Source organism: Candidatus Phycosocius spiralis (assembly GCF_030158815.1).
In the GTDB taxonomy this organism is placed as follows: Bacteria; Pseudomonadota; Alphaproteobacteria; order Caulobacterales; family Aquidulcibacteraceae; genus Aquidulcibacter; species Aquidulcibacter spiralis.
Map to the genome: position 1 here is coordinate 56,327 of NZ_BPFZ01000005.1, position 115,343 is coordinate 171,669.

At 51.4% G+C, this 115,343-nt stretch carries 96 protein-coding genes, 3 tRNA genes, 1 other RNA gene and 2 pseudogenes (2 of these 102 running past the window's edge); 55 read left to right on the forward strand and 47 right to left on the reverse strand.

Annotated elements, in window-relative coordinates:
• A protein-coding gene (locus PsB1_RS05255) for a peptide ABC transporter substrate-binding protein (RefSeq protein WP_284359554.1) crosses the window boundary here: on the forward strand, positions 1–1,637 show its 3' portion. The gene continues 10 nt to the left of window position 1, outside the view; only the last 1,637 of its 1,647 coding nucleotides appear in the window; its start codon lies beyond the left edge, outside the window; its stop codon occupies positions 1,635–1,637.
• Positions 1,638–1,723: 86 nt separating this feature from the next.
• On the opposite strand, the gene PsB1_RS05260 is transcribed toward PsB1_RS05255, so the two are convergent.
• Positions 1,724–3,781 (reverse strand): alpha/beta hydrolase family protein, encoded by a 2,058-nt coding sequence (locus tag PsB1_RS05260; protein ID WP_284359555.1) that lies wholly within the window; start codon positions 3,779–3,781, stop codon positions 1,724–1,726.
• Between the two features lie 376 nt (positions 3,782–4,157).
• On the opposite strand from PsB1_RS05260, the gene PsB1_RS05265 reads away from it, so the two are divergent.
• The 3 genes from PsB1_RS05265 to PsB1_RS05275 all read left to right on the forward strand — a co-directional run bounded on the left by PsB1_RS05265 (position 4,158) and on the right by PsB1_RS05275 (position 11,135).
• A complete protein-coding gene (locus PsB1_RS05265) occupies positions 4,158–7,229 on the forward strand; it encodes a TonB-dependent receptor domain-containing protein (RefSeq protein ID WP_284359556.1) in 3,072 nt (1,023 codons plus the stop codon).
• A gap of 318 nt (positions 7,230–7,547) precedes the next feature.
• Positions 7,548–10,592 carry a TonB-dependent receptor domain-containing protein gene (locus PsB1_RS05270; RefSeq protein ID WP_284359557.1) on the forward strand — a complete coding sequence of 1,015 codons (3,045 nt, stop codon included), beginning with the start codon at positions 7,548–7,550 and terminating at the stop codon, positions 10,590–10,592.
• Between the two features lie 189 nt (positions 10,593–10,781).
• Positions 10,782–11,135, forward strand: a complete 354-nt coding sequence (locus PsB1_RS05275) for a hypothetical protein (protein WP_284359559.1) — start codon at positions 10,782–10,784, stop codon at positions 11,133–11,135.
• A 23-nt stretch (positions 11,136–11,158) separates the two neighbouring features.
• Here the strand turns inward: PsB1_RS05275 and PsB1_RS05280 are convergent, their stop codons facing one another.
• Together PsB1_RS05280 and sppA are read right to left on the reverse strand one after the other, a co-directional pair.
• Complete coding sequence (locus PsB1_RS05280) at positions 11,159–12,424, reverse strand: aspartyl/asparaginyl beta-hydroxylase domain-containing protein (RefSeq protein WP_284359561.1); 1,266 nt, start codon at positions 12,422–12,424, stop codon at positions 11,159–11,161.
• A 9-nt stretch (positions 12,425–12,433) separates the two neighbouring features.
• Positions 12,434–14,194 (reverse strand): signal peptide peptidase SppA, encoded by a 1,761-nt coding sequence (sppA, locus tag PsB1_RS05285; protein ID WP_284359564.1) that lies wholly within the window; start codon positions 14,192–14,194, stop codon positions 12,434–12,436.
• A gap of 213 nt (positions 14,195–14,407) precedes the next feature.
• Between sppA and PsB1_RS05290 the strand changes: the two genes are divergently transcribed.
• Positions 14,408–14,482: transfer RNA gene (locus PsB1_RS05290), tRNA-Gln, on the forward strand.
• A gap of 53 nt (positions 14,483–14,535) precedes the next feature.
• On the opposite strand, the gene PsB1_RS05295 is transcribed toward PsB1_RS05290, so the two are convergent.
• The 5 genes from PsB1_RS05295 to PsB1_RS05315 all read right to left on the reverse strand — a co-directional run bounded on the left by PsB1_RS05295 (position 14,536) and on the right by PsB1_RS05315 (position 22,501).
• On the reverse strand, positions 14,536–15,186 hold the full coding sequence (locus tag PsB1_RS05295; RefSeq protein WP_284359565.1) for an SOUL family heme-binding protein: 651 nt from the start codon (positions 15,184–15,186) through the stop codon (positions 14,536–14,538).
• A 459-nt stretch (positions 15,187–15,645) separates the two neighbouring features.
• Positions 15,646–17,769, reverse strand: coding sequence for a hypothetical protein (locus PsB1_RS05300; protein WP_284359566.1), 2,124 nt, complete (start codon positions 17,767–17,769; stop codon positions 15,646–15,648).
• Positions 17,766–20,573, reverse strand: a complete 2,808-nt coding sequence (locus PsB1_RS05305; protein ID WP_284359568.1) for a DUF4159 domain-containing protein — start codon at positions 20,571–20,573, stop codon at positions 17,766–17,768. The genes PsB1_RS05300 and PsB1_RS05305 overlap by 4 nt, the downstream gene beginning before the upstream one ends.
• Positions 20,574–21,503 (reverse strand): DUF58 domain-containing protein, encoded by a 930-nt coding sequence (locus PsB1_RS05310; RefSeq protein WP_284359569.1) that lies wholly within the window; start codon positions 21,501–21,503, stop codon positions 20,574–20,576.
• Positions 21,500–22,501, reverse strand: coding sequence for an AAA family ATPase (locus PsB1_RS05315; RefSeq protein ID WP_284359571.1), 1,002 nt, complete (start codon positions 22,499–22,501; stop codon positions 21,500–21,502). The genes PsB1_RS05310 and PsB1_RS05315 overlap by 4 nt, the downstream gene beginning before the upstream one ends.
• 114 nt (positions 22,502–22,615) lie before the next feature.
• Between PsB1_RS05315 and PsB1_RS05320 the strand changes: the two genes are divergently transcribed.
• The 5 genes from PsB1_RS05320 to ftsA all read left to right on the forward strand — a co-directional run bounded on the left by PsB1_RS05320 (position 22,616) and on the right by ftsA (position 27,208).
• Positions 22,616–23,200 carry a DUF1285 domain-containing protein gene (locus tag PsB1_RS05320; RefSeq protein WP_284359572.1) on the forward strand — a complete coding sequence of 195 codons (585 nt, stop codon included), beginning with the start codon at positions 22,616–22,618 and terminating at the stop codon, positions 23,198–23,200.
• A complete protein-coding gene (locus PsB1_RS05325; protein ID WP_284359574.1) occupies positions 23,197–23,808 on the forward strand; it encodes a CoA pyrophosphatase in 612 nt (203 codons plus the stop codon). The genes PsB1_RS05320 and PsB1_RS05325 overlap by 4 nt, the downstream gene beginning before the upstream one ends.
• Positions 23,809–24,014: 206 nt before the next feature.
• On the forward strand, positions 24,015–24,932 hold the full coding sequence (locus PsB1_RS05330) for a D-alanine--D-alanine ligase (RefSeq protein ID WP_284359575.1): 918 nt from the start codon (positions 24,015–24,017) through the stop codon (positions 24,930–24,932).
• Positions 24,920–25,885 (forward strand): cell division protein FtsQ/DivIB, encoded by a 966-nt coding sequence (locus PsB1_RS05335; RefSeq protein WP_284359576.1) that lies wholly within the window; start codon positions 24,920–24,922, stop codon positions 25,883–25,885. The genes PsB1_RS05330 and PsB1_RS05335 overlap by 13 nt, the downstream gene beginning before the upstream one ends.
• 36 nt (positions 25,886–25,921) lie before the next feature.
• The gene (gene ftsA / locus PsB1_RS05340; protein ID WP_284359577.1) at positions 25,922–27,208 is read left to right on the forward strand and encodes a cell division protein FtsA; all 1,287 of its coding nucleotides are present in this window, start codon (positions 25,922–25,924) and stop codon (positions 27,206–27,208) included.
• On the opposite strand, the gene murB is transcribed toward ftsA, so the two are convergent.
• Together murB and murI are read right to left on the reverse strand one after the other, a co-directional pair.
• Entirely contained in the window at positions 27,205–28,134 is a 930-nt protein-coding gene (gene murB / locus PsB1_RS05345; RefSeq protein ID WP_284359578.1) for a UDP-N-acetylmuramate dehydrogenase, read from the reverse strand. The genes ftsA and murB overlap by 4 nt on opposite strands.
• A 39-nt stretch (positions 28,135–28,173) precedes the next feature.
• Entirely contained in the window at positions 28,174–28,992 is an 819-nt protein-coding gene (gene murI, locus PsB1_RS05350) for a glutamate racemase (protein ID WP_284359579.1), read from the reverse strand.
• Positions 28,993–29,151: 159 nt separating this feature from the next.
• Between murI and ftsZ the strand changes: the two genes are divergently transcribed.
• The 3 genes from ftsZ (at position 29,152) to glmM (ending at position 33,261) form a co-directional block, all read left to right on the forward strand.
• Positions 29,152–30,756: a cell division protein FtsZ gene (ftsZ, locus tag PsB1_RS05355; protein ID WP_284359580.1), complete on the forward strand. Its 1,605-nt coding sequence runs from the start codon at positions 29,152–29,154 to the stop codon at positions 30,754–30,756.
• A gap of 195 nt (positions 30,757–30,951) precedes the next feature.
• Positions 30,952–31,854 (forward strand): UDP-3-O-acyl-N-acetylglucosamine deacetylase, encoded by a 903-nt coding sequence (gene lpxC, locus PsB1_RS05360; protein ID WP_284359581.1) that lies wholly within the window; start codon positions 30,952–30,954, stop codon positions 31,852–31,854.
• A gap of 48 nt (positions 31,855–31,902) precedes the next feature.
• A complete protein-coding gene (gene glmM, locus PsB1_RS05365) occupies positions 31,903–33,261 on the forward strand; it encodes a phosphoglucosamine mutase (protein ID WP_284359698.1) in 1,359 nt (452 codons plus the stop codon).
• A gap of 6 nt (positions 33,262–33,267) precedes the next feature.
• On the opposite strand, the gene tyrS is transcribed toward glmM, so the two are convergent.
• Positions 33,268–34,521 carry a tyrosine--tRNA ligase gene (tyrS, locus tag PsB1_RS05370; protein ID WP_284359582.1) on the reverse strand — a complete coding sequence of 418 codons (1,254 nt, stop codon included), beginning with the start codon at positions 34,519–34,521 and terminating at the stop codon, positions 33,268–33,270.
• 92 nt (positions 34,522–34,613) lie between these two features.
• Between tyrS and PsB1_RS05375 the strand changes: the two genes are divergently transcribed.
• The 12 genes from PsB1_RS05375 to PsB1_RS05425 all read left to right on the forward strand — a co-directional run bounded on the left by PsB1_RS05375 (position 34,614) and on the right by PsB1_RS05425 (position 41,965).
• On the forward strand, positions 34,614–35,759 hold the full coding sequence (locus PsB1_RS05375; RefSeq protein WP_284359583.1) for an anhydro-N-acetylmuramic acid kinase: 1,146 nt from the start codon (positions 34,614–34,616) through the stop codon (positions 35,757–35,759).
• A 184-nt stretch (positions 35,760–35,943) separates the two neighbouring features.
• Positions 35,944–36,150 carry a hypothetical protein gene (locus PsB1_RS05380; protein ID WP_284359584.1) on the forward strand — a complete coding sequence of 69 codons (207 nt, stop codon included), beginning with the start codon at positions 35,944–35,946 and terminating at the stop codon, positions 36,148–36,150.
• Complete coding sequence (locus PsB1_RS05385) at positions 36,137–36,379, forward strand: hypothetical protein (protein WP_284359585.1); 243 nt, start codon at positions 36,137–36,139, stop codon at positions 36,377–36,379. Before PsB1_RS05380 ends, PsB1_RS05385 begins: the two co-directional genes overlap by 14 nt.
• Before the next feature lie 158 nt (positions 36,380–36,537).
• Entirely contained in the window at positions 36,538–37,338 is an 801-nt protein-coding gene (locus tag PsB1_RS05390) for an inositol monophosphatase family protein (protein ID WP_284359587.1), read from the forward strand.
• A gap of 95 nt (positions 37,339–37,433) precedes the next feature.
• Positions 37,434–37,594: non-coding RNA, 6S RNA (ssrS, locus tag PsB1_RS11995), on the forward strand.
• A 72-nt stretch (positions 37,595–37,666) separates the two neighbouring features.
• A complete protein-coding gene (locus tag PsB1_RS05395) occupies positions 37,667–38,248 on the forward strand; it encodes a 5-formyltetrahydrofolate cyclo-ligase (protein WP_284359588.1) in 582 nt (193 codons plus the stop codon).
• Positions 38,239–39,063 carry a TIGR00282 family metallophosphoesterase gene (locus PsB1_RS05400; RefSeq protein WP_284359590.1) on the forward strand — a complete coding sequence of 275 codons (825 nt, stop codon included), beginning with the start codon at positions 38,239–38,241 and terminating at the stop codon, positions 39,061–39,063. Before PsB1_RS05395 ends, PsB1_RS05400 begins: the two co-directional genes overlap by 10 nt.
• Before the next feature lie 93 nt (positions 39,064–39,156).
• On the forward strand, positions 39,157–39,888 hold the full coding sequence (locus PsB1_RS05405; RefSeq protein ID WP_284359591.1) for a YebC/PmpR family DNA-binding transcriptional regulator: 732 nt from the start codon (positions 39,157–39,159) through the stop codon (positions 39,886–39,888).
• 39 nt (positions 39,889–39,927) lie between these two features.
• Positions 39,928–41,073 carry an acyl-CoA dehydrogenase family protein gene (locus PsB1_RS05410; protein ID WP_284359592.1) on the forward strand — a complete coding sequence of 382 codons (1,146 nt, stop codon included), beginning with the start codon at positions 39,928–39,930 and terminating at the stop codon, positions 41,071–41,073.
• A gap of 109 nt (positions 41,074–41,182) precedes the next feature.
• Entirely contained in the window at positions 41,183–41,410 is a 228-nt protein-coding gene (locus tag PsB1_RS05415; RefSeq protein WP_284359593.1) for an AbrB/MazE/SpoVT family DNA-binding domain-containing protein, read from the forward strand.
• A 2-nt stretch (positions 41,411–41,412) separates the two neighbouring features.
• Positions 41,413–41,796 carry a type II toxin-antitoxin system death-on-curing family toxin gene (locus PsB1_RS05420; RefSeq protein WP_284359594.1) on the forward strand — a complete coding sequence of 128 codons (384 nt, stop codon included), beginning with the start codon at positions 41,413–41,415 and terminating at the stop codon, positions 41,794–41,796.
• An 84-nt stretch (positions 41,797–41,880) separates the two neighbouring features.
• Positions 41,881–41,965 (forward strand) — tRNA-Leu (locus tag PsB1_RS05425).
• 98 nt (positions 41,966–42,063) lie between these two features.
• Here PsB1_RS05425 and PsB1_RS05430 read toward each other — a convergent pair.
• Together PsB1_RS05430 and PsB1_RS05435 are read right to left on the reverse strand one after the other, a co-directional pair.
• The gene (locus PsB1_RS05430) at positions 42,064–42,708 is read right to left on the reverse strand and encodes a hypothetical protein (protein ID WP_284359595.1); all 645 of its coding nucleotides are present in this window, start codon (positions 42,706–42,708) and stop codon (positions 42,064–42,066) included.
• Between the two features lie 555 nt (positions 42,709–43,263).
• Positions 43,264–43,338 (reverse strand) — tRNA-Val (locus tag PsB1_RS05435).
• Positions 43,339–43,505: 167 nt separating this feature from the next.
• Between PsB1_RS05435 and PsB1_RS05440 the strand changes: the two genes are divergently transcribed.
• Both PsB1_RS05440 and PsB1_RS05445 read left to right on the forward strand, forming a co-directional pair.
• Entirely contained in the window at positions 43,506–44,882 is a 1,377-nt protein-coding gene (locus tag PsB1_RS05440; RefSeq protein ID WP_284359596.1) for an L-serine ammonia-lyase, read from the forward strand.
• Positions 44,883–44,898: 16 nt separating this feature from the next.
• Positions 44,899–46,092 (forward strand): serine hydrolase domain-containing protein, encoded by a 1,194-nt coding sequence (locus PsB1_RS05445; RefSeq protein WP_284359598.1) that lies wholly within the window; start codon positions 44,899–44,901, stop codon positions 46,090–46,092.
• A gap of 59 nt (positions 46,093–46,151) precedes the next feature.
• Here the strand turns inward: PsB1_RS05445 and PsB1_RS05450 are convergent, their stop codons facing one another.
• The 9 genes and pseudogenes from PsB1_RS05450 to PsB1_RS05490 all read right to left on the reverse strand — a co-directional run bounded on the left by PsB1_RS05450 (position 46,152) and on the right by PsB1_RS05490 (position 55,040).
• On the reverse strand, positions 46,152–48,353 hold the full coding sequence (locus PsB1_RS05450; RefSeq protein WP_284359599.1) for a 3-hydroxyacyl-CoA dehydrogenase NAD-binding domain-containing protein: 2,202 nt from the start codon (positions 48,351–48,353) through the stop codon (positions 46,152–46,154).
• A gap of 61 nt (positions 48,354–48,414) precedes the next feature.
• On the reverse strand, positions 48,415–49,626 hold the full coding sequence (locus PsB1_RS05455) for an acetyl-CoA C-acetyltransferase (RefSeq protein ID WP_284359600.1): 1,212 nt from the start codon (positions 49,624–49,626) through the stop codon (positions 48,415–48,417).
• 15 nt (positions 49,627–49,641) lie between these two features.
• Positions 49,642–50,079: a PaaI family thioesterase gene (locus PsB1_RS05460; protein WP_284359601.1), complete on the reverse strand. Its 438-nt coding sequence runs from the start codon at positions 50,077–50,079 to the stop codon at positions 49,642–49,644.
• The gene (locus PsB1_RS05465) at positions 50,076–50,525 is read right to left on the reverse strand and encodes an OsmC family protein (RefSeq protein WP_284359602.1); all 450 of its coding nucleotides are present in this window, start codon (positions 50,523–50,525) and stop codon (positions 50,076–50,078) included. Before PsB1_RS05465 ends, PsB1_RS05460 begins: the two co-directional genes overlap by 4 nt.
• Positions 50,522–50,803: a hypothetical protein gene (locus PsB1_RS05470; RefSeq protein ID WP_284359604.1), complete on the reverse strand. Its 282-nt coding sequence runs from the start codon at positions 50,801–50,803 to the stop codon at positions 50,522–50,524. The genes PsB1_RS05465 and PsB1_RS05470 overlap by 4 nt, the downstream gene beginning before the upstream one ends.
• A gap of 148 nt (positions 50,804–50,951) precedes the next feature.
• Positions 50,952–52,115 (reverse strand): acyl-CoA dehydrogenase family protein, encoded by a 1,164-nt coding sequence (locus PsB1_RS05475; protein ID WP_284359606.1) that lies wholly within the window; start codon positions 52,113–52,115, stop codon positions 50,952–50,954.
• A pseudogene (locus tag PsB1_RS05480) lies at positions 52,112–52,561 on the reverse strand (endonuclease domain-containing protein); the annotation flags it as partial. The gene PsB1_RS05475 and the pseudogene PsB1_RS05480, both read right to left, overlap by 4 nt.
• A gap of 94 nt (positions 52,562–52,655) precedes the next feature.
• The gene (locus PsB1_RS05485) at positions 52,656–54,434 is read right to left on the reverse strand and encodes an acyl-CoA dehydrogenase C-terminal domain-containing protein (protein WP_284359608.1); all 1,779 of its coding nucleotides are present in this window, start codon (positions 54,432–54,434) and stop codon (positions 52,656–52,658) included.
• Positions 54,435–54,518: 84 nt separating this feature from the next.
• Positions 54,519–55,040, reverse strand: coding sequence for a MerR family transcriptional regulator (locus PsB1_RS05490; protein WP_284359609.1), 522 nt, complete (start codon positions 55,038–55,040; stop codon positions 54,519–54,521).
• 166 nt (positions 55,041–55,206) lie between these two features.
• Here PsB1_RS05490 and tadA point away from each other — a divergent pair, with 166 nt between their 5' ends.
• From tadA to PsB1_RS05505, 3 genes are all read left to right on the forward strand, one after another.
• On the forward strand, positions 55,207–55,683 hold the full coding sequence (gene tadA / locus PsB1_RS05495) for a tRNA adenosine(34) deaminase TadA (RefSeq protein WP_284359611.1): 477 nt from the start codon (positions 55,207–55,209) through the stop codon (positions 55,681–55,683).
• A gap of 60 nt (positions 55,684–55,743) precedes the next feature.
• Positions 55,744–56,691, forward strand: coding sequence for a thioredoxin-disulfide reductase (gene trxB, locus PsB1_RS05500; RefSeq protein ID WP_284359612.1), 948 nt, complete (start codon positions 55,744–55,746; stop codon positions 56,689–56,691).
• Positions 56,692–56,909: 218 nt separating this feature from the next.
• Positions 56,910–57,959, forward strand: a complete 1,050-nt coding sequence (locus tag PsB1_RS05505) for a TerC family protein (protein WP_284359613.1) — start codon at positions 56,910–56,912, stop codon at positions 57,957–57,959.
• Positions 57,960–58,005: 46 nt separating this feature from the next.
• Here the strand turns inward: PsB1_RS05505 and PsB1_RS05510 are convergent, their stop codons facing one another.
• Positions 58,006–59,073: a polyprenyl synthetase family protein gene (locus PsB1_RS05510; protein ID WP_284359614.1), complete on the reverse strand. Its 1,068-nt coding sequence runs from the start codon at positions 59,071–59,073 to the stop codon at positions 58,006–58,008.
• Between the two features lie 100 nt (positions 59,074–59,173).
• Here PsB1_RS05510 and PsB1_RS05515 point away from each other — a divergent pair, with 100 nt between their 5' ends.
• Positions 59,174–59,914, forward strand: coding sequence for a tRNA1(Val) (adenine(37)-N6)-methyltransferase (locus PsB1_RS05515; RefSeq protein ID WP_284359616.1), 741 nt, complete (start codon positions 59,174–59,176; stop codon positions 59,912–59,914).
• An 84-nt stretch (positions 59,915–59,998) separates the two neighbouring features.
• The gene (locus PsB1_RS05520; protein WP_284359618.1) at positions 59,999–61,111 is read left to right on the forward strand and encodes an NADH:flavin oxidoreductase; all 1,113 of its coding nucleotides are present in this window, start codon (positions 59,999–60,001) and stop codon (positions 61,109–61,111) included.
• Positions 61,112–61,122: 11 nt separating this feature from the next.
• Here PsB1_RS05520 and ispG read toward each other — a convergent pair whose 3' ends face one another.
• The 4 genes from ispG to PsB1_RS05540 form a co-directional block, all read right to left on the reverse strand.
• On the reverse strand, positions 61,123–62,265 hold the full coding sequence (gene ispG, locus PsB1_RS05525; protein WP_284359620.1) for a flavodoxin-dependent (E)-4-hydroxy-3-methylbut-2-enyl-diphosphate synthase: 1,143 nt from the start codon (positions 62,263–62,265) through the stop codon (positions 61,123–61,125).
• Positions 62,266–62,421: 156 nt separating this feature from the next.
• The gene (locus PsB1_RS05530; RefSeq protein ID WP_284359622.1) at positions 62,422–63,513 is read right to left on the reverse strand and encodes a helix-turn-helix domain-containing protein; all 1,092 of its coding nucleotides are present in this window, start codon (positions 63,511–63,513) and stop codon (positions 62,422–62,424) included.
• 114 nt (positions 63,514–63,627) lie between these two features.
• Positions 63,628–65,889 carry a phosphoenolpyruvate--protein phosphotransferase gene (gene ptsP, locus PsB1_RS05535; protein WP_284359623.1) on the reverse strand — a complete coding sequence of 754 codons (2,262 nt, stop codon included), beginning with the start codon at positions 65,887–65,889 and terminating at the stop codon, positions 63,628–63,630.
• A 270-nt stretch (positions 65,890–66,159) separates the two neighbouring features.
• Positions 66,160–67,404 carry an aspartate kinase gene (locus PsB1_RS05540; protein WP_284359624.1) on the reverse strand — a complete coding sequence of 415 codons (1,245 nt, stop codon included), beginning with the start codon at positions 67,402–67,404 and terminating at the stop codon, positions 66,160–66,162.
• Positions 67,405–67,565: 161 nt separating this feature from the next.
• On the opposite strand from PsB1_RS05540, the gene ubiG reads away from it, so the two are divergent.
• Positions 67,566–68,345, forward strand: a complete 780-nt coding sequence (gene ubiG, locus PsB1_RS05545) for a bifunctional 2-polyprenyl-6-hydroxyphenol methylase/3-demethylubiquinol 3-O-methyltransferase UbiG (RefSeq protein WP_284359625.1) — start codon at positions 67,566–67,568, stop codon at positions 68,343–68,345.
• Positions 68,346–68,380: 35 nt separating this feature from the next.
• Here the strand turns inward: ubiG and recA are convergent, their stop codons facing one another.
• The 6 genes from recA to queF form a co-directional block, all read right to left on the reverse strand.
• Positions 68,381–69,472 carry a recombinase RecA gene (gene recA, locus PsB1_RS05550; RefSeq protein ID WP_284359626.1) on the reverse strand — a complete coding sequence of 364 codons (1,092 nt, stop codon included), beginning with the start codon at positions 69,470–69,472 and terminating at the stop codon, positions 68,381–68,383.
• 176 nt (positions 69,473–69,648) lie between these two features.
• The gene (locus PsB1_RS05555) at positions 69,649–71,541 is read right to left on the reverse strand and encodes an ATP-binding protein (protein WP_284359628.1); all 1,893 of its coding nucleotides are present in this window, start codon (positions 71,539–71,541) and stop codon (positions 69,649–69,651) included.
• Positions 71,542–71,587: 46 nt separating this feature from the next.
• Positions 71,588–72,691 (reverse strand): flagellar biosynthesis protein FlhB, encoded by a 1,104-nt coding sequence (gene flhB, locus PsB1_RS05560; protein WP_284359629.1) that lies wholly within the window; start codon positions 72,689–72,691, stop codon positions 71,588–71,590.
• A gap of 10 nt (positions 72,692–72,701) precedes the next feature.
• Positions 72,702–73,451, reverse strand: a complete 750-nt coding sequence (fliR, locus tag PsB1_RS05565; RefSeq protein ID WP_284359630.1) for a flagellar biosynthetic protein FliR — start codon at positions 73,449–73,451, stop codon at positions 72,702–72,704.
• A 15-nt stretch (positions 73,452–73,466) separates the two neighbouring features.
• Positions 73,467–73,739 (reverse strand): flagellar biosynthesis protein FliQ, encoded by a 273-nt coding sequence (gene fliQ / locus PsB1_RS05570; RefSeq protein ID WP_284359631.1) that lies wholly within the window; start codon positions 73,737–73,739, stop codon positions 73,467–73,469.
• Between the two features lie 411 nt (positions 73,740–74,150).
• Positions 74,151–74,618 carry a preQ(1) synthase gene (gene queF / locus PsB1_RS05575; RefSeq protein ID WP_284359632.1) on the reverse strand — a complete coding sequence of 156 codons (468 nt, stop codon included), beginning with the start codon at positions 74,616–74,618 and terminating at the stop codon, positions 74,151–74,153.
• 225 nt (positions 74,619–74,843) lie between these two features.
• On the opposite strand from queF, the gene PsB1_RS05580 reads away from it, so the two are divergent.
• Complete coding sequence (locus tag PsB1_RS05580) at positions 74,844–76,382, forward strand: amino acid permease (protein WP_284359633.1); 1,539 nt, start codon at positions 74,844–74,846, stop codon at positions 76,380–76,382.
• Between the two features lie 121 nt (positions 76,383–76,503).
• Entirely contained in the window at positions 76,504–77,271 is a 768-nt protein-coding gene (locus tag PsB1_RS05585; protein ID WP_284359635.1) for a TlyA family RNA methyltransferase, read from the forward strand.
• A gap of 6 nt (positions 77,272–77,277) precedes the next feature.
• Here PsB1_RS05585 and PsB1_RS05590 read toward each other — a convergent pair whose 3' ends face one another.
• A complete protein-coding gene (locus PsB1_RS05590) occupies positions 77,278–77,799 on the reverse strand; it encodes a YMGG-like glycine zipper-containing protein (protein ID WP_284359637.1) in 522 nt (173 codons plus the stop codon).
• Between the two features lie 104 nt (positions 77,800–77,903).
• Between PsB1_RS05590 and PsB1_RS05595 the strand changes: the two genes are divergently transcribed.
• From PsB1_RS05595 to PsB1_RS05610, 4 genes are read left to right on the forward strand one after another with little or no spacing between them, the layout of a single operon-like run.
• Positions 77,904–79,157: a class I SAM-dependent RNA methyltransferase gene (locus tag PsB1_RS05595; RefSeq protein WP_284359639.1), complete on the forward strand. Its 1,254-nt coding sequence runs from the start codon at positions 77,904–77,906 to the stop codon at positions 79,155–79,157.
• 18 nt (positions 79,158–79,175) lie between these two features.
• Positions 79,176–79,622, forward strand: coding sequence for a YcgN family cysteine cluster protein (locus PsB1_RS05600; RefSeq protein WP_284359640.1), 447 nt, complete (start codon positions 79,176–79,178; stop codon positions 79,620–79,622).
• A complete protein-coding gene (locus PsB1_RS05605) occupies positions 79,622–80,317 on the forward strand; it encodes a TIGR04283 family arsenosugar biosynthesis glycosyltransferase (protein ID WP_284359641.1) in 696 nt (231 codons plus the stop codon). The genes PsB1_RS05600 and PsB1_RS05605 overlap by 1 nt, the downstream gene beginning before the upstream one ends.
• Positions 80,314–80,907 carry a TIGR04282 family arsenosugar biosynthesis glycosyltransferase gene (locus PsB1_RS05610; RefSeq protein WP_284359642.1) on the forward strand — a complete coding sequence of 198 codons (594 nt, stop codon included), beginning with the start codon at positions 80,314–80,316 and terminating at the stop codon, positions 80,905–80,907. The genes PsB1_RS05605 and PsB1_RS05610 overlap by 4 nt, the downstream gene beginning before the upstream one ends.
• On the opposite strand, the gene PsB1_RS05615 is transcribed toward PsB1_RS05610, so the two are convergent.
• On the reverse strand, positions 80,893–82,638 hold the full coding sequence (locus tag PsB1_RS05615; protein ID WP_284359643.1) for a lytic transglycosylase domain-containing protein: 1,746 nt from the start codon (positions 82,636–82,638) through the stop codon (positions 80,893–80,895). The genes PsB1_RS05610 and PsB1_RS05615 overlap by 15 nt on opposite strands.
• 271 nt (positions 82,639–82,909) lie before the next feature.
• Positions 82,910–83,746 (reverse strand): uracil-DNA glycosylase, encoded by an 837-nt coding sequence (locus PsB1_RS05620; protein ID WP_284359647.1) that lies wholly within the window; start codon positions 83,744–83,746, stop codon positions 82,910–82,912.
• A gap of 158 nt (positions 83,747–83,904) precedes the next feature.
• Here PsB1_RS05620 and PsB1_RS05625 point away from each other — a divergent pair, with 158 nt between their 5' ends.
• From PsB1_RS05625 to PsB1_RS05645, 5 genes are all read left to right on the forward strand, one after another.
• Positions 83,905–85,566: an electron transfer flavoprotein-ubiquinone oxidoreductase gene (locus PsB1_RS05625; protein WP_284359648.1), complete on the forward strand. Its 1,662-nt coding sequence runs from the start codon at positions 83,905–83,907 to the stop codon at positions 85,564–85,566.
• Between the two features lie 145 nt (positions 85,567–85,711).
• Complete coding sequence (locus tag PsB1_RS05630) at positions 85,712–87,676, forward strand: tetratricopeptide repeat protein (protein WP_284359649.1); 1,965 nt, start codon at positions 85,712–85,714, stop codon at positions 87,674–87,676.
• Positions 87,669–89,468, forward strand: a complete 1,800-nt coding sequence (locus tag PsB1_RS05635) for a tetratricopeptide repeat protein (RefSeq protein ID WP_284359650.1) — start codon at positions 87,669–87,671, stop codon at positions 89,466–89,468. The genes PsB1_RS05630 and PsB1_RS05635 overlap by 8 nt, the downstream gene beginning before the upstream one ends.
• Positions 89,465–90,340 (forward strand): 4-(cytidine 5'-diphospho)-2-C-methyl-D-erythritol kinase, encoded by an 876-nt coding sequence (locus PsB1_RS05640; RefSeq protein ID WP_284359651.1) that lies wholly within the window; start codon positions 89,465–89,467, stop codon positions 90,338–90,340. The genes PsB1_RS05635 and PsB1_RS05640 overlap by 4 nt, the downstream gene beginning before the upstream one ends.
• A gap of 30 nt (positions 90,341–90,370) precedes the next feature.
• Entirely contained in the window at positions 90,371–90,991 is a 621-nt protein-coding gene (locus tag PsB1_RS05645; RefSeq protein ID WP_284359652.1) for a glutathione S-transferase family protein, read from the forward strand.
• Positions 90,992–91,056: 65 nt separating this feature from the next.
• Here the strand turns inward: PsB1_RS05645 and PsB1_RS05650 are convergent, their stop codons facing one another.
• From PsB1_RS05650 to PsB1_RS05660, 3 genes are all read right to left on the reverse strand, one after another.
• Positions 91,057–93,381 carry a S9 family peptidase gene (locus tag PsB1_RS05650; RefSeq protein ID WP_284359653.1) on the reverse strand — a complete coding sequence of 775 codons (2,325 nt, stop codon included), beginning with the start codon at positions 93,379–93,381 and terminating at the stop codon, positions 91,057–91,059.
• 19 nt (positions 93,382–93,400) lie between these two features.
• Positions 93,401–93,616 (reverse strand): ribbon-helix-helix domain-containing protein, encoded by a 216-nt coding sequence (locus PsB1_RS05655; RefSeq protein WP_284359654.1) that lies wholly within the window; start codon positions 93,614–93,616, stop codon positions 93,401–93,403.
• 294 nt (positions 93,617–93,910) lie between these two features.
• Positions 93,911–96,604, reverse strand: a complete 2,694-nt coding sequence (locus PsB1_RS05660; protein WP_284359656.1) for a hypothetical protein — start codon at positions 96,602–96,604, stop codon at positions 93,911–93,913.
• A gap of 199 nt (positions 96,605–96,803) precedes the next feature.
• Between PsB1_RS05660 and PsB1_RS05665 the strand changes: the two genes are divergently transcribed.
• Positions 96,804–97,250 carry a hypothetical protein gene (locus PsB1_RS05665; RefSeq protein ID WP_284359657.1) on the forward strand — a complete coding sequence of 149 codons (447 nt, stop codon included), beginning with the start codon at positions 96,804–96,806 and terminating at the stop codon, positions 97,248–97,250.
• Between the two features lie 324 nt (positions 97,251–97,574).
• Here PsB1_RS05665 and clpB read toward each other — a convergent pair whose 3' ends face one another.
• A complete protein-coding gene (clpB, locus tag PsB1_RS05670; protein WP_284359658.1) occupies positions 97,575–100,193 on the reverse strand; it encodes an ATP-dependent chaperone ClpB in 2,619 nt (872 codons plus the stop codon).
• A gap of 868 nt (positions 100,194–101,061) precedes the next feature.
• Between clpB and PsB1_RS11930 the strand changes: the two are divergent.
• The 7 genes and pseudogenes from PsB1_RS11930 to phoB form a co-directional block, all read left to right on the forward strand.
• A pseudogene (locus tag PsB1_RS11930) lies at positions 101,062–101,317 on the forward strand (histidine kinase dimerization/phospho-acceptor domain-containing protein); the annotation flags it as partial.
• Entirely contained in the window at positions 101,296–101,913 is a 618-nt protein-coding gene (locus PsB1_RS11935; RefSeq protein WP_420887883.1) for a sensor histidine kinase, read from the forward strand. The pseudogene PsB1_RS11930 and the gene PsB1_RS11935, both read left to right, overlap by 22 nt.
• A 171-nt stretch (positions 101,914–102,084) precedes the next feature.
• Positions 102,085–103,497, forward strand: coding sequence for a phosphate ABC transporter permease subunit PstC (gene pstC, locus PsB1_RS05680; RefSeq protein ID WP_284359660.1), 1,413 nt, complete (start codon positions 102,085–102,087; stop codon positions 103,495–103,497).
• Positions 103,490–105,319, forward strand: a complete 1,830-nt coding sequence (gene pstA / locus PsB1_RS11840; protein ID WP_320412719.1) for a phosphate ABC transporter permease PstA — start codon at positions 103,490–103,492, stop codon at positions 105,317–105,319. Before pstC ends, pstA begins: the two co-directional genes overlap by 8 nt.
• A gap of 5 nt (positions 105,320–105,324) precedes the next feature.
• Positions 105,325–106,170, forward strand: a complete 846-nt coding sequence (pstB, locus tag PsB1_RS05695; protein ID WP_420887882.1) for a phosphate ABC transporter ATP-binding protein PstB — start codon at positions 105,325–105,327, stop codon at positions 106,168–106,170.
• A 19-nt stretch (positions 106,171–106,189) separates the two neighbouring features.
• The gene (gene phoU, locus PsB1_RS05700; protein WP_284359661.1) at positions 106,190–106,912 is read left to right on the forward strand and encodes a phosphate signaling complex protein PhoU; all 723 of its coding nucleotides are present in this window, start codon (positions 106,190–106,192) and stop codon (positions 106,910–106,912) included.
• Positions 106,913–106,925: 13 nt separating this feature from the next.
• Entirely contained in the window at positions 106,926–107,615 is a 690-nt protein-coding gene (gene phoB, locus PsB1_RS05705) for a phosphate regulon transcriptional regulator PhoB (protein WP_284359663.1), read from the forward strand.
• Here the strand turns inward: phoB and PsB1_RS05710 are convergent.
• Positions 107,612–108,073: a cupin domain-containing protein gene (locus PsB1_RS05710; RefSeq protein ID WP_284359665.1), complete on the reverse strand. Its 462-nt coding sequence runs from the start codon at positions 108,071–108,073 to the stop codon at positions 107,612–107,614. The two genes, phoB and PsB1_RS05710, sit on opposite strands and share 4 nt — an antisense overlap.
• Positions 108,073–108,840: a hydroxyacylglutathione hydrolase gene (gloB, locus tag PsB1_RS05715; RefSeq protein ID WP_284359666.1), complete on the reverse strand. Its 768-nt coding sequence runs from the start codon at positions 108,838–108,840 to the stop codon at positions 108,073–108,075. The genes PsB1_RS05710 and gloB overlap by 1 nt, the downstream gene beginning before the upstream one ends.
• A 41-nt stretch (positions 108,841–108,881) precedes the next feature.
• Between gloB and PsB1_RS05720 the strand changes: the two genes are divergently transcribed.
• Complete coding sequence (locus tag PsB1_RS05720) at positions 108,882–109,601, forward strand: class I SAM-dependent methyltransferase (RefSeq protein WP_284359667.1); 720 nt, start codon at positions 108,882–108,884, stop codon at positions 109,599–109,601.
• Positions 109,602–109,763: 162 nt separating this feature from the next.
• The gene (locus PsB1_RS05725; protein WP_284359668.1) at positions 109,764–110,108 is read left to right on the forward strand and encodes a P-II family nitrogen regulator; all 345 of its coding nucleotides are present in this window, start codon (positions 109,764–109,766) and stop codon (positions 110,106–110,108) included.
• Positions 110,109–110,250: 142 nt separating this feature from the next.
• On the opposite strand, the gene fabB is transcribed toward PsB1_RS05725, so the two are convergent.
• The 3 genes from fabB to PsB1_RS05740 form a co-directional block, all read right to left on the reverse strand.
• Complete coding sequence (fabB, locus tag PsB1_RS05730) at positions 110,251–111,465, reverse strand: beta-ketoacyl-ACP synthase I (protein ID WP_284359669.1); 1,215 nt, start codon at positions 111,463–111,465, stop codon at positions 110,251–110,253.
• An 11-nt stretch (positions 111,466–111,476) separates the two neighbouring features.
• The gene (gene fabA, locus PsB1_RS05735) at positions 111,477–111,992 is read right to left on the reverse strand and encodes a bifunctional 3-hydroxydecanoyl-ACP dehydratase/trans-2-decenoyl-ACP isomerase (protein WP_284359699.1); all 516 of its coding nucleotides are present in this window, start codon (positions 111,990–111,992) and stop codon (positions 111,477–111,479) included.
• A 101-nt stretch (positions 111,993–112,093) separates the two neighbouring features.
• Positions 112,094–112,630, reverse strand: coding sequence for an SH3 domain-containing protein (locus PsB1_RS05740; RefSeq protein WP_284359670.1), 537 nt, complete (start codon positions 112,628–112,630; stop codon positions 112,094–112,096).
• A gap of 202 nt (positions 112,631–112,832) precedes the next feature.
• On the opposite strand from PsB1_RS05740, the gene PsB1_RS05745 reads away from it, so the two are divergent.
• Positions 112,833–113,834 carry a 2-hydroxyacid dehydrogenase gene (locus PsB1_RS05745; RefSeq protein ID WP_284359700.1) on the forward strand — a complete coding sequence of 334 codons (1,002 nt, stop codon included), beginning with the start codon at positions 112,833–112,835 and terminating at the stop codon, positions 113,832–113,834.
• 486 nt (positions 113,835–114,320) lie between these two features.
• Here PsB1_RS05745 and PsB1_RS05750 read toward each other — a convergent pair whose 3' ends face one another.
• Positions 114,321–115,067 (reverse strand): gamma-glutamyl-gamma-aminobutyrate hydrolase family protein, encoded by a 747-nt coding sequence (locus tag PsB1_RS05750; RefSeq protein ID WP_284359671.1) that lies wholly within the window; start codon positions 115,065–115,067, stop codon positions 114,321–114,323.
• Between the two features lie 9 nt (positions 115,068–115,076).
• Positions 115,077–115,343, reverse strand: partial view of an ABC transporter ATP-binding protein gene (locus tag PsB1_RS05755; protein WP_284359672.1) — the end only. It continues 861 nt past the right edge of the window; the window shows 267 of its 1,128 coding nt (coding positions 862–1,128); its start codon lies off the right edge, out of view; it ends in the stop codon at positions 115,077–115,079.

Sequence of the window (115,343 nt, forward strand, 5' to 3'; positions counted from 1 at the left end):
CACATCGTTCGATTGCTCATGCGACCACAGCCTTAATGTTGAGTTTAGCGCTTGTATCGTGCGGTGGTGGTAATGAAGCGGATAAAGCCCGCACCTTGCACTTTGGCAATAGTGCTGAGCCTTTGTCCCTTGACCCGCATCAAGCGTCTGGGGTTTGGGAGAACCGCATCATTGGCGATTTGTTGATCGGTCTGGTAACCGATGACCCTAAAGGTCGCCCGATCCCCGGTATGGCAACTGGTTGGACTACAAGCTCGGATGGTTTGGTTTGGACGTTTAAGCTGCGTGATGCGCTTTGGTCGGACGGGGTTCCGGTTACTGCGGACGATTTTGTTTACGCATGGCGTAGGATTATGACTACCAAACCCCCAGCCAAATATGCCTCCATCCTTTATGTCATCAAGAATGCCGAGCAGATCTATGACGGCCGCATCAAGGATGTGACCCAATTGGGTGTTCGGGCAATTGACGCGAAAACCCTTGAGGTTACGTTAGATCACCCAGCACCCTATCTTCCCGGACTTTTGACCCATTACACGTCATTTCCCATTCCAAAGCATGTTGTCGAAAAAGTGGGCTCGGCGTGGATCAAGGCAGAGAATTTTGTTGGAAACGGCCCGTTTAAACTCAAACAATGGAAACCGAACGATTTCGTCCATGTTGTACGCAACACCAATTATTACGAGAATGCCAAGGTTTGCCTTGACCAGATTTTTTATTACCCAACCACTGATGACAATGCTGCAGAGCGAAGGGTTCGCACTGGTGAACTTGATATCAACGCCAATTTCTCCGGGTCACGCCTCGAGGAAATCAATAAAAACCTGCCAGGCTATGCCCGCATCCACAGCTATACCGGCTTGACCTATTATCTTTTCAATATGCGTAAACCCCCTTTCAATGATGAAAGAGTGCGCGCTGCTATCTCCATGACGGCCGATCGTGAGTTTGTGACCTCACAAATTCTGAAAGCTAAGCAAGAGCCTGCATATAGTCTCGTACCCCCTGGCGTTGCTCATTATACATCAGGGGCAGTTACCACCGATTTTAAAGGCCAATCATTGCAGACTCGTCTCGTGAGGGCTCGCAAATTGCTGGAAGAAGCCGGATATGGCCCATCAAAACCGCTCAAATTCACCTTTAGTTTCCGCAATACCAACGATAATCCACGTGTAGCCCCGGTTGTTCAACAAAATTGGGCAAAGATTGCCCCTTGGGTTCAGGTGGACATCCTCGGTGCTGAGACCCAAATCAATTATGAGAAGCTACGCAATGGCGATTTCCAATTGGGGGATGCTGGCTGGATATCCGATTTCAATGACGCCAAGAACTTTGTGTATCTGTTCCAAACTAGCACCGATCAACTTAACTACGGCAAATATAGTAACCCTGAATTTGATCGCTTGATGGATGCCGCCGACCTCGAAAAAGATACCAAAAAGCGTGCAGCTTTAATGCAAGAGGCCGAAGCGCTGGTGCTAAAGGAAAATGGCTTGATGCCAATGTGGTTTCTAACCAACCGCAATCTGGTCAGCCCGCGGATAACTGGGTGGGAAGACAATGCAGTGGACATTCACCGCGCCCGCTATTTGTGCACCACCGACGCCTTGAAATCTGCGACGCTACCAAAATCTTGATGTAAGCGCACAAAAAAACGCGGTTTGAACATAAAAGCCCGGCAGGTGATCCTGCCGGGCTCTTCATTTCATGTCTTATGGGTAGCCTATTTGGCAGCCTTCTTGCCGCCCGATAGCTTCAATCCAGGCTCTTTAAACTGAGCAGAGATGTTCCCGCAATTATTGCTCATCCAGTCGAGAATGAGGGTCAAGAATTGCTCTTTATGCTCAGGATACATTTGTCTCAACTGGTGCGACATACGTGGGATTTCCACATATTTAAATGTCGCACCCGGATTTACCTGACGCATCCGTGCCGCCGCCGTCCTTGAGTGAATGGTATCGGCTTGACGATCATAGTCGCCATGGAAAATCAACCAAGGGATGATGACGTCTTCAAGGTGTTTCATGGGATCATAGCCAGCAACGGTGACGCCTTGAATGATGCGTTGCAGGCGATCTTCACCCCAATCGGTTGAGATACGTTCCAAATCGATGGCAGGAGCGCCTGAAATCGCGCATTGCCATAGGCCGGCTGAGCGACCGCCGGATCGGACAGCTGCTGCTGCGGCGGCAAAGCCACCGTAGGAATAGCCATACATCATCATACGATTAGGGTCGGCTATGCCTTGTTCGACCAACCATTTAGCGCCATCATCCTTATCATCTTGCATGATAGCGCCCCATTGCTTATCGCCACCCTTCCATAGGGCTTTGCCAAGACCTGTTGAGCCGCGATAATTGGGCATGAGGACCGCAAACCCACGCGTAGCGAACATTTGTGGCCAAAAGCTTGCATCAAAATCCATGTCATCGCGTGCCCAAGGTCCGCCATGGGGCATCACAACAAGGGGAAGCCTGCCGTCACGGTCCTTGTCATAGCCCGGTGGCAAATAAAGGGGAGACGGAATTTTAAAGCCATCGCGGGTCGGATAGACGACCCATTCTGCAGGGCCTAGTTTATCGCGATCCCAACCCTCTAACAAGGAGCCAATGCGAATAAGCTTGCGTTTATCCTTTAACAAAAAGTACGTAGTTGGTACATTTGGTGCCGTAGCCGACACCAAGATATTTGCGCCGTCGCTGCGTACTGTAAAGTTGATATTGGTACCTGGAAGTGCTTTTTCCAGTAAGTCGTATATGTGCTGATCATCTGGATCATAAAATTGGCATTCCTCAGATGGGCCGCTCCAACATATTACACGCAAGGGATCATTTTTTATCGCTTCGAAATCACTCGGCGTGCCAAAACCCGCATCTGAAATGTCAAACTCGGTATTTGCCGCAATGGGCGGGCCCACTGTGTCGGTCGCAACGTCGTATTTTGCTAACACGGCATAATTGGTAGTGCGGTCTGTCAGGATATAAATTGACTTATTATCATTTGTAACACGTATGGGAGTGAAATTTGCACGATCATTGAGTGGGTTACGTAACGCAGGCAACTCTTTCCATTCTGCTTTGTTGTTTTCGCGGAAATAACGGTAAGTTGTGTAAATCCCGTTGGAAGCGCGCGTTTGTGATTTGAGCTTTATATTGCCAAGACCATCGCTCCAAAGGAAACTCTCATTATCACCAGTTCGGGCATACCTATCTTTCCGCCCGGTTTTGACATTAACCTTTACAATTTCGGTTCCCGAAAACCTACTAATCATCATCAGGACAGAGTCTTCTTCATTGGGCAAACGGTGAAACAAATCGTAGCCGATAATGCGATCCTCATCACGCGTGTTCATCGCTTCTTCGTTTGAGATATCAATAAACGATGACCCATCAATTGACGCAATCGCCGCCCGATTTTGCCAATTCGAATCCGCCCCTGCACTGACTGGCTGATTGGCAGTCACCAACAACTTAGCATTCTTCACGAATGAGAAACCAGTAAAGCGCATGGTTTTCGAGCCGAACTGCGTTGGCGGCTTTGACATGTCATCGGTTGACCAGACGCGCACAACAGGGTTCTGACCGGGTAGGCCGGCCAATGCCGCAATATGCTTGCCATCTGGACTTATCCGCGCATTCCATACACCCCAGTCGCGGGCCATCGCTTCAATGGGGAGTGCTGGGCCTTTGGGCTTCCATCCCTGAGTCTGCGCCTGAGCGGGACTTATAAATCCGATAGCACTTATGGTGGTGGCAAAAAATGTTGTTATTCGCTTGATCATAATTCTAGCTACCTCTCTAAGCAAGGATTGCGTGTTAAATTAAATCTGGTTGACGTCAAGTTGACGTCAACCAGATCGATTTTTGTAAAAATCAAAGTAACCCTTCTTTTCCCCGAGGCAAGATTGCTTTCTGTGCTGCATGGATCTGCTTCGCACTGTGGCAAACATGTTACAAATAAGAATTAACTGAAGTTGGATCGGGGTTTGGGCAGGCAAACTCCTTGCATGTTTAGCGACTTCGCGTTCTATCTATTTCAAATTGTTCAGAGAGATCTAGTGCAAATTGTTCAGAGAGAGATGTTAAAATTAGGCTTTCTGCACTATCTCTGCACCATCTTTCAATTCTCTGCACCATCTTTCAATTTGGGGGAAGACCTTGAAAAAATCTATACGTGGTTCTTTAATCGGCGCTACTGCTTTGACTGCAATGGCATTCATTCCTGGTTTGGTGAGCGCTCAAACTCCAGCAGCTCAGACTACACCATCCACAAGCACATCCAAAGCACCACCAAAAACGGCGGAGACTGTCATTGTGACTGGGTCCCGCATACGCCGCGATACTTTCACCACCGCCTCGCCTTTAACAGTCATCACGAACGAAAATGCGGTTCTTGCAGGGAGTATAGATGCCACTGAAATTCTTCAAGGATCAACCGCCGCTGCCGGCTCGGGTCAGATCAACAACTTTTTTACGGGATTCCTTGTTGATGGGGGGCCGGGTATTCAAACAGTGGGTCTCAACAGCTTAGGAGCTCAACGAACCCTCGTTCTATTGAACGGTCGGCGTATGCCACCTTCTGGTGTTGGTGGTAGTGTTGGTCCAGTAGATCTAAACATCATCCCAAATTTGGCAATTTCCCGCTATGAAATCGTGAATGAAGGTGCTTCCCCTATTTATGGGTCTGATGCAGTTGGCGGTGTCGTTAATGGTATAATTCGCAAAAACGTTAATGGATTTGAAGCAAGGGGCGCTACTTCAGCATCATTTGATGGCGGGGGTAATGATTATACACTCGGGGCTTTATGGGGCAAAACCGAGGACCGCTGGAATGTAATGGTTAGTGGTGAATATTTTAAACAAGATGCGTTCAAATATGGCGATCGCGATTTTTGTAGTGCTAACTATGTTTTTGATGCGGATACTGGCAAACGCGCAGACTTCATCGACCCTAAAACCGGCAAGCCACGTTGTTTTGGCTTTGGTGGTTCCGTCAATCGAATTATTCCACAAGGCAATGCTGCTACAGGAACTGGAAGCTGGGTTGCTGATGCTTCCCAAACAGCGCGTCGCGTTGGCCGAAATCCTTCCACAGGTGCTCCAGATACATTGCTTGCCGTGCCAGGCTGGCGGCGTGTCTTTAGCCCTCCACCCGGGCAATTAGGTGAGCCAGTTGCCAATCAACTCGATTATGGGTTAGATAAAATTACTGATACGGATATTATCTCACCATCCGATCGTGCAGTGGTGTACGCGACTGTTTCTCGTGATTTAGATCTATTAGGTGGCGTAGAAGTCTATGGTGAGTTCTTGGGGGCTAATCGTAAATCAACCCAAACACGATACGCCCAATTATTCTTCTTTGGAAACGTTCCTGGTGGACTGACGGCGTTCAACATCTTTAATCCATTCAGCACACCTACGACACCTGTTGCGGCGCAGCCGGTTATTCTTCGGCCATTTACTTTCAAACAAAATGTCGGCACTTATCAAGCCTTGGGTGGTTTACGAGGAAAGACAGATAAAGGGATCTTTGGCGGCTTCAAAAATGGGGACTGGGATGTCTATGTTCAATCTAGCCTTGGAGAAGGCAAATACACAGGATCTGTTGTTTACCAAGATCGCCTTGAAGCATCACTCCAAGCAACCCGTGATCCTCTAACTGGTGCACTTACATGCCCGTCGCCCATACTTACAGGAGGCAATTGCGTGCCGATCAACTTCTTTGACCCACGCGTAGTTGCAGGTAATCTTACCCCTGTTGAGGAAGAGTATCTTTTTGCTGATCCAAGGTCGAACAAAGGTAAAACCACCTATAAGCAGACCGTTGTAGAAGCAAACATGACTGGGGATTTTTTCAGGTTTCCATCCGCCTCAGACGATGTAAAAATCAATCTTGGCATGCATTATCGTAAAATGAGTTTGAATGATGTACCAGGTGTCATAACGCTCCAACAAATCCGCCCTGGCGTATCTAATTCATCGCTCGTGTCGACCGCCGGTATAACAAAAGGCAAAGACTCGGTTTGGGAAGCCTATACCGAAATATCTGCCCCATTAATGGCAAAAAAACCAATGGTTGAAAGCCTCAATGTGCTGTTGGCCTATCGCTACACAGACTATGATTCATATGATTCCAATTCGACCTGGAAAGCCACGATCGACTGGCGGATAGTTCCAGAAATATCACTCATTGGGATTACTGGAACTTCTTATCGCGCTCCGGGCCTATATGAATTGTTCCTAGGTGATCAAACAGGCTTCCTGGGGCAGTCCTCTGTTGACCCATGTATTCAATGGGGCCAGTCCACAAATCAAACACTGGCTGATAGATGCAAGAGAGATGGTGTACCCCCAGACTATACAGGAAGTGGGTCGAGTGCACAGATCACCAGACGTGGCGGAAAAGGTGTGTTAAAGGAAGAAACCTCCAAATCGAATATCATCAGCTTGGTGTACCGTCCATCTAAGATAGATTTGAACTTAAGGCTTGATTTTTGGCAGATTAGCGTATCTGATCAAATTGGCCAATTTGGTGCAGCCAATATAGTTAATACCTGCTATACAGATACTTCTGGTCGCGCTGATACTTTCTGCAAACTATTCACCCGAGACACCAATAAAGATTCTCCTCGGTTTAACAATATCCTTAACATCTTTGACTCATTTGTGAATATTAATGAGACTAATGTTGAAGGCATCGACTTGAAATTTGTTTATCGCAAGAGTTTTGCAATCGGTGATTTAACGGTTGATTCTCAGCACCGCTGGACAACAAAAAACGCAACCGGAATATTTACAGACGATGAATTGGAAGAGTCTCAGGGTACAATAGGTGACCCAATCTATAATTCGATCACTCAATTCAGGTTTAAGCGCCAAGACTGGACCTATGCTTGGACGGTTACTGCAATTGGACCTTCAAATCAAATCAGATTTTTCAACGACGGTAATAATATCGTTAAGCAGCGCCCTGGAGACTATTATTCCTATAACGGACTGACATCTGTTTTTTATAAGACAAAAACAGAAACGACCATTACCCACGCGATTGCAGTTCAGTATAAATCAGATAACTGGACTATTGTTGGGGGTATCAGTAATATTTTCAACGATCTTGCCCCAGCCATTTCAACGGGTGTAGTATCCAGACTTGGTGTAAACCCTTTGACTAGTCAATATGATATCGTCGGTCGATCCCTAACGCTAGATCTTGTCCGCCGCTTCTAGGCACCACCACGGATGAAGCAAAAGACGGCCTTTCGGGGCCGTCTTTTTTTTGTATGTAGATCGATGATACTTCACCTATGCGCGCTGCACATTCAGCCGTTAGTCTTGGTGTCTTTAGGTTGGCCTTCGTCCCATAGTTAATGCGCTCATGGCGATTACGCCAAAATGTGAGACACTTTAGCAACAATGTGCACCACTCGTTTCATTTATGTGACATTAGAACGTTGACGAGTTGTAATGAGATGTTTAGCTCGTAAAGTATTATCTGACTATTCGCGCCCAAGCGTGAACAGGTAGGGGACAATTGGAGGTTCCAACATGAAAATTTCTTTGACCCGTGAGCTGTTGCTCGCGAGTACTATTGTTGCAGGATTAGGTTTCACTGCACCAGCTTTTGCTCAAAGTGCAGGATCCACCCCTAATAATTCTGCCAATGAAAAAGCGGCTGAAGTGGTTGTTGTTACGGGTACCCGTATTCAAACACCGGGGACCACATCGTCTAGTCCAATCACGAGTGTAGGTGCAGCTGAACTTGAATTTCAACAATCTTCCGAAATCGAAAAAGTTCTTCGTAACCTGCCACTCGCGGTTCCAGGTGACGGCGGCAACACGAACAACGGGACAGCTGGTGTTACCACAATCAATTTGCGTGATCTGGGCCCACAACGCAACCTAGTAATGGTTGATGGCAAGCGCGTTACACCTTACAATATTAACGGTATTGTTGACATCTCCATTATCCCTGCCGCGATGCTTGATAGAGTCGATATCGTCACTGGCGGTGCTTCTGCTGTTTACGGTTCGGATGCGATCTCGGGTGCTGTAAACTTTGTGCTTAAGCGCAATTTTGAAGGTGTGGAAGTCAATTATGAGCATACCCGTGCTGGTAAAGATGATGGTCGCATCTCGAATGGTTCAATTGCACTTGGGGTGAATACCCCTGACCAAAAAGGCAATATCGCCATCGCGATGAACTTCACCAAGCGTGATGGGGTTCAATTTGGTGATAGGCCATTTGGGACCTTGGGCATCAATTCGGAAAGTGGTGATGGCCTCTCTTCAATCGGCGTAAAAGTTACCCCGCCAACCAATTGCACCGGGGATAACACTGTGCCACCCTCTTTTGGTGGTTCAGGCACAACCGTTCCTGCACGGATCAATGCCTTGCCAACCTCTAGTAAATTTAAAACAGGCAATTTGCAATTCCGCGATGACGGCACTTTAGGTGCGAACTGCAATACGTTCAACTTTAACCCCTATAACTACTACCAAACCCCTCAAGAGCGATATTCGGGCGTTGCTTATGGGCATTATGGCATTAGCGAAAACCTAGAAGCCTATGGCCGTTTAATGTTTGGTGCTGTTAATGTGCGCCAGCAAATCGCGCCATCGGGCGTATTTAACAGTCCATTCTTAGTTCCGCTCAACAACCCATTCTTAAGCAAAGCAGCGCGAGATAATTTGATAGAGCGTTATCAGGCTGGTTTAACCCCTGTGGCACCAACCGCAGACATCCCAGAACCTGAACCACAAACCGTTTTGGGCAAAAATTGGCTCGATAACAATAACAATGGTATTGTTGACGCTGCTGATACCGTCCGTTTTGGTATTGCACGGCGTACAACTGAATTGGGCGTGCGATCAACTACCTTCGATAACAATATGTTCCAGCTCATGTTCGGTTTGCGTGGCACATTTGCTGAATCATGGGACTGGGACGTTTCACTATTGCATGGCGAGTCCGATCGTACAAACCTTTCAAGCGGATTTACCAATATTGCAAAGCTTGCAGCTTCTTTGAACACCGTTAGTGCAACCAAATGTACCACACCTGCTGGCGTTACTACTGCCGGCTGCGTGCCTATTAACTTGTTCGGCAAGCAAGGTACCATAACCAAGGAAATGGCGGATTATCTGCGGGTGGATGCGCTTGAAAAGCAAAACTATAAGCAAACGGTAGCCAACGCTTCAATCTCTGGTCCATTTACTGCGGCTCAAAGCCCATGGGCAGATACGCCTTTGCAGGTCGCATTGGGTACTGAATATCGTGAAGAATTCGGTAGTGTTTCCCCTGATGACTGCTTGAAAGGTTCCAATGGCGTAAGCTGCTTGGGGGGTGGCGGTGGCAACACCTTACCTGTTTCAGGTGCGTTCTCGGTTCAAGAATTCTTTGGTGAAGCCATTATGCCATTGGCTTCCGGCAAGCCGATATTTGAGAGCTTAGAGCTGGAGCTTGGCGTTCGTTACTCAGACTTTAACCTGACCGGGGCGAACACAACTTGGAAAGCCGGCTTTAACTGGGGTATCTTCGATTCCGTTCGTGCGCGCGTGATGCGTCAACGCGCTGTTCGTGCGCCTTCGATCAATGAGTTGTTTGCTCCATTAACCTCCAGCTTAGACAATGCTGCAGGTGATCCTTGTTCGGTTGGCGCTAAAAGCATTTCTGATTCTGTGCGCGCGTTGTGTATCGCAACCGGTATGACGTCCAGTCAAGTTGGAACTGTTCCAGATATCGTTGCAGGTCAAATCAACACCTTCTCAGGCACGCTTCCTACGGCATTGCCTGATCCAGAAGTTGCGAACACTTGGACCGCTGGCCTCGTATTCACACCCCAAGTCAGTGGCTTGAAGAATATGATCGTCTCACTTGACTATTACAAGATTGATATCGATGGCTACATCAACACTTTGGGCCCGCAAGAAGTGTTGGACTTATGCTACAAACAGGGTAACAAAGCCTATTGTAATCAGATCAAGCGCGTTGATGGCAATTTGATCTTCCCAGGTTCGGGCATTCAATTGTACAATCAGAACTTGGATTATTATGCCTCTGAAGGCTACGACTTAGGTGCTTCGTTTGCATTTGATCTTGAAACACTCGGTCTAGACTCAAAGTGGGGCACAGTTTCATTGTCCTACAATGCAACCTTCACCATTAGGAACGCTTCTTTGAGCTCTTCAGCATCAAGCGAAATCGATTGCCTTGGTAAGTATGGCAATCAGTGCGGTAATCCGAGCCCTAAATATAAGCATGTTGCTCGTACCACATGGAAAGTTGGCGATGCACGTGTTTCCTCTCTGTGGCGACGCGTTGGTGAGACGACTGTAGAAGAGGTTCAAAAGGCAGATACATTTGACGACTTTGAGAAAATCAAAGCCTATGACTATATCGATTTGTTCGTCTCTTATGACTTGACATCCGCTCTAAACATTAGCTTGTCAGTCAACAATGCCCTAAACAAGAACCCACCTTTGGTTGGTGGCGATATTGGTACTACCTCTTCAAATGGTGGTAACACGTTCCCACAAACCTATGACACACTTGGTCGTGTTTACACGGTTGGCTTCAATCTGAAGTTCTAACCCTCAAGGATTGGAAAGTAAGAATGGGCAGCGGCTTCGTCGCTGCCCATTTTTTATGCGCAGAGTTTTGCCGCGCACCTGTTTTACAACGCTTGGGTTTCCATCCGCTCAAAGTTGCCCAAGTATAGTGACAGGCGTAAGATTGTTTTATATGCTTAGACGATCGCAGACGGAACAGGAAATATATTCATGAGCTACCGCACTATCTTTGGGATACTGGTCTTTGCCCTGGTCAGCCCGGCTATCGTAAGCGCGCAAGTAACCCCCGTTTCGCCCGAAAAACCCGTTGCTACGCCTCAATCTCCCGCTAAAGCGATTGAGCTAGCCTCCCCCACAGCTCCGTCCACCACAGAAAGTCCCGCTGAGAAGTCAAACGATAAGGTCTGTCGCACAGTCGAAACGCTTGGTTCACGTCTTAAGAAGCGGAAGATTTGTCGAACGCCGGAACAATGGCGCCTTGTTGAACTTAATAGCAGACGCGAAGTCGAAGCGGTTCAGAATCGTGGTGGCAATGGTAAAAGCTCAAAAATGGGTGGCAGCTAATCTATCCTCTTTTAATTGTCACTTCAGTCAAAGTTGAACGAACGGGCCGCCTTGGCTAGACCTCGAACCAAGTCGCGTTCGTGGGGTGACAAAAGTGGGTTCCAAATGTCGAAAATGAGCACGACGCGTAACTGATCACTGTCGTTTCGGGCAGTGTGTTCTAGGGTGTCATCAAATATAAGCGTTTTTCCGACTTCCCACTGGCGTGTCTCGAAGCCCACGCGATAGATGCAGTTTTCCGGCACAATTAGAGGCAAATGGACAATAAGCCGCGCATTTGTTTCGCCATGATGGGGAGGAATTTCGGTATGCGGCGCAAGGCAAGAAAACATCGCATTAGGACACAGCCCATCAATGTCTGCCAACTCGACAGCTTCAAGTGCAGCTTGTGTATTCGGACATTGATCCAAGTTTTCGTGCACCGGTGTGCCTGAGCTCCAAAGTTTAAATGTGCTCCAGTTTCGCGAATGGTTGAGATTTGCCCATTGGTTAACCGGTGCACCCGGGGCATACTCAATATAAGGAGTGAACTTCCCAGCACTGTTATTTAGGGCCGTCTGTAGCTCGTCTCTAATGGCTGCTGTTTGGGCCTCAAGGTCGCTAACCCATGAAAACGCGCTGCGATCATAAAATGGGATCGCAGGCATCCGTGGAATATAGAGCTGGTTGCAATCGGCTAGATAGGGCTTGGATCGTCCCGCCATAATGCTGGAGGCCTCAGTCCATCGACCACTGTCATGCCCGCCGAGCGCTTGAATTTCTGTGCCGAGTTCACAGATAAGATGCTCATAAAAAGCCGCTGAATAGGCGCGCTCCATCTGGCGGGCATGAAGGAGTTGAGGTCGCAAACTCTGTGGCCAATGGGCTTCTGGTGGGGCAACCTTTAGGGCATTGCGATACAAGATTGCAGCCGTGGTTTTCTGGCCCTGCCCCTCAAAGAAGACGGCCTTCGCGATCAGGGCTGGGAGATAATATGCGTCGATTTTTAGGGTGTCATCAATGGCGGCAAGTTCACCGCTTGAGTCTCCGCTATCTCTGAGGAATATAGCCCTACTCAAACTAATCATGGGATCATTCGGTGCTGCAACATTGGCCAATGCACTTAGTTCCAACGCTTCTGTAAGTTCCCCTCTTTGCCATGCATGCATTGCTAAGCTGTAAAGTGCTTGTGGATGATTAGGGTCTAATGCGCGCACAGTTCTCCACAGACGCTCCGCGTCGGCCCAGCGATTTTGCCGCGCTGCCAAACCAGCTTCAGCTGCATATGTCTCTATATCCGCTTCTACCAAAATAAAGCCCTACCGCACACGAACCGGTTCATTCATTACCGGGCCCTTCGATTGGTGTGATTGGCTGATCAGTTGGGAAAGGCGCTCATCCCCGGCTAAGGCCCCAAGAACTGTTGCAGCACGGGCCAGTGTTTTGGCGCTGTGGGCGCTGGCGCCAAATGCTTTGCTAAGCGCGGTAATAGGGTCTTCTACGGCCGGATACGTCCGCAGGGAAATAGAGTCTTTGGCGTCAATCTTGGCTAAGGCTTTTGCTTTCAAGATTGCCGCACGGATACCGCCTATTTGATCAACCAGCCCCAATTCCTTGGCGCTTTCTCCGCTCCAAACCCGCCCTTTTGCCATTTCCAATACACGTGCGATGGGTAATCTACGCCCCGCGGCAACTTTACTGGTAAAGTCTTCATAGATACGGGTAACCGCACCATTCATCGCCAGCTTCTGGCTATTGGTATAAGGCGTTGCGGCCGAATAGGCATTGGCGAAAGGACCGCCAACTTCAATCGCCGCGATATTGGCTCCCGTATAGCGGTTTAGGGCGTCATTGATCACGAACTTACCATTAAACACACCAATTGAGCCGGTGATGGTGGAAGGCATGGCGAGGATGGCATCCGCACCTGTGGAGACATAATAGCCCCCCGATGCAGCATAGGCACCCATGGATACGACAACAGGCTTCCCAGCCTTCTTGGCCCGCTCCACAGCCGCCCAGATTTGATCAGATGCACTGGCAGACCCACCAGGGGAAGAAACGCGCAAGATGATGGCTTTAACGTCATCATCATCGGTCGCATCGCGTATCGCCCCTGCAAAGTCATCGCTGGCGATCGAGGTCTCTTGGCTAAATGGATCCGTATTGCCTTCGCCGGTTACAATCGCGCCTTCCCCACCAATCAACGCGATCACAGGCCCAGTGCCAGCCGAAGCTGCGTAATCGGCAAGTTCAACGACACTGGCCTTATCGGCCCCGCCTGCACGCGTGAGGGCGGCATCTAAGGCTTCTTCAGGTTGGCCGATCTTATCGATCAGTTTGGCTTTAAGGGCGGCTTCGGCTGATAAGGGGGCTTGGTCCAGCGCCGCTTTTATTGCTTCGACGGGCATTTTTCTGTCAAAGGCGGTGGAGGCTAAGAAGGCCGAATAAATGCTATCTAAAAGGGATGTCGTTGCTTCGCGGTGTGGGGCGTTATAAGTTTTTTCGGTGTAAATATTAACCGCGTTCTTGTATTCTTTGAATTGCTCAAACTGAGGAATGATACCAAATTTTTCCATCAAACCACCCAAAAATATGGTCTCGGCGACAAGGCCGGTTGCGGCAAAATCGGTGGAACCTTGCATCCAAAGTTCTGAACCACCTGATATAGCAACATAATTGGAAAGGGTTGGGTATTCAAAACCCTGCGCATGAACAATCACAAACTTTCCTGTTGATTTAAAATCAACCAAGGCTTGGCGGATTTCCTCGGCATGGGCAGGGGCCAAGCCGCCTTCACTAGCGCGAATGAAAAGCCCTTTTACACTTTTGTCGGTCTCTGCGGCTTGTAATTTGCGTACAATGTCCACCACAGAAATGGATTTGTTGAATCCAGAAAAGGGTGAGGTGGATGGCACATCCGCGATCGTGTTACGCAAATCAAGGCTAAGCACGGTATGGGTTGGTGTGGTGGGTGTATTTGTGGCCGTCACAGAAGCAATCAATATAATCGGTATCAAGACGAAGAAAAGCACAAGGCCCATAAAGACGCCGGCGATTGTGATTAAAAACTGCTTCACTTAACCCTCCCTGATTTTTGCTCATACCATTGGCATCAAAGTGCATAGGAAATCTTTTTAGCTATTAGCTTATAAAGCTGGTGCCGCCTAGCTACGATGCCAACTCGCTATGGCACGGACTATGTGGATTGGCGAGGGCAATCATCTTAACAGACAGCATATGATCAAAAGCCTTGCACCAGAGGAAAAGCGCGTCTATCTGACCGCCTCTCTTGGGGTGTCGCCAAGCGGTAAGGCATCGGTTTTTGGTACCGACATTCCTAGGTTCGATCCCTAGCACCCCAGCCACTTTTGTTATTGAAAGCAAACTCTAACCGCACCCATTCGCCGGGCAGCGCGATCTACGACCCACCGGGCTTTGCCAGCGTCAGCCAGACTTCGTGACGGCGTAAAAAGGGTGGGGTCCAGGGCGGGTCATAAGAGGCAAAGATCGCGGCGCCAACAGGCTTAAGATCACGCCGCGTGAGCCAAGCGTGCAATTCAGCGCTTTTTTTCTCCATGGTCTCCATCGTACCAAAGCCAGAAAACTTAATAACGGCATAGCGTTTGGCGGGTTCTTCTAACAGCTTAACGTTGGGATCAAGGGGTGCAGGCATGCTGGCCAAGCTTGAGCCTTCCGGCATGATGAAGCGAACTTTCCAGTCCCCGCCACCGTCTTGGCGTGTCATGGGGGCAGTCATCGCGATGGATTGGCCTGTTTTTTGGCGCGTTACTGGGGCGGTCATGGCGATGGTGGTCTTGGGCTGATTGCCTCCGAAAATATAACGCGCTAGGGGGCGAAAGCCTGCGCTGGCTGGGTCTGAGCGTCCTGCAGGAACCCGCACTTCAGCGATTATTTGGGGATTGTAGTCGCGTATTTCAAACGCGCCGTCACTGATAACGCGGGCAAAGCTTGGTTCAGGGGTCACGGCTTTACTGGGTCCAAAAAAGCCAATCACGCTAGCTAAAGGCACAAGAAAGGCAAGGGCGGGGGGGATGCGATTTTTCTTCATCTTAAATCTACGCACATAGCGGCGATTGGATCAAGCCAATACTTAAATCGTGCAAACATGTAGGAAGCCTTGACTGATGAGTATGTATGCCGATTAATACTTGATGCAAGCTTGTCTTAAAGACGTACGTCATTGTGGGGCGCAATCCCTTCATAACTGATTAGGCCAACCGACGACATAGGCTTTTGGATAAGGGCCGATACGCTGAAATAACTCTATGATAGGGAGCAGCGCATTTGACGACCTCATTTTGGATCGGGCATCAAGCCAGAGTGGCTGCATGCATGCGCGAAGGGCAAAAAGATGGCGGGTTGGTTGGTGCATAACCCTGGAAAAGGGCATGCTCATCGGGGCTTAGAAACAAAGGTCCGCTCACACCGATTAGAGGGATAAAGTCTTTATTCTGTGGCTGACTGGGGTAGGCCTGACAGCTATCTTAGTTGGCACCTTTAGCTATGGCTATGATGGTCGATTAAACGTTTTGCTTCGTTTGGTTTGAGGCTTGTCCTGGCTGGCGCTGGGTTCTGCTTGCACAGCCACCACTCGGCGTATCCTTGGGCGTCCTTCCCGCCACCATCCAAACAATGCCAGTGGCATCAACATAAAGGCATAAACCCAAGCCGGCACTAGTGGCTCACTTTTTGTGAAAAGGGTGGTGGTTACGCGTCCTTCGCGCAGCGCCAAGCTTTGGCCACGTGCTTTTTGATCCTTTGCGATACGGCTAATCGGGGGCAGGGATCCTGTCCCGTCTCGGCCAACATAAGCGACTGTGCCACCGCCTGTTTTGGCTTGAAAACGGCTTAAGGCGCTTGGGTCCGCGCTTAAGTCATGGGCTTCATTGGGATTGCCAATACCTGCAACACTATAACCGCTCCTCTGCCCGGATTGGACATAAAAAAGCCCTGGGCTGTCGATCTTGACCGCGCCACGCCATAGGTCAGTGTCAACCGCCGCTAAGGCCACGCTTTCTTCCTGACCGCGCCTTGAAACAATGGCGGCACCAGGGTCGGTTGGTGACTGGCGTTCAATGATCAATTGGCCAGGCAAGCTCGATAGACGCAAGCTGTCGGCTTCTAGATCGGGATCCTTCATCAGCCAATGGGCGGTTTTGCGAAATAGTTCGTCAAAGGGTCCACCACCATCATAGCCACGCCGCCACAACCATGCTTGATCGCTCATTACAGCAGCAACGCGGCCTTGCCCAGCTTGGCCCAAAACCAATAAAGGCTGACCCGCCCCTACCAACAAGACGTCGCCAGTTGCTTTGGAGGGTTGAACCCGTAGCCAATGGCCCCATTTTTGGGCGGACTCCACCAAGCCGGAACTGACGGGATGCTGGCGACCACGGGGCGTCACGATTGGCCGAAATGAGGCTTCTATCGGCTTACCAGATGCGATGATGGGCAAGATACGGCGTAGTGGTGTGGTTTGTACCCCTTCATTTTGCCCTTCCGATGGGCCCGCCAGCATTAAGAAAGCCCCACCACCTTCAACCCAATTGGTCACAGAATTGATATAGGCATCGGGTAAGACCGAAAGGCGTTTAAAGCGGTCAAAAACCACAAGATCAAAGTTATCAATCTTGTCTAAGAATAATTCGCGCGTGGGAAATGGGATGAGCGATAAGTCCTGTGTTGGCGTAAAATCTTGTTCTTCTGGGGAACGCAATATCGTAAATTGAATCAGATCGACACTGGGGTCAGACTTTAATAGGTTGCGCCAAGCCCGTGAGCCTGCATAAGGTTCTCCTGTCACCAACAGCACACGCAATCGATCGCGCACCCCGGTAAGTGTGAGGGCCGCACCATTATTAGCGGTGGAGATTTCGCCCGGGGCTGTGGCGGCTTCAATCCCAATGGGGATGGATCCAGGCTGCATCACCGGGATTTCGACAGTGATGTCTTCCCCGGTCGGCACGTTTAGGGTACGCGGTGCATCATCCCCAACCCGGACAGTCAGTGCTGCTGTTTTGGTTTGATCATCCACACGCACAATCACCCGTGCCACTTCACCAATGGGTGTTTGTTTTGGTGCGCCCCGCACGGTTAGAACGCGGTCATGCTCTTTAGCTGCACCAATCAGGATTTGATGAATGGGATAGGGACGCGCGGCATCGCTGCCATCACTCAATCGTCCATCACTTATCAGGATCGCCCCAGCGATCCGCTCATTTGGCACATCGGCAAAGACTTGGTCCAAACTTGCGGCTAGAGCCGTACCCCTGGCGTTATCTTTGAGGGTTGTGACACGAACTTCTAGATTGGAATAACCGCTAAGACCCTGTTGCAATCGTTTCAGGGCTTGATCCACGCCTCCCGCCCGACCCGCTAATTGCATGCTTTCAGAGCGATCGATCACAATGGCGACCGTATCTTTCAAGGGGGAGCGCACCTCTTGCACTTTACTTGGCCCGCATAGGCCAAAGAGCACAATGCCTAGCACCAAACCGCGCAGGATCGGCGCTTGTGCGCCCACCAATGTATAACAAAGTAAAGCGACACCCCCCAAAGTCGCTAAAAGGCCTAATATAGGCCAAGGCAAAATGGGTTCAAAGCGCAAGAAAAAAAAGTCTAGACCCTTCATGGTCGCCGACTTTGACGTGCATCGGGCATATCAGTAGTGCTGTTTCGACGCCCAAATCGCTCCAGTAGAGCCGGCATATGAATTTGATCGGCTTTATAATTGCCAGTCAACGCATAAAGGACAACATTGATTCCAACCCGTATGGACCATTCAGAGGGTGTGGGCTCAACATCCAGATCACCTAATGTCGGCGCGCGCGGCGCTTTGGCCCATGCATAGGCCCAATCCCCGTCGCCAAGGATCAATGATGAAACCCCGTCATTAGCGCTCGCCTGAGCGGAGGCAACCGTTTCCACCCATATCTGAGCATTTGGATAGCGACCTGGGAAGCGCTGTAAGATATAAAAGGATTTGGTAAGGACATGGCCTAAAGGTACAGGTTCTAGAGGCGGGGCCTCAATACCGCGAAGTGCCGCACGAACAAGGGCGGTCGCCATGGCTGGCGTGCGCCCAGCCCCACGCGAGTCCACAAACAACACGCCGCCGTTCTTCATAAAAAGATCGAGCGCGCGCGCCATCTCAGGCTTAGGTTCCATCGCTCTTTCGCCCAAAGTCCAAAACACGATCGGATAAAGTGCTAAATCGTCTTTGACAGGATCAATAGCCTTTACGGGGCCAGGCTCAACCGATGTGCGCTCACGCAGCGCGCGCGCTAAACCCTCCAAGCCGCGCCGGGTCGCTGAATCCAAAGCCGCATCACCGGATTGAACGTAAGCTAACACAACGTCTTGGCTGAGCTGGGCGCGATTTGGCTCTTGCGCTGAAGCTGGTGCCGGGAGGGTGACGATCAAGGAATACAGACCCCATATGAGTAAAGTGTGGCGCAAGATCGGGGTGTTTTTTTTGACGCTAAACCGCTTCATCCAGCTGAATAATCTGTGCGCTTCTTGCCTATGCCCCAATAGAACAGCGATAACCAGATCGAGGATCATTAACATCATTCCAACGATTAAAAAGGCACTCGCTAAAGCTCGGGGTTGTTGTTCGGCCGCGCGCAACCTTTCGATCCCACCTACAGGCTTGAGGGCTAGAAGTTGCAGATCGGGTCGTGCGGCTTGCAAGATCCAGCGTGCGCCACCGCCTTCATAAATCCCTGGTGGCTGATCCACACTTGGCTTTAAGTCTTTGAGTATGGTGGGTTGCAATGGTCGGATGGAGGCATCGGGTGTGATAAAGGCTCCAAACCCATCTAATACTAAAACAGGTTTCAGCGGCACCGTGCCTGCGACAAATTGTGCCGGAATAGCGCTTGATGCGGCGCGTGCCAAAACCCGGCGCAGCATTGATATTTGTAGCCCGCTAAAGGCCACATCACTCCAAGCTGGGCCTGCGGTGGTATGAAACAAAACGAGGGTGCCCCGCCCGATTGCGCGCGCACTGACCAGCGGGGTGCCATCGACCAAGCGCGCCCAAACTTGCACTGGTGATGGCTTCCTGGCGAGGGCACGGCCATCGGTGTCTTCGCTCTCGGCCTGCGGGGCTATGAGTGCCACTTGATTGATGCGGGTGTCTTGAGGGATGGTTAGGCCCGCAAACGGGCTTGTTGGCTCAAAAGCCGCTATTTGTCCGGCCGTTTCAGAGGCGAGCGATCCGCTTAAAACGCGCGGTTCAGCTGCCAGTGGTGCCGGGATCAGTGCCCCTTGCTGAGAGGCGAGTAATCTTGGACCAGCAAAGCGGAGCAATAGGCCGCCTCGTTCTACAAATTGTTCAAGCGCTTTTGCTTCATGGTCGGGTAATTGGCCGACATCGGTTAGGATCAGAGCGTCTAGACCAGCCCCACTCAATTGATGTAAATCACCAAGAGATAAAGAACTATAGGGTGCTAAGGCCTCTTTGACATAATGGGTATCAGACAATAAAGGTTGATCTACGGCGCGTGGCATAACAAGGCCCGTGCGCACGCGACGGTCAAACGCATCCAGCAAAAAGACCCCACCAGCAGAACGCACATCACCGCTGCGCAGCGCCACCACTCCGCGCGCAATCACAGGTTCAAGGGAAAAGGTACCACCCCATGCGGCACGCGCCAAAGTGACGGCACCCAAACTCTGCCCAATGTGATTGATCGCCTCTATTTTGAGTTGGTAAGGGGCTGCAGGTGCCGTCGCAAATCCCAATTGAAAGCCTTCAGGGCTGGGCTTGGCGCGCGTAATTGCTATAACGGGGTTTGGGGCAGCGCGCACCTTAACCGTGCCCAAACGTTTCAAGGAATCCGCTAAATTGGCGGTTCCTGAATGCTCAAGTCCATCGGAGAACCAAAAAATGCGTTGACCGGGTTTGAGTGTGGCGGTCGCTTGCGCCACACGCTGATGATCGGGCAAAACAGGCATCGGCATAGCGGCCCGCAACCGGCTCGCTGCTTGGCTTGGGCTTAAGGTTTCAATCGCTTGGCTCCCTTGGCTCCCACTGACGGTAAACATCAATCGAACTTGTGTCGTTGACGCGCGCGCCAGAATGGCAGCCTCTTCAATCATTGCGCGCCATAAGGGTGCTGAGGTCCAGCCATTATCAATGACCAGCAAAAGCGGGCGTGAATCTTGGATTTTCGTTGGGTTTACGACTGGCCCGGAAAAGCCGACGATCAAACAGGAGAGGGTAAAAAGCCGGAACCACGCCAACCATTGGGGTGCTTTTTGGGGTGTTTCCTGTGTCGGTGCGATACCGCTTAACAAGCTGGTTGGGGGAAAAATCTGGGATTTAGGTACTGGCGGCAAGGCGCGAATGACCAGCCAAATAATGGGCAAGGCCGCCAGTGCAAGAAGGGCTAGTGGCGTGGCGATCCCAATCGAGCCAAAACTCCACATCTAAATCGCCCCGCGCGCCAGAATCGCGGCAATCTGCAGTGCAACAGGGGTCACGGCTTGATCGGTTGCATGGGTTAAAAACTGGCCATTAGCTTGGGCAACTAAGCCCCGCAGCTGTGCCAAATGGCGTTCATAGCGATCTCGATACGCGACCTGAACCGATTGGGCATTCGCGATCAAGATGGGGTTTTGCTGTGCGAATGCTGAAAACGCCACGCGCCCTTCAAACGGGAATTCAATCTCATCGCGGTCTTGAATGATCACAAGGATCAAGCGCCCTTGTGCAGGAGCCAGCTTTTTTAAGCGGGCAGACCATAATTCTTCACACTCCAAGCCATCACTGATGAGGAGGATATGGCCATGTTGGGCTGGGGCCACATCGTGAGACACCCAATCCTGCTGCCCGCTTTTGATCAAAGCCGCACCAAATGCGTCTTCTTGGGTCATGGCTTTGCCACCCCTTAGGCATAAGACCCGCTCACCCCCGGCCCGGACGGCCAGTGCAATCGCCATCGCCAAAACTAAGCCGCGCTCAGCCTTCATTGGCCGTGTCTCATCTCCCCGCCAACACATGGAAGGGCGGGTGTCGGCCCAGATCTGCAAAAGGGCTGGCCCTTCGCGTTCCATCTCGCGTACAAACAAGCGGTCTGAGCGGGCAGAGCGACGCCAATCAATCTGGTGCAAGGCTTCGCCATCGGCCAATTCTCGGTGCTGCCAAAAGGCTTCTCCGATTCCAGCAGATTTCCGACCATGGGTACCAAAGAACAAGCTTTTGGCCGCTTTTCTGGCATCCATCAGCACAGCAGGAAGCCCTTTTTGCAATTCCCGGGCTTGATAAGAAAGACTTGAACTATTCCCTTCTAAAGAGTGCGATCCTTGGGTTTTAGATCGGGCTTTAGTAGACCGGCTATCGGGCGATCTTGCCATCATTGTGGCCCCAGAGCCTCATCAACTAATTGATCGACTAAGCTTGCAATCTCCAAGCCATCCGCGCGTGCCCGCCAAGTAAGGGCCATGCGATGGCATAGGGCTGGGCGCGCAACAAGTGTGACATCATCCAGTGTTGGGCTGACGCGTCCACGTAAGAATGCACGCGCCTTGGCTGCCTTAATCAAGGCCTGCCCAGCCCGAGGCCCAGGCCCCCAAGCTACCAAGTCTGCGAGCTTTGGGTCAGTTGTACTTTGGGGCCGCGCGGAGCGCACCAGATCAAGCACCGCATCGAGGATTTTTGCCCCGACGGGCATTATGCGCACAAATTCTTGCAGGCTTTCCAACTCTCCCGGACGCAAAGCCTCTTTCGCAGAAAGCTGATCTTTACCTGTGGTGGCGAGCAGAATTTGACGTTCCGTCTCACGCTCTGGTAATGGAACATCGATCTGCAACAAAAAGCGATCTAATTGCGCTTCCGGTAATGGGTAAGTGCCTTCTTGCTCAATCGGGTTTTGTGTCGCCAAAACATGAAATGGCTGGGGCAAGTCATAGGTAGTGCCAGACACGGTGACTTCGCCCTCCTGCATGGCTTGTAAAAGGGCCGATTGGGTGCGCGGACTTGCACGATTGATTTCATCTGCCATCACAAGGCTCTTAAAAATCGGCCCTTTTAAAAAGCGAAAGCGCCGCGCACCATTGCTAGCTTGGTCCAGCACCTCCGCGCCTATGATATCGGAAGGCATTAAGTCTGGTGTGAATTGTACCCGGCCCCAATCGAGGTTCATCGCCACCCCAATGGCTTCAACCAGCCGGGTTTTGGCCAGCCCCGGTGCACCCACCAAAAGGCCATGCCCGCCGGCTAATATGGTAGCCAAAGTCAAATCGATCACGCGCTCTTGTCCAAGAATTGCCCCCGAGACGCCAGCGCGTACGCCGGCAATCAATTCAAGGGCTCCATCTATACGCGCCATCGCCATATCAATGTTTAGATCACTCATCATATCTATCTTGCCTGACTCAAGGCATTAAAGCGAGTGCCTTTTCATTGCGCCTTTGGGCCTAAACTGTCAGCTGATCTGGCAGGCGTACGCAAACAAACCTAGATCAATGCGATGACCAGCCCATCTTCCCTCACAAACCTATTGGCCCAGCTGGCTGGGTTACAAGGGGAGCGCCAGCGTGAGCGCGCTTTGCCCCCGGTTGAACTCTGGAATCCCCCCCATTGTGGCGATATTGGTATGGAAATTAGGGTGGATGGCAGCTGGTGGCATCAAGGCGACCCGATCACACGGACGGCTATGGTGGACTTATTCTCCACCATTTTGCGCAAGGATGAAGATGGGCAAACCTATTTGGTCACGCCTGGCGAAAAAATCATCGTGCATATCGCCGATGCCCATTTTATTGGAACCAGAGTGGATCGCATTGAAACTACCTTGGGCCCATCCATCGTCGTTACCACCAATGTTGGGGATCAAGTGGTCATTAGCGCTACTAATCCACTGTGGGTGGTTACCGACCCCGTTACAGGTGAACCGCGTCCCTATGTCTTGGTGAGGGGCCGCCTGATCGCCCGTTTAGCGCGCGCAGCCTTTTACGAATTGGTGGAATGGGCAGAGGCGTGCGATCAGGTCTTGCGAGTAGTTTCTCAAGGCACTTGGTTTGAGATTGGCGATGTTGAAGGTCAGACCACATGACAGACGCTTTTTACTTGGAACGTTTGGAAAGCAGGCTCTTTTCGCTTGACGCACTTCCACTTGAGCCACCTTATTCTGACTTTGACTTAGGTGGTGAACGCCCACAGGGTTGGGCCTTAAAAGAGGCTTCAGTTCTTGTGCCTTTGATCGCACGTCATAGCGGCCTTTCCCTTGTCCTGACGCGCCGCTCTGATGCGATGCCTACTCATTCAGGCCAAATTGCGTTTCCAGGTGGGAAACGACAGGATGAAGACCGTGATGCCATAGCTACAGCTTTGCGAGAAGCGCACGAAGAAATTGGCCTTGATCCCGCTCAAGTGAAGGTTATCGGTGTTTCTGACCCTTATGAAACAGGAACCCAATTTCGGGTGACACCAATTGTAGGCATCATCTCAGAAGAAGCACGCTTTGTCCCCGACCCACGCGAAGTCGATTGCATTTTTGAAATCCCATTCGCCTTTCTCATGAATCCAGATAACCATCACCATGTTGAGGGCCAATACAATGGCCAAACCCGCCAGTTTTTTGCCATACCTTACCAAGATTATTATATCTGGGGTGCCACCGCTGGGATGCTACGCGCGCTTTATCTTCGTTTGTCGACATAAGGTGATTGACCGGCCAAATGCGATGACCATCAGGCCATAGTGCGCAGCATAGCATACAAAATCTTCAATGATCACTGCAAAAGTGAATCGATTGTGCGCATTGGACGGTTCTTCTTAACGGTCGATTCACCTCAATCCTTCATCCCTCTGCAAGAAATACACTGATCGCATGTTAGGCATGCACAGCTCATTGGGGTAGATGCAGCATGAAAGGCGTAAGGGTAGGGGTTTTAATGGGCGGCTGGTCAGCCGAACGGCCTGTGTCCCTAGTCTCTGGCAAAGCCTGTGCCGATGCTGCGCGTGCGCTGGGTGCTGATGTTGTGGAGATCGATGTCGATCACTCGATTGCGCAGGTTCTCAAATCGGTCTCGCCGGATGTAGCGCTTAATGCTTTGCACGGCCCTTGGGGCGAAGATGGGCGCATTCAATCGGTACTTGAGATTGCCAATATTCCGTACACCCATTCTGGGGTTCTAGCTTCAGCACTCGCGATGGATAAGCAAAAGGCGAAAACTTTTTTTGCCAGTGCAGGCCTTGATGTACCGCTCGGCACGATCATGGACCGTCACGAAGCGGCCGAAAATCATCCCCTTGAGCCGCCCTATGTCGTCAAGCCCAATGCGGATGGATCATCCTTTGGCGTCTTTATTGTGCGGGCCGGTGAAAACCGTCCACCTGAAATGCTATTGGATGCACAGTGGCGATCTGGCGATACTGTATTGGTTGAGGAATTTATTCCAGGGCGTGAATTAACCGTCGCTGTGATGGGTGGGCAAGCTCTGGCGGTGACAGAGATTCGCACCGGACACGCGTTTTACGACTACGAAGCCAAATACGCGGCTGGCGGGTCAATCCATCACCTTAATCCAAGCGATTTGCCAAGTGTCATTAAGGCTAAAGCGATGGAACAAGCGGTTCAAGCGCACCAATTGCTTGGTTGTGGTGGCGTGACTCGAACCGATTTTCGTTATGATCCAGAAACCAATCGGCTGGTTGTTCTTGAGCTCAATACTCAGCCCGGCATGACCCCAACCTCTCTAGCGCCAGAACAAGCAGCTCATGCTGGCATTGGGTTTAACGATTTAGTCAAGTGGATGTTGGAGGATGCGTCATGCCCGCGATGAGACAAAACAGACGCGCACCTCTCAACCGCCAACCCCGACACCGTGGCCGCCACAGGATGCCAACACGGCGTACCGATAGTCATGCTTGGACGAAGCGGCTTGGCGCTTGGGCACATGCAAGGGTGCGCGCGGCCCAATACAATGGTCCTACGCGTAAATTTCTACTTGGGGCAACTTTGGGTTCTGTTTTGGCGATTTTTCTGATGTTGGCTTCGGGCTTGGGTGTGCTCGATGATTTAGGGCGAGGTATCAAAACCAGTTCAGAGACTATGGCGCGTAGTGCCGGTCTGGCTGTGCGTTTCGTGAGTGTCCAACCCTCAGACGGTAAACAATTGAGCGCTTATCAACGGGCACAAGCCGAAGTCCAATCAGGTGTGCTGGCCAATGATGTGATGTTTGGCGTTGACCCGAACAAAGTGCGAGCTCAGGTTGCCCAGCTGCCATGGGTTGAGGATGTGGTTGTTAGACGGCTTTGGCCAGACCAAATTCAGATTGTCATCACTCCGCGCGCAGCCACCGCTTTGTGGCAGGTGCAAGGACAATTGTCTTTTATCGATGCCTCGGGTCGTACTCTTGGCAAAGCCGAAGCGATTAAGTCAGCCAAAGGCTATGCCATGGTCATTGGGGCAAAGGCGGGACCTAACGCGCCAGCGCTGTTTGAAGCCCTGCGAAACTATCCCATGATTGCTCGGCGCACCAGCGCAGCAATTTGGGTCGGTGATCGGCGATGGAATTTACTTCTCAAAAATGGGGGTGACATTTTATTACCAGAAGTCGATATGCCCCAAGCACTTGGACAATTGGCGAAACTTCAAGTTACTTATCAGCTGCTTGACCGACCATTTTCTCGTATCGACATGCGCCAATCAGGAATATTAATCATTCGTCCAGCACAACAAGCTATAACAACTGATGTAGCCCCTGGCATGGTGAAGTCCTTGCAAGGCGTCTAAACTTCCCAGAGTCTAAAGTCCCTAGAATAGGTTACTATGTCCTCACTCATCAAACGAGCCGCTGTTGAAAGTCGCACTCCAGCCCCAAGGGCTGCAATGTTGGCTGCACTCGACATTGGGGCCTCAAAAATTACGTGCTTTATCGGCAGTACGGGTCAAGGCAGTGGGCCCTTGCGGGTGGCAGGGGTTGGCACACAACCCGCGCGCGGTGTGCGCAATGGAGCAATTGTTGATCTGGAAACGGCTGAAAAAGCTGTCCGTACCACGATAGCCCAAGCCGAGCGTATGGCCGGGGTCACAGTGAGCGAGGTTGTGGTCTCGGTCTCAGGATTTGGCGTTCGCGCGGAACAAGCCCATGGTGAAATCACATTACAAAATGGTGAGATTGGTACCAAGGAGCGACGGCGGGTCGTTGGAGCCGCTTTAGAGCCTGTGCGTTTGGATGGCCGCGCAATCTTACATGCTACGCCCAGTTTTTTTGTTGTTGATGGCCAGAAGGTTCGTGATCCACGTGGCATGCTAGGACGTCGATTAGGTGTTGGCGTTACCGTGGTTACTGCACCCATCCCGCAGTGGCGTAACATCGTCTTATGTGTGGAGCGCGCAACCTATACGATATCAGGCTCAGTTGCTGCACCCTATGCTGCCGCATTAGGTGCCCTGGCCGAGGATGATTTAGAATTAGGTGCTTTGGTCGTTGATATGGGGGCTAGATCGACCACGGCGGCTTTGTTCCATGCTGGGGCTTTGATCCATGTAGATGCAGTCCCAATTGGCTCTGATCATGTAACCCACGATATTGCTCATTGTTTGGGAACAACGGCTGCTGCGGCAGAGCGGCTCAAGATTGTCCATGGCAGCGCGATTGCCAGTTTGAATGAAGATCATTTGATGATTGATGCACCACGAATCGGTGGCGATGGGCAATTGGTTTCTGATCAAGCACCCCGCTCTATTCTCACCGGTATAGTCCGGCCACGTGTGGAAGAAACGTTAGAATTGTTGCGCGACCGTTTGCGCGCAGGCGGACTCGATAAGCTAAATGCTGGTCGGCGTATCGTTTTGACGGGTGGCGGTAGCCAACTCAACGGTGTGCGCGAGTTGGCGGCACGGGTGTTTGAGGGCCATGTCAGGATTGGCCGCCCGCAACGGTTTACGGGCCTAGGCGACGCTGTTGCAGGCCCCGGTTATTCGGTGGCGGCAGGTCTATTGCGTTGGGGCGTAGAGCGACCAACCGATATGGCCAATAGTGCTGCACGAATGGGTGAAACCTCCAGCCACCCTGTTGCGAGAGCTATTCAATGGTTAAAGGAAAATTTCTAAATTTCAGTAGGCAGAGTTTCGAGGCCAATCCGCTTAATTTCCCAGTGTAAATCGACCCCTTGGGTTTGTTTAACAGTCACGATCACATGTTCGCCCAAGGCTTCTAAATCCGCCGCCCGCGCCGTACCTGTATTAATCATGAAGTTACAGTGCTTTTCACTCATTTGAGCGGCCCCAATGGAAAAGCCGCGTAGGCCCGCCGCATCAATCACTTGCCAAGACTTTCTCCCGCCAGATTGGATGGGATCAGGATTTTTAAACGTGCTGCCGCCCGTTTTTTCGCGGATTGGTTGGCTGTTTTCGCGTCGTTGGGTGATCGCATCCATCCGCTCTAAGATGTGGGCTGGTGCGTCTGGGGTTCCCTCAAATTGGGCAGAGACGAAGATAAAATCCTCAGGCACTTGGGCGTGGCGATAGGCAAATCCCATCGCTGCATTGTCCAAAACATGGCGGTTGCCTTGTCGGTTATAGGCCACACAAGAGATTAAAACATCTTTGGTTTCGCGCTCATAACACCCCGCATTCATGCGCAAAGCCCCGCCAATCGTGCCCGGAACGCCGCGGTAAAACTCTAAGCCAGCAATACCGGCTTCAGCAGCCTTTTTAGCAACGGTCGCATCCAAACAAGCGGCCCCCGCAGTGATGCGCACGCCATCGGTCTCAATTTGGCCAAAGCCACGCGCCGAAAGGCGAATAATGACCCCTTTGACCCCGCCATCGCGAACAATTAGATTGGAGCCGACCCCAATCGCCATCACGGGCACATCGGCCGGGCAATCGCGCAAAAAAGCTGCTAGATCGTCTTCATCGGCTGGTTGAAACAGCACTTCTGCCGGGCCTCCCACGCGAAACCAGGTGTAGGGGGCGAGCGCAATGCCAGCTTCTAGCTTACCGCGAACGGGGGGAAGGCGATAAATCAGGTTCATGAACTTGCCTTAGCCCGCTCCACGCAGTGACAAAAGGGGCTAAAGATCTTTCATAACAGATAGGGTAGCGGTGGCTTCAAAGCCAAAGTCTAGCAAGACTTGTTGTGTTGGGCCATCTTGCCCACCAGTGGTGAAGCCCATTTCGAGACAAGGTGAGGCTTTGTCGAATTGGTTGGCTAAGAGATGGGCGACGCGTCGTGCGATGGCAGGTCCTGACTCTACCCATTGAAATGGCCGCGGTGTGGCGGCTGCAAGCTCTTCAAGAACCAATGGATAATGAGTGCAAGCCAGAACAATGACATCGATTTGATCGCCACGAGGTTGGTCCAATAAGCCTTGGATAGCTGATTGATATACAAGCGGATCTGGATGGCCGTGGGCCAGTTTTTCTTCTGCCGCACCAGCTAATCCAATCGCCCCATGTCGCAACACGATTTTGCCCTGGCTGAAACGGTTAATCAAAGCATCGGTATAAGGACGCGTGACGGTCTTGGGGGTCGCCAATAATCCAATGACCCCGGTTTGACTAAGCGCAACGGCCGGTTTGATCGCGGGGACCACCCCCACAACCGGAATGCTGACCTCAACGCGTACCTCTTCGAGGGCTAAAGTGCTCGCGGTATTGCAAGCAATTATAACCAGATCGGCTTGGGTTTGGGCGATACCGGCCCCAATGACTGAAGGGATTCGTTTGATCAATGCATCATCTTCACGCTCACCATAAGGGAAAAAAGCAGTATCGGCGAGGTGGAAAATGTCTGCACCAATCGACGCATCCATCAGGGCTTTAATCACCGATAAACCACCAAGCCCTGAATCAAAAACCAAGACACGGGGTCGCTTACTGGCCAAACCCATTGTGCGAATTTCCTTCGTTTACCAGATTATTCATGCTGAATAATCCCTTAAGACACACCATTTGCGCGCACTAAATTAACGACTGCTTAAACATGTCATGAGCATCTTCTTTGAACGATTCTAACATTACGTACTGTCAATCGCTTCGAGGATTCACACATGGCTATCCGCCTAAATGCACCCACCCAAACCGAACTTAGCCCCCGTATCGTCGTTTTTGGCGTTGGTGGGGCTGGTGGCAATGCAGTGAACAATATGATCGATTCTGACCTCCAAGGTGTGGAGTTTGTGGTCGCCAATACCGATGCGCAGGCCTTGGCGCGCTCCAAAGCCGAGCGACGGATTCAGATCGGTCTTAACACGACTCAAGGCCTTGGAGCTGGTGCGACACCCCAAGTTGGCATGGCAGCCGCTGAAGAAAGCCAAAGCGAAATACTCGACCATCTAGCCGATGCAAACATGGTATTTATCACCGCCGGCATGGGTGGTGGAACAGGTACGGGAGCTGCGCCGGTGATCGCTCGTAGCGCCAAGGAGCAAGGAATTTTGACGGTTGCGGTTGTGACCCGTCCCTTCCAATTTGAAGGACCTCGCCGCATGCGCATGGCCGATGCGGGCATTAGCGAACTTCAAAAATATGTCGACACTTTGATCATTATTCCAAACCAAAACCTGTTCCGCGTCGCCAATGACAAAACAACCTTCCATCAGGCCTTTCAATTGGCGGATCAAGTTCTTCATTCGGGTGTGCGTGGCATTACCGATTTGATGGTGATGCCAGGCTTGATCAATTTGGATTTCGCCGATGTTCGTTCAGTCATGGGTGAAATGGGTAAAGCCATGATGGGAACGGGGGAAGCTTCTGGTGAGCGCCGCGCGTTAGAGGCCGCGACTAAAGCCATTAATAACCCGCTATTAGAAGATATGTCCTTAAAGGGCGCACGCGGGGTGTTGATCAATATCACGGGCGGCTATGACATGACCTTATTTGAGTTGGACGAAGCCGCCAATCATATTCGCCAAGAAGTTGATCCTGATGCCAATATCATTGTTGGGTCAACCTTCGATGAAACTTTGGATGGCATGATGCGCGTTTCAGTGGTTGCAACCGGTATTGACGCGGCTTCCATGACTGAAACCTATCCACAGTCCAGTGGCGTGTTTGGATCAAGTCCTGCCTATCCTCCGATTGCACAAGGACCAGCCCCAACGGTTGTGCGGGTCAATAATGGCCGTGACCCTATGGTGCACCAGCCAATGGTACAGCGTCCCGTCGAAGCGCCCGCTCCTGTCATGCACAACTCAGGTGCCCCCACCCCAATGGTGCCAACAGAACCTGTTCAGCCCCCCCTGTTTCAACAGCCCCCACAGCCAGAGCCGTTGAACCAAGATGTTGGCGCCGCCCGCAGCGCTCAACAAGGGCAGAGCTATGCGCAGGCACCAAGCCAGCCACAGCAACGCCCTGTCTATCAGGCTACCCAACCCCGACCCCAAGTGCACGGGAACCAAACGGCGCGTCACGAGCAACCCCAATACGCTTCTCGCCAAGCCAGCCCCCCGCAGGATGAGCCACGTGGTTCGCGCAATTCGGGTTTCAATGGCTTTAATATTTTTGGCCGACCTAAGCCGAGCCAGCGTGAAGATAACTGGGAAGAACGCCCTGACCCTCCAACCAAATCCATCACCCAGACCCAACCCTTGTTCGGTGATGAGTTTGATGACGAGATCGAAATTCCAACCTTTCTCCGCAAACAGGCAAATTAACATAGGCCTCGTTCTACGCCTGTGAATAAACGCCGCGTTCCATCTTGTGCAGCGGCGTTTTGTTTGTCTGTCATAAATCGAAATAATGTTTGGTTTGTCAGTTGGCTCACAATGCGCCAAAGGGGGTAAATCGTTAAGTCCGTTTCATTTATAAGTGGACTTTGATTGGAAAGTTAACGAAGCGTGCACCATCAGATGGTCAGTACCCTGCAACATAGCATTGCAAAATCAACCTCATGCGTTGGGCTTGGCTTGCATAAAGGTAAGCCTGTGCGCTTGACGCTCAAGCCTGCTGGCGTTGACCATGGCATTGTGTTTGTGCGCGTGGATGCGCCAGAGTTTGCACGCAGAGTGCCCGCCCTCGTCGAAAAAGTAACCACCACGCAATTGGGGACAACCTTGGCTAATTCGGCGGGTGTGTCGGTTGCAACGGTTGAACATTTATTGGCCGCCTTGTTTGGGATGGGCATCGATAATGTGGTGGTTGAGCTTGATGGCCCTGAAGTTCCAATCCTAGATGGATCGTCAGCGCCTTTCATTGAGATGATTGAAATGGCCGGAATGCGGGCTTTGGGTGCACCTCGGCGCATGCTGGAAGTGTTAGAGCCTGTTGAAGTGCGCCTGGGCGATAAGGTTGCGCGCTTAGAGCCGTTTGACGGGTTTGAGCTTGATGTGGCGGTTGAGTTCACCTCCCGCGCCATTGGCCGCCAACGGGTTGTGTTTGATTGCACGCCTGAGAGCTTTGCAAAGGATTTGGGCGCAGCGCGCACCTTTGGATTTTTGCATCAAGTCGAAGCCATGCAGGCCCAAGGCCTGGCATTAGGCGGGTCTTTGGAAAACGCCGTAGTTATTGATGGCGATGCCGTCGTTAATCAAGAAGGCCTGCGCTTCGCCGATGAGTTTGTGCGCCATAAAGCGCTCGATGCCGTGGGTGATTTGGCCTTGGCGGGTGCACCGATTCAAGGGCGTTATGTGGCTGAAAGAGCTGGTCATGAGATGAACGTCGCTTTGGTGCGCGCTTTATTGGCCAATTCAAATGCCTGGCGGTGGAGTTTTGCAACTTTGCCAGTTGAGCTATTGCCTGCAGCTGGGGCATAAGCTCCGGACAGTCAGGCTGCTATCGCGCCAACTTATTTAAGGAATGATCTGATGAGCCGTCGCTATTTTGGGACCGATGGTATTCGTGGCGAAACCAATAAATGGCCAATGACCGCGGAAGTGGCCATGACCTTGGGCATGGCGGCAGGTAGCGTGTTTAAACGCGGTGAGCATCGCCATAATGTCATCATCGGCAAGGATACAAGGCGTTCAGGCTATCTGGTCGAGTTTGCCTTGGTCGCAGGCTTTGCCGCAGTGGGCATGGATGTCAAAATCCTAGGCCCCATTCCAACCCCAGCGATTGGATTATTGACCCGCTCCTTACGCGCCGATTTAGGCGTTATGATCTCTGCCTCGCACAATGGCTTTGCCGATAATGGGATAAAGCTCTTTGGTGCAGATGGGTTTAAGCTCAGCGAAGCCCAGGAAAGAGAGATTGAGCGCCTGCTCGATGATCCAGATAAGATCACGCGCGCTTCCCCCCATGAAATTGGCTTGGTCAAAAGTTTTGAGGATAGCCGGGGACGCTATGTTGAGTTTGCCAAAGGCGCTTTTCCGCGTGGCATGAGCCTTGAAGGGCTTCGTGTGGTTGTCGATTGCGCCAATGGGGCCGCCTATAAAACGGCACCTTGGGCCTTATATGAATTGGGCGCAGAAGTGGTTGAAATTGGCGTCAATCCTAATGGTAGCAATATCAATGCAGGCTGTGGCTCAACCGATACGCGCTTACTCAAACAAACCGTGCTGGAGCGCCGCGCCGATATTGGGATTGCACTCGATGGCGATGCCGATCGGCTGATCATTATCGATGAAAAGGGCCGTGAAATTGATGGCGACCAGATTATTGGGGCCATCGCGCGCGATATGATCACCGATCAGACTTTACGGGGATCGGGTGTTGTCACCACCGTAATGAGCAATCTTGGTTTAGAGCGTTATGTGTCGGACCTTGGCTCAAAGCTGATCCGCACAGGCGTGGGGGATCGCCATGTCGTTGCCCGCATGCGTGAAGATGATTGCAATTTGGGGGGGGAGCAATCAGGCCATATCGTGCTTTTAGACTATGCAACCACTGGCGACGGACTTGTCTCAGCCTTGCGGGTGTTGTCATCCATGGTCATGCGCGGTCGTACAGCGAGTGAAACCCTCTCGGTATTCACGCCCTCGCCACAGGTTTTAAAAAACATACGATATAGCGGCTCTTCGCCCTTGGCCGACCCTGACATGCAAGCCCAAGTCAAAAAGGCAGAAGATGCGTTGTCGGCCACAGGTGGGCGCTTGGTTGTGCGTACATCGGGGACAGAGCCCTTGGTGCGTTTGATGGCCGAAGGCGATGACCTTAAAAAGATCACCCAATTGGTCGATGAATTGGCCGCTACCTTGCAAAGTCGCAGATTGGCTAGTTAAGCCACTCTAAACGTCCAGCCGCACCATAATGTGCCGCTTTTTGCCAAGCGATAACTTGACTTCTTGACCCATGTGCAAAGCCTCCGGGATGGCGATGGCTACATTGTCAACTACGCGATCATTGACCCGCAAACCGCCACCCTTGGCTTGGCGCTTGGCCTCGCCATTGGACTCAACCAAGCCCGTCGCGACGAATAATGCTGCAAGTGAGCTTGGGGCTTCGTTTAGGCTCACGGTCGGCAGACCAGCTTCTGCGCCACCGCCACCAAATTGCGCCGCCGCGGTGGCTTGTGCGGCCTCTGCGGCTTCACGGCCATGCAAGAGCGCGGTGGTTTCAGTTGCCAGAATGATCTTGGCTTGGTTGATCTCCGCCCCACCCAAAGCCGCCAAACGGGCGATTTCGTCCAAGGGCAAATCCGTCATACGCTTTAAAAGTGGTGCGACATCAGCGTCGTCCACATTGCGCCAAAACTGCCAATAATCGAAGGGTGAGAGCATGTCGGCATTGAGCCAAACAGCGCCATTTGCCGTCTTGCCCATTTTCTCGCCCGAAGTATTCATCAGTAGGGGCTGGGTGACGCCTAGAACTTGGCGCTCATCCACACGGCGCACCAGCTCAACCCCTTGAACAATATTGCCCCATTGGTCCGAGCCGCCCATTTGTAAATTACAGCCATAGCGGCGCGAAAGCTCTAAAAAGTCATAGGCTTGCAGCAGCATATAGTTGAACTCAAGAAAGGTGATAGGCACTTCTTGGTCGAGTCGCCGCTTGACGATATCCAACGCAATCATCTTGTTGATGGTGAAGTGCTTGCCAATCTCGCGCAGCATATCAAGCCATTTGACTTCATCGAGCCATTGCGCGTTATCTACCATGATCGCATCGCGCGGACCGTCGCCAAAGGTTAGAAACTTAGCAAAAACCGTTTGGATGGAGGCTTTATTGGCGTCAATGACCGTTTGGGTCAGAACGGGGCGCGCTTCATTCTTATCGGATGGATCACCCACTTTGGTGGTACCCCCGCCCATCAAAGTGATAGGTTTGCCGCCACATTGCTGCAGGCGGCGCATCAACATAATCTGGGTCAGGCTGCCAACATGCAGGCTTGGGGCCGTGCAATCATAGCCGATATAGCCAGTTAGCGGTGTGCCGCCACACTCACTCTCAAAGGCTGCCGCATCTAAAGCGGCTAAATCTGTGGCTTGATAGAAATGGCCGCGCTCGATAAGCGTTTGAACGAACGCTGATTTATGCGTCATGGCCCTAGTCCTCTGATTTGGTGGTTGCATCGGGTGGGAGGGTGCGTTTAGCACGTAGTGCCCCAAAAGTTCAAAGGCTGGAGCCTGCAAAGATGCATAAGTGCGAAGACGCCCTTTTAAGCGAACCCGTCTGGGCCATTGGCCTGATGACCGGGACCGCGCTTGATGGCTTTGTCGATACTGCGCTGATCCGCACCGATGGCGTCAGCGTGGCAGAGTTTGGCCCGTTTGAGCTTTTTGCTTATTCAGATACTGACCGCGCTTTGTTGGCAGAGGCGATCACCCAAGCCCGTGCTTGGGCCTTTGAGGGCCCTGAGCCCGAGATTTTTGCGGAGGCAGAGGCGCTGATCACCCGCATCTACGCCGATGCCGTTCTAAAGCTGCTGGATAAAACCAAGATGCGCCGCGAAGACATCGCTTATACTGGCGGGCATGGGCTGACGGTTCTGCATCGCCCACAAATCGGCAGTGGTGGCCGCACGCGACAATTGTTGGACGGTGCAAAGCTTGCTGCACAGACGGGCATTGATAGTGTTTGGGACTTTCGTTCCAATGATGTGGCGATGGGCGGGCAGGGGGCACCTTTGGCACCGATTTATCATACTGCTTTACTGCGCCATGCCAAATTGGACGGGCAAACCGCGATTTTAAACTTGGGTGGCGTCGCCAATATCACCTGGTGGGATGGGCAAGACGCTTTGGCGGCTTTTGACACCGGCCCGGCCAATGGCCCGATCAATGAATGGATTGAAGCGCACGGAAAAGGCACGTTTGACCCTGATGGAATGTATGCAGCACGGGGGCGGGTGCATGAAGGCCGATTGCTGGAGATTTTGGACAATCCGTGGTTCGACGCGCCATTTCCCAAGTCGCTTGACCGGTATGACTTTGATGCGGGCTTGGTACGCGGCCTATCGCTGGAAGATGGGGCAGCAACCTTGACGGCCTTGGTTGCGGCCAGCTTGGACCTCGCGTTAAGGCTGTTGCCACAACGGCCAAAGCAATTAGTCGTCGCTGGGGGTGGACGGAAGAACCCGGTTTTGATGGACCAGATCGCCCAAAGGTGTGCGGTAAGCCTTCTAGACGCAGACGCCATCGGACTGCGCGGTGACGCCATTGAGGCGGAATGCTTTGCCCTTTTAGCTGTGCGCAGCGCGCGCGGCCTGCCCTTAAGCTTTCCCTGTACCACGGGGGTTAAGGAGCCAACGACGGGTGGGGTGGTTACACGGCTAGGTTAGCGCTTTGAGCCTAGGCGCGCCGCACAGAAGGCTCTCGAAACCTGTTTACAAAAATATCAAAATTTTATATTTTGAGCTTGGTACTGGAGTGCTACATGTCATTTAGCTATTCCCTTGGCCTCCACTTTAGCAATTTTTCCAAGAGCAATTAGCCAGTGATCGTTATGCCAGTGCCAGCGAGGTGGTGCGTGCAGGCCTTCGCTTGTTGGAAGAATATGAAGAAAGTCGGCAGGTGCAAGCTTTGATGCGTGCTGAAAAACTTGAATGGCTAAAAGCTGTAATTCAAAAAGGGGTTGATAGTCCCAAAGTGGATGGCGCTGAAGCCATGAAGGGCCTCAAAGGTCGCATCGCGAAACGCAATGCCGATCTGGCCGCGCATGAAACGGCTTAACTTTCAGCTTTTCGAAGTGGCGATTGAAGAATTGATCGCCATTCAAGATCAACTTTGGAGCATTCGGCCGGGACGATACGTCCTATTCACCCAACAACTAGAAAGTGTTATTGAACGGTTTCGTGTTTTTCCTGAAAGTGGGGAGGCAAGGTCAGAGTTAAGGGCCGGCATTCGCGCTGTCCCCCTTTGGCGATATATCGTTTTTACCGACTGGCTGAGGTCGTCTTGATTAATGAACATGTTATCCACGGAGCGCGTGATATCGAGGCGCTGATTTAAAGGGGCACTTGAGGCGCTTTACGACCGCTCTTTCCCCTATCCACACGCACTCAGATGGGCTACACGCGCCGCCATATCTGCTGTTTTAAATCGTGAAGAGAGCCCTCCATGAGCGTTGTCAGCCCGCTTCTGACCGTGATGATTGCCGCCGCCCGCAAGGCCGGTAAAGCCATTAGCCGTGATTTCGGCGAAGTCGAAAACCTACAACTCGCCAAGAAGGGCCCTTCCGATTTTGTAACCGCTGCAGACCTTAAAACCGAAAAAATCCTCTTTGAAGAATTACTTAAAACGCGCCCGGGATATGGCTTTTTGGGTGAAGAGCGCGGCATGGTTGAGGGCACCGACAAGACCAATCGCTGGATCGTTGACCCGATTGATGGTACCACAAATTTCGTCCATGCGATCCCGCATTTGGCGATCTCGATCGCTCTCGAACGCGAAGGCCGCTTGGTCGCGGGCGTGGTCTATAACCCGATCACGGACGATCTATATTGGGCAGAAACCGGACGTGGGGCCTTTCATAATGACAAGCGGCTACGTGTGGCGGCGCGCAAGACTTTAAGCGATTGCGTATTGGCTACAGGCATTCCATTTCAAGGCAAACCCGGCCATGCTCGAATGTTTAAAGAACTACATCAATTCACTCAGCGTGTTGCTGGTATCCGCCGGTTGGGCTGCGCGTCCTTGGATCTTGCTTGGGTAGCTGCTGGCCGCTTTGATGGCTTTTGGGAGCATGATTTGAAATTGTGGGATATTGCGGCGGGTGTCGTTTTGGTGCGTGAAGCAGGTGGTGTTTGTGCTGAGATTTATGGCGGCGATTTTATGGAAACAGGCTCCATCGTCGCGGCAAACGAAAAAATCCTTGCCTTGATGAATGAGCGTCTGTTGGCAGCCAACACTTCGTCCTGATCGGGATAGGAGTGCGCAGCATCTGCTGCACAGTATCCACATATACCCGAGCGCATCCCTTGCAAGTTAGAGGTAACAGGCATACCTAGATTATGGTGGTTCTGTGGTTCGCGTGGGGAGACTACGTCCCGCCGACCTAACTCACTCGTCGGGGGCTGGCGCTGGTTGGAGCCGTGGTTCCTGTCATCTGGCACCCACCTGGTTATCCAGGTCGCACGGGGACGAGTTACCTTCTCACGGTCCTTGCGGATCCACCAGCTTTTCGGCAGCGCGATTGGCGCAAGGTTAGACATTAAAGGTAGGTTGGCGAAGGCATGGTTGGGCGTTGATGAAAGCGGATCTACGCACATCCATGCTGATCAAGCGTAAGTATGCGTCGGAACAATACACGGATGCAGGCGCACGGCTTTGCACCCATGTTCCAAGTGATCTTATTCTCAAGCCAAATCCAATCCTCGCAGGCTATTTCCCTTGCAAGTCCGAGATCGATCCGCGCCCTTTGATGCGACTTCTCAAAGCCAAGGGTGCAAACCTGTGCCTACCGCGCACTCCGTCCAAGGGTCACGTTGATCAAGCCCTGACCTTCCATCTGTGCGACCCAGATAACAAAGGCCAGCTCGAAAAAAGCGCGTGGGGTGTGATGGAGCCTTTGGCTACGCGCCCGCAAGTGCGGCCCGATTTTGTGCTGGTGCCTCTTGTGGCCTTTGACCGTGACGGCAATCGATTGGGGCAGGGCAAGGGCCATTATGACCGCACTTTGGCTGCCTTGCGTGCGAGCGGCCCGGTCATCGCAATTGGGATCGCCTTTAGCGTTCAAGAAGTGGAACGCATTCCTACTGAACCCCATGATCAGCGGTTGGATTGGATTATCACCGAGATTGAGGCATACCGCGTTCCATCATGCGAATAGCTTTTTTTGGAGATGTCGTTGGTCGTGCAGGCCGGATTGCTTTATGTGAGCGGCTGCCCGAACTTAAGCGTCAGTTGCGGCTCGATTTTGTGGGCGTCAATGGGGAGAATGCGGCAGGCGGCTTTGGCCTAACCGAAGTGATTGCGAACGAGCTTTTTGAGGCAGGCGCCGATTGTCTTACCCTTGGTAATCACGCTTGGGATCAGCGCGAAACCATTGCCTATATTGACCGCGAGCCGCGTTTGCTGCGCGTCGCCAATTATCCACCCTTAACCCAAGCCCCCGGCAGGGGTGCCAATCTGTTTCAGCTGGGCGATCGAGCTGTGCTTGTGGTCTCTGTCATGGGACGGGTTTATATGGATGCACTCGATTGCCCGTTTAGCGCGGTAGAGCGTGAAATCAGCGCGAGCCCGCTTGGGCAAGTCGCAGACGCCATCATCGTTGAAGTCCATGGCGAGGCTACCAGCGAAAAGCAGGGTATGGGTCACTTTCTTGATGGTCGGGCCAGCCTTGTGTTTGGCACACATACCCATGTCCCCAGTGCTGATACACGGATTTTAACCGGGGGCACCGCCTTTCAAACCGAGCTTGGCATGTGTGGCGATTATGACAGTGTGATCGGCATGAATAAGCACATTGCTGTGCGCAAGCTCTCTTCGCGCATGCCTTATCAGCGTCATGAGCCTGCGGAAGGCCCGGGACTTGCTTCGGGTATCTTTGTGCAAACCGATGAGAAGACCGGCCTTGCCATCCGAGCCGAACCGATACGCATTGGCTTTGGTTTAAAACAAGCAATGCCGCTGATTGAGCCTTGATCAAGCGCAGCGCCTAGCAGTGGTACTTTTGAGCTCAGCCTGTTAAATCTGATGTCTTGCTTCTTTTTTGACTTCCAAGAGAACCAGACGACCATGGCCGGCCATTCAAAGTTTAAAAACACCATGCACCGCAAGGGACGCCAAGATGCTGTGCGTGCTAAGGCGTTCACCAAGATCGCGCGTGAAATCACCACAGCCGCAAAAATGGGTGTACCCGATCCTGCCATGAACCCACGCCTGCGATTGGCCGTCACCAATGCGCGCGCCGTTTCCATGCCCAAAGACCGCATTGAGCGCGCGATCAGTCAAGCTTCCGCTGTGGGCGGCGAAGATTATAAAATGGTGCGGTATGAGGGCTATGCCCCTGGCGGCATCGGCCTGATCATCGAAACCTTGACCGACAATCTTAATCGCACGGGCGGCAATATTCGCAGCTTCTTGAGTAAAGCGGGCGGCAACCTAGGCACCACCAATTCGGTCATTTCAGGCTTTGATCGGGTGGGCGAGATTTTGTACCCCGCTTCGGCCGCCAACGAGGATGCGATGATGGAAGCAGCCTTAGAAGCGGGTGCGGACGATGTGGAAACCAGTGATGACGGCTATGTCATCACCTGCACGTTTGAGACCTTAAGTGACGTGTCTTCGGCTCTGGCCGAGCGCTTTGGCGATGCCGAAGCCGCTAATGTCATTTGGCGCCCCCATGCGCGGATCGAAGTAACGGGCGATGCCGCCTTGAGCCTGCGCAAGCTCATCGACATCTTGGAAGATGATGATGATGTACAAAACGTCTTTGGCAATTACGAGATGACAGAAGTAGATGATTAAGGCTGACCTGCCTTTTCACCCCTTGTAGGGGTGGGTTGAATGCGTCACTTTGAAGCGATGACAGACCTTCTCTCAATTGCCAGAGCGCTCGCTCCCTCCATCGCCGCCCACGCGGATGAGATTGATGCAGCCCGGCGCTTGCCCGCAGATTTGGCTTACACATTGGCGCAAGCAGGCTTTTTTCGCATGTCACTGCCCAGCGAGTATGGCGGCTTAGAGCTGCCACCGGCGCAGACCATGGCGGTGATTGAGGAATTAGCGCAGGCCCAGGCTTCCGTTGGTTGGTGTGTGATGATTGGGGCGACCACGGCTGTGAACGCCGCCTATCTGCCCGATGTCTATGCCCGCCAAATCTGGGCCGATCCCAGCGTTATCACTGGTGGCGTGTTTGCACCCAAGGGGAAAGCGACCCTAGAGGGTGATCACTATAAGGTGTCAGGCATTTGGAATTGGGGCTCTGGCAGTGCCAATTGCGCTTGGCTGGTTGGTGGCGCGGTCATCATGGGGGAAGGCGGCCCGCAAGTGCGCATGCTGTGGTTTGAGCGCGAGCAAGTTCAATTGCTTGACACTTGGCACGCTGTGGGCATGAAGGGCACGGGCAGCGGCGACTTTGAAGTGGTGGACGCTTTGGTTCCAATAGACCGCTGTGTGGCTTTGATCGGCACCAAGCCACGTATCGCCCGCCCGCTTTACGCCTTTCCCGTCTTCGGCCTGCTTGCTTTATGTGTAGCGGCAGTGGCGCTTGGCAATGCGCGTGGCGCGATTGCGGATTTACTGGCGTTAGCCGACCACAAAATTCCAACGGGCTCACGGCGGCTCTTAGCAGAGCGGGCAAGCACGCAAATGGAACTGGCCAAAGCCGAAGGGCAGCTGCGTGCCGCGCGCGCCTATCTCTATGAAGCCACGCAAATGGCATTTGAGGTTGCTACACAAACAGGCAGCCTTAGCCTAGAAGACCGCGCCAACCTGCGCATCGCGGCAACCCATGCAACGCGCACCAGCGCGGACGTTGTGCGCACCCTCTATGATCTAGGTGGCGGCACCTCCGTTTACGAGACCTGCCCCCTACAGCGCCGTTTCCGCGACGCCCATGTGGCAACCCAGCACCTGATGGTTGCCCCCGGAACCTATGAACTGGCCGGCCGCGCGCTTTTGGGGGTGGAGGCAGATTTTTCCCAAATGTAGGTGCGTGCTTGGGGGACGGGACTGATCGCCTCAATTCCTGATCGCGCTTGCCCAAAAGGCGCAATGTTGCTACATATGTGGTAACAAAACGGGCAGTGAGAAACACCACATGGTAGAGCTCAAAGTAAGAAAAATCGGCAATTCGTTGGGTGTGGTACTGCCCAAAGAGGTTTTGGCGCGCTTAAACAAAGCCGATGGTGCCGCGCTTTATCTAACCGAAGCACCCAATGGCGGCTATCATTTGGTGCCCCACGATCCCTTGTTCAAAGCCAAGCTTGATGCCGCCGAGGATGTGATGCAGCGCTATCACAACACGCTGCATGTTTTAGCTAAATAGGGATGCCCATTTGGCTTGAAGAGGCTGAAGTCTGCATCATCCATGACCGCTTGCTATCGTTGCACGGCGGTGCGCCCGGGGTTCGTGATCTTGGTTTATTGCAATCGGCATTGGCCCGTCCCAAACAGCATGCGCACTATAATCAAAGCATCGATATTATTGAGTTAGCAGCCCTTTATACGCACGCCATTGTCCGCAATCACCCCTTTATGGATGGCAATAAGCGCACAGGCTTTGTGCTGGGCATCATCATTTTAGAACTCAACGGCTTTTGCTTTTCCGCCACGCAAGAAGCAGCTGCCCAAGCCGTTTTAGCTCTCGCAGCAAGCGAGTTGGATGAAATCGGCTATGCGCAATTCCTAAAGGCGGCCTCGCTCATCAAGTAGGGCGCGATTGGACACTTCAAACACAGACAAGTGCACCCCTTGGTTGACCATGCCGCCCGCTTGCCCCACAAGCCGTGACGGAACGCGGTCGTGGCGGAACTGGCAGACGCACTGGATTTAGGTTCCAGCGCCGCAAGGCGTGGGGGTTCGACTCCCCCCGACCGCACCATTCCTTGCGCAAAGCGCCCCTATGTACATGCCATTCATTGAATGCAACGAGGTCACGTAAACCATGGGAACTAAGCGTGGTGCCAAGCCAATTGGTTCTTAGGGTAATGGAGTAACTGGCGGCGGCTGACAAACTCCTGGACCTATGGCCAGCGAATAAGGTTTGTCGAAACAATTTCGAAGTCCCATTAATGCACGCGCATTAATTAGATTCCTTTGACCGGCCTTCCTGCGTAGGGTCTTAATCGAATGATCAAGCAGTAGTGGTTCTTTATTTAGGAATGCCCAAGAACCTAGAGCATAGGTATTCCAGTCGAAATTGTCCGGTTCTGAAGTTGCTTCTGATGGCCTTAGTGTGGCCAGGAATAGCGCAGACGCAACCTCATAGCGTCCGAGGTGCGACTTATGTTGGCCTAAATGCCAAATCAAGACATCCACTTCACGTCTGGAAAGACCAGAATGTTCAACAATATAACGTTCTGTGACATGGGCTGCTTCGGCATGGCAGCCTTTCATGGCAAGGTCCCTTGCTGAAGCAGGGTGGCCTCCTGTTTGGTCAAATGCACGAAAGTCTAATAAAAGTGCTTCTGCTTGTTGGATTTGTGAGGTGTAACAAGCATCGACTTTGCCCGCGGGAGCATTCTGAATAGGTCGCGCTAAATTAGTATATTGGCACGAAGACAACAGGACAATGGATGATAAAAAAAGGACCGAGGTCAGCAATGGTCCGCCAAAAAACTTCATTGTTCCCTTCGCCCCTTTTTTATAACCATGCTACTTAAAGCCATAAAATCACTCGACACATGTTTTGCACCTAAAAATGGCCGCGCTTGCCTAAACAATGTCTGGAAGCCTTTTGTTCAAATTGACTAACTTAGCATTTTGCTCTGGCTATTCTTTCTGAAACTCTGTTCGCCTTTGCTTTGGAACTGGCCAATTAGCTTAGGTTTAATAGCTAAACTGATCTCATCGTAACCAAGCCTAAGTCAGCCCATTGATGCGCGGCTGCCCCCGGTCTGATTAGTCTTGGCGGGCTAAATTTATCGCAGCAAGTTGCCGCTCATGATGCCTCGGCTTCAAGCGTTGTATCCAGTCCAGTTGGAAGTATGGAGAGCCGACCCCAGAATTGGCGGGATTTTCCATAAATGGGGATGAGACTTTCATATCAGAGCGGATCAACAATTAATCCGCAAGTCGCAACAACTTGGCCTTAATTGTCTGTTTTCAACTTAGCATACACGGACCAAAACCAAAATTGCTTCGTGTTTAGGGAAAAAATCAGCAAAGTCTTTGATAAAATGGTGGGCGCGACAGGGATTGAACCTGTGACCCCTACGATGTCAACGTAGTGCTCTCCCGCTGAGCTACGCGCCCGCTAATGCAGCGTCCGAGCCAAGTGGCCCGTCAACAAGGCGGGTCATAGCGGAGGGGTGGCGAAGTCGCAAGGGGGCAGCCACAGACCACTTACAGGGGACAAGCTTGTTGTGCACATGGTTTCAAGGTCATAGTGAATGGGTCTATTCTAATCTTAAGGATGTGGGATGATTTCTGTTTTGGACATTTTTCGCATCGGTATTGGACCATCGAGTTCGCATACGGTTGGCCCGATGCGGATCGCCGCGCGCTTTTTGCGCTATTTGGGCCATGCTGGGCACTTGGAAGCAACAGCTCAAATAATGGGTTTTATGCAGGGCTCATTGGCTTATACTGGGCCTGGTCACCGCACGGCGGAGGCGATCTGTTTGGGGCTATTGGGCTTTAATCCAGAGACCACAGACCCAGAGTTAGCGCAGGCCGCCTTGGATGAGCTTGAAAAAACCCAAGCGTTAAAGCTGCCCAATGGTCGGATAATTGCTTTTGATCCGCGCAAGCATTTGGTACTGGATTTTGACACTATTCCAGTTTTGCATCCAAATGGATTGCGACTGGTGGCAATGGACGCAACTGGGCACAGCCTTACCGATAAGACCTATTATTCAACTGGTGGTGGCTTTATCGCCAGCCAAAAGCAGCTCGAAACCCCACCCAACGACGATTTGGTTGGAAGCATGAAAGAAGGCCCGATGGCATTTATAACTGCTGCCCAACTCTTAGAGCGCTGCCACGCCATCGAGGGTGATATTGCAACCGTGATGCTGGCCAATGAGGATCATAGACGCACCCGTGACGCCACATTGAATGCTTTGGACGCAATTTGTGATGCCATGGCTGCATGCATTGAACGTGGGCTGCGCCAAACTGGTATTTTGCCAGGCGGCCTCAATGTCCGCCGCCGCGCGCCAGAGCTCTACACAAAGTTGACCCACGCCCCAAGCTCAAATGAGCGGGAGGCCTTGTTTGACTGGCTCAATGTCTATGCCATGGCTGTGAATGAGGAAAATGCGGCGGGAGGCAAGGTGGTGACCGCACCAACTAATGGTGCGGCCGGCATTATTCCAGCTATTTTGCGCTTTTATCTATTAGATGCCCAAGCACCTCGAGAAACCTTGCATACCTATCTCTTGACCGCTGCGGCCATCGGTATTTTGTATAAGCAGCGGGCCTCGATCTCAGGGGCGGAGATGGGCTGCCAAGGCGAGGTTGGTGTTGCTTGTTCCATGGCAGCAGGCGGGCTGGCGGCGGTCTGGGGTGGCACACCGGTGCAGGTCACCAATGCGGCTGAAATTGGGATGGAGCATAATTTAGGCCTAACGTGTGATCCCGTAGGTGGCTTGGTGCAAATCCCCTGTATCGAGCGCAATGCCCTTGCTGCCGTCAAAGCGGCCAATGCCGCAAGACTTGCGTTACAAACCCATGAGCCCGCGCGCGTAACACTCGATCAAGTGATTGAAACCATGCGGCAAACGGGCTTGGATATGTCGTCCAAATATAAGGAAACAAGCCTTGGTGGCTTGGCCGTCAATGTGGTGGAATGCTGAAGGGGAGGGCGCGGTCATGAAAATTCAACCTCGTACGATGGTGATTATGGCAGCTTTGGTGGTGCTCCTTGGCCTCGCCATGGCGATTGGCTGGTCCGATTGGCAGGGCAGTCAACGGGCGGGCTGGAAAGATGGGGATTGGACCTCGGTAGGGTCAAGCGAGGCGATCCAGAAAGTCCTCGATCAAGAAACCCGCGCCAATACCAATATCCCGGGGCAAATACTTTATGTGCGCGCACCCAGTCTTAAGCTAGATCAGGCCTGGGTGGCGGGGCCTGATTTGCGCACGGATGATGATGTGCGGGTGGCGTCGAACACCAAAACCTTCGTCGCCGCCATGGCACTGATGCTGGTGGAAGAAGGCACCCTAAAGCTTGATGCGCCCATCGGCCCCTATGTGTCACCCAAGGTTCGCGACATGCTACGTGCCAATGATTATGGGCTGGAGACCATAACGTTACGCCAATTATTGAACCACACATCGGGGATCCCGGATTATTTCGGCGTTGGGTTGTTTGCGTTTCTAGCACTTGTTCCTAACGCTTATGGCCTATCGGCCCATTGGACACCGGAAACCGAGATTTGGTTTGCTGTTACCTTTGGCCAAAAGGTGGAGCCGGGTAAAACCTTTGCATATTCAGACACCAATTATCTGATCGCAGCCGATATGATCAAAGTTGCCACCAAGGCCCCCAACATTGGTGTGGCAGCGCGCGGTCTATTGCAATGGCCAAAACTAGGCGCAGATGAGACCTATTGGGAGGCGCTGGAGCCCGAACCTAAAGGCACCCGCCGTACCGAGCAGTTTCGTGGCGGCATTCGCGATTCTGCGGTCGATGTATCCTATGATCAATATGGCGGTGGCGGCCTTGTGATGAGCATGGATGATCTGGGGCTTGCCACGCGCGCGGTGGTGTTGGGGCAAGTCTTTAAGGACCCCGCGCGCACCATCAAATTGATGCAGACAGCGGGGCCAGACCCCATCGCCGGAGGCTATGCCTTGGGGATAGAGCCCATCACACTTGCGGGCGAGACATGTTGGGGCCACGGCGGCTTTTGGGGTACAGCCGCTTTTCATTGCCCGCGTCTGGATATCACCGTCGCGCGATCAGTGGGCCAAGCCAATGCAAGGTTTGATATGAGTAAAGACTCCAGCCCATTGGCCCACCTCATCGCGCGTGCGCAAGCGGTGGAGCGGGCAGGGCGATAACAGTCAAGAATAAGCGCCGCCCAGATGAGCGGCCCTTGTTATCAAGCTTTGAAGCGGGTTTAGGCCGCCTTTTTAGCCGCTTCGCCACCAAAGCGGCCATAGAAAGTATCACCCTTTTTCGCCATGTCTTTCAATAGCTTATTAGGCTTAAAGCGAGGGCCGTATTTTTTGGCTAAGCGCTCTGCCTCGGCGACGAAATTGGCGATGCCAATCCCATCCATAAAGCTGACCGTACCGCCTGTATAAGGCGCAAAGCCCCAGCCGAGGATCGAGCCGATGTCCGCGTCACGTGGGTCGGTGATCACGCCCTCTTCAAAGCAGCGGGCGGTCTCAAGGGCTTGACGATACAAGAGACGGTTCTTGTAATCCTTGACCATTTCTGGATCGGCTTCGTAGATTTTTGTGGCGACAATGCCCGTTAAGCCCGGCCAAATCGCTTTGGTGCCGTCATCCTTATAATCGTAAAAGCCCTTTTTGTTTTTACGACCAAAGCGGCCAAGATCTTCTACCAATTTTGCAATAATGAGTTGGCCAGAGGTTGCTACCCATTTGTTACCAATGTCTTTTTTGGTTTGCTGTGTGACTTTATTCGCCAAATCAAGGCCGACTTCATCGGCCATGGCTAAAGGTGGCACGGGCATGCCGGTCATGCGGCCGACGTTTTCGATGATGGCGGGCTTAATGCCTTCGGCCAGCATTTCTTGGCCTTCGTCCACATAAGTGCCAAAGCAGCGGCTGGTGTAGAAGCTACGACTGTCGTTCACGATTATCGGTGTTTTTTTGATTTTTAGAACGTAATCAATTGCCTTGGCCAAGGTTTCCTTTGATGTCTTTTTACCCATGATGATTTCAACCAAGCCCATTTTATCGACCGGACTGAAGAAATGCACCCCGATGAAATTCTTGGGCCGCTTGGAAGCCTCTGCCAAGCCAGTGATCGGCAAGGTAGAGGTGTTCGAACCAAATATAGCATTCGTACCCAGCATGGCTTCAGCCTTTTGGGTCACATCGGCCTTGATTTCGCGGTTTTCAAATACAGCCTCGATAACAAGGTCCGAACCTTTGACATGGGCATAATCGGTGGTTGGGGTAATCAAAGCGAAAACGCCATCGGCTTTTTCTTGGGTCATTTTGCCGCGAGACACGGCCTTATCCAGAAGCTTTTTGGAATAATCCTTGCCCTTGTCGGCTGCTTCTTGGGATTGGTCGATCAGCACGGTTTCAATCCCTGCCATCGCCTGAACATAAGCAATTCCAGCGCCCATCATGCCCGCACCCAAAACCGCTACTTTCTTGATCGAAGTGGTTTCAAAGCCTTTTGGACGGTTGGCACCCTTGGCCAAGGCTTGTGTGGATATGAATAAAGTGCGTACCATGGCTTTTGCCGAAGGGCTTGCCATATTTTTTAAGAAATAGCGGGTCTCAATGCGCAAAGCCGCATCCATCGGTACTTGAATGCCTTCAAACACCGCACTCATAATGGCCAATTGGGCAGGGTAATTGGCATAAGTGGTTTTAGACAACATGGCATTACCGCCAACAAAGGTCATGCCGCCACCTGGCGTATAAGGGCCGTCTTTAACGCGGTATCCTTTCACATCCCAAGGGGCCACGGCTTTCGGGTTAGCTAAGACCCAAGCTTTGGCGGCGACCACAGTCTCACCGGCGGGCACGAGTGCGCCGACCAAGCCCAGTTGTAGTGCTTCTTGAGGGTTCATGCTGGTACCTTGGAGAAGGTGGGGCAATGCATTCATCACGCCGATCAGGCGCGGCAGCCGTTGGGTACCGCCAGCGCCGGGTATTAAGCCTACTTTAGCTTCTGGCAAACCAAATTGGATTTTTGGAACATCGGCTGCGACGCGGTAATGGCAAGCCAAAGCAATCTCTAAACCGCCACCCAAAGCCAAGCCTTCAAGCGAACACGCTACGGGTTTGCCGCAGGTTTCAAGCGCGCGTAACGAGCGATTGAGGTTAAAGCCTTGCTCAAAGTCTTTCTTAAGTTTCTCATCTGCAGATAGCTTCTTATGGCCATCCATGCTGCCGCCGCCAATCTCACCCAGATCAGCACCAGCGCAAAAGCCATTATCCTTGCCGGAGAATAAAACGACGCCTTTGATCGCGTCATTGGCTTTGATTTCTTCAACAAGCTTACCCAATTCCTTCATGACGCCACCGGTGATGGTGTTCATGGTCTTGCCTTGTACGTCAAAACGGACATGCCAGACGCCATCAGCGTCGAGTGTGGTGGTAAAGTTTTCCATTGCATTCATCCCTGAATTATAAGTGTGTTCCCTTAAGGCGTGCACCGAGCCAAGCGCGCCGTTAAATCCGTTGAATGATGGTGGCGGTCCCCATACCTGCACCCACGCATAGGGTGATGAGGGCGGTTTCTTTGCCGGTACGCTCGAGCTCATCAAGAACAGTGCCCAGGATCATGGCGCCAGTTGCACCCAACGGGTGACCCATGGCGATCGCACCACCGCACACATTGATCTTGTCGTGTGGGATCTCCAAAGCCTGCATGAAGCGCAAGACCACCGAAGCAAAGGCTTCGTTCAATTCAAAAAGGTCAATATCCTTTACCTTCATGCCTGCTTTTTTTAGGACTTTACGGGCCACAAACTCAGGGCCTGTCAACATGATGGAAGGCTCAGACCCGATGGAGGCCATGGAAATGATTTTTGCACGGGGCTTTAAGCCCGTGGCTTTGCCCATGCGCTTATTGCCGATCAATACGCCAGCCGCACCATCCACAATGCCCGACGAATTGCCACCATGATGAACGTGATTGATGCTTTCTAATTCGGGGTAACGCTGTTGGATCACGCCATCAAAGCCCGGCATCATCGTGCCTTGGCCCAAGAACGAGGGCTCAAGGGACGCAAGGCCCTGCATCGTGGTATCAGGTCGCATATGCTCATCATGGTCCAGGATAATGCCGCCCATTTGGTCCTTGACTGGGACGATAGAGTTTTTGAAGCGCCCTTCTCTCCAAGCCGTTGCAGCGCGCTTTTGGCTTTCAACCGCATAGGCATCAACATCATCGCGGCTAAAGCCGTATTTGGTAGCGATGGTATCGGCCCCAATGCCTTGGGGGGTGAAATAGGTTTTGATCGCAATGCTGGGGTCAGAAGCCCAAGCCCCACCGTCTGAGCCCATCGCCACGCGGCTCATGCTTTCAACGCCGCCACCAATGGCAAGTTCGGCTTCACCGGATATGACTTTTGCGGCGGCCATATTGCAGGCCTCAAGCCCGGAGGCGCAAAATCGGTTGATTTGCACGCCAGCAGTGGTTTGGGCGAAATCGGCAGTCAAAACGGCTAGCCGCGCGATATCGCTGCCTTGCTCACCAACCGGGGCCACACAGCCCAGCACCACGTCATCGACCAAGGACGTCTCAAGATTGTTGCGATCGCGCAGCGCCTGCAGCGTTTGGGTCGCAAGGCTAAGGGCGGTGATTTCATGGAGGGCACCAGTGTTGCGGCCTTTGCCACGGGGGGTGCGAACTGCGTCATAGATAAATGCTTCGGCCATATTGGCGCTCCCTGACTAGTTGTTTTTTGTGAGTTGCAGTGGCGTTATCGCCAAGGCAGAGGTGGCTTTGGCGGAGATTTTTCCCCGACAATCATAGAGGTCGGCCTGCGCAAACAAAACGCTTGGGCCTTTATTGGTGATATGGGCTTGCACTTCGATATTCCCTACCCGAACCGGGCGCAGATAATGGATGTGCAAATCTATGGTGCTGGCGACATTCTTGGGCGCGACTTTCAACATCGCCATCATACCCATCACGTCATCGAGCATGGCGGACAAAAACCCGCCTTGAATAAAGCCGGTGGGATTGGAAAATTCGGGCTTGCCCTCAAACGATACCCGCGCGGTTCCAGCCTTCACGTCCATCTCAATCAGCTTAAAACCAAGGGTCTGTGAGCAACGCGAGGGTTCGGTCATGCCGATATCCAAAAAGGCTTGGGCGTGATTGGTCACGGCTCGATCCTGACTGGGCATCTGAGTGAATTGCCGATGTAGCAGGCCTTGTGGGCCTTATGGTGCAGCAGATCGACATCGGCGGCACCTGGAATATCATCGCCACCCCAGGAGATTTTCGGGCTAAGCGCGATATCGATCAAGCGCTCCACACCCTTATCATCCTTGCCCAAAGTGCCAACGGGCGTATCTTCATAGCGATCGACGATAAAGCCGGCTTGCTTGGCGAACGCCAAAAAGAACATCATGTGGCAACTGGCGGTTGCGGTCACCACCATTTCTTCGGGATCAGCAGCGGGGATGGTATTGGATGGCAAAGGCAGTGCGGTCGTAACAGCAAGGCTGACGCCGCCGTCAAAACGCGCCTCATGGGTGCGGGCATAGTGGCCGTCAGAAAAGGTGGCTTCACCGCGTGTCCAAAGGATGGTGGCGCTATGGGTACTCACTGGTGCTGGCCCTCTTTAAGCAATTGGACTTCATAGGCCAAAATGCTGGTTTTCAACAGTTCAAGAACACTAGCCCGATTGGCAGGTTCCGCTTCTGCCATCATATCATCGAAGGTTTCTTGCAAACCCTCTACCGCCAGTTGCTCAATCTCATTCGTACTTGCCAATTGGGCTTCACCCAAATGTGCCTTGAGAAACTCAAGCTGCAAGGCATCAGGATCCGGGGATTTTTCCAACAGCAATGCGCACGCTGAGATGGAAGTATAATGGGGAGTCATTGATGCATGGTTTCCATATTGGTTTGGAACGCGGTTAAGTCTTGCATTTTTTCCTCCCCCGTTCCACAGGGGAGGCAGCCTGAAAGGCCGGAGGGGGTGTTTGGCTTGGGGGCCATGGTAGCAGCCAAAGCGGGGTCAATATCCATGTTCACAAAGTCCGCGCAATCAGAACCTTCATAACCTCATTCGCCCCGCCATAAATACGCTGCACCCGGCTGTCACGCCACATGCGGGCGATGGGCATTTCGTTCATATAGCCCCAGCCGCCGTGCAATTGCAGGCATTCGTCCATCACTTCGTTTTCGACGTCGGTTACCCAATATTTCGCCATTGAGGCGGTGGCGGGGTCGAGTTTGCCCTCAAGCAACAGCTCAGTACAGCGGTCACAAAAAGCGCGCGCGACTGTGGCTTTGGTCTTACACTCCGCCAATTTGAATTGGGTATTTTGAAAGTCTATAATCGATTTACCAAAAGCTTTACGTTGTTTCACATAAGCGATGGTTTCAGTAAGCGCGCGCTCCATCGCCGCGACGCCTTGAATGCCGATTTGCAGGCGCTCGCTGGCCAATTGCTCCATCAATTGAATAAAGCCCATTCCCTCAATTGGTCCCAAAAGATTGGAGGTTGGCACCCGCACTTCATCGAAGTAGAGTTCAGAAGTGTCTTGGGCATCATGGCCAATCTTGTCTAAGTTGCGACCACGGCGAAACCCTTCAACCTCTTTGGTTTCAACGACGATTAAGCTTGTGCCCTTCGCACCTTGGGTCGGGTCGGTTTTGGCGACCACCAAGATGATATCAGCCGTCGCGCCATTGGTGATGAAGGTCTTGGAGCCATTGATCACATAATGATTGCCGCTTTTGATTGCAGTGGTTTTGATGCCTTGCAAGTCAGAGCCTGCACCAGGCTCCGTCATCGCAATCGCGCCAACCAGTTCGCCAGAAGCCATGGCCGGCAGCCATTTTTGTTTTTGCTCTTCGCTACCGTAATGCTTGATATAAGGTGCTACGATGGCATTATGTAAGGATATCCCAAAGCCATCTATCCCCAAGGTGCCCATGACATCCATCAACACCGCTTCATGGCGAAAATCACCGCCGCCGCCACCAAATTCTTCGGGCATGGACACACATAATAAGCCAGCTTGACCAGCCTTGCTCCACATCGCCCGGTCCACAATGCCTTGTTCACGCCATTTGGCCACCACTTCGGGCGGGGCTTCCTTGGTAAAGAATCCACGCACAGAATCTTCAAACATGTTGAGTTCTTCAGTATCGCGCCAAGCGGCTTTGGGCAGGTTGATGGCTGTCATGGTGTTTCCTTATTGATTGAACTTGGGTCGGCAGCATGCCCACCTGCACCGGGCTGACCTTGTCCTCCCCTGCGAAGCGGGGGAGGGGGACCATACGAAGCATGGTGGAGGGGGCGCTTGAGTGCGCGCGCCGTCACCACTTCATCGATTGCACGCGATATCCTGGCTCGGTATTCATAGACTTGGTTATTCCAGACACGCATGATCTGCCAGCCCTCGGCCTCCAACAATCCCCTTCGTTTGGCATCGTAGGTTTGGTCTTGCGTTGACATATGTGTGCTTCCATCCACCTCTAGTACAAGCTTGGCTGCAACGCAGGCAAAGTCTGCGATGTAAGGACCGATTGGGTGCTGGCGACGAAAATGATGGCCATTAAGCTGCTTTCCTTTGAGGTGGCTCCACGGAGAAGTCTCCGCTTTTGTTAAAGTGCGACGCATCGTTTTAGCGAAAGTGCGGCTTTGGGTTTCTCATTCGCGCATGTTCCCCTTCCACCCCGCTTCGCGCGGTCCCCCTCCCCCGTGAATGGGGGAGGACAAGGCATTAAAACTCCTCCATGCCCAATGCCATCACAGGGGCAGCACCTGTTTTCACTTTGGTCAGATGGCTGGTGATTTCGGGCAAAATCCGGTCGATGAAGTAGCGGCCGGTTTTGATTTTGGTATCATAGAAAGGCTCGGTCCCCGCTTTAGCAAACGCGGCTTTGGCCATCAGTGCCCACATATAGGTCAGCCCAGTTAGGCCGAAAATATGGAGATAATCGTGGCTGGAGGCACCTGCATTGTCAAAATTGCTCATGCCATTGGCCATCAGCCACATGGTGGCGTCTTGGAGTTGCGCGCGCGCAAATGAGAGGCCGTTGATAAAGGGGGCTAAGTCCGCATTACCCTCATGCTCGGCCACAAAGGCGTCGATTTCAGCAAAGAAGGTTTGGATCGCGCGCCCGCCATTGGCGGCAAGTTTACGGCCCACCAAATCAAGCGCCTGCACCCCATTGGTGCCTTCATAAATCATGGCGATCTTGCTGTCGCGCAGGAATTGGCTAGCTTGATAATGTTCAGTGAAGCCAGAGCCACCATGGATTTGCAAGGCGTCAGATGCATTCTTATGGCCCTTATCGGTGAGATAGGCTTTGAGGACCGGGGTCAATAAGCTCATATAATCGCCAGCCTTTTGGCGGACGGATTCATCTGGGCTCTTGTGCAAGAGGTCGCCATAAAGGGCGGTCCAATACAAAAACGCGCGTCCGCCTTCGGTATGGGCTTTGATGTCCATCAACATGCGGCGCACATCGGGATGCACCAATATCGTATCAGCTGGCTGGTCAGGTTCTTTTGGCCCGGTCAGGCTGCGTCCTTGGCGTCGATCCTTTGCGAAAGCCAAAGCGGCTTGATAGGCAGACTCGCCAATCGCCATTCCCTGTAAGCCAACGCCGAGGCGCGCTTCATTCATCATCACAAACATGATGGAGAGGCCCTTATTGGACTCACCAATCAAATAGCCCGTCGCTTGTTCATATTGCATGACGCAGGTCGCATTGCCGTGAATGCCCATTTTCTCTTCAAGGCCAACGCAGGTGGCGGTGTTGCGCGCACCTAAGCTACCATCGGGATGAACGATGAATTTCGGTACAATGAACAAGGAAATTCCCTTCACCCCAGCTGGTGCACCCTCTATCCTAGCCAGCACCAAATGGATGTGGTTGGACGTCATGGAGTGCTCGCCACCCGAAATCCAAATCTTTTGTCCGGTAATTTTATAGGTGCCATCGGCTTGGGGTACCGCTTTGGTGCGCAAAAGGCCAAGGTCAGTGCCGCAGTGGGGCTCGGTTAAATTCATCGTACCCGCCCACTCACCACTGGCAAGCTTGGGCAGATATAGGTCTTTTTGCTGTTCAGTCCCACCTTCGTGAATTGCGGAGTAGCAGCCATGGGTGAGGCCCGGATACATGCCAAACGCCATATTTGCAGAAGTAGTCATCTCACTATAGGCCATGTTCACCACATGGGGCAGGCCTTGGCCACCATAGGCTGGGTCCGCACTCAAAAGTGGCCAACCAGCTTCCACCAAGGCATGATAGGCTTCTGTAAAGCCTTCAGGTACAGTAACACTGTGGTCCGGGTTAAGCTTACAGCCTTGCTTGTCGCCAACGGCATTAAGCGGCGCTAATACAGTCTCACAAAACTTGGCCCCTTCCTCAAGGATTTGGTCGCGTACGTCTTTTGGTGCATCGGCGAAGCCTTCTAGGTTGGAGAAACGGTCAATCTCCAGCACATCATCGAATAAGAATTTCATGTCGCGAATAGGTGCTTGATAACCCATGGGTGTTTCCTCTTGGTCAATTGGCCTTGGTTGGTTCGGACGTGGGCAGGATTGAACAATCAATCTGTTAGGATTTAAGTCAGTCTAGTGGGGCTTTGGTCGGCGAAACTTATGTTTTGTTAAGGCATGGGTGGATGAACCCGTGGCCACACCATCTAGACATGCCCGCGCTAACGCATCATAGGCGGAAGCCCCAGTAACAGCGACATCAGCGGGGTTTTTTGACAATTGCTCGGCCAGCCAGGCAATGCCTGTTTCTAATGTTTGGATGGATTCGATAATGTCTTCGCGTTGGCGCTTCAACAGGGCGATTTGCTTGATATATTTATCATGAGTTCGCTGCATTTGCGTGCGCTGATCGTCACCTAAATCATATAAATCTAGCATTTCGCGAATTTCAGCTAAGGTGAAACCAACGCGCTTGCCCCGAAGGATCAAGGTTAGGCGCGCGCGGTCACGCACCGAATAAAGGCGGGTCTGTCCCTCCCGCGCGGGACTTAACAGGCCCTTATCTTCATAAAAACGCAAAGCACGCGCCGAAGCCCCTGACTCACGCGATAATTGTCCAATTGTCCAAACTGTTTTCTTAATAGTCTGATCAGACATGTTAGTCTCCGGTGTCTTTATGGCTATTCATACTGTCTTACCTTTACGTTCACGTCAACAATAAAGGGTTGGCAGGTCAATTCCTGTAGGTTGATTTCCGCCTTGGTTAGAGCTGACCAGGCTGAAGTGGCTGGCTTTGATCGCGCCAATCTTATAAATCGAGTGAATGGTACCTTCGCCCCTCATTGAAAATGATACACGCTGGATGGCCTTTGCTTTGGAGTTAGCTCAAGAAGGGGCTAGGCAAGGGGAAGCACCTATAGGGGCTGTGTTGGTAGACAATTATAGTCAGAAGGTACTCGCTCATGCCCATAATGCACCGATCAGCTTACATGATCCATCTGGGCACGCTGAACTGTTAGCCATTCGAATGGCGACTTCTGCCCTACAAAACTATCGGTTGCCCCCAGGACTGACCCTATACGTCACCTTGGAGCCTTGTACGATGTGTGCGGGGCTGATAAGCCATGCGCGGGTTACGCGCCTTGTTTACGGGGCCAGCGATCCAAAGGGCGGGGCGATCGAGCATGGGGCTCGGTTCTTCGAGCAAAAAACCTGCCATCATCGTCCCAATGTAACCTCTGGTGTTTTGGCGGAGCCGTGCGGGGCGCTCTTGCGTGATTTTTTTCGGTCCAAGCGCTGAAACAGCCCTCGCTACCCTTGTGGGGAATCACTAGATAGAACCATTCAAGGAGCCTTAAGTATGTCAAACCCTCGCCACGCCCCCGTCCTCATCATCGGTTCAGGGCCGGCGGGTTATACAGCCGCGATTTACGCCGCCCGCGCCATGCGTCAGCCTATTTTGGTGGAAGGACCTCAACCAGGGGGACAATTAACTATTACAACTGACGTCGAAAATTACCCAGGTTTTGCGGACGTAATTCAAGGGCCTTGGTTGATGGATCAGATGCGGGCGCAAGCCCAGCATGTTGGCACTCACATCATTTCCGATTGGATCATGGAGGTCGATCTATCCACTCGTCCCTTCAAAGCCGTCGGCGATCGTGGGCAAATCTATACTGGCGACACTTTGATCATCGCAACTGGGGCGCAAGCTAAATGGTTAGGATTACCTGAGGAACAGGGCCTATGCGGGTTTGGCGTTTCGGCTTGCGCTACGTGTGATGGCTTCTTCTACCGCGGTAAGGAAGTTGTGGTGATCGGCGGCGGCAATACAGCAGTAGAAGAAGCACTTTTTTTGACGAATTTTGCCAGTAAAGTGACTTTGGTGCATCGCCGCCATGAATTGCGCGCTGAACGCATTTTACAAGACCGACTGTTCGCTAATCCCAAAATAGAAGTGGTTTGGGACAGTGCTGTAGAGGCCATTTTGTCCGATCCAGAACCAAAATCGGTAACCGGGGTACGAGTTAAGAATTTGAAAACTGGAGTGGTCAGCGATATGTCCGCCCACGGGGTTTTTGTCGCGATCGGACATAAGCCCGCAACCGATTTATTCATCGGTAAAGTCGGAATGCGGGAAAACGGCTATATTCAGGTTGAGCCTGGGTCAACGCGAACCACTTTGCCTGGGGTATTTGCGGCTGGCGACGTCGCAGACGAAACCTATCGCCAAGCAATCACGGCAGCGGGACTTGGCTGCATGGCCGCACTTGAAGCAGAGCGTTTTTTGGCGGAACATGGCTCGTAACTGGCACCCCGTTGCAAGTTACACGATCATATCAAAGCCATCACAACCTTGTGAATGCAATCAGGCTTCACCTTGGTGTTTTGGCACTTGTAAGCATAAATTGAGCACTCATATCAAAGATGTTGCAATTCGGGCCCCTCTGGCGATCAAGGCGTTGATCGTGATGTCGGATTGATTGTTCTCGGGCACACGCAGCCAAGATCAGGGGACCGGGGCCGATGGATGCCTTGCATTTTTTTACTGTTTATTATGCTGGCCAGCCAATTTGGATGTGGCTGGCATTTTTTGCGTTCATCGGCTTTTTGTTGTGGATCGACCTTGGGGTAGTCAACAATAAGGACGGTGTTATTTCAGCATCCAAGTCTGCAAAAATGTGGGCCTCCTTTGCCACCCTTGCCATCGCTTTTGGCGCTTATGTCTATTTCATCTATGTGCCCGACGCGATATATTATAACAGCTCGGATAATCTCAACCAACAAGCCGTTATTCAGTATTTTACAGGTTATTTGCTCGAAACTGCTTTAGCTTTTGACAATATCTTCGTCATTGGCATGATTTTCACCTTTTTTGCTGTCCCGCGCGAATATCAGCATCGGGTGCTATTCTGGGGTATTATTGGCGCGATCGTGTTCCGGGCCATATTTATTGGTTTAGGCTCCGCTGTCGTCAACCAATTCACTTGGGTGCTTTATATTTTCGCCGCCTTTTTGATCTTCACGGGCTGGAAAATGCTATTTGGTGGTGAGCATGAAGTGAAGCTGGAAGATAACCCGGTATTAAAGTTCGTCAAAAAGCGCATGCGGGTTACAGAAACCATCGATAATCACAATTTCTTTGTTAAGGCACCTCATCCAGATGGTAGCGGCAAATTGGTGGTGTGGGCAACACCGTTGTTTTTGGCCCTTATCATGGTTGAAGTGGTGGATATTGTTTTTGCCGTCGATAGTGTACCGGCCATCTTTGCCGTCACCCGTGACCCCTTCATCGTTTACACGTCCAATATTTTTGCGATTTTGGGCCTAAGGTCGATGTATTTCATGCTGGCCGAAGCGGTCGAGCGTTTCAAATATCTCAAATATGGCTTGTCTCTTGTGCTTGTTTTGATCGGCTGTAAGATCATATGGAACTTCGGTTTGTCCAAAGAACTCAAGCTTGTACCTTATATGGAACCTCATTGGTCTTTGTTGGCTACGCTGACCCTTTTAGGTGGTGCGATTGGCTTCTCGCTATGGAAAACGCGCTCGAAATCACCAGCACCACGCGATTAGACCTCTATTCTCACTCTTGGCCTCAAAAGCTAAGCTGGATCTAGCCTTAGGTGTGGCGGTCCACTACATAATCTGCCAAATCTGCCAATAGGGTTGGAATAACCCCTTCAGGAAGAAGGGCAAGGGCGGTTTTTGCCGCCTGAATATGATTGCGGGCTTCTTGCAAGGTCGCTTCTACGGCCCCATGGGCTTGGAGAATGGAGAGAGCTTGGTCTATGTCACCATCTCGGTGTTGGCGGGCTAAAACACGCTGCCAAAACAGACGCTCATCGCCTTCTGACCGTTCAAAGGCAATAATTAAAGGTAAAGTGGCTTTGCCCTCGCGGAAATCATCGCCGGTGTTTTTACCAAGAACTTGGGATAAGCCCCCATAGTCTAACGCATCATCGACCAATTGAAAGGCCAAGCCCAAGCGTAATCCAAATGTTGCCAGCGCTTCGACCCACTCTAAGGGTGCGCCAGCGGTAATCGCGCCTGCTTTACAAGCGGCTGCAAATAAAGCTGCGGTTTTGGCTTCAATGACTTGGTAATAGCGGCTCCGGCTGGCTTCCCCGCGACTGGTCGTTGCCAGTTGCAACACTTCACCCTCCGCGATCGTAGAGGCTGCTTTGGCTAGTATGTCGAGCACGTGTAAGGAATTAGTTTCAACCATCAGATTGAAGGCGCGGGCGAACAAAAAATCACCAACCAATACACTGGCTTTATCGCCCCAGATCAAATTAGCGGTACGTTTGCCGCGACGCAGCGATGAACCATCGACCACATCGTCGTGCAACAGGGTTGCGGTATGAATAAACTCAACCGCTGTTGCTAGTTTAACTGCCGCCTGTCCACCACCCCCGCAGGTACGTGCAGCCGCTAAAGTCAAAAGTGGGCGTAGCCGTTTGCCCCCGGCATCGACCAAATGATGCGCAACATCAGGAATCAGCCCAACAGGACTTGCCATGCGTGCCCCAATTTCTGCCTCCGTTGCGGCCAATTCTGGCGCTAAAACAGCAGCCAGCGCCTCTGTTGGACTAACAGAATGCGCATCGATTGGGCGGATTGTTAAATTCACAACAGCATGTTCCTCAAATCCCAATGTTTCATGCCCTTGACGGGGCCTGTCGGTCAAGCATCGTGTGTGCTTGGGCTCGGCGAGCTTAATACTTAGATTGACTCCTTAAGCCTTTCTTGTCTCATCCACACGATATTCATGCACACCAGAAACCACAATGCTTGCAACCAGCTTTGATCTATTCCTCAAGGGCGCTTTGACCATAGAGCAGCCCGTAAACGGCTATCGCGCCGGAAGTGATGCCGTGCTTTTGGCAGCTGCTGCTGTTTCGTTTGAAGGACACAACATGTTGGAAGCGGGCTGTGGGGTAGGGGCGGTGTTGTTGAGCCTAGCACATTTGCGGGGTGATCGGGATCTAACTCTCCATGGTCTTGAAAAAGATTCAGAAGTCTTGAGCTTGGCGTATCGCAATCAGAAGGCTAATCACTTGGCGGCCCACATTAAGTTTGAACAAGGCGATGTCTTAGCGCCGCCAAACCACTTAAAAGGCCAATTTGACCTTGTGTTCTCAAATCCGCCTTTTTTTGATGATGATCGCGCAATCCGTGACCCGCTGGCGGCGCGACAAGGCGCTTATATCATTGGTGCACCTTTGGCGGCTTGGATCCAATCCATGCTGACAATGGCTAAGCCTAAAGGGCGATTTTTGATGATCCATCGTGCAGATCGCTTGGCCGATATTTTAGCGGCACTCGTTAGCCGGGCAGGTGATATTGGGGTGTTTCCCGTGCGGCCAAGAGCAGGGGAGCCTGCAAAAAGAATTTTGATTTCAGCCCGCAAAGGTTCACGTGCACCATTGCGACTGCTTGAAGGGTTAGATATGCACCCAGATGCTGGGCTTGGGCGTTTCAGTCCAGCCTATCAAGCCATATGTGAAGGTGGTAGATTGAGCGTGTAAAAGGAAGTTGATTATAGCGATGGCCCATTGACCCGACCAGCAATCCAATTGAAGGAGCAAATCATAACAAGCTCAGGAGTAAGAATGACAGATGTGACTGCTTTGTTTCAGCCTTTGACAGTGCGTGGGCTGACGATCCCCAATCGAATTGTTATGGCCCCGATGACGCGATCCTTTTCACCCAATGGGATTCCTGGACAAAATGTAGCTGATTATTATGCCCGTCGCGCGGCTTCCGATGTTGGTCTGATCATCACCGAAGGCACGGTCATTGACCGAAGGGGTGCGTCCAATGACCCCAATGTGCCACGCTTCCATGGAGAAGATGCACTCCAAGGTTGGGCCAAAATTGTTCATGATGTGCATGCGAATGGCGGCAAGATCGCGCCCCAAATTTGGCATCAAGGCATGATGCGCAAACCTGGAACTGGCCATTATCCAGATGCCCCCACCGATAGTCCTTCTGGCTTAACCCATACCGGCAAATCGGTCATGCCGGCACCTACCACTGAAGAAGTCTGGGATATGGTCCAGGCCTATGCACGTGCGGCAGGTGATGGCGCTAAGTTAGGCTTTGACGCCATCGAAATTCATGGCGCTCATGGTTATTTAATCGATGAATTTTTCTGGAATGTCATGAATGTCCGCACCGATCGTTATGGCGGGACTTTGGCACAGCGTTCGACCTTTGCGGCCGAAATCGTCGCTGAATGTCGCAAACAAGTGGGTCCTGACATGCCCATCATTTTACGCTTTTCGCAATGGAAACAGCAAGATTATACGGTGAAACTGGCCCATACTCCCCACGAACTCGAAGCCTTTTTAGCTCCCATTGTTGGAGCTGGAGTTGATATACTGCATTGTTCACAACGTCGGGTGTGGGAGGCTGAATTTCCTGAAGTGGACGGGGAAAAAGGTCTTAATTGCGCAGGCTGGACCAAGAAACTAACCGGAGTTCCCACCATTACTGTAGGTTCAATTGGCTTATCAAGTGATTTTACTGGCTCGTTCCGAGGTGAAGGATCGGTCAAGGCACCCCTCGATGATGTTGTCCGTCGCTTAGAAAAGGGTGAGTTTGACATGGTGGCCGTTGGCCGGGCTTTGTTGCAAGATCCGCAATGGGCGAAAAAGGTCAGGTCGGGGTGCACCGATGATCTTATGGATTATGATAGCAAAGCGCTCGCAACTTTATATTGAGTAAGTTAACTTCAATGGCTGCTGGCCAAATCAAGCGCTATATCAGCAGACCTCATTTCATTTGCTTTGGCTTCTACAAGTTCAACAATATGCTCAATCATATCGTCATTAGAGAGCTTGTGATGGGCTTTGCCGGCCATATAAACCATGCCTGCTCCTTTGCCGCCACCGGTAAAGCCTAGGTCCGTATATAGGGCCTCACCTGGACCATTTACCACACATCCAATGATCGATAAGGAAATCGGCTCAGACACATGAGCTAAGCGGGCTTCGAGCGCTTCAACGGTGCGGATCACATCAAAGCCCTGGCGTGCGCAGGAGGGGCAAGCAATGATGTTGACGCCGCGTGTGCGCAGGCCTAGCGATTTTAGGATATCATAGCCCACGCGCACTTCTTCTTCAGGCTCTGCCGACAAAGACACACGGATGGTGTCGCCAATCCCGGCCCAGAGTAAGGATCCAATGCCGATGGCTGATTTAACCGTACCAGAGCGCGATGCACCAGCTTCGGTTACGCCCAGATGCAGCGGGCAATCAATGGCTTCTGAAAGAGCTTGATAAGCAGCAACCGTAAGAAAGGTATCAGACGCTTTGACCGAGATTTTGAACTCGTGAAAATCAAGGTCCTGCAAGATGCGCGCATGGTCTAGCGCGCTTTCCACCATCGCTTCCGGGCACGGCTCGCCGTATTTTTCCAATAAGTCAGTCTCTAGAGAGCCGGCATTAACCCCAATGCGGATGGAACAGCCATTGTCGCGCGCGGCACTGACGACTTCGCGCACCCGTTCAGCCGAACCAATATTGCCAGGATTAATCCGCAGGCAGGCAGCCCCTGCGATGGCCGCTTCAATCGCACGCTTATAATGGAAGTGAATATCAGCAACGATAGGAACTTTGGCTGCTTGAACAATGGTTTTTAACGCCGTAGTAGCTTCGGGATCCGGGCATGACACGCGGATGATATCCACACCAGCTTCTTCACAGCGCCGGATTTGGTCAATGGTGGCTGTCGCATCAGAGGTAGGTGTATTCGTCATGGTTTGCACGCTGATCGGGGCATTGCCACCTACAGCAATTTTACCCACCATGATCTGGCGAGACTTGCGCCTGACGATTGTACGCCAAGGGCGAATATGTTCTAGGCCAGCCGCCACGTGATTTCCTTATTCAGCTGTAACCACCCTATACCAAGCATGAGTACTGAGCGACAAGAGCGCCCATCTATCATTTAGGGTAATTTGATCTTTAGCTTGAAGATGAAGTTTGGCTTTAGACTTGTCCATTCAAACCAAACCCGATCGGACAACTAGTTATTGGGTAGATTGCGGGGCTGGGACTGTGGTTGAGGCTGGGACTGAGACAGCGGTCGAGGCTGGAGCTAATGAAGCTGGGGACTCTACTCCATTTGGAACGACATGAACAGGGTTTGTCTTAGATGTTTCACTCTTGCTCAAGACTGCCACTTCGGCAATGCTAGAAGCTTTGGTGTCTGCAGCTTTGGTGTCTGCGGCAGATTTGACTTCATCGGCTTTTGCTTTGGCGGCCGCAGCGGCTTCAGCGGCGATACGTTCTGCTTCAGCCTTGGCTTTGACGATCGCAATTTGTTCAAAGTCGGGTACGCGCCAATTGACCACCTTGTGGCCAGCTTCGCCAACAATCGCGCTTTGGCCGAAGCCGTTTGCGACTAAAACCCCGCCGATTGGTGCTGAAACAAACCAGCGACCCAAGCCGTCGGTCGAAAAACTTTCGCCTTTGCGTAAAATACGGTCAGTTACCAAAGCACCATCTTCCCCCCTAACGGTGATGCGCACATCTTCAAGCGCCGTTAAGACGGATAAGGGTTGGACATCGGATGTGGCATGGGAAGTCACCCTTGGGCTTGCTTCCGCCCAAGCCTTAATCTTGGCGTCGGGAGGGGCAATCATGTCGCCCTGTTGTGGTTTAAGCACATGAAGGCTGGCCCAAATCAATAGCCAACCTAAAAGTGCCAAGGCGATGACGATGCCAATTGGGGTTGCAAATTGGTTTGAAATAGTCTCAATTTCAGATTCACGCCGCCTTTGCATGGGTTCCCAAGCATCGCGATACTCACTGACAAGTCCATCGCAATCGATCAAACCCAATAGCTCACCATAACCGCGCACATATCCTAAAGCATAACCTAGGCCTGGTAATTTTTGAAATTGCATCGTCTCAATGGCGGCAACTTGTTCTGGTTTTAGTCTCAAAGCCAACGCAATTTGATGGATCGATAAATCTTGTTCACGACGCGCAGCTTGTAAGCGTGTTCCAGGACCATCAGCCTCTGGATTATCCACGGAACTAACCAGACGCAATCTGGCCCGCCCCTGACCCAGAGCTTTAGCAGCATCTAATTTTCGCGCGGCCTCTGCCGGACTCATCGATTTAATCCTTAATATGAAACTTAAACTGGGCGATTATGGGTTTAATCACTTTTGGCTTATCTTAATCATATTGGTTGGTGTCTGTTGACAAAACGTTACACTTTGTCAATTCTATTCTAGGATAACATTGTTTGTTTTGGCATATTTTTTCAGCGTTTGGCGTATGTTTTCGTCGCCTTTTTGCAGCAATTGTTTCAGATGTTTAGCAAACGCTTCCCCATTTAGTGACATCAGCATGCGCTTGACTGGGCCAATGCCACTAGCAGGCATGGAAAGGCTGCGATAGCCTAGTCCAATCATCGCCATAGCTTCGAGTGGGCGGCCTGCATGTTCGCCACAAATCGAGATGGGTGTATCACCTGCAGCATCGCGAATATGCTGCAAAAATGTCAAAGCGGGGCGAGAGAGAATATCATAGCGATCGGCGACTTTGGCTGTGCCGCGGTCTGCGGCAAAAAAGAATTGCATCAGATCGTTAGTCCCAATCGAAAGAAAATCAGCCTCCTTAGCCAAAGTAGCGGTATCCCAAGCCATTGCTGGGGCTTCAATCATGGCCCCCACTTTTACCACACTTGGCCCTTGGCGGCCATTGCTGCGTGCCCAGGCCAATTCTTTTTCTAAAAGCTCACGCGCGCGATAAAATTCATCAACGACAGCAACCAGTGGGAACATGATCCGCAACAGCCGCCCTTCGGCGGCGCGCACCAAAGCACGCAATTGATAGCGTGAGAGGCCAGGTCGATCCAATCCCATGCGAAGTGCCCGCCAACCCATAGATGGGTTCTCTTCTCGCTCGGTCGGCATATAGGCCGCCACTTTATCGCCTCCCAAATCAAGAGTTCTGAAAGTCACTGGGTGGCCTTTTGCTAGGTCTAGGGCTTCGGTATAGAGGGCCGTTTGGGCATCCAATCGCGGCAATGAATCTGCAATCATGAACTGAAACTCTGTTCGATAAAGCCCAACCCCGTGTGCACCTGTTGTCTCGATCTGCTCAAGATCGATGGCAAGTCCTGCATTGATGAATAATTGAATCGATTGACCATCTAAGGTTTGGCTCGGCGCATCCTTGGTGGCTGTAAACAGGCGTTGCTCTGCACTTTGTTCATCAAAGCGAAGCTTGAGGGCTGTTGCAACCATAGGGTCTGGTCGCAGATAGGCTTGGCCTTCATTGCCGTCGACTATGATGGTATCACCTGATTCCACACGTGAAAGCAGGTTTGGGAGTTGCCCAATCATGGGTACACCCATGGCTTTGGCAACGATAGCCGCATGCGAAGAAGGCGAACCTTCCTCTAAGAGAATTGCTTTGATCTTACCGCGTCCATATTCTAGCAATTCGGCTGGACCAATATCGCGAGCGACAAGAATTGATTCTTCAAAAATTTCGTTTCGATCTGCCGAATTTCCTGACAAATGGCGCAATAATCGGTTGTCGAGCTCTTCTAAATCATGCAAGCGGTCGCGAATATATCCGTCCTTAGCGTTTGACATGCGTGCTCTATGTTCAGAGCGAACCTGCTCAACCGACGCTTCGGCCGTCAAACCATTTTTAACACCATCACGCAGTCGCCGTTCCCAACTGCGGTCCTGACTTAAAAGATGAAAGGTCTCCAGAACTTCATACGAAGTGCCGCCCAAGGTTTGAACATCGCCAGCCAATAAAGCCGCCAGCCCAAGCCGTAATGTCTGCAAAGCGCTATCAAGTTTTAGCTCTTCAGCAATTGGATCATCGGATAAATAGCGGGTGGGCTCAACATCGGGATCGTGCAACAGGGCTTTACCGCTGGCTAGTCCTCGCGAATAGGCCCTGCCTTTGAGCGTTTCTGGTGTGGTTGGCTTGATTTGAAACTCAAAGAGCGCACCGGTTAAATCTTCAACCGACACAATCTCGGCCAAGACGGTCGCGATCAGTTGCAGCGCTTCGATTTCATCGTCATCATAGATCCGTGCATAGCGGTTTTGCACCACCAAAACCCCGACTACGCGGCCACTACGCAAAACCGGCACGCCCAAGAAAGACTGAAACGGATCTTCGCCAGTCTCAGGCCTATAGGAAAACCGATGATGCTTGGGCGCGTCAGCTAGGCTGATTGGCTCTACCCCTTCGGCTACTAAGCCAACAAGGCCTTCACCCGCTTTCAGCCTAGTACGATGGACAGCATCTCGCACAAGACCTTCTGTAGCAAACAATTCTAGGGAACCATCGCCGCGGCGCAAATAAATCGAGCAGACATCGGCAACCATGGTCGTGCCGATTTGTGCAACAATACGGTCTAACCGGGTCTGGGTATCGACATCTTGCACCATCACATCGCGCAGGCGACGTAGCAAAACGCGTGATCCCCCCCCGCTGCCAGATGTTATTGGTGCCATAAAACCCTCAGCCAAGTCATAATCAGCTTCTCTAACTCAATCTCTTCTGATTAGCACCACTCAAAGCTGTGGTGCGCCAAGAGCGATGAAGCACAACAAGTCATGACCGTTTGGACCGGCCCAGTTATTCACTTCACTGGGTATTCACGAGCATATAATGACAAATGATGTTTATTTATGACCTGATAATTCCTCAAAAACGGCCTTTGGTAACCAATTAACTTCAATAAAAATACTCATCTTCTTAGTAAATTTTGATTGGACATTAGGTTAAGCTGAATCTAGTCCATATGCTGTGTGTAAAGCCCGAACAGCTAGCTCTGTGTAGGAACTGTCAATCAGCACCGAAATCTTGATTTCGGAGGTGGCGATATTTTCGATATTGATGCCTTTTTTGGACAAAGCATCAAACATAATGCGTGCCACCCCAACATGGGAACGCATACCAACCCCAATCACCGATACTTTAGAGACATTCTTTTTGACTTCAATCTGCTCAAACCCAATTTGCGTTTGGGCACTGGTCATGAGGTCCAAGGCACGGTCGGCCTCGCGCTCTGGTACCGTGAAAGTCATATTGACAGTGCCTTCCGTGCGCGAAGGGGCCTGTACAATCATATCGACATTAATGTTGGCCTCTGCCAAGCGGCCAAAAATATCGGCCGCAACGCCTGGGTGATCTTGTAAGGCCTTTAATGACAGTTTGGCTTCGTCGCGCGAATAGGCGATGCCCGATACGATCTGTTTTTCCACGATTTCATCCTCATCACAAACCATAGTTCCAGGGTTAGGGTGGCCTGGCTCCACAAAGCTTGAGAGCACCCGCACTGGGACGCGCTTGGCCATAGCCAGTTCAACGGAGCGGGTCTGCAAGACTTTTGCACCCAAAGATGCCATTTCCAGCATTTCTTCATATGAAATTTTATCAAGCCGCTTCGCTTTTGGTACCAAGCGCGGGTCGGTGGTATACACGCCATCGACGTCGGTATAGATGTCACAGCGACCAGCTTCTAATGCTGCGGCAACCGCAACCGCAGATGTGTCGGAGCCACCGCGTCCTAAAGTGGTGATGCGATCTTCTTCTGTAACCCCTTGGAAGCCTGGAATAACTGCGACTTGACCAGCATCAATCGCAGCAGCCACTTCCCCTGCGTTAATATCGCTGATGCGGGCAGAGCCATGGGTATCACTTGAAGCGACCCGGATCTGCCATCCCTGCCAAGACCGGGCAGGAATGCCCATAGCGCGCAGTGCCAAAGCCAAAAGCCCCGTTGTAACCTGCTCACCGGTTGCAACCACCACATCATATTCATCGTCAAATTGTTCGGCGGGTAAACCTTCACCCGCTGCATTGGCGAGATCCACCAAGCGATTGGTCTCCCCCGACATCGCTGAAACAACGACGGCAATACCATATCCGGCTTCACGTTCAGCGGCAACCAGACGCGCGACGCGGCGAATGCGCTCCACATCGCCGACAGAGGTTCCACCAAACTTCATCACCAAACGCGACATGCTCGCATGCTCCTAATTGATCCGGCTTGTGGTCGGAGAGGTGTCCAAGGTTTTGCAGTAAAAAACCTCTATTTGCTCTCGACGCGCGCGCTCATCGCTCTATGAACTTGATTGGTCAATCCTTAGTTATGCTGCCAACTGCCTAATGAATGAGTATTTTCATGTCAAAATCCCGACATTCTAGTGATAATCCGGTGCAGCCAAAATCACCCTCCATTGATCCCGCAGAAGTGGCTAAGTTTGCTGCCATGGCGGAGGATTGGTGGAACCCCTATGGCAAGTTTCGCCCGCTGCACAAGTTTAATCCAATAAGACTGGCTTTCATTCGCGACACCGTGGCAGCCCATTTTGGGCGAAGCCCACTCGCACCTTTACCGCTTAAAGATCTTAAATTGCTCGACATTGGCTGTGGCGGTGGACTGTTAAGCGAGCCCATGACCCGGTTGGGAGCAATAGTTACAGGCGTGGACGCAACTTTGCCGAATGTTAAAACCGCTTTGACACACGCCGCACAATCGGGCCTCAATATTGACTATCGCCATGGCACGGCGGAAGGCCTATTGGCTGCCGGGGAGGGGCCATATGATATCGTGCTCAACATGGAAGTGGTGGAGCACGTTGCCGATGCTGCAGCTTTTCTAAAAGATTCAGCCAAACTCGTCGCACCTGGTGGTTTGATGATCATCGCCACCATCAATCGCACAATACGCGCGCTTGCTTTTGCCATCATCGGGGCAGAACGCATTTTGCGCTGGCTGCCTGAAGGCACACATGATTTTGACAAGCTGATAAAGCCAAGTGAGATTGAAGCGGCATTAGCTGGCCAGCCTGGCTTAAGCTTGGATGCCCCGATTGGGGTTATGTATAATCCACTCCTTGATCGCTGGTCCCTTGGGCGCGATACGGGCATGAATTACATGATTGTGGTCAAAAAGACATAAAGCCCCCCACCCTTTAAGGCAGGGGGCCTAAAGCGCTAGAGGTCGTCCATCTCGCCAATGTCAGAGATGGGTTCGCCAGCGAGAACATCTGCAAGAATGCCCGCATTTTGGCGAACTTTTTGCTCGATTTCGCCAGACATATCGAGATTGGCCTTTAAAAAGGCGCGGGCATTGTCTTTTCCCTGACCGATACGTGTGCTGTCATAGGAATACCACGAGCCTGATTTTTCAATGATCCCAGCTTTGACACCAAGGTCAATAAGCTCTCCCTGCTTGGAAATGCCTTCGCCATATAATATATCAAACTCAACTTGTTTGAACGGTGGTGCAACTTTGTTTTTGACCACTTTGACACGGGTGATATTGCCGACCACATCTTCTTTATCTTTAATTTGGCCAATGCGACGAATGTCCAGACGGACGGATGCATAAAATTTAAGCGCATTGCCCCCAGTTGTGGTCTCAGGGCTACCAAACATCACCCCAATTTTCATGCGGATTTGGTTGATGAAGATAACCAGCGTCTTTGAGCGCGAAATTGAGCCTGTGAGCTTGCGCAAGGCTTGGCTCATCAAACGGGCCTGCGAGCCGGGCAAACTATCACCCATATCGCCTTCAATTTCAGCTTTTGGCGTCAAAGCGGCAACTGAATCAATCACCAACACATCCACTGCACCCGAACGGACCAATGTGTCGGTGATTTCGAGCGCTTGCTCACCCGTATCGGGCTGGGAAATCAAAAGGTCGCTTAGATCAACACCCAATTTGCGCGCATAAATAGGGTCGAGCGCATGTTCTGCATCAACAAAGGCACACACACCGCCACTTTTTTGAGCTTCAGCAATGCAGTGTAACGCCAAAGTGGTTTTGCCAGAGCTCTCGGGGCCATAAATCTCAACAATCCGACCGCGCGGCAAGCCGCCAATCCCAAGAGCAATATCAAGCCCGAGCGATCCTGTGGAAACCGATTCGATTTCAACCGCAGCCCCTTGTTCCCCTAAGCGCATGATCGAACCCTTGCCAAAGGCGCGTTCAATTTGCGCTAAAGCCGAGTCGAGAGCTTTTTCCTTGTCCATTTCGTTTTTTTCCACCAAGCGAAGTGCTGCATGTGTCGCATGAGTTGCCATATGTGAACCCCTTTTCACGATTCCCGTCCAAACCGGTATCAAGGGCTCTATTGAGCTATATACAGGTTAGACTTAGTTGTGTCCTCCCCAATGTGTATCTGATATGTTCTTAGAACACAAGTAGAACATGACGATAAAAGTGACTTTACTTAACCAATATGTCCAATTATGACGTATTAAACCGCTGCCAATTCCATTTTCACCCGTTCGGCCAATTGCGCCAAGGTAAAAGGCTTGGGCAAAAAGGAGATAGAGCGCTCATCTTCTAAAGTTTGGGCAAAATCTTGCTCGGCATATCCAGACATGAAGACAACGCGGGCATGACCCAGATAGGGCTTAGCGGCTTTGAGCAGGCTTGGACCATCAAGACCTGGCATCACCACATCAGAAAGTACAAGGTCAAAATAGTCAGGCTCGTGTTCCAGAATTTCCAGTGCTTCTTCGCCATCAGCAGCCGCAGTCACTTGATAGCCGCGCTGGGTCAACAGGCGACATGCAATATTGCGCACACCTTCTTCGTCTTCAACCAGTAAGATCCTACCGCGTCCCGCCAAATCGATAGGACGAGCATCTGCGGGCGCTGGAACCGGGGCAGGCATTTGACCACCGATTTCATCGGGCGATGCCGCTGGAAGGAAGACATGAAAGCTTGTGCCTTCATTGGGGACTGAATCAAGCGCAATAAAACCGCCTGATTGCTTGATGATGCCATAGACGGTGGCAAGGCCAATGCCAGTACCCTTACCTTGTTCTTTGGTGGTGAAAAACGGTTCAAAAATCTGATTTGCGATCTCGCCCGGCATCCCAATACCCGTATCCTCAACCGAAATCATCACCCAATCCATGTCTTCCAAGTGCGCGATAGTGTGATCTTTAAGCGCAACACGCACGTCTTGGCTTGTGGCGCGACGTGTGCGGACGGTGACCGAACCCTTGCCCTTGCCCGACATTAAAACTGCGTCGCGGGCATTGGTGACCAAATTCATCAAAACGGTTTCAAGCTGTTGCTTGTCTGCGCGAACATTAGGTAAGTCCCGGCCGTGTGTGATGTCAAAATCAATACGTTCATCGAGTACTTGGCGCATCAACACAGCAAATTCAGTCAATACCGAGCCGACATCGAGAATATCGCGCCTGAAGGTTTGCTTACGCGCATAGGCCAATAACATTTTGACTAATTCAGCTGCGCGTGAGCTGGTATTCTGGATACTTTGAAGTTCTCCATAACTGGGGTCGCCAACGGGATGGCGGGCCAAAAGCGCATCGCAATTCAGCGTGATGACCAATAGGAAATTATTCAGTTCATGGGCCACACCACCTGCAATTTGCCCAACGGCTTGCATTTTGCTGGTTTGGGCAAGGCGCTGCTCCATATCGCGTCGACTGGAGACATCAATCAACAACAATGCCGCCCCGTCATCTCCATCGCTTAAGAGCCAGCCCTCACATGCTTGACCACCAGAGGCCACTAAATCTAATTCTACAGCACTTTGTATGCCCACACCTAAACGATCAAGATCTTCTGCATTGGCAGCCATCACCAAGTCCGAAAGCTTAGATCCAACACTTGCGCCGGTGATACGACAAAAGGCCGGGTTTGCTTCTTGAATGATCGCATGGCGGGCGTCACGGCAGTCCAATCTTGCAAAACCAATGGGGACTTCTCCGATCAGGCGCGACAAACTTTTGACCAGCGAGGTGGTTATGGCAGGTTCAGGGGGGATAATGTTAGGGCTTGTATCTGATAATCGCTGTGTTGGTATGCTTTCGACAATCGGGTGAACCACCGTCACACGCACCAAGGCCATGGCTCCGATCTGAGAGACGCGTATACGCGTCGATCCATTGGTCTCATCCAAAGTCTGGCCACGTCTGACCGCCTTTGAGGCACGAAATGCGCAATCAGGGTCAAGCAAGCTCATTAGTAAAGGGTCAATAGAAACCTTTCGGTACAGGGCATCATAAGCCAGATTTGAATTCATAAAGCGACCTTGGCGCGTGAATAGAGCTGCGGGCCCATCCACATTGTTGAGCCAATCATGTAAGTCTGAACGTGAAAACAGAGACATAAACCCAACCATACCGCCTTACCCCACAATCCAAGCCAGCATGCACCTAAGCCGCACTTTGGACTCGACTCTGGAGAGAATCACCTGATTTGCGTGCTGCGGCTACACCTAAAATCACGCCAATGATTTTTGCGACGGCTTCGTAATGTTGCGCTGGGATGGTTTCATCCAGATCGACACTGGCATAAAGCGCACGGGCAAGGGGCGGGTCTTCAACAATGGGTACATCTGCAGCTGTTGCTATCTCACGTATTTTGAGTGCGATATGATCTACACCTTTGGCCACGCAAACAGGGGCCGCATCTTCTCCTGCGAGATAGCGCAATGCAACGGCAAAGTGGGTTGGGTTGGTGATGATTACGGTTGCTTTGGGGACACTGCTCATCATGCGACTGCGGCTGCGCTGGATACGAATTTGGCGCACTTTCAACTTGATGAGTGGATCGCCTTCAAGTTTCTTATATTCATCTTTTTGTTCTTGTTTGCTCATGCGGTTGCGCTTGATCCATGAAAAACGCTGGATGGCGTAATCGGCAACAGACGCCACAGCGATCACACCGATTAGAGCAAAACAGAGTTCCAATAAAATTTTGACAAGGATTGGCATCAAGGCGGCTGGTTCCATCTGAACCAAAATGGACATTTCCCGTGCATGAGGTACCAAAATCACATAGGCCACCCAACAAATGACAACTAATTTAAGCAATGTTTTTGCAAAGGTCAGCAAGGATTCGGCACCAAACAAGCGCTTAAATCCGGCAATGGGGGAAATTTTGTGCAGTTTAGGGATTAATTTTTCAGCGCTAAATAGCAAACCCGATTGGACTAAATGCCCAGCAAGGCCAGCCACAATCATGGCACCTATCGTTGCGCTCAACACGATACCAATCTTGATCCCAATTGTAAAAGATAGATGCTGTAAGGCATTGCCATCAACCGCTATTTGCTCTGGCTGCTCGATAAACACAGTGATGAAGCGGGTAAGTTCGGCCGTATTCTTAAGTCCGAAAGTCAGTAATACCGCAATGCCTGCGACCAAAATAAACAAGGTTGCCACATCTTGGGATTTAGGAATATCGCCTTTTTTTCGTGCCTCTTCCAATTTATACTGGCTGGGAGCCTCGGTCTTTTGGCTTTCGTCTTCGTCCATCCAGGTACCCTTAATTCAAAGAGCGACCAGCTTCGGCTATGGCTTCAAGCCATACCAACATGCCAGCGCCTGCGGTTACCGCAAACAGCATAATCCCCAAAAGCACCTGGATGGGCTGGGCGATAAAAAAAACTTGGATTGCAGGGGCCACCCGATTGATGATGCCAAGCGCTATGTTTGTCACAATGCCAAAGAGCAATAAAGGAGCGGTAATTTGGATCGCTAAAGCAAATGCCTGACTAAAGGCACGTAATCCAAATTGAGCAATATCGCCCAGGGGCAAGGGTGCACTGGGTAGAAAATTATCAAAACTCTTGGCCGCTCCGGTGATAAACAGATGGTGCACATCGGCCTGAAACACCAAAGCTGTCCCCAAAAGGGCAAGGAATGTCCCAAAAACCGCGCCTTGTTGTTGTTGTGAGGGATCAAATGCCATTGCCATACCAAGGCCCGATTGCATGCCTGCAATCGCACCTGCAGTTGCGAGAGCTGAAAACAAAATCCGCGTGGTTAGTCCCAAGGATAGACCGATCACAATTTCCTTCAGGATGGCCAAGAACATGTCCCCACTATCTGTTGGCACCGGGCCAATCTTGCCAGACACAACCGGGGCCAATGTAAAGGCAATAAAGAGAGCGACGATCAGGCGTGCGCGCTGTGGCACAAATTGATCTCCAATCCCTGGGGCCAGCATCATCAACGCCCCAACCCGGGCGAAAACTACGCCAATGACCCAAACTGTTTGTGGCAGCAATTCCATTTTTTAGGTCATGACTTAATTGAGGCCGCTGGCAGCAACTTTAGCCATCATTTGGGTCATAAACTCACCCATCATGCCGCCCATCAAAGGTAAAAAAAGCAAAAAAGCAGCAAAAATGGCGAGGATTTTTGGCACAAAAACCAAGGTTTGCTCTTGAATTTGTGTCAAAGCTTGTAGGAGCCCAATCACCAAACCAACCGCCAAACCCACCAGCATCACGGGGGCCGACATCGCAATCGTTAACCAGATGGCGTCGCGTGCTACATCAAGGACTTCGGGGGGGTTCATTGTCAGTTTCTCCGACTTAAAAAAGGCAGAAACCAATCAGATTTCTGGAGCATGGAACACCACAGCATGGTTCATAGAATGAGCTTGTCCTAGTGTTAGACTGATTCACGATAAGGTCTGTGTGGTTTTTTCTTGAAATTCACATCTAAACACCACTCAATCATACCAAGTGATGGGTTGCGATACATAGACCCTCTTGGCCAAATAAGTAGGGACATAGGTAGATAGGGACTTAACAAGTGGTAGGTGATCGTAAAATGGTCCCGGTCAAGAGGGCAATATTACTTTATAGATCAATATCGGAATAGATCTATTTCGTGCTGCAAAGCCAAGAGAGCATGGGATTGGTGGGCTGTTGTGTCATTAGGATGATCTTATCCCCCTGGCTCATTGTTGTGGCCAGCCAAGGAATTAACCGCGGCCCCGGTAAGGTGGTACACCTTGATCTGGAATCCACACCCCATCAGGGACGGGGCCTGTCGCAAAAAAAACATCTATCGGAATGCCGCCACGTGGATACCAATAGCCCCCGATGCGTAGCCATTGTGGGCTTAAAAGGGACACCAGTCGTTTGCCAATCGCCACCGTACAATCTTCGTGAAAGGCACCATGATTGCGGAAGCTTGCTAAATATAGCTTCAAGCTTTTGCTTTCAACCAACCAGTTGGTGGGTACATAATCAATCACCAAATGGGCAAAGTCTGGCTGGCCTGTAACCGGACAAAGGCTTGTAAACTCAGGGACCGTAAAGCGCGCCAAATACAAAGTATTTGGATGCGGGTTTGCAACTTTTTCAAGCATGGCTTCATCCGGGCTCTTAGAGCTGCGGATATCTTGGCCAAGGGTTTCAAGACCCTCATAGATGGATTGCTTGCTCATGAGGATACCTTAGCCTGACTGGATCGATTTTGCACCTACTGGCTACATGCATGAAGTTACAGCTGGCACATCGCGCTTGCATATTCAAAACAAGGCAGGTGATTATTTGAAGCTTCTTTCAGTGGTGGTTTATTGCCAAGTGTCGTTGGGCGCACTAGCGTAGAACTTCAGTGGAAAAGCGGAACTTAAGTTCCGCACGCAATTGAACCTGATTAAGGGGGATACATGGCTGAGACCAAACCAGCGACTGGGCTAAATCGAATTTTTGCGCGCAAGTCGGTCGCTCAAATCATGAGTGAAAACGAAAAAAGTGAACTCAAACGTACCTTAGGCCCTGTTAATCTGGTGCTTTTGGGAATTGGCTGCATCATTGGGGCCGGCATTTTCGTGCGAACGGGTAATGCGGCAGCCCTACATGCAGGTCCTGCTGTCATGCTCTCCTTTGTGGTTGCCGGATTGGTATGTGCTTGTGCTGGTTTGTGTTATGCAGAACTTTCATCGACCCTGCCAGTTTCAGGATCAGCATACACCTATTCCTACACAACGCTGGGTGAGTTTGCCGCATGGATCATGGGTGCCCTCCTGTTGTTGGAATATGGTCTTGCGGCTTCTGTGGTAGCTGTCGGCTGGTCTGGCTATGTGGTGAGCCTTTTGGGCGATTTTGGTTTGGTGATCCCACCAGAATTTACTGGGCCTATGAACCATATGACCACCCTCAAGGATGGCACAAGTTTGACCACTTTGTTCAATGTACCGGCATTCCTTGTTACGCTCGTTTTAGCCGCGTTGTTGACTTTGGGCATTTCTGAATCGAGCCAAGTGAATAATGTGATCGTGGCGATCAAGGTTACTGTGATCTTAGCCTTTATTATTATCGGTGGCTATAAGGTTTTGACCCATCTACCTGAATTGTCTCAGAATTGGGTGCCGTTTATTCCACCCAATGAGAGTGAGGGCAAATTCGGCTTGGAAGGCGTATTCCGCGCTGCTTCCATCGTCTTTTTTGCTTATATTGGCTTCGAAGCGGTCTCAACCGCTGGTCAGGAAGCAAAGGATCCAAAGAAAGACATGCCCATCGGGATCATTGGGTCTTTGTTGGTCTGCACCATTCTTTACATGTTGGTGGCAGCCGTTTTGACTTTGATGGTCAATTATAGGGATCTCAATGTACCTGATCCGGTCGCGGTTGCGGTTGATTCCATGGGGTCTCAATGGGCTTGGTTTGCCATGACAATCAAGGCTGGTGCTATCATTGGCCTAACTTCAGTGATCTTGGTTTTAATGTATGGTCAAACTCGGATTTTTTATGCCATGGCCAGAGATGGCCTGTTGCCAACGATTTTTTCGCGCGTGCATCCCAAATTCCAAACCCCTTGGATCAATACATTGCTGGTTGGAATAATCGTGGCTTTTGCAGCTGGGTTATTTGACATCAACGTTCTAGGCGATGTGACTTCGGTTGGAACTTTGGCTGCTTTCGCGATTGTGTGCATTTCAGTGATGTGGCTGCGTCAGTCCCGCCCTGATTTGCCACGCGGCTTTAAAGTGCCCTTTTACCCGATTCTTCCAATCTTTGGGATTTTATCGTGTTTAGGGTTGATCTTTACGGTTGAGCAAAAGGTATTGGCCTTTTTTGCTTACTTCCTTATCGGGGCGATTGTGGTCTATTTTGTTTATGGCATGTGGAACTCAAAATTGGCCAAGGGGGAAATGATACTTGGTCATGAACCACGAGCTGGGGACTTACCCCACAAGCTGGATTAAGTTTGTCCCCATCTCATGAAGCGGCGGGTCAGGTGACTCGCCGCAACTTTATGGCTTGTGGACTTGGATCAATTCAGTTTTTGGGCTGGCTACATCTAGCTCTACACATTACACTTTTGGTATGGAACGACAAAGAGCTGATCTTTTATTGGTGTCGCGTGGCCTGATCGCAACCCGCGCTAAGGCTCGCCAAGCCATAAAGGCTGGACTGGTTCGCAGTGGCGAAAAAATCATCCAAAAAGCTTCTGAATTATTGGAGACTGATTGTCCCCTAACGGCCGAGCTGGCTTATCACTGGGTGTCGCGTGCTGGATTAAAGCTCGTGGCAGCCTTGGATAAGTTTGATGTAATGGTGAGCGATCGCTACTGCTTGGATCTCGGGGCCTCCACCGGGGGCTTTACCCAAGTTTTACTCAGCCGTGGGGTGGCTCATGTTGTCAGCGTCGATGTGGGGCGCGACCAATTGGACGCTAAGCTGCGCGACAACCAAAAAATAACGCTTTTAGAAGGTACCGATGCCCGTACCCTTAGCCAGGACGATTTGGGTGTGCCCTTACCCGATTTGGTGGTTATGGATGTGAGTTTTATCGGGTTGGAAAAAATATTGCCCCATATATTGCCTCTGGTGGCACCCAATGCCGATTTAATCGCCTTAGTGAAACCCCAGTTTCAAGCAGGCCCATCGCGGGTCGGCAAACGCGGGATCGTCGATCCAGATGTCGCGGCGGTCATCGCCGAAGAAGTGCGCCTTGAACTTGATGGTCTTTGCGGCTTTCAGGTTTTAAGCATGATGGAAAGCCCGATTGCCGGTGGGGACGGCAATCGGGAATATCTGCTCCATGCCCGTCGGGGCGACCTAAGCAAAGTCCAAGGTCAAGACACGCCCTAATTGGCTTTAGTTGCGAATGCTCCATGGACCTAGGTTTTCGCGGCACATCCAAACAGAATTGCGCTCAAAGCTGCCGTCAGGGCGACGCAGGGTCGCTTCGCCCCAACCACATTCCTTTTGGATTAGAACGGGGGGTGGCACGATATAGGTCGTGGGATAAGCGCGTTCGCGATGATAAGGGCCGTTAAAGCTATTGCGCCGATAGTCACTTGGCTGCTCTTCAGCTTCAGATGGACGATAAGCATTATCATCACACGCAACGCGCGCTTTACCAATCTGCGAACCTGCTACCGCCCCAACCAAGGCACCTAGAACCTGGCCTTCTTTGCGCGCATTGCGGGCAGCGAGTTGCTTGCCGATCACGGCCCCAGCGATGGCACCGATGGTGCCGCCAGCTAAGCCGCTATTATTCACGCTTTGCTGACATTCCTGAGTGACATCACCAGCATCATAAGTTTGCGCAGCAGCGATCGCGGGGGCAACGAAGACCATGGTGGCGGCCAGACTTGAGAAAATCAATGTACGCATCTTCATGCTCCTTTTTCGGGAAGGCCTCGACCTCGATTGGGTCTATGCAGCCCTTCTGTGTTAGCTAACTTGCCTGAACCAACCTGAACGGCGCATGAGCGGATATGAATAAAAACATTCAGGAAGCAGAATCCCTGCACATCGCCCACATCGGTGCGCGCGGCGACGGCGTATCGCGTGACCATGATCGCTTGGTGCATGTGCCCTTTACCCTGCCGGGGGAGATCATTTTGGCCAAACAACGCGGCGACCGCGCTAGCTTGGTTGAGGTTTTGACCCCTTCGCTTGAGCGGGTTACACCCTTGTGTGGACATTTTGGGGTATGTGGGGGCTGCGCCTTACAGCATTGGGATCAGGCCCCTTATCTGGCTTGGAAAGCCGATTTAGTGGCCCGCGCCCTGGCCCGGCAAAATATTGAAGTTGATATCGGCCCAACCGAGCCTGCGTGGGGGCAAGGCAGGCGCAGAGCGAGCTTTCATGGCAAGCACACGCCACAAGGCTTTGTTTTTGGTTTCGCCCAAGCCAAAAGTCACCAGATTGAGCCGATCGCCGCCTGCCCAGTGTTAACGCCGGGCTTAAATGCCGCTTTGGGGCGCCTTTCCAAGCTTGCAGAAGCCTTGGCATCCAAGCAAGCAACCATTGACATTGTGGTCACTGAAACCCCGGTTGGCTTGGACGTCGATGTGCTCCAAGCGGGGCGCCTTGAGACTTTTATGAAGAAGGGCTTGGAGCGCTTGGCCAGCCTTGCCCAAGCCGCTGATATCGCGCGCTTAACCTTGCATGGGCAGACTGCATTGTCGCGCAATACGCCCCAATTGAAGATGGGCAATGCCATTGTAGATCTACCTTCTGGCGCATTCTTACAGGCGACGCGCGCTGGCGAAGAAGCCTTGGCTGCGCGTGTGTTGAGTTGGACGCAAGGGCGCAAGCATGTTGCGGATCTGTTTTGCGGCGTCGGCACGTTTGCCTTGCGACTGAAAGAAACATCCATGGTGCGGGCTATAGAAGCCTATCCTTTGGCTGTAGCAGCTATGAAAAAGGCAGCAGATGGGTTAGCTGGGGGGAAGACCTTGGCGGCTGAAACGCGCGACTTATTTCGAGCACCCTTAGCCCCCCTCGAAATGAAGGGCTTAGACGCCATCATCTTCGATCCGCCACGCGCGGGTGCACAGGCGCAAAGCGAAGAAATTGCGCGCTCAAAAATCGATCTGGTTGTCGCGATTTCGTGTGATCCAACCAGCTTTGCCCGTGACGCGCGTATTTTGATCGCTGGTGGCTATAAATTGGCGCAGATTGAGACATTTGACCAGTTTCGATTTACCCCCCATGTTGAAATCGCCGCGAAGTTTGTGCGTTAGGTTGGAACGGATAAGCCCATGCCATTTTGGACCAAACTGACGCTGGCGCAAATGAACCAAGATCAATGGGAAAGCCTGTGTGATGGCTGCGGCAAATGCTGCCTCATCCGGCTGGAAGATGATGATAATGGCGAAATCCATACTACCGATGTGCATTGTCGCCTATTTGACAGCGCCACCTGTCGCTGCATCAATTATCCAGAGCGGAAAAAGCACGTTCCCGATTGCATCAAGCTGACACCCGATAAGGTGGGTCAGCTTCATTGGCTGCCGCGCACCTGTGCTTACCGATTGATCGAAGAAGGCAAGCCCTTGTTTGATTGGCATCCCTTGATCAGCGGCGATCCAAACTCTGTGCATGAAGCGGGCATCAGCGTGGCCAATCAGACTATTAATGAAGACAAGGTTCGGTTGCGCCACTTGGTCCGCCACATCAAGGTTTGGCCAGGCGAAGAAAGTGACTGATGACGTCGGCACCTCTTTCTATTGTCATCCCAACGTTGAACGCCATGCCCCGCTTGATAGGCTGCTTATCGGCTTTGGTGGAGGGCTTAAGCGCGGGGCTGGTGCGCGACGTTACAATTGTTGACGCGGGCTCAAGCGATACTACCCGGGATCTAGCACTTGATATGGGGTGCCGTGTTGTGGAATGTCCGCCAGAAGCGCGCGGTCGGGGACATCAATTGGCAATGGGCGCGCAGCATTGCCAAGGCGAATGGTTGCTATTTCTCCATGCTGACAGCTTGCTTCAAGCTGGTTGGATTGAAGCGATAGAAGCCCATATTGCACAAGCGCCAAACAAGGCCGGCTATTTTGTAATGAGCTTTGATGATGATAGTTCTGGCGCTAGGCGCACAGCTTTTTGGGCGAATTGGCGTGCCCTAAGGTTTGGGCTGCCATATGGCGATCAGGGCTTATTGATGCTGCGATCCCATTATGATGCTATTGGGGGTTATAGGGCACTTCCCCTGATGGAAGATGTTGATCTGGTACGTAAAATTGGAAAACACCATTTACGCCGTTTGCCTGCGATGGTGATTACTAGTGCGGATAAATACCGCCAAGGTGGATGGTGGCGGACCTCAATTCGGAACATGGCCTTACTTATGACCTATTTCCTCGGCGTGCAGCCAGCCCGATTCAAAGACTGGTATCGATGAGTTGTCATGTAATCATTTTTGCCAAATCGCCGCGCATGGGTATTTCAAAAACCCGTTTGGCGCGTGATATTGGTTTGGTGGCTGCCTGGCGGGTTAAGCGCTACTTAGATGCTTATACGTGCCAAGTTGCGCGCGATCCGCGCTGGACTTGTTTATTGGCCGTGGCACCGGACTGCGATGTCGAGGCAGCCTATCCCGGCGCATGGCCTGCCGAACTTGCGCGCATCAAGCAAGGAAAAGGCGATTTGGGTGAACGTATGACGCGGGCGTTGCAACGCTATAGTAGAGGCCCTGTTTGCATCATCGGTTCTGACTTGCCTGACTTGCGGGTTCAAGACTTGGCTGCCGCCTTCAAGGCTTTAAGGCGCAATGATGCCGTATTTGGGCCAGCCCAAGATGGTGGTTTTTGGTTGATTGGTCTTTCGCCCCGCGCCGCCAGACGATTTCACTGTGGCCCAGTTAGATGGTCTAGCCGCCATGCTTTAGCCGATATTCTGTCAGGGCTACCTGCGCATTGGCGGGTCGCATTTTTGCGTGAACTCGATGATGTGGATGATGGGAAAAGTTATTGGCGTTTAGCGCAGCGCTAAAGTGGGTGTGCTGGTTATCGCTACCCCAGCCGCGGATACGACATTGGCACCACCATAAGAAATATTGCTCAACATCCCCGCTTGCAATCCTGCCACGTTTTGGCGTGGATTATCTTGTGGTTCATAAGTTGGGGTCATACCACGTGCAAGTTTTTCCAGGCTTGGCGCGCGCTGACCAAAGCGGCGATGATAAATCCACATATTACTCATGACCCGCTCTGCATAAACGCGCGCTTGACCACTTGGAGCAGCCTCCATGAACATCAAAGTATCATCGCTGCCTTTGACGCTAGCACTCCAGCGTACAACATTGCCGGGGCCGGCATTATAGGCCATGAACGTGCGGGTTAGGCAGTTTGAAATCACCCCAACCGACATCATTTTTTCCAGATAAGCTTCGCCCAATGTCACGTTCAAGGTCGTGTCATTAAGCAGACGCGGATTATGGGCCAGTTCGCGCCGCCCTGTCATCCAAGCAGCTGTGCGCGGCATCACCTGCATCAGACCACGGGCACCTGCATAGGATGTGGCTTTGGTATCGAACTTAGATTCTTGTCGCATTACTGCTAAAATCACAGCGCGGTCGAGCACAAATTCCCCGCCAATCGGGCGAAACTGATCTGGGATTGGATAAAGGGCTGACAAGGCTGCGGAGGAGGATGCTTCGGCGATCTGCTTGATAGCTTTGCTTAGATTCATGTGACGGGCCAAGGCCATATAGCCTAAATCATCGTCTCCTTTGCCTCGACTCCAACTTAACAGCAGCTCTGCTTCTGCTTCGGATGTGCGACCAATTTCGTGTAAGGCAATGGCGCGGCGAACCCCAGCGTCATTGCGCACTAACCATAGTGCACGCTGAATTTCTTCTTGCGCATGGGGTACCGGCAATTGATCCCAACGGCCAAGTCGAGCTAGGGCTAATTGACCATAAAATGTAAGAGGGCTTGAGGCTGCTTGCTCTAAAAAGGCTTGCATGCTTATGGTATTGTTCAGTTTTTCCGCAGAGCGTGCTGCCCAAAATGCCCCTGCTGCCCGGGTCCAATCATCCCCAGCCTTCCAGCTTGCAGCCAAGCCGAATAAGTGCCTTGCGGTTTCAAAATCACCAAGCCTGTAGGCCGCCAATCCGCCAATCCATCCGGCTTGACCCGATTGTGGTCCATCGATCTCCGCGCGCGCCATGGCAAGCGCTGCTGCATCATCACCGGCGTAAAAGCGCGCTGCTAAAGCATCAATGCGGACCCGATGCTGTTTAGTGGCACCTGCGCCAATGGGTACGGGAATGAAACTTGGCTCGCGCAGCGCACCTATGGTGCGACGCAAAGGGACGTTTTTGGGTCGCGTTAAATTGAATAGGGTTGGAACGACGCCCATAAGGAGGGCCGCTTGCTTGACTTCCTCTTGGGCAGCCTGCGCTTTTTCATAAACAAGCTGCGCCCCGGCAACATCGCTCCAGCGTTCAAGCCATGCAGCCATGGCTGGCAGATCCGGGGGGTGATCGGGCGCTAACAAGCGCACACGTTCAAGATGGGGTCTAAGGGTTGAGTCATCAATTTTTGCCTCTAAGGCATCGAGGTCTACTCGTTCACTAGAGTTGGCGGCAGAAAAAGCCTGCCGATAGGTTTCTTGATCTTGTGGGCTTAACACTTCCGACCCATCAATGGATCCACGCAGCCCATAGGGACCTGTAGGCTTATGGGTTTGAGCATAAGCTCCCGTTGCCAGACATGTCATCCCAAGCAGGCCAACCAACCACGATGGCCGCCACATATACTGAGACCAGACAGACCAAGCCTTTGAGTTCATGATGGATAAGTTCATCTTGGATGGATTTCGTACTGAAGTCAGGTTTAGCCCCAATCAAAACCTTGATCTTGCCCAACAGAAAAAGGTGAGGGTAAGGCATTAGATCATCGATAGCTCATCAGATTTAAGGCAATTACCGTTAATGGATTATTAGCCATAAATCATGATTGATACCAATATTTGTTGCCAGTAATTGGCCTTAAATGGCAATTCCCATAGCTGATATTTTTTGTGCAAATCTCTTTAAATCTTGCCAGGCTGCGGCTTTTTCTATCGGCCGATTGAGTAAATAAGTGGGCGCAAACACGCATTGTGCATAGGTGGATGCACCTTGGGCATCCAAACCTAAGCGATAATCAAGTGTCTGTGACCGCAGTTTCATGATGCCGTCTGTGGAATTTAAGAGTGTTTGGCCCGTGAGCCCACCGACCATCAAAATCGCCTTAGGTGCTGCCAATTCGATATGGCGGACAACAAAAGGGCGACAAAGGGCAATTTCTTCTGCGGTAGGGCTGCGGTCACCGGGTGGACGCCATGGAACCAAGTTTGTCATATAACAATTGGTTGCCCGATAAAGCCCGATGCTGCCTAACATCTTATCCAGTAAACCCCCTGCAGGTCCTAAAAATGGCTTACCAGCTTCATCATCCTCACGCCCTGGGACATCACCAATTACCATAATCGAAGCGCCTTGACGTCCATCGGCAAAAACCGTGGTGCGGGCATTGGCTTTAAGCCTACAACCCTCAAAAGCGTCGAGCGCTTTATAAAGGGCGTCCATACTCGTACATGCGGCGGCAAGACGGTGGGCTTGAACCAAGGCTACTTGGGGGTGATGTGAGCCTTGGACCAGCCGGGCTGGGGTAAGATTAGGCTCTTGGCTTTGCACAATTGTTGAAGCAGTGAGGCCAGTCTCAGGGTTTCCGCCTCGAACCTTGCTGAGATCGGGAATTTCTAACCCCGCAAGTTCCCACCATTGCGCTAAAGCTAGAGCGGCACCTTGTGGGGTTAAACTTGGCCGCACTAACATCGACATTCTTATCCCCATGGCAGAACTTGCATGTAAATGGCCTTGACCTTGGTCGCTTAAGGCCCTGATAAGCAGTATCAAGGCTTTGGCAAAAGTACCAGCTTGATTTGTCCCTTATGGGTGACAATCGATGTCAGTGTAGCGAAACATCAAAGGGGGCGATAATGGCTTTGGACGCAATTGAGCGCGAATCGATGGAGTATGACATTGTGATTGTAGGGGCAGGGCCTGCTGGCTTGGCTGCCGCGATCCGTTTGAAACAAGTCAATGCTGATTTGTCTGTTGCCGTTTTGGAAAAAGGCTCTGAAGTAGGGGCTCATATTCTATCTGGCGTGGTGATTGACCCAAAAGCCCTTGATGAATTGCTACCTGATTGGCGCGAAGCATCCGATCGCCCATTATCGACACAAGTGACCAAGGATGAGCTAAAGCTGTTAGGGCAGGCAGGAGCTCTGGCCCTACCTCATGTAATTATGCCACCCTTGATGAATAATCATGGCAATTTTATAGGCTCCCTTGGCCATGTTTGTCGTTGGCTCGGGGCCAAGGCCGAAGAATTGGGCGTTGAGATTTATCCAGGCTTTGCCGGTGCTGCCCTTGTCTATGATGAGACGGGAACCGTTAAGGGTGTTCAAGTTGGCGATATGGGGGTAACCCGCGAAGGCGAGATGGGCCCTGATTTTACGCCTGGTATCAATATTCTCGCAAAATATACTTTGATTGGTGAAGGCGTGCGGGGCTCATTGGCCAAACAAATCATCGCCAAATATAGCTTGGATGAGGGCAAACAGCCGCAAAAATATGGTGTTGGCCTCAAGGAGGTTTGGCAGATCGCGCCCGAAAAGCATCGCCCGGGTCTGGTGCAACACGCCTTTGGCTGGCCGCTTGATTGGCATACGGGCGGGGGATCGTTTTTGTATCATTGGGGCGATAACTTAGTGTCGGTGGGCTATGTGGTGCATCTCAATTACAAAAACCCATGGCTTAGTCCGTTTGAAGAGTTTCAGCGCTTTAAACAACATCCAGAAGTGCGCCCAGTATTTGAAGGGGCTAAGCGCTTGTCCTATGGCGCGCGCGCCATCACCGAGGGTGGTTTACAATCTGTACCAAAACTGGCTTTCCCAGGTGGGGTTTTGATCGGATGCTCGGCAGGATTTGTAAATGTACCAAGGATAAAGGGCAGTCATAATGCGATGAAAACCGGTATGCTAGCAGCAGAAGCCGCCGCCGCAGCGATTGGTGAAGGCCGCGCTGGAGATGTGCTTGAAACCTATCAATGCGCTTATGAAAAAAGCTGGGTGTATAAGGATTTGCTGCTTGTTCGAAATGTGAAGCCTTTACTGTCGAAATTTGGTACTTTGTTAGGCTTGGCACTGGGTGGTGTGGATATGTGGTGCACCACTTTGTTTGGCGGCTGGTCGCCATTTGGTACGCAAAAGCATGGCAAAACCGATGCGCAAAGCTTGTTGCCCGCAGCTAAATGCGAAAAGATAGACTATCCAAAGCCCGATGGGGTGATTAGTTTTGACAAATTGTCGTCGGTTTTCCTATCTAATACCAATCATGAAGAAAATCAGCCGATCCACCTAAAAGTAGCTGATTTGGCGCTGCAAAAATCCAGTGAGCTCGATGTCTTTGGCGGCCCGTCCAGCCGTTATTGTCCGGCAGGGGTTTATGAATGGGTGGAGGATGGGGCCGGCCAACGATTCCAAATCAACGCACAAAACTGCGTGCATTGTAAGACCTGTGACATCAAAGACCCCAATCAGAACATCAACTGGACCACCCCACAGGGCGGGGAGGGGCCGATTTATCAGAATATGTAGGTCAAGCTCAGGGTAAATGCCGGGCTTTACTTTGATTTAGCTTTGCTATGTATAAATGCACTTGTGTGCTAGGCCATCAAGGGTCAAGTTAGGCAAGATAGGTGCGAATTGGACCTTTCCGTGATCGATCGATGCAGGATAGTGAATGTGTCTTAAAGTTAGCTTGATTGCCTATACAGTCTTGGGGGGTGCATTATGGGCATCCCCGCAACTGGCTAATGCTAGCGCACCCCCTGCGGTGGAGCGTATTCAAGAGGAGTCTCAAACAAAAGCCCTTGAACGAGAACGCACTTATGCTGGGCTATCGCTAGGTGAAGCGATACGTCAGGCATTGATCGATGGGGATTTAGACTTTGCGTTAACCACGATGGGGGCATTCGCACGTTCTACAGGCAATATGTCAACACCATTGTATTTTTCCGCCGTGCGGGCGTTTAGCCAAAAGAAGTATGACGCTGTTCTCTCCTCGTTGGAAGGCAGCGACAAAGATGATTTGCTCACCTCAGCCTTATTGACATGGACACAAGTAGCCCAAGGCCATTTAGAGACCGCTAAGGTGACATGGGATGCCTATGGTGGTAGTGGCCAGAAGCCATTTTACCAAGGCTATCGCGCTTTATTGGCAGAGTTAAGCGGTGATATTGACTTGGCACTCGCGTACTATGCGAAGGCTGCCAAACAAGGTGAATTGCTGTTTGCCAAGGATTTGGCACAACGCTATTGCATCCTACTTGCCAGAGCAGGAAATCCCGAAGAGGCCCAAAGCACTTTTGATGCCATTTTCGGTGACACTGATGAACTCAGCGGACCTGAAAGTGGTTTTCGCTCCGCTTTAGTCAAGACTGGCCTTCCAAAGCTGGAGCCCATGACACCCGCCAAAGCCCTAAGCACCCTTTTGAGCGATTATGGCGCAACCCTTCGACTATCGCGGATGTTAACGACAAGGCAGGACAGGGATGTTCAAACCAGTTCTATAACAAACCCTATAGAAGAACCTAATTATGATGCTATTTTTGTCAGCGACGCGATTGTGTTGCGTACAGCCTTAGCCATTGACCCGACTAATGTAGCCGCGCGGTTTGCGATGGCGCAATTACTTTCTTACCAGGATGAAGACGAAGCGGCGCTCAAAACCATTCAAATGATCACGGATGGACCAAAGGTGAATGAAGCCCTTTTGATGGTGGCTGACCTAGAGCTTGATCTTGAAAATCCGAAAGCTGGGCTCGCACGTTTGGAACTTGTGTCCCCACCAGATCGCGATTCAAATTGGTGGGGACTTAAAGCGGATTTATTGGCAGCGCGCGGCGATTTTGATGCCGCTTTAGAGGCCGCGCGCCAAGGTGTGGCGGTTGCACAAGACAAGGGGGAGTGGACACAAAGCGTCGCGCAATTGGCATTGGCGCAGGCCTTGTTGAATAAGGATCAGAACGCACAAGCCATAGCCATTCTGCGAACACTCATAAAAAATCTCAAACCTGACAATCTATTACGTGGCGCGGCGGGGCGGTTTTTGACCGCACAGACTGCAACTTTTGAAGAAGGCCTGCCAATTGCGCGCGAAAGCCTCAATGCTTTCGGTGCCAACGCCAAAACCCGAATATATCTTGGATCTGTTCTGGTAGATTATGCAGCTACGCGCGCCGAAGGCATTCAATTGATCCGCGATGGATTAGCTGCACTTCCTCGTTCTCCAATGGCGATGAATGCCCTTGGCTATGCATTGGTCGATTACGATATTGATCATAAAGAAGGTTTTTTACTTCTTCAAAAGGCTCATGATTTAAGGCCCAATTCGGGCACCATCACCGATTCTTTGGGTTGGGCGCATTATAAATTAGGGCTGTTAGACGAAGCGCAGCAATTGATAGAACAAGCGGTCAGACTGCGCGCAGACGCCCCCAATCCAGAGATTTATGACAATTTGGGCGATGTTTATTGGCATCAGGGAAAACGCGACAAAGCGCGCAAGATGTGGCAAAAAGCAAAGGATTTCGGGGGAAGTTTTCCCAATGCTCTTCAGTTGGATGAAAAACTAAAATCTGGACTGAAAGCCCCGGCACCTGTCAAGCAGGCCCCACCAATCTATGTTGAGCCTGGCAGTGTTTAAAGCGTTTATCAGGCACATCATCGCCTGTTTAGGTCTGATTAGCCTAACAAGTGTAGCGGTTGCCCAAACACCTACGGGATCGACAAATCTCTCAGAACCCGCGGCCAACATAGAATTGGTGCGTGCTCTCGATGTTTCGATTTTTGCCGCCACATTGGCAGGGCGTTATGGCGAGGCGACGGATAATTCCGCGCTGGCGGCGCAAGCTTGGTCTCGGGCCTATGCTCGCCAACCAAGTGATCGGGTGCTATTGCAGCGCGCCGTCCAGGCCAATGGCGAGATTGGCGACATTGGGGCGATCATCCGCCTCTCCAGACTTGCCCCAGCTGGAATTCGCCCACCCTTGGCAGTTCTGGCTTTGGCGACAGAAGCTTTTGCTCAAGGCCGCTATCACGATGTCACCCGCCTTTTGAGCAAACGTGATTTTCCCTATGGCCAAGATCTATTTGCTCAACATCTGCGTGCCTGTGCTCTGCTGGCACTAGGCCAAGTTGAGCAGGCTACAGAACTCACCAAAGTGTTGAGCGATGATGGGGATTATGATCAAGCAGCCATGATGTCGCATGCCATCCTCTTAACGCAAGCTAAAAAATATCAAGAGGCCTTAGGAATATTCCAGATGGCAAGCAAGAATGAACAGGCTACACCTTCTGGAATTCGCGCCTATACCAATCTCCTTATGTGGCAAAATCGACAAGGTGAGGCGATAGAGCTGTTGCGTCCCCTGGCGTTGGGTAGCTCGTCCAAGGCAACCCAGTTTCAAGGTACGTTAAAGGAGGCGCAAAAAGGCATAAAGGCCCAACCCCTTCGCAATCATCAAACCACAGCAACCTTGGGTCTTTTGTCCTTGGTAGAGGGGTTGGAGGTCGCGCGGCTTTCTCCCTCAAATGGAAGCGAGCTTCTCTTTTTGGTTGCTCATTTAAATCCGCAATCCCAAGAGGTTAGTTTTGCCCTAGGCCAAGCTTTGGCGGCGGGAAACAAAGCAGACTTAGCGGCCGGCTACCTCAGAAAAGTGCAACCTTCAAGCCCTGATTACGTCGCGGCCCAAATTGAGTTGACATGGATGGCTTTTTCTAAGGATCCTGAGTTTGCGCTCGATCAAGCACGTGCACTTGCGCGCACCAATCCAGCTTTTGCCACTCAAACACTCTTAGCAGATATGCTGGCCGCTAACCATCAAGATCGTGAGGCTGAAGCAACCTATGATCAACTTATTAATGAAAGTGAAGCGGCAGGGCGCACCAAGCGTGAAAACTGGCCACTCTATTTTGGGCGTGGATGCGCGCGTGAACGTCTGGGGCGATGGTCAGAAGCCTTACCCGACTTGCGGACGGCACAAGCTTCCGCCCCCAATCAACCCAATGTCCTCAATTATCTGGGATATGCGCTGGCTGATCGCGGTGAAAATTTGGATGAGGCACTTGCCTTGCTGCGCACCGCAACGCGCCTGCGTCCACGTTCAGGTGAGATTGCCGATTCTTATGGTTGGGCCCTTTATAGGATTGGTCGTTATGAAGAAGCGGCGAGTTTGTTGGAGCGGGCCGTCAGTCTGTCCCCAAATGTGAGCGAGATTACTGAGCATTTGGGGGATGTCTATTGGCGAACAAGCCGTCACATAGAAGCGCGGCTGGAATGGTCGCGCGCATATAATCAATCCACAAAGCCAGCACAAAAAAACGCGCTTGAGGTTAAGCTCTCGCAAGGCTTAACAACCGATCCAACTCAAGCCGCAGCTGAGGCAATTGCTGCCATGAGTCAGCTTGATGTGTCTGTGATTAAATATCCCCAATGACGATCAAAATCTTTGCGCCTGCCAAGCTTAACCTGACCTTGCGCGTTGGTCCCCCTGGATTTGAAGGCCGCCACACCCTCGACAGTCTGGTGTGTTTTACAACGCATGTCGGCGATGAACTCCATATTGAGCCTGATCGCCCATTATCCTTAACTGGTGAGGGACCTTTTGTTTCAGATCTTGCTTTAGATGATACCAATCTGATTTTGCAAGCTGCAAAAATCCTTGCTCATGAAGCAGACCAAAGAGTGAGGGGGGCCTTGCATGTGGTTAAAAATCTTCCATTGGCATCAGGGATTGGCGGTGGATCAGGTGACGCTGCTGCGGCCTTGATTGGACTGAACGAGGCTTGGGGTTTGGGCTATGAACGGGCACGGTTGGCGCAGCTTGGTGCCCAATTAGGGGCTGATGTTCCTGCCTGTGTCATGGGTGTACCTGTCCATATGACTGGGACTGGTGAAACACTCACCCCATTGGGAGACTTGGCCCCATGTGGCATCGTCCTCGTCAATCCCGGTATCGCTTGCCCCACCAGCCCCGTCTATCGCCACTATGACGCGCTTGGGGCTGGGCCTGAGCTTCTATCATCATCGGTGCCAAATTTGGCACACTTAGACGCACTTTTGCGCTATTTAGACGCCAACCCCAATGATTTGGAGGATGCGGCACAGGCTTTGGTGCCTGAAATCGGCGACACTTTAGAGCTTTTGGCGCAAAGCCCAGATGTACGTTTGGTGCGCATGTCGGGGTCGGGTGCTACTTGTTTTGGCCTATACAATAGCTATGAAGCTGCCCATATTGCCCATGATTTTATCGTGCGTGGGCTTGCCAATCCGCGCTTTTGGGTCAAGGCAGATCGTCTTAATGCATAAACCAAATCAAATCTGCACGGGAGCGCGCACATGCTAATTGTCCATCATCTCAATGACTCACGCTCACAACGCATTTTGTGGCTGTTGGAGGAAATGGGCACGCCCTATGAGATCAAAAAGTATCAGCGCGATCGTATAACCAATCTGGCACCACCTGAACTCAAAGCCGTTCATCCCTTGGGTAAATCGCCCATTGTGACCGATGGGTCAGAAGTTTTGGCCGAGTCTGGTATGATTATTGACGTGTTAGCGCGCCGCTATGGCTCGGACTTAGCTTTGGACGTGGCCTCGCGGCTTTATCCAGCCTATGCGCATTGGCTTCATTTTGCAGAAGGCTCTGCAATGCAGCCGTTCTTATTGTCGCTTTATACCAGTCGCTTGGGTGAGGCTGCCGCCCCTTTGCAACCGCGCATTGCCTCAGAAATCCGCAATCACTTAGCTTATATTGAAGGCCAATTGGCTGGTAAATCTTATCTTGTGGGTGATCACTTAACCGGGGCGGATATCCAAATGAGTTTTGTGGGTGAGATTGCAAAGGGCCAAGGTGCGCTCGCCCAATTGCCCAATATAAAGCACTGGCTTGAGGGCCTCCATGCCCGACCCCAGTGGCAAAAAGCACTTGAAAAAGGTGGCCCATATCGGTTTGCGTGAGGGAATACCCATTCAAGGGTAGTTGCCCACGAAGCAGACTGAAGGGGATATTTGAAACCAATCGCTTATCGTGGACCAGGCCCCAAGGTGCGATCGAAAAAGTTCATGATGGTCAATTGCACATGTTTGGCGCGGGCTTTTTCACGGATCCCGTGCTTTTGCCCTGGATACACCATAGCCTCAAAGGGAATGGCGGCTGCTTGAAGCCTGTCGAATGCGGCGGTGGAATGATCAAAGGTCACATTGTCGTCAGCCATGCCATGCAAGATCAATAAAGGCCGCTTCACGTTCTTGAGGTTTGGCAAGACGCTGGATCGGGCATAGGCTTCAGCATCTCCTTGCGGCGTGCCCATATAGCGCTCGGTATAATGGGTATCATATAAAGCCCAGTCCGTGACCGGGGCACCAGAGGCATAGGCATTATAGGCATCTGGCGCTTCGGTCGCCAAGCGCAACGTCATATAGCCCCCGTAAGACCAGCCCCAGACCCCAATGCGATCCTGATCGATAAAGGGTTGTGTTTTCAAAAAGGCCAAGCCCGCCAATTGATCTTCAATTTCTGGACCACCTAGTTTGCGGCTGATCGCGCGTTCAAAGCTACTTCCGCGATTGGGGGTGCCGCGGTTATCGATACGAAACACAATATAGCCGCGTGCCGCTTGCATTTGGTCGGTATTGCTTCCCCAATTGCGCTGGACCACCTGAACGCCGGGTCCACCATAGACATAAACAATGACTGGCCATTTCTTGCTTGCGTCAAATTGAGCGGGCAGGTGCATGGACCAGTTTAAAGGATCGCCTGAAGGGCCTATTAATGTGCCAAAACGCATTCCAGCACGGCTGGCAAGATAGGGCCACCATGGATGGGATGGAGAGAGTTTATTTTCTTCTATCCAGCGAATAAGGCGGCCATTAGTGTCAAAAAGGCCTAAGCGTGGCGGTGTAGCCGGGTCCGAATAGGTGCCTAAAAAGGCTTTCGCATTTTTGGCCATCGAAACCGACCATGCCCCACCTGCAGATGTAATCTCTGTGACTTTTCCAAGCTTATGCAATGGGGCACTATAGAGGCGTTGTTCTAAGCTATCGTCCTTATTCGACATGAAAAATACACGCCCACTGGCTTCATCAACGCCGCTGATCTGATTGACCGGCCATTTTCCTGCCGTAAGCACTTCAACGCGGGAGCCATCGCGGCTTCGCCGTTCTATGTGTCGCCATCCTGTGCGCTCACTGGTCCATAGAAAATCGCCTGACATCAAGGGAGTAAAATCATGTGTCAGACTTATCCAGTTGGGATCGGATTCGGTTAGAATGACTTTGGATTGCCCCGTTGACGGATTGACCATCAAAAGATCAAGTCGGGTTTGGCTGCGATTTTGGCGCTGCACATAAAGGGTCCCGCCATCTTTGGACCAGTCTACGCGCGCAACATAAATATCCTTATCGGTACCAAGGTCAATTGGGACGCTTTGATCTGTTTTGAAATCATATATAAACAGAGTTACCTGTGCATTTGCGGCACCGGCACGGGGATAGCGCTGATCCACAATTTGGGTGCTTGAAGCCCCGATTTCCAAGCGCTGCACGATCGCAACCTTGGTTTCATCGACTTTGGCAAACACGATCTTTAGATCATTGGGGGCCCACCAATAACCGGTATCTCGGTCCATTTCTTCCTGGGCGATAAACTCGGCCATGCCATAGGTGATAGCTTCATGACCATGTGGGGAGACGGCTTTTTCTTGACCATTGGCCAAATTCATCACAATCAAGCTGGCATCACGGATGAATGATACATAACCGCCTTGCGGCGATATTTGTGCGTCAGTCTCAAATTGCGGGGTCTGCGTCAGTCGGCGAGGGATTTGAGGCGTGTCTAAAGAAACATAATAAATATCACCGCCTAGAGGAGCTAAGATCGCCTGCCCCTTCTGGTCCCAATCATAAGATATAAGGCCGCGCGATCCGGCCATGCGTTGACGCTCACGCCGAGCTTTCTCGACATCGGATAATTCCCCTTCATCAGGAACAAGTGCTTTGGAATCGATGAGTTGAAAAGCCTTTCCGCCCTCAACTGGCGCTGCCCATAGATCTAAGCGAAGAAAGTCTTGGTCATTAGGGCGCAACCAAGTGACCAATTTGGCGTCGGGGGAAAATTTGGCCGCGCGCGGCACCGGGCCGTTTAGGGCTGGATCCTCAAACAAGCGGTCTAGGTTAAGGCTGGCACTCGAAGTTGGCGTCGCTGTTTGGTTAGGACTGGCGGCACTTTGAGCGAAGGCAATGCTGGGTGCCAAGCCTATCAAAAAAGCGCTCATCAAGAACGGGGCAACAGCCAAAATCCGCATTTGGACTTGGCGCGAAATCGGTGTGGGGTGCGTGGTTAAAGCCATACCCCAATCTGACCAAGCTTTAGCGATTGGGCAAGTCTTTGTGGTGCAACGCCCAGACACGTAACGCACTGGCTAGCGGCCTAGTTGCACGAATTGTATCAATATCGCTAATCAGGCCAGCCAAGGATTGTTGACGTTGACTCGCTTGGAGCTCCAACGCTGCCCAAAACTCAGGCTCTAATGCAACGCTGGTCGCATGTCCGCGAAGGGAAAGTGACCGTTTAACCAGGCTCATGACTTCTATGATTTAGGTTTTAGGTGTTGCGCACGGGATTGGGCTCTAGCAAGGCTTTTTTCAGTTGCGGTTTTCTCAAACTGGGGATGCCAAAATGCTAGTCGGTTTACTGCAGCTTTGATGCTATGTTCAAGACGCGATTGCTTGTTACGAATGAGTTTGCGATTGATTAAGTCGGCCATTAACACTACTCCTATTTGCCAACAAACATACCAAGTTGCCAAAAGTTTAACGGCTAACTAGGTACAAGCCCATATATTTAGCCTCACATATCAGCCAATGGTTTGTAAAAACCTAAACGGTGACGCCCAACCGTTTCAAGGCATCTTTGGCTAGAGCTGTTTGCTTATTATAATATGCAACGCTTCCAGCACTGGATTTGTTGGAATTCATGGCCGCCTTTATGGCATTTTGTTTGCGCAACTCTACTTGGGTAGGGTCGTTGGAAATCTCACGATAACCAATCCGAATGCGGCGCATCACCCCTTCAAATGAATCAGCCAAAGCTGCCGCCTTGGCTTTATCTGAAACATCGACCTCTGTTGGGATTTCCATAGCGATGATTGGGGGTGGATCATTGACCGATTTTGTCCCGGCTTTCGCAGGGCGAGCAATGGCAACCCCAGGCTCGAGACCCAATTGGGTTAAAGCATCTGCAACACCTGCAGTAGCCTTAAGTTCAATCTGAATACGCGCTTTAGGTGTGATCGCAATGCTTTCTACACCTTTGAGAGAACGCGCTTCAGCAGTGCCGTTGCTCATGATGATGCGATTGAGTTTAGCAGCGAGCGAGCGAAAAGTTTCCCCCTGATCGATGGTGATTTTGGTTTCCTTTTTGCCATTGATAATGATGCTGAATTGATCGCCAGCCCGCAAACCTGTCTTATCTGTCAAGGTCTCGCCTTCACCGTAGGCGATCGTACCTTGTGGGATGCCCATGGCTTCTAAACTTTTAGAAACACCATCTGAAAGTGCAATGGAAATCGGCGTGGTTGTTAATTGCTCTACCTTTTTATTGAAAGCCTCTGTCCCGGTTTCAGCATCCAAACCAACCACAGCGCTTGTTTTGGTCTTGCCCTCAGAATCTGTGTCAATGACAGTGCTTACATAGGCAACTTTGCCCCCCCCCGTTGTTAAGGCGCGGATTGGTTCACCACTGGTTTCTTTGGTATAGAGGACAGCTTCTGTCGATAGATTCATAGCCACGAGTTTATTGGCAACGCCACCTGTTTCCCTTGCTCCAGCTAGAAAAATCCGGCCACTTGAATCGGTGGCAACATGAGTGATGTATGACAGATTGCTAGAACTTAAATTGCTTGTCGTCCCACTCTCATCTCCAGTATTTACGTCAAATTTACTCATACGTGGTCCGTCACTCTGGTTCCAGATCGCGACAGCCTTACCATCTTGAAGCACTAAACCGGCGGGTGTGTCATCGCCTTCTGAGCCTAAAGACTTGGTGAAGCGAACTTTGCCATCCGTACCAATCGCCTGTAAAAAAACATCTTTTCCACCCTTGGCAAGAGCACCACCATATTCATATGTCGTCGTGCCCATGATATAGACGCTACCATCGTCCCCAACTTTGACTTGAGTAGCTTTGTCATCGCCCATGGCACCTTGTTGGTGATACCATTTGTCCTTCCCATCGGCATCAAAGGCTGCCACAAAAGTGTCCATCTTATCACCGGTTGTTGTTACTAACCTGTCTGCTTTGCCAGTAACTGCTCCTGCAACTGCAATGGTACCATCGGCACCAACGGCAACAGAAAACCCTTGTGCCGGTGCGGCTGAACCCAATGATCTAGTCCAAGCAACCTCCCCAGTCGTCGTATATTTAATCAGAACAACATCGCTGGTACTTTTAGGGGTTTGTCCGTTGGTTTTAGCTGTAGCATCCGCAATAACATAGAGGGAACCGTCCGGGCCGACAACAGAAGCCCGGGCGCTAGCGGTCTTATCTTTAGATGCCGAACTTGCAGCTAGATCTGTGTTAAATTGGGTCTTACCACTTGTGCCAGTCAGGTCTGTTAACCGGCTGATGAGGCTTTGGATTGAGCTGCTAACCACTTTACCTTTTTCGATCACATCAGCATTTTTCCCGCCTGCCACATAAAGTGCGGTTTGTGTGTCGCCGCTAACAGCATCAAACGACACCTTTTCCAAGGAACCCAAAGTGATACGTAGGCGCTGCTCGATCGTGGGTTCGCCTCCCGTGGTTTTGGAAGGCACTTTGGTTTCAACGCGCGATAAGCGGGTTTCAACTTTTTCATTTTCCAACTTCTTATTAATAAAGCTTGCGACATTGGTAATGGTGCGTTTGGTGTCCCCCATTTCAGCGAGGTCGATATTAATGGTCTTTACAATTGGAGTGTTGCTATTGGCATTTAATGTGACCGTGATCTTAAATTTGCGGTCACCCTCAAATCCCTCGGGGACAACATTTTCATCTCCCTTTGCTAAGGTCTTGGTATCAATTTGGGTAACACCCTTGGCAAGTCCTTCGCTTTCATGCTTGGCCAGACGGCGCCCGCCAATTAACAAGGCACCCTCCAGCTTAGTTCCCCGGACATAGGCTTCAAGTTCCGCAAGACCCTTTTCAATTCGTTCTTGGATTTTTTTTCGTGTTTCTGCACTGATCCCGTCCTTGGCAGCGGCATCAGCCAGGGCTTTCAATTTTTGGGTTGCATTATGCAAGACAAATAGGTCTTTATCATTTGCGTCTGTTATCCCTGATCCAGGCCCTTTTCCTAAATTGGGATCAACCAATTTCGATGATTTGAGGGCGTCAGCAGCAATTTTCGGCAAAGAGGGTGTAGGGACGCGCGTATCCCATGGGGCTAAACGCCTAGGGTCAGGCTTAGTATTGACCGGGGTCGTCCCTCCCGCGCCTGCGCTCAACAGCGTAGATAGGTCAATGGTTTGAATATCATTAAGGGTATTGTTGCTGGTGAACAATCCGGCATTGTATAAATTTACGTTGGTCATATTGATTGCCACGTGATTTGTTCCCATTGTTAAGCGCTAATTGACGGAACATTCTATACCAAAACCATAAATTTATAATGTAAATATCAATGCAATTGGTTAATGGTAGCTTAACAGTTGGGATGTCCATCCGTCAAATGGATTCGCCCAATAACCAATCATTGCTTGTATTTGAGAATTATTCGCATATACTAAATCCATGACCCTTTCTCGATCCTTACATGGACTGGAAGCTGGGGCGCAATTGGCGCTCCATGCAATGCGACGTGCCGCTGGATCATCGGTTTTCCGTTGCCCCGTCACGGCAGAACGGTTGGAAAGTGCACGTGCTGCGATGCGCACCTTGGCTGAAATGTTATTGGCGCGTGGGCGGTCTTTACGTTTGGGTGATTTGGGTGATTTGATGCCATCTCCAGATGAGCGCACTTTGTTGAATGCTTTAGCTGCCGCTCAATGTGACGATGAAGCGGCACTGGTAGCCGCTTTGCGGTGGCTTGCTGGGTGCGAGCCTAATCTAGAAATGATGCAGATCACAAAAGTTGCCGCCTTATCTTTCGCGCAAGCTGGCTGGACTTGGGAGACAACCCAAGCCCCACGCACCCCTGAACCACCCTTTGGCATCAGTCCCGTGCGGGCGGTTATCTGAAATGCCTTTTTGTAACCATGTATCCAAAATTGCTTCTTGGGGATGAAGTAGGCAAGGAGGAAGTGGGCCATTTTAAGCTAAAAGCTCTCTGCCATTTGGTGAGGCGCTTTCAGATGCAAAACTGCATCGCTGCAGAATGAAAAACTAATGCAGCCACCATTTTTTCATAGCCTTCAAGACAGACTTCCCACTTTAAGTGTGCTCGCACGGTGAAGAGATATACAAACTACTAAAGGGGCGTATTCAGATCTCTGATGTCTCTAGGAATTTGGGCCTAACAAATTCATATGGCATCGCGTCATTTTTTTTTGCAAAACCAAACATCTAATTGACTTTTACTCCGGGGGGCGGTGTCTCGGTATGACCCGTGAAACCATTAAAGCTCAGCTCTTGAGTCTCTGGCATGGCGGTGATCTGAACCGTTTCACCATCCTTGATCGCGCCAGATAGAATAAGCCGGGCTAGGGGGTCTTGCACGTCTTTTTGGATAACGCGTTTGAGTGGTCGGGCCCCATAAGCGGGCTCATATCCCTTATTGGCCAACCAGGTTTTGGCCGCATCATCAAGTTTAATCTTGATATCTCGCGAAGCCAGCAAAGCTTCTAATCGGCTAAGCTGGATCGGAACAATCCGGTCCATTTCGGCGCGTCCTAAGCGGTGGAACAAGATGATCTCATCGATCCGATTGATGAATTCAGGGCGGAAATTGGCACGCACTGCTTCCATTACCAAGGGACGTACCGCTTCTACATCTTCCCCATCTTCTTGTTCGGCCAAATAATGGCTGCCCAAATTAGAGGTCATGACTAAAATAACGTTCTTAAAGTCAACAGTACGGCCTTGGCCATCGGTTAAGCGGCCATCGTCGAGAACTTGTAGCAAGACATTGAATACATCGGGATGGGCTTTTTCGATTTCATCAAACAAAACAACTTGATAAGGCCGCCTCCGCACTGCTTCGGTCAAGGCCCCCCCTTCATCATAACCAACATAGCCTGGAGGGGCCCCAATCAAGCGGCTTACCGAGTGTTTTTCCATATATTCGGACATATCCATGCGCGTCACCGCGCTATCATCGTCAAATAGGAATAAGGCGAGGGATTTGGTCAGCTCGGTTTTACCGACCCCAGTTGGGCCCAAAAACAAAAATGACCCTATCGGCTTGTTGGGGTCTTGTAAGCCGGCGCGGGAGCGGCGGACAGCGTCTGATACGGCCTTAAGGGCTTCCTCTTGACCGACCACACGCTGGCGCAATGTATCTTCCATCCCTAAAAGTTTTTCGCGCTCACCCTCCAGCATGCGCTCAACCGGCACACCAGTCCAACGCGCCACCACAGCTGCGATTTGTTCCGCGTCGACGACTTCATGGACCATGCTTTCACTTGAGGATTCAGCGTCTTTAAGTGCCCTTTCAAGGTTTGGGATGGTGCCGTATTGCAACTCACCAGCCTTAGCATAGTCGCCTCGCCTTGTAGCCTCAGCCAATTCTAGATTCAGTTTTTCGAGTTCTTCTTTGAGTTTTGTGGAATCAGCCAGCTTAGCTTTCTCTGCGCGCCAAGTTTCGGACATGGTTTCAGATTTTTCTTGCAAAGTCACAATTTCATCTTCAATCCGCGCAAGTCGCTCAACAGATGCTGGGTCTTTTTCCTTGCCTAACGCACTGGCTTCAATGCGCAATTGTAACAAGCGACGGTCAATTTCGTCTAATTCTTCAGGCTTACTATCCACTTGCATGCGAAGCCTTGCTGAGGCTTCATCCATCAAATCAATGGCTTTATCGGGCAAGAAGCGGTCGGCAATATAGCGTTTAGACAATGTAGCAGCCCCAACAATGGCGGCATCAGAAATGCGTACCCCGTGATGGACTTCATATTTTTCCTTTAAGCCTCGTAAGATAGAGATTGTATCTTCAACACTGGGCTCATCCACAAAGACTGGCTGGAAGCGGCGGGCCAAGGCAGGGTCTTTTTCAACATGCTTGCGGTATTCATCCAGTGTTGTTGCGCCAATGCAGCGCAATTGCCCGCGCGATAAAGCAGGTTTTAGCAGGTTGGAGGCATCCATAGAGCCCTCTGATTTTCCAGCCCCGACCAAAGTGTGCATTTCATCGATAAAAAGCACAATACCACCATTGGCCGCTTCCACTTCTGTTAAGACAGCTTTCAGGCGCTCTTCAAACTCACCACGAAATTTCGCACCAGCAATCAAAGCCCCCATATCAAGGCTCATCAGTTTTTTGTCTTTAAGACTTTCAGGAACATCGCCATTAACGATGCGCAGTGCTAGACCTTCAGCAATGGCGGTTTTACCAACACCGGGTTCCCCAATCAAAACGGGGTTGTTTTTGGTGCGCCGCGAGAGAACTTGTACGCAACGACGGATCTCATCATCGCGTCCGATTACTGGGTCTAATTTGCCATCGCGCGCCGCTTGGGTTAGGTCGCGGGCGTATTTTTTTAAGGCTTCATAATGATCGTCGGCGTTGGCCGTATCGGCGGTACGCCCGCTACGCATCATGCCAATTGCACTATTGAGCGAGGTTGGGGTGACACCTGAAGCTTTCAGTGCTTCACACGCTTTGGTTCCACGAGCTGTGGAAACAGCGAGAAGTAGCCATTCAGCGGCCACAAAACTATCGCCAGCTTTGTTGGCTGCTTCCTCACTACCTTGAAGAATGCGCACGGTTTCAGGGGGCATGTAGATTTTATCGTCTCCACCCTCCACAGTGGGAATGCCCGCCACTGCCACTTCGGTGGCAAGCTTGGCTTCATCTGGGCGCCCGCCAGCAGAGCGAATGAGCCCAGCGGCCAATTGCTTTTCGTCATCGAGGAGTGCTTTGAGCAAATGCTCGGGCGTGAAATACTGGTGCTTGCGTTTGATGGCCTCCATCTGGCCAGCTTGGACAATGGTACGCGCACGGTCTGTAAATTTATCTAGGTTCATGCTGGGAAGGCCCTTAATACGAAATTTCTACTCTCAGTTAGGTGTGGCCTTTAGGTCACACAAGGGGTCGAGTCGGATGAGAGTTCCTATTTCTTTTTCACGTCGGAGTGGCCGATAAACGCGCATAATAAATCTATCAAATAAGTGTCATTGCACAGTCATCGCAACATGTCAGTTTTCTTCTCTTTCGTATTATCCCAAGATAGAGCATAAAATGCTTAACATGCACCCTATGCCAGCCCGCCCACCCAGATTTCAGCGCTTGTTGTTCTCTAATTGGCCAAAGTTACTGGCGATCTTATTCTTGATGTCTATAGCATTTGGCCTCATCTATACTGTAAGCCCTCATTTGGATTACGCCCTGTGGCTGGCAGGTGGGGCAGGGATTTGTTTGGCAATTGGCTATTGGGTTGGAATTTCGCAACCTGCCACAACGGCGGATAAAAAACGTTCCTACGAAGAAATTGCGCGCGAGATCGACAGCCAAGAAGGCGCAGTTATAGATGATAACCCCCAAGGCAATCCGTCTTTGATGACGATGGCTTCTAAGGGGAGGCCCGACCACGAAGCCATCCGTTTTGCGCGCGCTGCCATCGAAGCAACCCCCAATCCAGTTTTGATTGTCGATGGTTCTGGGCGGCTTGCGGGTACAAACCAAGCCGCACGGAAGCGCTTTTCCATCGATCCCAACCAAGTTCGCTTTAGTGCCATCATTCGGCGGCCTAATATGATCGACGCGGTCGACGATGTATTTGCAAGCGGGATTGCGCGTAGTTTGTCCTTGGAAAGCAGGGTCCCGATTGACCGTTATGAGAAGGTTTTCATTGCCCCCTTTGAAGCGGATCAACAACGATTTGTCCTGATATCCATTCAAGATGAAACCGAAGCGCGCATGTCTGAACGCATGCGGGCTGATTTTTTAGCCAATGCAAGCCATGAATTACGCACCCCCTTGGCTGGAATCATTGGCTTTATAGAAACCCTCAGAGGCCCGGCAAAGGATGATGGTGAGGCGCGGGAACGTTTCTTAGAAATTATGCATCTTCAAGCAGATCGGATGAGCCGTTTGATCTCGGACCTGTTGAGCCTTTCTCGCATTGAGTTGAATGAACATGTCACCCCCACTGCACGCTCTGACTTTGGGGCTGCTATTCAAGAAATCGTAGAAAGTCTGCCCCCCTCTAAACAAAAAAGAATCAAGGTTATAGCCCCCCAAAAGCCGCTTTGGATCATTGGTGATTGGGATGAGATTCAGCAGATTGTTACAAACTTGATTGATAATGCCCTTAAATATGGAGGCGATGACGGGATTGTTCGAATTGTTGTGTCCGGCTGGCAGGACCGCGAAACAGCTCTGCGGTTAGCCATGCGCGAATGGCAGGGTGGCGCGCGATTACCCTTGACCACGCCAGAAGTCGAGCATGATCTCCTTTATTGTACATTACGCGTTGAGGACCAGGGGCCAGGCATTGCGCGCCAACATTTGCCCAGATTGTCCGAGAGGTTTTACCGCATTGAAGAAACCGCCACCGGCAAAAGTGGGACTGGCCTTGGTCTAGCTATCGTCAAACACATTGTTAATCGCCACCGTGGTGGGCTGGTTGTTGAGAGTGTGCTTGGTAAAGGGACAGCGTTTTCTGTTTATTTGCCACATCCTGCCGAACTAGGTTCAAATTGGAGTGATGAGGCAGCTTTGCAACAAGATCTTGGGACACCATAACTCCCATACTGCCAAGATCAGCTATTTATAGGGTCTTTGCACGCCAAATGGGTTTGAACACAAGTGTGTGTCATATAAGTGTCATAAAAATGTAATCTTGTCTTCTCAGCAAGGGCTTAAATAGTCCGATCAACAGATGATCTGAACAGTCGGTATAGGGACGGGATTGAGATGAACATGTTCGCTAATCTGCCCGTAGCTTGGCTTGCTGTGGGGATCATTGTGATGTTTGGTATCTGGGCTTGGCACACCAGTGCAACTTACGCCTTGTCCATGATTGAGGGTGAAGACACTGGTCGACTTAGCCGATTAAATTCTCTGCCAATCTATCACGGTTGGTATGTCGTGCTTTGGGTTGTTGTCCCGGCACTGGCCTTGTTGTTGTTGCATGAGCTGATGGCTCAAGCAATGATTCGGTCGCTTCTGTCTCAATCCCTAGCGCCTGATATTTTAGCTTTACCCCAAGAGCGTTTAGATCTGTTTTTTGCCGATGCGGGTAAGATTGCCTTTGGTGGCGTGCCCAGTCAGCGAACGCCGGAGCTTTTGGCTGCGGGTGCGGCGATGGCGTCGATTTCTACCCATTTGAGTTGGGCTTTTGGGATTGGGGCTTTGGCCTTAGCCGTGCTTGGCTATAAGCTCGCGCGATCGCGCTTGAGCGTCGATTTTCGGGCACGAAATGCGGTTGAGGCATGGATTCAGGCTTTGATGATTGTGGCCTCTGGGATTGCTATCCTGACAACTATTGGAATTGTGTTATCACTCCTATTTGAGACCCTAAGGTTTTTTTCCACATACAGTCCTATTGATTTTCTCTTTGGAACTCACTGGAGCCCGCAGGTTGCGATACGGGCCGACCAAATCGGCCAGTCCGGCGCTTTTGGTGCAGTGCCTCTGTTTGCTGGGACTGCCCTGATCATGCTGATTGCCATGGCGATTGCTGTTCCTGTTGGGTTGGGTTCGGCCATCTATCTCTCAGAATATGCCTCATCGCGGTTTCGAACGATAGTGAAACCTGTGTTAGAGCTTCTAGCAGGGATACCCACCGTCGTTTTTGGTTTTTTTGCGCTGTTAACAGTTGCTCCTTTAATCAAGTCAGCTGGGATGGTTGTGGGATTAGACGTGTCAGCGCAAAGTGCCTTGGCAGCTGGTTTGGTCATGGGCATTATGATCATTCCCTTTATTTCCTCTTTGTCTGACGATGTGATCAATGCCGTGCCACAGGCCCTGCGTGACGGCTCATATGCGATGGGGGCAACCAAGTCTGAAACCATCGGTCGCGTGGTGATACCCGCGGCATTACCTGGTATTGTCGGATCGATATTGCTGGCCGTTTCCAAGGCTCTGGGAGAGACGATGATTGTCACCATGGCTGCTGGGCAAAATGCCAATTTAACGTTGAACCCTCTTGATATGGTGACCACGGTGACTGTGCAAATTGTCACATTGCTAACGGGCGATCAGGAATATGACAGCCCTAAAACCCATGCCGCCTTTGCTTTGGGATTCGTCTTGTTTTTCGTAACCCTTATTCTTAACATCATTGCACTGCGCGTCGTGCAAAAATATCGAGAGCACTATGAGTGAGCTCCTAACCCAATCCCGCACGGCGGTGCGGGATTTGGTCAACCGTCAGATCAAACGCCGCCACCGTGCCGAAATCCGCTCCCGCTGGTTTGGCTTTGCTATGGTAAGCATAGCCATTATTGGTTGTATACTCTTACTCTTATCAGTATTGACCCAATCTATACCAGCATTGACAGAATACCGCATTCATTTGCGGTTAGACGTTCAGGCGCAAAAGGCCGACCCTATTGGCAAGCGTATCCCTGATGATATTCGCGCGGAGGGCAATTTTTATGGTCTGGTGCAAGATGCTTTGATGAAGCGTTTTCCAACCGCCGAAGCCGATGGCAAGCTTGATGATTTGTTTGATATTGTCACATCGTTGGCGGCGGTACCGATCGGGAGGACCATCGCGGCTGACCCCAGTGTGATTGGCAAAACACTTGATGTATCATTGCCCATAAATGACGATTTGGATTTGTTTCTCAAGGGGGCTTACGGTAAAACCCGACTGAGCATGGGTTCAACACCTTTGACTTCAACCCTTTTAGCAGATGGCACTTACAAGCTTTCAGGTTTTGGTGAGCCTTTTGCCCTGCCGGTTGCCAATTTGCGCCAAGACCTCAAATCCGCGACCGCTTCCTTGCTAACAGGCCTAGCAGCTAAGGAGCATAGGCTTGAAGTCGCTCTCCCCCAATCGGCCGCCCTTAAAGCGCAGGCTATCCAGCTCAAAGCCAGTGGCGCAGAGGGTATCATAGCAACTCAAACCTTAGCCGATGAAGCCCAAACGCTGGTTGATACCTTGCGCGGGGAAATCGATCAGGATCGCGCTACGATTTTGGCTTATCAAAATGCCATGAAAGGGCAGGGCGGGGATATAATGCTTAATGACGACAAGCCCAGCATTTTAGTGGAAATTGGTAAAACCACCTATAAACTGACTTCGATTGCACCTGGTTCGGCACTAGGTATTCGTATCGTTGGGCCAGCTCATTTAGCAACGAGCCCGGTTTGGCAGACCGTTCAAATCGCTACACCCCAAAATGACCGCGTTGTGTCCGATGAAGTGATTGCTTTTGGTCGCCAACTTCAGGCAGACAAGGTGATACGTGCTGCCTTTAACACCACGATTTTTACCCGATCAGATTCCAATGAGCCGGAACTTGCAGGTATTTTGTCTGCTTTGGTGGGCACGATTCTGACTTTGCTTATAACCTTTGTCACCGCAGTTCCGATTGGTGTTGCGACTGCAATCTACATGGAAGAGTTTGCACCCAAAAATGCAATAACGGACTTTATTGAAGTCAATATCAATAATCTTGCCGCCGTGCCCTCCATTGTCTTTGGTCTATTGGGGTTTGCAGTTTTTTTGACCATCTTGAACATGCCCCGCTCTGCACCCATCGTCGGCGGAACGGTCCTGACATTGATGAGTTTGCCTGTCATTATCATTGCCTCGCGCGCGGCCCTTAAAGCCGTGCCACCTTCGATTCGCGAAGCAGCTTTGGGTGTGGGGGCTTCCAAAATGCAAGCGATTTTCCACCATGTTTTGCCCTTGGCAATGCCTGGGATCATGACGGGCTCTATTCTGGCGATGGCGCACGCCTTGGGCGAGACTGCACCCCTTTTATTGATCGGTATGGTCGCTTTTATCGCCGATGTGCCAACCAGCTTCACCGACTCTGCGACCGTTTTACCGGTTGAAATTTTCATGTGGGCTGGGCGACCCGAGCGGGCTTGGGAGCCGCGCACGGCATTGGCTATATTGCTCCTTCTCTTCTTTATGGTTTTGATGAACGCGGTTGCGATTTTTTTGCGCCGTAAATTCGAGCGCAGGTGGTAACATCGATGAATAATTTCTCTCAATCAAGCTCTGTTGGCCAAAGCGGAACAAGCCTCGGCCATGCGCAACAAACAACAGGCATTCTGCCTGACGCCGTTGCCAAGGTACGTGCACGTGACATCAATGTGTTTTATGGGACCAAACAAGCCTTGTTTGATGTCTCTATCGATGTCCCCGACGCATCGGTGACAGCCTTTATTGGCCCTTCAGGGTGCGGTAAATCAACTTTTTTGCGATGTATCAATCGCATGAATGACACCATCGAATCTTGTAAAGTTGAAGGATCGATACAAGTCGATGGTCGCGATATCAATGATCGCGCGGTTGATCCTGTGGTATTGCGGGCCTCTGTGGGTATGGTGTTTCAAAAGCCAAATCCTTTCCCAAAATCGATCTTTGAAAACGTCGCTTATGGGCCACGTATTCATGGTATTGCTCATGATAAGCCAAGCTTGGAACGTATCGTTGAACAAAGCTTGCGCAAAGCTGGTATTTGGGAAGAAGTCAAAGACCGCCTACATCAACCCGGTACGAGCCTATCTGGCGGCCAGCAACAGCGTCTGGTGATTGCCCGCGCCATTTCTGTTAATCCAGAAATAATCTTGATGGATGAACCTTGTTCGGCGCTTGATCCCATTGCAACAGCCAAAATTGAAGAATTGATCGACGAGTTAAGACAGAATTTTTGTATCATCATCGTCACCCATTCCATGGCCCAAGCCGCGCGAGTGAGCCAACGCACGGCTTTTTTTCATATGGGTAAATTGGTTGAAGCCGGATGTACCGACGAGATTTTTACCAATCCCCGCGATACACGAACCCAAGACTATATCACCGGCCGATTTGGCTGAGACTAGAAAGCAAAGTGCGATGACAGAACATACCGTGCGTGCATTTACCGAAGAATTGGAAGCCTTGGGCGCTGACCTTACGCGCATGGGTGGTTTTTCTGAGCAAGCTTTAGGCGATGCGGTGACAGCCATCGCGCGCCGCGATGCAAACTTGGCGCGCATCGTGATTGAGGGCGACAAGAAAATTGATGTGCTTCAGCGTGAAATTGAGCGAAAAATCATGCGCCTCTTAGCGCTACGCCAGCCAATGGGACGCGATCTGCGCCAAACCGTTGCTGCTCTGAAACTGGCTGGGGAATTAGAACGCATCGGCGATCTTGCCAAAAACATTGCTAAGCGCGCTTTAAATATTCAAGAGTTTGAGCCGATTGCTTTGACCCGAAGCGTCGAGCGTATGGGCAAGATCGCGGTAAAGCAGCTGAAGCAAATTCTCGATACTTTGACCTCGCAAATCGTTGCTGGCGCTGTGTCGGTATGGATGCAGGATGAAGAACTCGACGAGCACTATAACTCGCTGTTTCGTGAGTTATTGACCTATATGATGGAAGATCCCCGGATGATTGGTCCCGGCGCGCACTTATTGTTTGTTGCAAAAAATATTGAACGTATCGGTGATCATTGCACAAACATGGCTGAAGTCATTTATTATCTTGAAACGGGCGAAGACATCGGAACCGACCGGCCTAAAGCCGTTGACGCTGCTTTGCCGCCCATATCCCTTCCACCCCCCGCCACTGCTTAGTCAGGAGCAACTCATGACCCCTTACGTCCTTCTCGTTGAAGATGAAGATGCACTTGCAACATTGTTACGCTATAATCTTGAAAAAGATGGTTATCACGTCGGAGTTGCGAGTGATGGTGAAGAAGCTTTAATGATGGCGTCCGAGCGCATGCCCGACCTTGTTATACTCGATTGGATGCTACCCAAAATTCCAGGCATTGAAGTATGCCGACGGTTACGGGCGAAACCTGATGTACGCAATATTCCAATTATCATGTTGACTGCACGTGGTGAGGAAAGTGATCGGATCCGCGGGCTTGATATGGGAGCGGATGATTATGTCACAAAACCCTTTTCAACAACAGAGTTATTGGCGCGGGTGCGCGCCGTATTGCGCCGTATACGTCCAGGCCTAGCTGATGATCGCTTAGTTTTTGGTGATATCATAGTTGACAGAGTGTCGTACCGAGTCAAGCGTGGAGGTCGTGATGTGCATTTAGGCCCTACTGAGTTTCGCTTGCTGGACTATTTCATGCAACATCCAGGGCGCGTATTCTCACGTGAGCAATTGTTAGATGCTGTTTGGGGTTCAGATGTCTATGTGGAAGCTCGTACCGTGGATGTTCACGTCGGGCGCCTACGCAAGGCCTTAAATGAATTGGATCAAGCCGATCCAATTCGCACCGTCCGCTCTGCAGGCTATGCGTTAGATAAAGCAGGCTAAAGCGCCTTAAACGGCTTGCCCGGATACCAATCGGGTGGGGCGAGCTCAAAGGTTTCATAGCTAAAGCCCGGTGCTACCACACAGCTGACCAGCGTCCATGTACCCAAGCTTTCGGCCGTCTGCCACGCACCAGCGGGTACAACGGCTTGGGGGCGTTGTCCAGCACGCAAATCGGGCCCCAAGTGCTGTCCATAGGCACGTTGCCCATCCACACAGATGCTGAGCGCCAATGGTCCGCCAGCATGCCAAAACCAATGCTCACTGGCATCAATTTTGTGCCAAGCCGATATCTCACCTGCTTGAAGCAAGAAATAAATGCTGGTCGAGTGGCCCCGAGCATTTACCCCTTCTGGATCGCGAAACGTTTGTACATAATGGCCACCTTCACGATGGGGGGCCATGGCCAATAAAGCGATGATTTCGCTGGCGGATAAATCGCAATTGATGGCCCGCCCCATCAAAAATGATCCTTTAAAAGCCGGATCTGACCAAACACTTCATAGGCGGGCGCATGTGGGCTTGCGCCGACGGCTTGGCGCAGACTTGCCAGATTCGCCCGAACAAAGGGATTTGTAGCGCGCTCCAGCCCGATGGTAGTTGGAATTGTGGGCAAGTTTTTTGCGCGTAAGGCCGCTATCTCGGCTAAACGATTTGTCAGAGCAGGGTTATCCATTTCAAGGGTAGCGCTAAAGCGCGCGTTAGCGGCAGTATATTCATGCGCGCAATAAACCATTGTTTCATCAGGCAAAGCCATCAAGCGCATTAAACTGTCCCATGCTTGCGACGCACTACCTTCAAACAAGCGTCCGCATCCAAGTGCAAACATAGCATCGCCGACAAAAACTACTGCATCGGCTTCAAAATAATAGGCAATATGCCCCAATGTATGCCCACCAACATCGATCACGCGGGCGCGGCTTTCACCGAGGGTCACACTATCGCCTGGCTCGACAATGTGACTAAGCGGGCTGATCTTGGCGGATACTTCGCTTGGACCAAGTGCTATTGCCCCCGTCGCTGTTTCGATGGCTTGATTGCCACCTGCATGATCGGGGTGCCAATGGGTATTCCAGATCTGGTCAATCGACCAGCCTAATGTTTTGGCTTCTGTCATTATTTGTTCCGCATCGGGTGTATCGATGGCAGCCACCTTGCCCGTGGCTTGGTCTTGGATCAAAAAGCCATAATTGTCCGATAGGCAAGCAAACATGTGTATGATGAGCATGGCTGTCCTTTAATCAATAAAACTGGTTTATCCTAGTCCTTATGCGCCTTGATGTCCTTGCCTTACAAAGTTTCTATGCTGGCTCATTGGGCCAAACCGCAGCGACCATGGCTGGGCGGCGTATGGTGGATGCTTGGGGGGATTGTGCGGGTTTGGACGTCATGGGCCTTGGCTATGCCACGCCATATCTCAATGCGTGGCTGCCCACCGCACGCCGCGTGATCGCTTTGATGCCTGCCACCCAAGGGGTGGAGCGCTGGCCATCGGGTGGGCCCAATTTGGCCTGTATCGGCGATGAAGATCGGATGCCTTTCCAAGAAGCCTTGTTTGATCGCATCCTATGCGTGCATGCTTTAGAAGAAGCCGAAAATCCGCGCATTTTGTTAAGAGAGATTTGGCGCCTTTTAGCACCCGAAGGTCGTCTGATGATCATGGTGGCCAACCGCAGTGGTGTGTGGGCACGCGCCGAGGCAAATCCCTTTGGTCACGGTATGCCTTATAGTCGGTCACAAGTAGCACGCCTTTTGACTGAGGCGATGTTTCAACCTGTCGCCTGGTCGCGTGCCCTCTATGGGCCACCACTGCCATGGTCGATGACCACGGGTGGAGCTGCAGAAACGTGGGAAAGCTTAGGTGAACGGGCATGGCCAGCCTTGGGCGGGGTTATTCTGGTTGAAGCTGTGAAGAGGCTCTATGCTGACACTCTACCTAAAGGAGGACGTCGCGTCTTGTTGGCGCAACCAGCGCGCGCACGTTTTTGAGGCAGATTCTGATTTTCCAGCTCAAAGTTTATGCGTTTATGATGCTGGGCAGACACTCTCAGATCGAGCGGGTCACAAGAACAACTGATTGTCTAATCTAGTGTTGCATGGAATACTGGGTCCCGGCCATTAAGGGACTGTCTTCAAAGTGAGGGAAATAGGATGAAGCTTGTCACGGCGATTATCAAACCAAGCCGCTTAGATGCGGTGCTCGACGCTGCCACCGAAGCTGGTATTTCGGGGCTCACGGTGACTGAGGTGCGTGGTTATGGTCGTCAAAAGGGTAAGACTGAGGTTTATCGCGGCGCTGAATATGAAGTAAAGCTTTTACCCAAAGTGAAAGTTGAAACTGTTGTGACTGATGACATGGTCGATAAAATTGTTGAATCTCTTGCCGGAGCAGCCAATACAGGCAAGATAGGCGATGGTAAAATCTTTGTGGTCGATGTTGAAATGGCTTTGCGCATACGCACGGGTGAGAAAGATGGGGCAGCAATCGCAAGCTAGCCCCCCCACCGATTCAAGTGTTTTGGCGGGGGTAAAATTATTCCTTGCTAGCCTTAGTTTATTTGGCCGCATTCATGGCCAATACAGCTCTTTGTGGGCATGATGTTCACAGCGCATCTTAAAGCATTGCGATAATCAGGCTCTAGATTTTTGAGAACATTAAAGTTGCATTGGTGCCGCCAAAACCAAAAGAATTCGACATAACCGTTTCGATCTCAACATCCTTTCGTGCCAGTAAGATCGGTAAATCCTCAAAATCGGGGTCGATTTCATCAATATGTGCACTCTCGCACGCAAATCCCGCTTGCATCATTAAGATGCTATAAATCGCTTCTTGAGCACCTGCTGCCCCCAAAGAATGGCCGGTCAGGGATTTGGTGGAGGAAATCAGCGGTACCTGCTTTGAAAAAACCTCGCGGATCGCAGCAGTTTCCTTGGCGTCCCCTACCGGTGTCGCAGTACCATGTGGGTTGAGATAATCCACCTTGCGATGACCAGACATCGCCAATGCCTGACGCATACAACGCACCGCCCCTTCCCCCGATGGGGCGACCATATCAAATCCGTCCGAGGTTGCGCCATATCCGGTGAGTTCAGCATACATAGTTGCACCCCGCGCTTTGGCGTGTTCGTAATCTTCAAGGACCACCATGCCAGCCCCGCCCGCAATCACAAAGCCATCGCGGTTCTTGTCATAGGCGCGCGATGCCCTACTAGGGGTGTCATTATAGGCGGATGACATAGCCCCCATGGCATCAAACAAAAGCGATAAGGTCCAGTCCAAATCTTCGCACCCCCCGGCAAACATCACATCCTGCTTGCCCCAAGCAATGCTTTCATATGCATTGCCAATGCAATGGGCGCTGGTCGCACAGGCTGAACTGATCGAATAATTGACACCTTTGATCTTAAACCAAGTCGCCAAGGCGGCTGATATGCCCGAACACATCGCCTTGGGGACGGCAAATGGTCCAACCCGTTTAGGGGAGTTATATTCGCGGGTTTTGTCAGCACCTGCCACAATGGCACGTGTTGAGGGCCCACCCGATCCAGCAATAATACCCGTACGCTCGTTGCTGATTTCATCGGGCTCAAGTCCTGATGTGGTAATGGCTTGCTCCATGGCAATGTGGCCCCAGCCCATGCCTTCAGATAAAAACCGGGCAGCCCGACGATCCACTAAACCTTCCCAATCTAAGTCTGGCTTGGCTTGGACGTGGCATTTAAAACCATAATCAGCATGTTCTTGTGCAAAAGTGATGCCTGATTGTGCGGCACGGAGGCTTTGGGTCACCTGGGCCACATCGTTGCCTATCGACGACACAATACCCATTCCAGTTACAACAACACGACGCATGGGATTCATCCTTATAAGGCATCAGGCTGAAACAGACCAACACGCAAGTCTTTAGCCGAATAAATAGACTTGCCATCGGCTAAAACTTGACCATCAGCAACGCCTAACACAAGCCGGGATTTAAAAACGCGTTTGATGTCGATTTCATAGCGCACCAATTTCACTTGATTGGTGATCTGGCCTGAAAACTTGACTTCCCCAACGCCAAGCGCGCGCCCTTTTCCAGGTAAACCTGACCAACCCAAATAAAAACCAACTAATTGCCACATGGCGTCTAGCCCTAAGCAACCTGGCATAACTGGGTCGCCACGGAAATGACAATCAAAAAACCATAGCCCAGCATGCACCTCTAATTCAGCTTCAATCCTACCTTTGTTATGGGCCCCGCCTTCCTCTGTAATCGAGGTGATCCGATCCATCATCAGCATGTTGGGCAACGGCAATTGCGCATTGGCTGGGCCAAATAATTTACCCTCACCACAGGCGATTAACTGCTCATATCGATAGGAAGATTCGCGTGCGGGCACTGCGGTGTCGGGGCTATGCGTCAAAGAGATGCCGTCCTGTTACATATGGTTGCACCGAGTGGGTAGCATGGGCGGCCTAGTTTCGCCAAGCTCACTTTTACTTAACGAAGGCGCGAATTGTCAGCACCCCAAAGCTCATTTGCCGGTATCCAGCCTTTGTAACGCCCTGCCTTAACTTGCCGCCAACCGGGTCGTTCTTCTGTAATTTCAACAACAACCCCTTGCGAAGCCCAAGCAACAACCCGTGTATCGCTGTTTGGAATGGTGCGCATGGCGACACGCATGTCGCGAGCTGGGCGAACAATGCCGGTACGGCGACCATCCAACATACGTTTGTGCACCCAACTGACCGCACCATCTGAATCTTCAATTCTGCGCCAATCGTCGGTTTCGGCGATGACACGGACGGGCAAGCCTTTACGCTTATACACCCAGCGTACCGGATAGGCCGTATCGGGACCTATGCGGGCATTAATGGTGGTAAATTTGAGTGAGACAAATCGCGGCACTGGCTGCCCCGAGGGCGTCTCACCAGCTAGGCGATTAAATGGAGGATAGCCAACAGCGTGGGCCATACTTGCCGCAAGATTGATAATGGCCAAAATGGCCAAACAAAGGATGGAATTTAAAGTGCCCATCTCGTTATGTCATTCCCGATCAATTTCTTTGTGGGTTTTCTGTACAAGAATACCCCTCTTTGTGACCGATGAAGGTGAATACCCCCTTAATTCAACACTGAAAATGCAAGCTATTTGTGCGAAACTGCTTCGTCACAAGCTGATTAAAACAGATTGTTGGTTTGACGCTTGGCGATCCGTCTTGGCCTTGCTACACACTCCTATGCCCCAAACCAAAGCACTCCAATCCAAACTCAAAGTGATTGTCACCCGTAAACTGCCAGAGGCGGTTGAAACCCGCATGGCGGAATTGTTTGACACCGAGTTGAACGTTACCGACACGCCGATGACCTATGAGCAATTGGTGGATGCAGTAGGCCGTGCAGATGTTCTGGTGCCGACCGTGACCGATAAGATTGATAGCAAGGTGCTGTCGCGGGCGGGCGAGCGTTTACGCTTGGTTGCCCAATTTGGCGCGGGCGTGGATAATATTGATGTCGCGACCGCCATCGCGCGTGGAATAACTGTGACCAATACACCCGGCGTGTTGACCGATGATACCGCCGACATCACCATGGCCCTTATACTAGCGGTTCCTAGACGACTGCTTGAAGGGGTGCGGGTAGTCAGTGCGGATGGTTTTGAGGGTTGGTCGCCCACCTGGATGCTAGGTCGGCGGATCGCTGGGAAACGCTTAGGCATTGTGGGCATGGGGCGGATCGGTCAAGCAGTCGCTCGCCGGGCCAAGGCGTTTGGCCTGCAAATTCATTACCATAACCGCCGTAAAGTTCCCAGCCCAATTGAGCAAGAATTGGAGGCGACCTATTGGGAAAGCCTTGATCAAATGTTGTCGCGCATGGACATCATCTCTGTCAATTGCCCCCATACGCCCGCAACCTACCACTTGCTCTCTGCACGGCGTCTCCAATTGATGAAGCCCAGCGCCTATCTGGTCAACACCGCGCGCGGAGAAGTGATCGACGAAGCTGCTTTGGCGCGCATGTTGGATAAGGGACTATTGGCCGGAGCTGGCCTTGATGTGTTCGAACATGAGCCCACGATAAATCCCAAGCTCAAGAAGCTTACCAATGTGGTGTTGCTGCCCCATATGGGCTCAGCAACCATGGAAAGCCGCACCGAAATGGGCGAAAAAGTCATCATCAATATCAAGACATTCTTGGACGGCCATAAGCCGCCTGATCGGGTTATTCCTGCGATGTTGTAGGCGATATGGGGTGCGTGGCACTCCTGCAAACTCGCGCCCTTTAGGGGGCGAGGGTGAGGGGGTTCAATTCCTAAGCGGGTGGCCTTTGGGGCCTCCTAGACGTGCTTCAATCCGTTTGAGCCCTTTCTTCAATCGGTCGACTTCGTGGCCGACCCCAATGGGTTAGGGGTAAGAGCGCACTCCAATCTTGCGCCGTTATAATCCTATATAGGCATGAACCTCGCGCCGTGAGATGCATTCCATTCATGTGATGTCACAAAGTCCCACCATCCCCTAGGTTGCTTATGTTTAAGCTCAGCCAAAACATTTAGACCGGTTAAAGGCTGCACTCCGCTTGCCTTGAAGCCCTGTTTATAAATCTTGTGCACTCAAACTCGAGCACGTGCTTTACGAGGCTTAGACTGCGGAAAAATCGGTACATGTAACATAAGCCACAGCCGACATGGTCTTATATAGGTTGGTATAGTTCTGTCGTACTATACCGCCCTAAAGCGTCCCACCGCGCAGCACCCGCCCCATCAAGCCGAAGAGTTTGCGGCTGTTTTCATGGGCTTCAGGTTTCCATTCGGGATGCCATTGCACAGCAAGCACTGGGCCGCCGCGCGCTGTGCTGGAAAAGGCTTCCACCACGCCATCGGACGCGCGGGCCTCGACGCGCAGATCGGTACCCAACTTGTCCACACCTTGATAATGCACCGAATTGACCTCGATCTCGGCTTTGCCAATTGCTGCCAGGATCGTGCCACCTTCCTCAAGCGTCACGGAATGGGTATGGTCAAACATGGCGTCAAAGCTCACCCCGTCGGGCGCATGATGTTGAAAAGCGCGGGCTGGATCGGATAGATCGCGGCGCAGTGTACCGCCAAAATGCACATTAAGTTCTTGAAATCCACGACAAATCCCAAACACGGGCTTACCCAGTTTCAACATGGCATCGGCCAGTTTAATTGCCATCTCATCGCGTTTGGGATCAAATGGGCCGGGTGCGTCTTCCACTACTTCGCCGTAGCAATGGGGTTCCATATTTGAAGGGGAGCCAGTTAATAACAATCCTTCCAATCGATGGGCGATGATTTCGGCGTCAGCAAAATCGGGCAGTGAAGGGATCAACATGGGGATGGCATCTACATAAGGGCTAACACCATACAAATAGCGCTCCATTACAGCTTGGGCATATTCGGTGCCGACATGGCGTTGACAACATATCATGCCGAGAATGGGGCGGGCAGTCATAGTCAAATCTCAATTTTGTAATAAAACGGGACTATCGCCATGCCAGCGCAACCATACTGGATCATCCCATGTGAAGTCTTCTTGATCCCAACGTGATAGATTGGGGCGCGATACCTGCATCGTGCGGCCATTGAACAAATCGATTTGATATACGCTTTCGCTGCCCAGATAAGAGATTTGTCGTATGGTACCCGCAGCGACATTGCAACCAGCGGGGACATCTTCGGGTGTTGGTGGTGTGCTCCCCTCTTCACGCTTGAGGATTTCGACTTTTTC

Coding starts and splice junctions, on each gene's coding strand:
- PsB1_RS05260 (WP_284359555.1), bottom strand. CDS start 3,781: ATGATCAAGCGAATAACAACATTTTTTGCCACCACCATAAGTGCTATC.
- PsB1_RS05270 (WP_284359557.1), top strand. CDS start 7,548: ATGAAAATTTCTTTGACCCGTGAGCTGTTGCTCGCGAGTACTATTGTT.
- PsB1_RS05275 (WP_284359559.1), top strand. CDS start 10,782: ATGAGCTACCGCACTATCTTTGGGATACTGGTCTTTGCCCTGGTCAGC.
- PsB1_RS05295 (WP_284359565.1), bottom strand. CDS start 15,186: ATGAAGAAAAATCGCATCCCCCCCGCCCTTGCCTTTCTTGTGCCTTTA.
- PsB1_RS05300 (WP_284359566.1), bottom strand. CDS start 17,769: ATGAAGGGTCTAGACTTTTTTTTCTTGCGCTTTGAACCCATTTTGCCT.
- PsB1_RS05305 (WP_284359568.1), bottom strand. CDS start 20,573: ATGTGGAGTTTTGGCTCGATTGGGATCGCCACGCCACTAGCCCTTCTT.
- PsB1_RS05310 (WP_284359569.1), bottom strand. CDS start 21,503: ATGATGGCAAGATCGCCCGATAGCCGGTCTACTAAAGCCCGATCTAAA.
- PsB1_RS05315 (WP_284359571.1), bottom strand. CDS start 22,501: ATGAGTGATCTAAACATTGATATGGCGATGGCGCGTATAGATGGAGCC.
- PsB1_RS05320 (WP_284359572.1), top strand. CDS start 22,616: ATGACCAGCCCATCTTCCCTCACAAACCTATTGGCCCAGCTGGCTGGG.
- PsB1_RS05325 (WP_284359574.1), top strand. CDS start 23,197: ATGACAGACGCTTTTTACTTGGAACGTTTGGAAAGCAGGCTCTTTTCG.
- PsB1_RS05330 (WP_284359575.1), top strand. CDS start 24,015: ATGAAAGGCGTAAGGGTAGGGGTTTTAATGGGCGGCTGGTCAGCCGAA.
- PsB1_RS05335 (WP_284359576.1), top strand. CDS start 24,920: ATGCCCGCGATGAGACAAAACAGACGCGCACCTCTCAACCGCCAACCC.
- ftsA (WP_284359577.1), top strand. CDS start 25,922: ATGTCCTCACTCATCAAACGAGCCGCTGTTGAAAGTCGCACTCCAGCC.
- murB (WP_284359578.1), bottom strand. CDS start 28,134: ATGAACCTGATTTATCGCCTTCCCCCCGTTCGCGGTAAGCTAGAAGCT.
- murI (WP_284359579.1), bottom strand. CDS start 28,992: ATGGGTTTGGCCAGTAAGCGACCCCGTGTCTTGGTTTTTGATTCAGGG.
- ftsZ (WP_284359580.1), top strand. CDS start 29,152: ATGGCTATCCGCCTAAATGCACCCACCCAAACCGAACTTAGCCCCCGT.
- lpxC (WP_284359581.1), top strand. CDS start 30,952: ATGGTCAGTACCCTGCAACATAGCATTGCAAAATCAACCTCATGCGTT.
- tyrS (WP_284359582.1), bottom strand. CDS start 34,521: ATGACGCATAAATCAGCGTTCGTTCAAACGCTTATCGAGCGCGGCCAT.
- PsB1_RS05375 (WP_284359583.1), top strand. CDS start 34,614: ATGCATAAGTGCGAAGACGCCCTTTTAAGCGAACCCGTCTGGGCCATT.
- PsB1_RS05385 (WP_284359585.1), top strand. CDS start 36,137: ATGAAACGGCTTAACTTTCAGCTTTTCGAAGTGGCGATTGAAGAATTG.
- PsB1_RS05390 (WP_284359587.1), top strand. CDS start 36,538: ATGAGCGTTGTCAGCCCGCTTCTGACCGTGATGATTGCCGCCGCCCGC.
- PsB1_RS05395 (WP_284359588.1), top strand. CDS start 37,667: ATGAAAGCGGATCTACGCACATCCATGCTGATCAAGCGTAAGTATGCG.
- PsB1_RS05400 (WP_284359590.1), top strand. CDS start 38,239: ATGCGAATAGCTTTTTTTGGAGATGTCGTTGGTCGTGCAGGCCGGATT.
- PsB1_RS05405 (WP_284359591.1), top strand. CDS start 39,157: ATGGCCGGCCATTCAAAGTTTAAAAACACCATGCACCGCAAGGGACGC.
- PsB1_RS05410 (WP_284359592.1), top strand. CDS start 39,928: ATGCGTCACTTTGAAGCGATGACAGACCTTCTCTCAATTGCCAGAGCG.
- PsB1_RS05415 (WP_284359593.1), top strand. CDS start 41,183: ATGGTAGAGCTCAAAGTAAGAAAAATCGGCAATTCGTTGGGTGTGGTA.
- PsB1_RS05420 (WP_284359594.1), top strand. CDS start 41,413: ATGCCCATTTGGCTTGAAGAGGCTGAAGTCTGCATCATCCATGACCGC.
- PsB1_RS05430 (WP_284359595.1), bottom strand. CDS start 42,708: ATGAAGTTTTTTGGCGGACCATTGCTGACCTCGGTCCTTTTTTTATCA.
- PsB1_RS05440 (WP_284359596.1), top strand. CDS start 43,506: ATGATTTCTGTTTTGGACATTTTTCGCATCGGTATTGGACCATCGAGT.
- PsB1_RS05445 (WP_284359598.1), top strand. CDS start 44,899: ATGAAAATTCAACCTCGTACGATGGTGATTATGGCAGCTTTGGTGGTG.
- PsB1_RS05450 (WP_284359599.1), bottom strand. CDS start 48,353: ATGGAAAACTTTACCACCACACTCGACGCTGATGGCGTCTGGCATGTC.
- PsB1_RS05455 (WP_284359600.1), bottom strand. CDS start 49,626: ATGGCCGAAGCATTTATCTATGACGCAGTTCGCACCCCCCGTGGCAAA.
- PsB1_RS05470 (WP_284359604.1), bottom strand. CDS start 50,803: ATGACTCCCCATTATACTTCCATCTCAGCGTGCGCATTGCTGTTGGAA.
- PsB1_RS05475 (WP_284359606.1), bottom strand. CDS start 52,115: ATGACAGCCATCAACCTGCCCAAAGCCGCTTGGCGCGATACTGAAGAA.
- PsB1_RS05485 (WP_284359608.1), bottom strand. CDS start 54,434: ATGGGTTATCAAGCACCTATTCGCGACATGAAATTCTTATTCGATGAT.
- PsB1_RS05490 (WP_284359609.1), bottom strand. CDS start 55,040: ATGTCTGATCAGACTATTAAGAAAACAGTTTGGACAATTGGACAATTA.
- tadA (WP_284359611.1), top strand. CDS start 55,207: ATGGTACCTTCGCCCCTCATTGAAAATGATACACGCTGGATGGCCTTT.
- trxB (WP_284359612.1), top strand. CDS start 55,744: ATGTCAAACCCTCGCCACGCCCCCGTCCTCATCATCGGTTCAGGGCCG.
- PsB1_RS05505 (WP_284359613.1), top strand. CDS start 56,910: ATGGATGCCTTGCATTTTTTTACTGTTTATTATGCTGGCCAGCCAATT.
- PsB1_RS05515 (WP_284359616.1), top strand. CDS start 59,174: ATGCTTGCAACCAGCTTTGATCTATTCCTCAAGGGCGCTTTGACCATA.
- PsB1_RS05520 (WP_284359618.1), top strand. CDS start 59,999: ATGACAGATGTGACTGCTTTGTTTCAGCCTTTGACAGTGCGTGGGCTG.
- PsB1_RS05530 (WP_284359622.1), bottom strand. CDS start 63,513: ATGAGTCCGGCAGAGGCCGCGCGAAAATTAGATGCTGCTAAAGCTCTG.
- ptsP (WP_284359623.1), bottom strand. CDS start 65,889: ATGGCACCAATAACATCTGGCAGCGGGGGGGGATCACGCGTTTTGCTA.
- PsB1_RS05540 (WP_284359624.1), bottom strand. CDS start 67,404: ATGTCGCGTTTGGTGATGAAGTTTGGTGGAACCTCTGTCGGCGATGTG.
- ubiG (WP_284359625.1), top strand. CDS start 67,566: ATGTCAAAATCCCGACATTCTAGTGATAATCCGGTGCAGCCAAAATCA.
- recA (WP_284359626.1), bottom strand. CDS start 69,472: ATGGCAACTCATGCGACACATGCAGCACTTCGCTTGGTGGAAAAAAAC.
- PsB1_RS05555 (WP_284359628.1), bottom strand. CDS start 71,541: ATGTCTCTGTTTTCACGTTCAGACTTACATGATTGGCTCAACAATGTG.
- flhB (WP_284359629.1), bottom strand. CDS start 72,691: ATGGACGAAGACGAAAGCCAAAAGACCGAGGCTCCCAGCCAGTATAAA.
- fliR (WP_284359630.1), bottom strand. CDS start 73,451: ATGGAATTGCTGCCACAAACAGTTTGGGTCATTGGCGTAGTTTTCGCC.
- fliQ (WP_284359631.1), bottom strand. CDS start 73,739: ATGAACCCCCCCGAAGTCCTTGATGTAGCACGCGACGCCATCTGGTTA.
- queF (WP_284359632.1), bottom strand. CDS start 74,618: ATGAGCAAGCAATCCATCTATGAGGGTCTTGAAACCCTTGGCCAAGAT.
- PsB1_RS05580 (WP_284359633.1), top strand. CDS start 74,844: ATGGCTGAGACCAAACCAGCGACTGGGCTAAATCGAATTTTTGCGCGC.
- PsB1_RS05585 (WP_284359635.1), top strand. CDS start 76,504: ATGGAACGACAAAGAGCTGATCTTTTATTGGTGTCGCGTGGCCTGATC.
- PsB1_RS05590 (WP_284359637.1), bottom strand. CDS start 77,799: ATGCGTACATTGATTTTCTCAAGTCTGGCCGCCACCATGGTCTTCGTT.
- PsB1_RS05595 (WP_284359639.1), top strand. CDS start 77,904: ATGAATAAAAACATTCAGGAAGCAGAATCCCTGCACATCGCCCACATC.
- PsB1_RS05600 (WP_284359640.1), top strand. CDS start 79,176: ATGCCATTTTGGACCAAACTGACGCTGGCGCAAATGAACCAAGATCAA.
- PsB1_RS05605 (WP_284359641.1), top strand. CDS start 79,622: ATGACGTCGGCACCTCTTTCTATTGTCATCCCAACGTTGAACGCCATG.
- PsB1_RS05610 (WP_284359642.1), top strand. CDS start 80,314: ATGAGTTGTCATGTAATCATTTTTGCCAAATCGCCGCGCATGGGTATT.
- PsB1_RS05615 (WP_284359643.1), bottom strand. CDS start 82,638: ATGACATGTCTGGCAACGGGAGCTTATGCTCAAACCCATAAGCCTACA.
- PsB1_RS05620 (WP_284359647.1), bottom strand. CDS start 83,746: ATGTCGATGTTAGTGCGGCCAAGTTTAACCCCACAAGGTGCCGCTCTA.
- PsB1_RS05625 (WP_284359648.1), top strand. CDS start 83,905: ATGGCTTTGGACGCAATTGAGCGCGAATCGATGGAGTATGACATTGTG.
- PsB1_RS05630 (WP_284359649.1), top strand. CDS start 85,712: ATGTGTCTTAAAGTTAGCTTGATTGCCTATACAGTCTTGGGGGGTGCA.
- PsB1_RS05640 (WP_284359651.1), top strand. CDS start 89,465: ATGACGATCAAAATCTTTGCGCCTGCCAAGCTTAACCTGACCTTGCGC.
- PsB1_RS05645 (WP_284359652.1), top strand. CDS start 90,371: ATGCTAATTGTCCATCATCTCAATGACTCACGCTCACAACGCATTTTG.
- PsB1_RS05650 (WP_284359653.1), bottom strand. CDS start 93,381: ATGGCTTTAACCACGCACCCCACACCGATTTCGCGCCAAGTCCAAATG.
- PsB1_RS05655 (WP_284359654.1), bottom strand. CDS start 93,616: ATGAGCCTGGTTAAACGGTCACTTTCCCTTCGCGGACATGCGACCAGC.
- PsB1_RS05660 (WP_284359656.1), bottom strand. CDS start 96,604: ATGACCAACGTAAATTTATACAATGCCGGATTGTTCACCAGCAACAAT.
- PsB1_RS05665 (WP_284359657.1), top strand. CDS start 96,804: ATGACCCTTTCTCGATCCTTACATGGACTGGAAGCTGGGGCGCAATTG.
- clpB (WP_284359658.1), bottom strand. CDS start 100,193: ATGAACCTAGATAAATTTACAGACCGTGCGCGTACCATTGTCCAAGCT.
- pstC (WP_284359660.1), top strand. CDS start 102,085: ATGAACATGTTCGCTAATCTGCCCGTAGCTTGGCTTGCTGTGGGGATC.
- pstA (WP_320412719.1), top strand. CDS start 103,490: ATGAGTGAGCTCCTAACCCAATCCCGCACGGCGGTGCGGGATTTGGTC.
- pstB (WP_420887882.1), top strand. CDS start 105,325: ATGAATAATTTCTCTCAATCAAGCTCTGTTGGCCAAAGCGGAACAAGC.
- phoU (WP_284359661.1), top strand. CDS start 106,190: ATGACAGAACATACCGTGCGTGCATTTACCGAAGAATTGGAAGCCTTG.
- phoB (WP_284359663.1), top strand. CDS start 106,926: ATGACCCCTTACGTCCTTCTCGTTGAAGATGAAGATGCACTTGCAACA.
- PsB1_RS05710 (WP_284359665.1), bottom strand. CDS start 108,073: ATGGGGCGGGCCATCAATTGCGATTTATCCGCCAGCGAAATCATCGCT.
- gloB (WP_284359666.1), bottom strand. CDS start 108,840: ATGCTCATCATACACATGTTTGCTTGCCTATCGGACAATTATGGCTTT.
- PsB1_RS05720 (WP_284359667.1), top strand. CDS start 108,882: ATGCGCCTTGATGTCCTTGCCTTACAAAGTTTCTATGCTGGCTCATTG.
- PsB1_RS05725 (WP_284359668.1), top strand. CDS start 109,764: ATGAAGCTTGTCACGGCGATTATCAAACCAAGCCGCTTAGATGCGGTG.
- fabB (WP_284359669.1), bottom strand. CDS start 111,465: ATGCGTCGTGTTGTTGTAACTGGAATGGGTATTGTGTCGTCGATAGGC.
- PsB1_RS05740 (WP_284359670.1), bottom strand. CDS start 112,630: ATGGGCACTTTAAATTCCATCCTTTGTTTGGCCATTTTGGCCATTATC.
- PsB1_RS05745 (WP_284359700.1), top strand. CDS start 112,833: ATGCCCCAAACCAAAGCACTCCAATCCAAACTCAAAGTGATTGTCACC.
- PsB1_RS05750 (WP_284359671.1), bottom strand. CDS start 115,067: ATGACTGCCCGCCCCATTCTCGGCATGATATGTTGTCAACGCCATGTC.